The following is a 112175-nucleotide window of genomic DNA, read 5'->3' on the forward strand; positions in this document are numbered from 1 at the left end:
AGCAGCTGCTCGCGGTGGTCGACAGCACGGGCGGGGAGGCCTTCCTCGAGGTGCGCACCGACAACGAGGCGGCCATCGCCCTCTACGAGGGGCTCGATTTCGAGCGGATCGGGGAACGGAAGAACTACTACCAGCCCTCGGGGGCTGATGCGTACACCATGAAGCGACCCGCGAGGAGTGAGCAATGATTGTCCTGGGTGTGGAGAGCAGCTGCGATGAGACCGGTGTCGGGCTCGTTGAACTCGCTGACGACGGCACCGTGAGGATCCTGGCCGATAAGGTGGCCTCCTCAATGCAGGAGCACGCCCGCTTCGGCGGCGTGGTCCCGGAGATCGCCTCGCGCGCCCATCTCGAGCAGATGGGCCCGGTGATGCGGGCGGCACTGGCGGAGGCGGGAATCGACAAGCCCGATGCCGTGGCCGCCACCGTCGGCCCCGGTCTGGCCGGTGCCCTCCTGGTCGGGGCCTCCGCCGCCAAGGCCTACGCAGCGGCCTGGGGAGTGCCCTTCTACGGCGTCAACCACCTCGGCGGGCATGTCGCGGTGGCGAACCTGGAGGGGGAGACCCTGCCGCACTCGGTGGCGCTGCTCGTCTCCGGCGGGCACACGCAGCTGCTGGAGGTCGAGGCCGTGGGCCGGCCCATGCGTGAGCTCGGCTCCACGCTTGATGACGCCGCCGGCGAGGCCTACGACAAGGTCGCCCGCCTGCTGGGCCTGGGGTATCCGGGTGGGCCGGTCATCGACCGTCTCGCCAGACGCGGTGACCGGGCTGCGATCGCCTTCCCCCGCGGGCTGATGAAGAAATCCGATTCCCGCCACGACTTCTCCTTCTCCGGACTCAAGACCGCCGTCGCCCGCTACGTGGAGGCCGCCGAACGCGAGGAGCGGGTCATCTCCGTGGAGGACGTGTGCGCCTCCTTCCAGGAGGCCGTCTGCGATGTCCTCACCGTCAAGGCCGTGCGTGCCTGCCAGGACGTCGGCGCGAAGGTGCTGCTGTTGGGCGGGGGAGTGGCGGCGAATTCCCGGCTCCGGGAACTGGCGCAGGAGCGCTGCGTGGCCGTCGGCATCGAGCTGCGCGTGCCACGGTTCTCCCTGTGCACCGACAACGGCGTCATGATCGCGGCGCTGGCCGCCCAGCTCATTCATGAGGGGGCCGGGCCCAGCGAACTGACCGTGGGCACCGATCCCTCCCTGGAGGTGGAGGTCCCGCTCCTCGGGGCCTGAACCGGTTCCGCCTGTTCGCCGAGCGAAGTCCCCCGGAGGCGGTTACGGTGACGTGGAACTTTCACTTCCGACTGGAGAAGGACGCTTCATGATCACCGGTTTCCTCGTCAACCCCGACCTGTCCCACCGCGTCATCGAATTCGAGCTCGACCAGGCCGCCCAGTTCCTCGGCGGTGTCGACCAGGACCGCGTGGCGGTCTCCTTCCAGGAGGACGGTTCCGACTACGCCGCCCTGTTCAACCCCACCGCCAGGACGCATGCCGCTGAGCCGAACCCGGTGGCCTCCCTGGCCCGTTCCGCAGCGGCGACCGGCGACCCGGCCTTCCTCGCCGATCCGACCACGGCGATCTCGGGGCCGGTCATCTTCGTCGGCGCCGAGGGCGGGGACATCGGCCTGGACGAGATCCGCCGGATCAAGGACGGTATGCGTGCGGTGCGCAACTACCGGGAGGACAACGAGGGGGACTACCGCCTGTGGCGGGCGGCCGTCCTCAACCTGGGGCAGCTCCGCATCGACTAGATCAGATCTGGCAGAAGTGAATGTTGAGCGCTGGCACTCGCGAGGGTAGAGTGCCAGTAGGTTGTTTCACCCACAGTTGTTCACCCGCGACGACGACTGTGCTGGACCACAACCGGCACACTCAACTCACTCAACTTTCACGGAGGAATATCGTGGCAAACGTCAACATCAAGCCGCTCGAGGACAAGGTCCTGGTCCAGATCGTCGAGGCCGAGACCACCACCGCTTCCGGCCTGGTCATCCCGGACTCCGCCAAGGAGAAGCCGCAGGAGGCCACCGTCATCGCCGTGGGCCCGGGCCGCATGGACGAGGACGGGGACCGCATTCCGGTGGATGTCAAGGAGGGTGACACCGTCATCTTCTCCAAGTACGGCGGCACCGAGCTGAAGTACGACGGCGAGGAGTACCTGCTGCTCTCCGCACGTGACCTGCTCGCCATCGTCGAGAAGTAGTCGGGGGTAACACAGCCCTATGGCTAAGCTCATCGCATTCGACCAGGAGGCCCGCGAGGGCATCCAGCGCGGCGTGGACACCCTCGCCGACGCAGTGAAGGTCACGCTCGGCCCCAAGGGCCGCAACGTCGTCCTGGACAAGGCCTTCGGTGGCCCGCTGGTCACCAACGACGGTGTCACCATCGCCCGCGACATCGACGTCGAGGACCCCTTCGAGAACCTGGGTGCCCAGCTGGTCAAGTCCGTGGCCATCCAGACCAACGACGCCGCCGGTGACGGCACCACCACCGCGACCCTGCTCGCCCAGGCGCTCATCGCCGAGGGGCTGCGCAACGTCGCAGCCGGTGCCAACCCCGTCGAGCTCAACCGTGGCATCGCCGCCGCGGCAGAGAAGACCGGCGAGCTGCTCAAGGCACGCGCGACCGAGGTATCCTCCTCCGCGGAGATCGCCAACGTCGCCACCGTCTCCTCCCGCGACGAGGTCGTCGGCGAGATGGTCGCCGGCGCCATGGACAAGGTCGGCAAGGACGGTGTCCTCACCGTCGAGGAGTCCCAGTCCATCGAATCGTCCCTGGACGTGACCGAGGGCATCTCCTTTGACAAGGGATTCCTCTCGCCTTATTTCATCACCGACGTCGACGCCCAGCAGGCCGTGCTGGAAGACGCCCAGGTGCTGCTGATCCGCAACAAGATCACCTCCCTGCCGGACTTCCTGCCGGTCCTGGAGAAGGTCGTCGAGTCCGGCAGGCCGGTGCTCATCATCGCCGAGGACATCGAGGGCGAGCCGCTGCAGACCCTCGTGGTCAACTCCATCCGCAAGACCCTGCGCGTCGTCGCCGTGAAGTCCCCGTACTTCGGCGAGCGCCGCAAGGCCTTCATGGATGACCTGGCCGTGGTCACCGCCGCCACCGTGGTCGACCCCGAGGTCGGTGTCAACCTCAACGAGGCCGGCCCGGAGGTCTTCGGTTCGGCGCGCCGCATCACCGTGACCAAGGACGACACCGTCATCGTCGACGGTGCCGGCACTCCGGAGGAGGTCGAGGCGCGCCGCGAGCAGATCCGCCGCGAGATCGCCAACACCGATTCCTCCTGGGACCGGGAGAAGGCGGAGGAGCGTCTGGCCAAGCTGTCCGGCGGTGTCGCCGTCATCCGCGTCGGCGCCGCCACCGAGACCGAGGTCAATGAGCGCAAGCTGCGCGTCGAGGACGCCATCAACGCGGCCCGTGCGGCCGTGCAGGAGGGTGTCATCGCCGGCGGCGGTTCCGCGCTCGTCCAGATCGCCGAGGAGCTCAAGGCATACGCTGAGGAGTTCGAGGGCGAGCAGAAGACCGGCGTGCTGGCCGTCGCCCGCGCACTGGTGAAGCCCTGCCACTGGATCGCCGAGAACGCCGGAGTGGACGGTGCCGTCGTCGTGGCACGTACCGCCGAGCGTGCCGACGGTGAAGGCTTCAACGCTGCCACCATGGAGTACGGCAACCTACTGGAGCAGGGCATCATCGACCCCGTGAAGGTCACCCACAGCGCAGTGGTCAACGCTGCGTCCGTGGCCCGCATGATCCTCACCACTGAGGCCTCCGTGGTCACCAAGCCGGAGGAGCCGGAGGCTGCTGCAGCCCACGGCCATCATCACCACCACTAGGTGAGACGGCATGAGGCCCGGTCCGGAACCTGCAGGTTCCGGACCGGGCCTCAGTTTTTCTCCCGCCCCGCCGGTCAGGCGTTGACGGGGGAGGAGGCTGCCTTGGCTGCCACCCGGGTCTTCCGGCCGCCGCGGTTGCGCAGCACGCTCATGCGCTCGGACTCGGACAGTCCACCCCAGATGCCGTAGGGCTCAGCGACCTTGAGGGCGTGCTCCCGGCAGGTGGCGATGACGGGGCAGGCGTGGCAGATGGCCTTGGCGCGGTTCTCACGCTGGGAGCGGGCCCGGCCACGCTCGCCGTCCGGGTGGTAGAACACATCCGACTCCTCGCCCCGGCAGGTGCCGTGGAGCTGCCAATCCCAGAAATCGGCGTTGGGGCCCGGAAGCAGGTGCGGCTGTGACATGTGCTCTTCTCCTCAGATAAAGAAGGGTTAGACTCTGGTGACGGGGCGCCCCGCGGATCATGTGGGTCGCTCCGATGCATGGAGGAGTCTGGCTGCCAACTGTGAACAGTTGGTGTCCTGAATGTGGCCGTCTGATGACCCGGGATTGACCGTCCGGGAAAGCACCGCTCTGACCTGCGCAAACAGTGAAGGTTAAGTGATTGTGAATTCTTGGGGCCCCGTGAAGAGGGGCTGAGCGGCGGAAACGGAGATTCACTTCTGTGGCGGACGAGGTATTCTGGTCCCGCCCGGTTGCCGATTTCCGGGCGATCCGGAGGATACAGACGTGAGTGATACCGACGCTGAGCTGGCAGACCTTGTGCCACTGGCCGTGGACGGCGACCGCCGCGCCCTCCAGCGCATCATGGCCATCGTCCACCCCAGGGTCCTGCGCTACGCCCGCGCACGCGTCGGAGGCGGACGTACCCCCACCCCCGAGGACATCGCCCAGGAGATCTGCCTGGCCGTGGCGACGTCGATAGGCAATTACGTGGACAAGGGCCGGCCCTTCATGGCCTTCGTCTACGGCATCGCCTTCAACAAGGTGGCCGACGCCCACCGCTCCATGGGGCGCGACCAGTCGCACCCCACCGACGACGTCCCCGACACCGGAACCGACAGGGACTCCCCCGAGGATCACGCCCTCACCGCCGACGGAAGTAACAGAGTGAGGGCGCTTCTCGATTCATTAAGTGAGAAAGCCCGCAACATTGTCATCCTGCGCGTTTTCGTCGGCCTCTCGGCCGAGGAAACCGCGGAGATCGTGGGCAGCACTCCCGGCGCAGTGCGTGTGGCGCAGCACCGGGCGTTGAACTCGTTGCGCAAGAACCTGGACGCCCAGCAGGGGATCCAGGCACCGGAGAATCGAGGAGTGAAGTGATGAAGCGTCGTCAGAAGGACGCCAGCGTCGGTGATGTCACGAGCCAGCTGCAGCCGCTGGTGGATGATGACGCCTTCCTCACCGAGCTCTCCCGCGGTGTGGACCCCTCGGACGGCACCGATGAACTCGCCGCGCTCTTCCTTGAGTTGCGCGATGACGTGGAGAAGCAGATGCCGCCCGCCCCGCTCATCGAGGGGGCGGACAAGGAACCGGAGGTCGTCTCCCTGGCTTCACGACGCCGCGGGAGACAGGGTCGCCCCTTCCTCTCCGGCATCATCGGCGCCGCCGCGGCCACCCTCGTCATCGCCGGCTCGGGTTCGCTGCTCTACAACGCCACCCCGGACTCCCCTCTGTGGGGTCTGTCCAGCACACTGTTCAGCGACCGGGCCACTGTCGTGGAACTGGCCGGCGCGCTCGAGGAGATCGACTCCCGGGCGGCTGAGGGGGACATGGACGGCACCCGCGCGCTGCTGGAGGAGGCCCGCCGCCTGCTGGCCGACGCCACGGTCGAGCGCCAGGCACCCCAGCAGGCACCGCGCGTGACCACCACGACCGTGATCCCACCCGTGGAACCTGCACCCCCCGTCACCCGGGAACCGGCCACCGAGACCGTGACCGAGACCAGCGTCCAGACCGAGACCGCCACCGTCACGGTGACACAGACCCCGCCGCCGGTGCGTCCGAACCCGCTGCCCATCCCGGTTGAACCGGCCCCGGCGCCCGCGCCGACGAACCCGACCACCCCAGTCCCGGATCCCGGATCCCCGGACCCGGGTGATCAGGACCCGGCCCCGACCCTGGCCCCGCCGCAGATCCAGAATCCTTAGACGCGGAGAGCCCGTGAGATCAGCGGGCGTTCAGCCCGTCGAGGAAACCGGCGGCGTAGTCCCAGGGGACGTAAGCGGTGACATCGGGTTCCACGGAGGGCTCGTGCACGGGCGCGAGGTCCCCGGCGAGGGTGGCTGCCATGTTGGCGGCCATGATGTCCCAGTCGTAGTAATGGAAGTCATCGCAGTCCTCGCAGAGGAAGAAGATACCGAGGATCCCCCGCGGTGCGAGTTCCTTCCGGAATCTGGCCACCAGGGCCAGGTCCTGGGTGATGCCTGCGCGCTCCTCGTCGGACAGCGGCGGAGCGGGCTCGTCGGGGTCCAGGAAGGACGCCGGATCGTTCGGATCGTCGGCGAACGGGTCGAGCGGCATCTGGGAGTTGTAGTTCACACCGGCCACACTATTGTGGACCGGCCTCATGGGCAATTCCCCGCCGCTAACAACCTCAGGGAGAAAGGCACTACAGTGTAGTCATCGCGGAAGCCGCACAGTGTAAGAAGGAGCAGCAATTCATGACCGATCAGCGCGTGTCCACCGGGGGAGACGATCCGAACAAGGTGGCCCTGCTGGGCCTGACCTTCGATGATGTCCTCCTCCTGCCGGCCGAATCCAATATCGTCCCCAGCGAGGTGGACACCTCCACCCAGCTCACCCGCAACCTGCGCCTGGGTGCCCCCGTCATCTCGGCGGCGATGGACACCGTCACCGAGGCGCGCATGGCCGTCGCCATGGCCCGTCAGGGTGGCATGGGTGTGCTGCACCGCAATCTCTCCGCGGAGGAGCAGGCGGAGCAGGTGGAGATCGTCAAGCGTTCCGAATCCGGCATGGTCACTGACCCGGTCACCTGTACCCCGGACATGACCATCGGTGAGGTGGACGCCCTGTGCGCACGCTTCCGTATCTCCGGTCTCCCGGTTGTCGACGAGAACGGCATCCTCGTCGGTATCTGCACCAACCGCGACATGCGCTTCGAGCGGAACATCCACCGCCGTGTCTCCGAGGTCATGACCCCCATGCCGCTGGTCGTCGCCCCGGAGGGTGTCACCAAGGATGAGGCTCTCAAGCTGCTCTCCCAGCACAAGGTGGAGAAGCTGCCGATCGTCGACGAGGCCGGCAAGCTGGTCGGTCTGATCACGGTCAAGGACTTCGTCAAGACCGAACAGCACCCGAACTCCTCCAAGGACTCCTCCGGCCGCCTGCTGGTCGCCGCGGGCATCGGTACCGGTGAGGACTCCTGGGACCGTGCCGGCAAGCTCGTTGAGGCCGGCGTCGACGTCCTCGTCGTCGACTCCGCCCACGCCCACAACAACCGCGTACTCGAGATGGTCTCCCGGGTGAAGCGGGACTTCGGCGACCGCATCGACGTCATCGGCGGCAACCTGGCCACCCGCAGCGCCGCGAAGGCCATGATCGACGCCGGCGCGGATGCCATCAAGGTGGGCATCGGCCCGGGCTCCATCTGCACCACCCGCGTCGTCGCCGGCGTCGGTGCCCCGCAGATCACCGCCATCATGGAGGCCGCCGTCCCGGCCCGCCAGGCGGGTGTCCCGATCATCGCCGACGGTGGCATGCAGTTCTCCGGTGACATCGCCAAGGCTCTGGCCGCCGGCGCCTCCACCGTCATGCTCGGCTCCATGCTGGCCGGCACCACCGAGTCCCCCGGCGACATCGTCGTGGTCAACGGCAAGCAGTACAAGCGTTACCGCGGCATGGGTTCCATGGGGGCCATGCAGGGTCGCGGCCTGAGCGGTGAGAAGCGTTCCTACTCCAAGGACCGCTACTTCCAGGCCGACGTCAAGAGCGAGGACAAGCTCGTGCCGGAAGGCATTGAGGGCCGCGTGCCGTTCCGCGGCTCCATCGAGGCCATCACCCACCAGCTGGTCGGTGGACTGCGCGCCTCCATGGGCTACACCGGTTCCGCCACCATCCCGGAGCTGCAGACGAAGCAGTTCGTGCAGATCACCTCCGCCGGCCTGAAGGAATCGCACCCGCACCACATCCAGCAGACCGTCGAGGCACCGAACTACCACTAGTTCCTCCCGCCTGAGACAGCAGACCGCCCGCGCCGAGCCTGGTGCGGGCGGTCTGCTCTTTGCCCACCGACCCCCAGGCTGTCGGCCGGGGTGTCAGGGGTGCGGTAGAGTTGACCTCCGAAATCACCCGCGAGGATCGGAGCAGTACATGCGCGACTACGTCGAGATCGGTGTGGGCCGGGAGGCCCGCCGTACCTACAGCCTGGAGGACATCTCCATCGTCCCCTCCCGGCGCACCCGTTCCTCCAAGGACGTCGACACCACGTGGAACATCGACGCCTACACCTTCGACATCCCCGTCATGTCGCATCCCACGGATGCCCTGGCCAGCCCGGAGTTCGTCATCGAGATGTACCGCCAGGGCGGCCTGGGCGTCATCAATGCCGAGGGACTCTGGGGCCGCCACGCGGATCTCGACGCCGCCGTCGACCGGGTCATCAGTGCCGTCACCGGGGGGGACGCCTTCGACGGCGGTGCTGCCGCGATCGCCGCGCTGCAGGAGCTGCACTCCGCCCCGATCGACGATGACCTGCTGGCCGAGCGCATCGGCGAGGTCCGGGCCTCGGGAGCCACCGTCGCGGTGCGCGTCAGTCCGCAGCGGGCCCGCGAGCTCGCCCCGAAGGTGATCCAGGCCGGCGCGGAGCTGCTGGTCATCCAGGGCACGATGATCTCCGCGGAGCACGTCGCCGAGGGCGGTGAGCCGCTGAACCTCAAGGAGTTCATCGGTTCCCTCGAGGTGCCGGTCATCGCCGGCGGCGTCGCCGATTACACCACTGCGCTGCACCTCATGCGCACCGGCGCGGCGGGTGTCATCGTCGGCGGCGGCCCCAACACCAACCAGCTCGCGCTGGGCATCGAGGTCCCCATGGCGACCGCCATCGCCGACGTCGCCGCGGCCCGCCGCGAGTACCTCGACGAAACCGGTGGCCGCTACGTCCACATCATCGCCGACGGGGAGATCGAGAATTCCGGTGACGTGGCCAAGGCCATCGCCTGCGGCGCCGACGCTGTGATGCTGGGTACTCCGCTGGCCACCGCCACGGAGGCCGCCGGCCGCGGCACCTTCTGGCCGGCCGTTGCCGCGCACCCGCGTTTTCCCCGCGGCATCGTCCAGGACCTGCGTTCCCTGTTGGATGACACCGCCACCCTGGAGACCGTCCTCAACGGCCCCTCGACCGACCCCTTCGGCTATCAGAACATCGTCGGTGGTCTGCGCCGCGCGATGGCCAAGTGCGGCTACACCGACCTGAAGAGCTTCCAGAAGGTCGGCCTGGCGGTCAATCTCTAGTTCTGCCGCAGCCGGGCCTCAATGCCGTCGAGGATGACCTCGAGGCCGAACTCGAAGATGGCCCGGTGGCTGGTGATGGACGAGTAGGCGGTACCCACCGCCTGTCCCACCCGGCCGGAGATCGGGAACTCATCGGCCGGCATGACCTCCGCGAGGATGGGTCCGTGGACGTTCCACCATTCCAGGTCGGTGATTCCGGAACCTTCCGCCAGCTGCCGGGCCGTGATGGCGTTGGCGGCGTTGGCCGCCGCGTGTGATTCGATCAGCGAGATCGCGTGGTCCATGGCGATGTCGTCGAGACCACAGCCCTCGACTGCCGCCAGCTCCCACTCGTAGCGCGCCGAGATGCCCGGCCCGATCCAGGGTCTGTGGCTCCGGCTCTGCAGCAGCCACGGGTGCCGGTGGTATTCCTCCCAGAGCAGTTGCGCGAGGGTGCGCAGCCGCTCCCGCAGTTCCCCCGCGTGTCCCGGCAGCGGTGTGCGCCCGACGACCTGGTCGATCATCAGGCCGATCAGTTCGCCGCGGCCGGGGACGTAGGTGTAGAGCGATGTGGCGGAGGTGCCCAGCTCCTCGGCGAGCCGGCGCATGGAGAACGTCTCCAGCCCCTCCCGGTCCGCCAGGGCGATGGCGGCGTCGATGACCTGGTCCAGGCTCAGCTTCTTCCGGGGTCCGCGGGCCCCCTCCTCCTCGCCCAGCCGGTGGCGCCACAGCAGGCGCAGCATGCGGGTGGGATCTCCGGTCTTCTCTTTCTCGGACGACATATTGACAGTTTAGTCCGAACGGCGTACGTTGAATCCCCCAAACTCCGTACACTGTTAATAGTTAGGTGGCGTGATGACATCACCGACAACCCGAGCCCCGGCCATCCGCGCCCGGGGAGTGGTGAAGAATTTCGGGGGCACACGTGCCCTCGACGGCCTCGACCTCGAGGTCAGGGCGGGCTCCGTACACGGTCTCCTCGGGCCCAACGGTGCCGGGAAATCCACTGTCGTGGGCGTGCTGGCCACCCTGCTGGCCCCCGATGCCGGTACCGCTGAGGTGGCGGGCGTCGATGTGCGCCGCGGACGGGAGTTGCGCCGCCATATCGGACTGGTCGGCCAGCACTCGGCCGTCGACGAGATCCTCGGCGGCCGCCAGAACCTCGTCATGTTCGGTCGGCTCTCCGGACTGCGTAAGGCTGCCGCACAGCGCCGCGCCGAGGAGCTTCTCCATACCTTCGACCTGGTCGAGGCCGCAGCAAGGCCCGTGGCCACGTATTCCGGTGGTATGCGCCGCCGCCTCGACATTGCCGCCGGACTCATCCTCGAACCCGACGTGCTCTTCCTCGACGAACCCACCACCGGCCTCGATCCCCGTGGCCGCATCGACGTGTGGAACCTCATCACCGGTATCGCCGCCCGCGGCACCACCGTCCTGCTGACCACCCAACACCTTGAGGAGGCCGACCAGCTGGCCGACCGTATCTCCATCATGAAGGCCGGGCGGATCATCGCCGAGGACACCCCGGCTGCACTCAAAAGCCAGCACGGCGGCGACCGCGTGGAGATCACCGTCCCCCGCGACCTGGACCGGCTCCCCGGTGCTTTCATGATTACGGACGAGGATGCGGGCGTCGTCACGTACCCGGCCCCGGGCGGGGCCCGCGACCTCATCGAGGTGGTCCGGCTTCTCGACGCCGCCGGCATCACCCCCGAGGACATCTCCCTGCGCCGCCCCACACTCGACGAGGTATTCCTCGCCCTGACCGAGAAGGAGGAGGCATGACCATCATCAGAAACGGATGGGTCCTGACGCTGCGTGAACTGGCCCACTGGGCCCGCCAGCCCTGGACCCCGGTCTTCAACCTGCTGTTCACCATCATGCTGCTGCTGATGTTCGCCTTCATCTTCGGCGGTTCCATCCAGCTGCCCGGCGGCGGGGACTACATCCAGTTCCTCCTGCCCGGCATGATGGCCCTGGCGATGATGTTCGGTGTGGAATCCACCACCCTGGCCATGGCCACTGATGCCCGCAGGGGCATCACCGACCGCTTCCGCTCCCTGCCCATCGGCGACGCGGCCGTCTCCCTCGGCCGGGTCGGTGCCGACCTGATCAGCTCGGCAGTGGAACTGCTCATCCTCGTGGTCGGCGGGCTGCTGCTCGGCTGGCGTATCACCGGCTCCCTGCCGGCCGCGGCCCTGGCCGTCGCGCTGCTGCTCTGGCTGCGCTTCGCCGTGCTGTGGATCGGGATATTCCTGGCCCTGACCATCGGCCGCAATGAGGGTGCCACGATGATGGTGCAGGTGCTCGTGTGGCCCGTCGGCTTCCTGTCGAACGTCTTCGTCTCCCCGGAGTTCATGCCCTCCTGGCTGGGCGCGGTGGCGGCGTGGAACCCGGTCTCGGCCACCGCGACGGCCGTACGCGAACTCTTTGCCAACCCCACCGGCGTGACCTCCGGGTGGCTGGCCGAACACGCGGTCACCGCAGCCATGATCTGGCCTGCTGTCCTGGTGGCGGTCTTCCTGCCGCTGTCCGCCAGGGCCTGGCGGCGGCTGCGGAAATAGGGTGTTGACTTTGCGGCGGACAGGCGTAATTTCCTCGGTGTGACCACCCATTCCGGTGCCGTCCGCCGGGACCTGTTCGCCGCAGCTCCGAAGAAGACGGAACGGACCTACCCCTGGTGGAAGGTCATGTGCCTGTCAGGCGTGGACTACTTCTCCACGCTCGGTTACCAGCCCGGCATCGCGATTCTCGCGGCCGGTGCCCTGGCACCTGTCGCCACTGTCGTTCTCGTCCTGGTGACCCTGTTCGGTGCGGTACCCGTCTACCGGAAGGTCGCCGGGCACTCCCCGCACGGACTGGGGTCGATCGCCCTCATGGAGCGCCTGGTCAGCGGGTGGGCGGGCAAACTCCTGGTGTTGCTTCTGCTCGGTTTCGCCATGACCGACTTCATGATCACCATCACCCTGTCCTCGGCGGATGCCGCCACCCACATCCTCCACTCCACCGAATCCCCACTGCTCATCCCCGTCACCCTGGGTCTCATCCTGGCCCTGGCCGCTGTATTCTTCCGCGGCTTCCGGGAGGCGGTCGGGGTGGCGGTGGTCCTCGTGGCAGCCTACCTCTCCCTGTCTGCGGTGGTCATCGGCGTGGGCCTGCGGCAGCTGGTGACCGGCCCCGGGCACGTCACCGACTGGTGGCACGGACTGCTGGCCCAGCAGTCGAACCCCTGGCTGCTGCTGGCCCTGGCGGTGATCGTCTTCCCGAAACTCGCCCTCGGCCTCTCCGGCTTCGAGACCGGTGTTTCCGTCATGCCCCTGATCCGGGCCACCGACCTGGCCACACGGATCCGCGACGCCCGCCGACTGCTGCTGACCAGCGCCCTGATCATGTGCACCTTCCTCATCACCTCCTCGGTTGTGGTGGCCATGCTCATCCCGGCGGCGGAGTTCGGCCCCGGTGGCACCGCCGATGGCCGCGCGCTGGCCTGGCTGGCGCATGAGTATCTGGGACAGTGGTTCGGCACCGTCTACGACTGGGTGACCGTGGGCATCCTCTGGTTCGCAGGGGCCTCCGCCATGGCCGGCCTGCTCGCCCTCCTGCCGCGCTACCTGCCCCGCTTCGGCATGGCCCCCGAGTGGGCTCGCCGCTCCCGGCCCATGGTGACGGTACTCACCGTCATCGCCGTGCTCATCACCCTCGCCTTCGGGGCGAGCGTCGACGCCCAGTCCGGCGCCTACGCCACCGGCGTGCTGGTGGTGCTCGTCTCCGGGGCGGTGGGCGTCACCCTGCTCAGCCACGGTCGGGAGCGGATCCTCGCCGCCGTGACCACCGCAGTGCTCTCCGCGACACTGGCGGCGAACATCATCGAGCGCCCTGACGGTGTCCGGGTGGCCGCCTTCTTCATCATCGGGGTGACGGCCACCTCGATCATCTCGCGGGCCTGGCGTTCCTTCGAACTCCGCGACGTCGGTGTCATCTTCGATCCGGCAGCCGAGCACATCCTCGCAGCCCATACGACGGGTACCCGGCTCGCGCTCGTCCCGGCTGCCCCGGGTGGGGATCTCGCACTGAAGTCGCGGCGCATCCGCCAGTCCAACCACCTGCAGGATGAATCGCTGCTCATCCTGGAGATCGAGGTGGCTGACCCGTCGGTGTTCGCGGAGAAGCTCCGGGTCCGGGGCACCTCCCACGACGAACTCTCGGTGCTGAATGTGAGTGCCGCCAGCGTCCCCAATGCTGTGGCCGTGATCGCCCTGGAGATCCGCGATCTCACCGGGGTCACCCCCGACATCTACTTCGAATGGGCGCCCGGCAACCCGCTGCGTGACATGCTGCGTTTCCTGGCGCTCGGTCGAGGGCAGAACGCCACCGTGACCCGGGAGATCCTGCGCAGACACATCCCGGAGGAGCGGGACCGGCCCACCATCCACGTCAGTTAGGACTGGGGGAGCGGCGTAGTAGGATCGAAGCCGTGACTTCCGTAACCCCCCGCCCCGTCCTCGTCGTGGATTTCGGCGCACAGTACGCCCAGCTCATCGCACGGCGCGTACGTGAGGCACGAATCTACTCCGAGGTTATTCCGCACACCGCCACGATCGAGGAGATCCGGGCCAAGAACCCGGCCGCTCTGATCCTCTCGGGCGGTCCTTCTTCTGTTTACGCTGATGAGGCGCCCAGGCTGGACCCGGAGGTCCTGGAGCTGGGCCTGCCGGTCTTCGGCATCTGCTACGGCTTCCAGGCGATGACCCGCGCACTCGGCGGCACCGTCGCCGAGACCGGTGCACGCGAATATGGCCGCACCGACCTCGAGGTCGTCAGTGACGGTGGCGTGCTCCACGATGCGCTGGCCGCCTCCCACAAGGTGTGGATGAGCCACGGCGACGCCGTGACCGAGGCCCCCGAGGGCTTCACCGTCACCGCCTCCTCCGAGGGTGCGCCCGTCGCTGCCTTCGAGAACGTGGAGAAGCGTTTCGCCGGTGTGCAGTACCACCCGGAGGTCCTGCACTCCCCGCACGGCCAGCAGGTCCTCACCCGCTTCCTCACTCAGATCGCCGGCCTCGAACCGACCTGGACCGCGGCGAACATCGCCCAGCAGCTCATCGAGGCTGTCCGGGAACAGATCGGCCCCGAGGGCCACGCCATCTGCGGACTGTCCGGCGGCGTGGACTCCGCCGTGGCCGCCGCTCTGGTGCAGCGCGCCATCGGTGACCGTCTGACCTGTGTCTTCGTCGACCACGGACTGCTGCGCTCCGGTGAGCGCGAGCAGGTGGAGACCGACTTCGTCGCCGCCACCGGTGCCCGCCTGGTCACCGTCGACGAGCGCCAGGCCTTCCTGGACAAGCTGGCCGGCATCAGCGAGCCGGAGACCAAGCGCAAGGCCATCGGCGCCGAGTTCATCCGCTCCTTCGAACGCGCCGTCGCCGGTGTGCTGGAGGGCGAGCAGGTCGACTACCTCGTCCAGGGCACCCTGTACCCGGATGTTGTCGAGTCCGGCGGCGGCAGCGGCACCGCCAACATCAAGAGCCACCACAACGTCGGCGGCCTGCCGGATGATGTCGAGTTCGAGCTCGTGGAGCCGCTGCGCCTGCTGTTCAAGGATGAGGTCCGTGCCGTCGGCCGTGAACTGGGTCTGCCGGAGGTCATCGTCAACCGCCAGCCCTTCCCGGGCCCGGGCCTGGGCATCCGCATCATCGGTGAGGTCACCGAGGAGCGCCTGGAGATCCTACGCGCCGCCGACCTCATCGCCCGCACCGAGCTGACCGCCGCCGGCCTGGACGACCAGATCTGGCAGTGCCCGGTCGTCCTGCTCGCCGACGTCCGCTCCGTCGGTGTCCAGGGTGACGGCCGCACCTACGGCCACCCGATCGTGCTGCGCCCGGTCACCTCCGAGGACGCGATGACCGCCGACTGGGTCCGCATCCCCTACGAGGTGCTGGAGCGCATCTCCACCCGGATCACCAACGAGGTCAAGGACGTCAACCGTGTCGTTCTCGATGTGACCTCCAAGCCGCCGGGAACCATCGAGTGGGAGTAGAACTCCGGCTCTGAGAAGATGCGGTGGCCAGCCTTCAGGGTTGGTCACCGCATCTGCTTTTCCGGGGAGCCTGTCGACGCCCTGCGCGAAACTTTTTTGAGCCATCCGCCGGGCAGTGTCCCCCTGCGGCACTAAACTCCGACGGGTTGGTTCCATCAGCAGGTTGCGCTGATGGAGGAAGGCGTCCGGAACCGGGGATTCGGCAGGAGGATCCGTGGGGCTCTGGACTTCAGCGGGGATGAAAGGGTCGATCTCGACGATGTCGTCTCCGTGTCGTCGACCATGCGTTGGAGTCCAGCAACATGGAGGAGCTGGGACTTGGCCTCGAGAGCATCATCAGGCTGGCCGAATCATCGCCTTTTCGGGATCTGGCTTCCATCGATGCGACGGCGGTAGCCCTCGGTGACCCGGATCATGAGTGGGACTTCTGACGGGATTTTCTACCCGTCCTTCTTCTTGTCCACCATCCCGGAGGAGATGAAGGCCCGGTAGTCATCGAGTGAGAGCTCGGCGTAGCCGTTGGACCACTCAAGAATGGCACGGCGGATGCGTTTGCCTCCGCCGATGAAGCTGACCACCTTCCGGGCATTTACGGATTGAGCGTGTGCCCGGGCGAGCACGGCCCCGCAGGCGATGGCGTAACCGTTGAAGGCAGTGTCGCTCAGTTCCGGGATCTCCACGCTGCCCTTCATATCGTGGTATTGCCTCACGTAGAAGGAGCGGCCGCGGGAGGACTGCAGGAATCCGAGGAAAGGGTCGGAGTAGGCCTGCAGGATGCGCTGCAGCCCCACCACCCGGGCACCCTCTCCGACGGCCTCCGTGCTCTCCGTGAGCACCCCGGGCTGGGGGATGCCGCCGTATTCCTCCAGGGTGCTGCGCATCGCCTCCTTGACCTGGAGGATGATCACTCCGCCGTCGGCGTCGCGGAGCAGCACGAGAAAACAGCGGGTGCCCACACTGCCCACCCCGACGACCCGGCGCACGATGTCCTCCAGCGTGTAGTGGGCGAGGACCATGCGGATGTCCGCCTTCGCTGAACGCAGGTACTGCTGGTAGTTGTCCGCCACGTTGAGCTCGACCTCGTCAGCGACGTGGGTCATCACGGGTGGGTCCTCGATGAAGCGGCGTCTCCCGTCAGTGGTTTCCTCGGTCAGGCGCCGGGCAGCGCGCGCACTGGTGCGTTTGCGGGCGTCCTCGGCGGCCTGCTCCAGCACCCGGCGGGACTCCTTGCCCAGGTGCCGGCGGGCCATCTCCTGGTTGAAGTGCGAGTAGTAGCGCTCCAGGGGGCTGTGCTGATCGGAGGTTCTCAGGGAGGCGACGTAGGCCCTTATGGTGTCCGCGGCGGCGGTCTGCACCACCTTCTCAGATCGGTCGGTGTCGCGCCCGCCGATGATGACGCTGGTGACCAGCCGCTTGAGGTCCCAATCCCAGGGTGCCCAGGCGGATTCGTCGAAGTCGTTGAGGTCGAAGGCCTGGGTGCGTTGCGGCGTGGCGTAGAAGCCGAAGTTGCTCAGGTGGGCGTCCCCGCTGGAGACGACCGGAATCCCGCTGTGGGGATCCCTGGCCTGGTCCGCGGCCATGAGCGCTGCGGTACCGCGGTAGAAGGTGAAGGGACTCTGCGCCATCCGGGCCATCCGCAGGGGGATGAGCCACTGTTCCCGGGTGGTGTTCTGCCTGTGCAGGATGCCCAGGGGATCGCGTCCGGTGGTGGTGAGCGACGCCAGCTCACCGCGTGTGACCGTCATACCCCCTGAGTCTATTGCTTCTCGACGCCCCCGGGATCACAACTCAGTCTCGGGCTGCGGCCTCGTTCACCCGCACCGGGCCGATCCCTCCTTCGACATGCAGGTTCAGGGTGGCGCCGGTAGCGTCCCCGTTGTAGGTTCCCGGGGTGCAGGTGGATTCGCCGATGCCTTCGCCGCAGGTCAGGTCCACAGGGACGGCGTCGGGGAGGAAGACGTTGACCGGACCGATGCCTCCGTCGACGGTGGTGGTGCGGGCCTCGCCCAGGGCGGACAGGCCGCGCAGGTCGACAACCAGATCCCCGATGCCGCCGGAGTAGATGTCCTGGAGCTCCGTCTCGGCGGTGGGGGCGAACTGGCGGGGTTGGGCGACGTCCTCGAAGTCATCCCGGAAGGTGACACCGATGATGCCGGCAGCGATGGTGGCCGCCCCCATGGTGCCGATCAGGCCGAGAGCGACCCAGGGCCAGATCCGCGGCTTACGGGTGGCGGGCTGCGGGGCGGGGCCAGGTTCGGGCAGATCCCAGGCAAAAGGGGCGGTGCCCAGCGGATCCCAGGCGGGTGGACTCACTCGGCCCGGGGGCACGTCGGTACCCTCGGCGGGCAGGTAGGCGGAGAGGTCGACGGGCTCGGGCATGGTGCGGGCGGGGGCGTCGGCAAGCAGACCCGCCGGGGGCTGCGGGGTGCGCTGGTGCAGGGCCCACCACGCCGTCAGCAGCACGAGGATCGCCAGGACACCGGTGGAGGCCAGCGTGCCCCCGGAGGTGAAGATGCCGGAGGTGAGGATGAAGAAGATGATCAGCCACCAGCCGGTGGAGCGTTCCTTCAGCTCAGGTGCGCTGAACTGCTCCTTGCGCCGGGAGACGGCCTGCGCGGGGGAGACCGCCATGCCGTAGCGGGGCATGGCCATCCAGGCGAGCAGGTAGGCCGGGAGCCCACCGCCGAGGGTGAACAGGGAGACGACGAACAGAACGCGGACGATGGTCGGGTCGATCTGGTAGCGCACGCCGATGCCCTCGCAGACGCCGGCGATCTTCGCGTTGCCGCCCTGCTCGGAAGGGATGCGGGGCGGGCGGGTGTCCCACATCTGCCGGACTGTGTCGCTGAAGGAGCTCTGGGTGGTCATGGCTTCATTGTCGGTGGCAGGAGGGGAATCCGGTATCGGGATCCACCCTGAATTCCGGGAATCAGGGTCTGCCCCGATGTGGTCAGGGTGGGTTCTCTGGGAGGATCAGGGGCATGAACACCACCCCCTCCCCGGTCCCGTACGGGCCGGAGCGCTCCACCCCGGGTCCGTATCCGACGTACCTGCGCCCCGCCTCCCGGCGGGTGGTCGCCGGTGTCGCCGGCGGCCTGGCGGTGCACCTGGGAGTGGACGTGTTCTATGTGCGACTGGCCTTCATCGTGGGATCCTTCCTCTCCGGGCTGGGTGTGGCGGTCTACGCCGGGTTGTGGATGTTCTCCAAGGCCTCCGACACGGTGGAGCTGCCCATCAGGGAACGCGAGCTGTCGAGGTCGGTGTACCTGCTCCTGGCTCTGATCGGTGGGGTGGGTTTCGTCGTCTCCGCCAGTCTCGTCTCCGGCCTGCCCGGCGCAGCACTCATGCCGCTGCTGGTCGCGGGTGTGGGTGCGGTGCTGGCCTGGCAGGCCTATGACCGGGGACTGGGCACGGGACGCAGCCACCTGAGCATCCTCGGCGGTGCGGTGCTCATGCTGGCGGGCATCGTGGTGACGGTCATCTACTCGGAGCGCTCCAGCGGATTCGCCGCGGCGATCCTCGCGGTGGTGCTCACCCTGGCCGGGGCCGCGGCCCTGGGTGTGCCGCTGGTGATGCGCCTGTGGGATTCCCTGGCGGAGGAACGCGCCGCCAAGGCGGCCAGCGAGGAACGCGCGGAGATCGCCTCCCGTCTGCATGATTCGGTGCTGCAGACCCTGGCGCTGATCCAGAAGCGCTCCGATGACCCGGCCGAGGTGGTCCGGCTGGCCCGGGGCCAGGAACGGGAGCTGCGGCAATGGCTCTTCGACGCCGATGAGAAGACCAGCCAGACCGTCTTCGCCGCGGTGGAGACCGCCTGCGGGGAAGTCGAGGACCTCTTCGGCATCCGCATCGCCCCCGTCACCGTCGGCGAGGACCGGGAACTGACGGAGGAGACCAAGGCCGTGGTGCTCGCGGCGCGGGAGGCGATGGTCAATGCGGCGAAGCACGCGGGCGTCGACAAGCTCGATGTCTACGCGGAGATCCTCGCCGGAGAGCTGGGCATCTTCGTCCGCGACCGGGGCAGCGGTTTCGATCTGAAGGGGATCCCCGTCGACCGCCACGGCATCCGCGAGTCCATCGAGGGGCGCATGGAGCGTATCGGCGGGCAGGCGCGCATCCGTTCCACTGCGGGGGAGGGCACTGAGGTCTCCGTGACCTACCGACTGCCGGTATCCTGAGCGGCATGGTGAAGGTGTTCCTCGTCGACGATCATTCCGTCTTCCGCTCCGGTGTCCGCGCCGAACTGGCCGGCCACGTCGACATCGTCGGTGACGCCGGCACCGTCGCCGAGGCCATCGCGGGTATCGACGCCGCGCGTCCTGACGTCGTCCTCCTCGACGTCCACATGCCCGACGGTGGTGGCGTCGCCGTGCTCAAGGGCGTGGACGTGGACACCACCTTCCTGGCGCTGAGCGTCTCCGATGCGGCGGAGGACGTCATCTCCGTCATCCGTGCCGGGGCCCGCGGCTATGTGACCAAGAACATCTCCGGCCCCGAACTGGCCGAGGCCATCGAGCGCGTCCACTCCGGGGACGCCTACTTCTCCCCGCGGCTGGCGGGCTTCGTGCTCGACGCCTTCGCCGGCGGGGAAGTGGTCGAGGATCCGGCGGAGGAACCCCGCAAGATCGACGACCCCGTGGTCGACGCCCTCACCCGCCGCGAGCTGGAGGTATTACGGCTGCTGGCCCGGGGCTACACCTACCGGGAGATCGGCAAGGAGCTGTTCATCTCCGTCAAGACGGTGGAGACCCACGCCTCCAACATCCTGCGCAAGACCCAGCAGTCCAACCGCCACGCGTTGACCCGCTGGGCACATTCCCGGGACCTGGACTAGATGCGCGACTACACCTTCCAACCCGGTCGGGTGGTCATCGCCGCCCTGATCTTCACGGCCATCGTCATCTGGCAGGCCGATCTCGGTGGGGTCTGGTGGGTGCCGGCCTTCATCCTCATCGCGGTGGTCTTCGCCGGCATGCACGCCTTCTACAACTGGGCGAACACCCGGCTCAACGAGATGGGCAGACGCGTCCGCGAGGCAGAGGATAACCTGTAGGACTGGTGGGGTAGGCCCTGCGTCCCGGCGGGTCAGGCGTAGGCCAGTGCCCGGGTGCCGTCGATGTGCGGGAACACCCAGAACATCCAGCCAAAAACCGCCAACCACACCAGGCCCGTGCCCCAGACAGGCAATGGGGCGAGAACCGGCACGATCATGAGCGCCAACCACACGAAGAACAGGGGCAGCACCTGCCCTGGGCGGGGGCGGATGGCGGCATTCTCCCGTTCAAGAAAGGCCTTGATCTCCCGCCGGTAGGGGTGACTGAACATCAGCAGCAGTCCAGCGGCGATCGCGACGACCATGATTCCCACCTGCACGCCCCGCGCCAGGCCGGTGGACAGCACCGCCACGCCGAGACCGATGAGCAGTGAGGTGCCCGCCCGCACCAGGGGCGGGGTGGGGATGGGGGTCTGTCGCGAGCGCATGTCGGAGTAGGCGTTCATGCGGGTTAACGGTACCAGTGGCGGATCGGGGCCAGTTGCCGCTGGCCGTCAGGGGTGCAGGACGTCCATGACCAGACGGTGCGGTTCGTGGAGGACCTCTACCGTGTAGGGCTGCTTCTCCTCCAGGCAGACCACGAACTGCGAGTGGCCCTCGAAGGTGCCCGCCGAGATGACCTGGGTGATGTTGCCGGCGCCCGGGACTGTACCGATCTGCGGGTCCTCCCGGTTGAGCTCGAAGGGGTAGGCGGTGCCGTCGATGTTGACGTTGAGGGCGGCATTGCCCTCGAAGGGGATGGCGGTTCCGGATCCCTGCTGGGCAGGGGTGGTGGTGTAGTCGATGAACCAACCCGGCTCACCGTCGCCGACCAGATCGAATACCACGCGGTCGAAACCCTCGTGGCTGGCCACCCGCACCGACTCGACCATCAGGTGGGCGGGGGCGTCCGGACGGGCGGTCTTGCGGGCGACATCCGCCTCCTTCAGGGAGAGCACGCCGGTCTCGCCGAGGGTGGCGGCCTGCAGGGCGCCGGCCGTCGCCGTGGGATTTCCCGGTGATTCCGTACTGATGCCGCTGCTGCAGGCGGCGAGACCGAGGGCCCCGGTCGCCAGGATGGCGGCCAGGGCAGTGCGACGCGGCGAGGGCCGGTGGAACAACCCCAGGGAATCAGTCATGCAGAACACCGTAACCACCCGGCCCGTAGGGGGCGAAGCTATCAATCGATTTCGGGAGGATCGTGAACAAATCGTTGTAAACAACAGCCAAGAAGTACATGAGGACCGTCTTTGAATGTGTTGAGTATCACTTATCTAGGGAATTGTGATCTCGGCATCCCGCCCCGTGGGATGGGCGCGGGCGTGGGGTCGCTAGGCTGGATCCATGAACCCTGCTGAACCTGTCCGCTGCTCCGACGTGGCCGGTGAACCTCTGCCCGGCTCCGCGAAGCGGCAGCGCGTCTACGTCATCCTGGAATGGGTCAACGGCTGGAGCCGCGACATCCTCGACGGCGGTGTCTTCGGTGAGGATCTCACGGCGCAGCTGAAGGCGAAACTCGGCGACGAGGCCGGGCTGCAGCTCATCCGCCGACCCGGCCCCGACGGTCGCCACATCGACCGGCACCACCTCTACCTCGTGTTCGCGGAGCAGGCGACAACTGAACTGCTCATGGTCGACGGCCCCGAGGCCATCCTCGATCTCGACCTGGGTGGACCGGGCCGCAACGGCGCCGAGCTGGTGGAGGAGCCGCTCGTCCTGGTGTGCACCCACGGTAAACGGGACGTGTGCTGCGCGCTCAAGGGGCGCCCCCTGGCGGCGGCGCTGTATGAACGCCATCCGGGCAACATCGTCTGGGAGACCTCCCACACCAAGGGGCACCGCTTCGCGCCCTCCCTGCTGCTCATGCCCTGGGGTTACAGCTACGGCCGCCTCAACGAGGAGGCCGGGGACCAGCTCGTCCGGTCCGCCTGCCGCGGGGAGTACTTCTACCCGGGCAACCGCGGCCGGGGGACGCACAGCCCGCGTGGCCAGGTCGCCGAGCTGGCGGTGGCCCGTGAACTGCACACGGGTGCGGACCCGTTGTTCTACGGCAACCTGATGGTGCTCGATGAGACGGACGATGATGTTCTCGTGGTCCATGCCGACAGCCGTTCCTGGCATGTGGCCGTGGAGCAGCGCGAGGTGGAGGGTGTGATCTCCTCCTGCGGGGACGCACCGAAGGCCGGTCGGGTGTGGGTGGCCACCAACATTGTCCCCAACCAGGCCGACGTGGACCTGGGGGAGCGCGACTAGCTCCTCACAGGTCCTCCACCAACCGGAGGAACTCCTCCGCGTAGCCGACCCGGCGACGCAGTTTCTGCAGGCGGGTGGCCGCCTCATCCCGGACCAGGGCGATGGTCTCCCGCGCTCCGGGGGCATCGGGGTGGTCCACCGCGTCGAGGAAACCCCGCATCTCCTCCAGGGTGAACTCCAGGGGCTTCATCCGGCGGATGAGCATGATGCGCTCGATGTCGTCGCCGCTGTAGAGGCGGAAACCCCCCGGCGTGTACCCGGAGGGACTGACGACGCCCACCTCGTCGTAGTGACGCAGCGTCCGGACCGACAGCCCCGTGCGTTCAGCGACCTCGCCGATCCTCAGTCCGGAGTCCTCCACCTGTGCATTCCCCTGTCGGTCGATTTGGGCGGGCGGCAAACCTCCCGTTACGGTAGGTTTTCGTTTACATCAATATTACCTGGTCCCCGAAAGAGCAATTCCGCCTTGTCCAACACCGGTATCGTCGCCTCCTTCCGACACGCCTTCTCATCCCCTGCGCGCCTGCGCATGGAGGTCCTCGGCGGCCTCGTCGTCGCTCTGGCGCTCATCCCCGAGGCGATCTCCTTCTCCGTCCTCGCGGGCGTCGACCCGCGCGTCGGGCTCTTCGCCTCGGTGACCATGGCGGTGACCATCGCCTTCACCGGTGGCCGTCCCGCCATGATCAGTGCCGCCACAGGTGCGGTCGCCCTGGTCATCGCCCCGGTCATGCGTGACCACGGCTTCGAGTACTTCATCGCCACCGTCATCCTCGCCGGAATCATCCAGATCGCCATGGCCGCCCTCGGCGTGGCCAAACTCATGCGCTTCATCCCGCGTTCGGTGATGACCGGCTTCGTCAACGCCCTGGGCATCCTCATCTTCGCCGCCCAGCTGCCCTATCTGTGGGACGTGCCCTGGCTGGTCTACCCGCTGTTCGCCGCCGGCATCGCGATCATGCTGTTCTTCCCGCGGATCACCTCCGTCATCCCCGCGCCGCTGGTGACCATCGTGGTCCTCACCGCGCTGGTCGTGGCCGCCGGATGGGTGGTGCCCAACGTCTCCGACATGGGCGAGCTGCCCAGCTCCCTGCCGGAGTTCTTCCTCCCGGCGGTGCCGCTGAACCTGGAGACCCTCCAGATCATCGGCCCCTACGCCTTCGCCATGGCCCTGGTCGGCCTGATGGAGTCGCTGATGACCGCCAAGCTCGTCGACGACATCACCGACGTCCACTCCGACAAGACCCGCGAGAGCTGGGGCCAGGGGGTGGCCAACATCGTCACCGGCTTCTTCGGCGGCATGGGCGGTTGCGCCATGATCGGCCAGACCCTCATCAACGTCCGCCAGTCCGGTGCCCGCACCCGCCTGTCCACCCTGCTGGCGGGCGTGTTCCTGCTCATCTTCGTGGTCGCCCTCGGTGACCTCGTCGGACTGATCCCGATGGCCGCCCTGGTGGCGATCATGGTGCTCGTCTCCCTGGGCACCATCGACTGGCACTCCCTCAAGCCACGCACCCTGCGCCTGATGCCGCTCAGTGAGACCGCGGTCATGCTGGTCACCGTGGCGGGTACCCTGGCCACCAACAACCTCGCGGTCGGTGTCATCCTCGGTGTGCTCACCGCGATGATCATGTTCGCCCGCCGGGTGGCACACATGGTCCGCATCGAGAAGGTCTCTGAACTCGACGTCGACGATGACGGGCAGATCGACATCCGCACCTACCGGGTCACCGGCCAGCTGTTCTGGGCCTCCTCCAACGATCTGGTGTACCAGTTCGACTACAACGACACCGCCAGTCACATCGTCATCGACCTCTCCGGCGCGGAAGTCTGGGACGCCTCCACCGTGGCCACCCTCGATGCCGTGCAGCAGAAATTCCAGGCCCGCGGCAAGATCGTCGACATCATCGGCCTTGACGGGCAGAGCAAATACCGGGTGGACAAGCTCTCCGGCAAGCTCGGGGACTGAACTGCCCGGCAGCGTCAGGCGGCCAGCGGGATGACCCCGATGAGGACGCCGACTGCCAGCATGGCCAGGGAGACGGGGGTGGCGCGCCAGAGCACCTTCCTGTGATGGTCCCCCAGGTTGACCTTGGCCAGGGAAACCAGCAGCAGGATCGCCGGAACCAACGGGGACTGCATGTGGACTGGTTGTCCGGTGATGGAGGCCCGGGCCATCTCCACCGGTTCGATGCCGAAGTGGGTGGCACTCTCCGCCAGCACCGGCAGGATGCCGAAGTAGAAGGCGTCGTTGGACATGAAGAAGGTCATGGGGATGGAGATCACGCCTGTGATCACAGCCAGGTAGGGGCCCATGGAGTTCGGGATGACCTGGGTGATCCAGGCAGCCATCGCCTCGACCATGCCGGTGCCGTCGAAGACACCGACCAGCACACCGGCGGCCAGCACCATGGAGACAACGCCGACGATCGAGGATGAGTGGGCCAGGAGCTCATTGGCCTGGTCCTTCACGTCAGGGAAGTTCACGGCCAGTGCCAGGCCGGTACCGACCATGAAGACGAAGGCCAGGGGGAAGATGTCGGCGACCAGCAGGACCATGACCACCACGGTCAGGGCGAGATTGAACCAGATCAACTGCGGACGCAGGCTGGCGCGGTGCGGATCCAGCATGGTGTCGGTGATTCCTGAATCAGTGGTGGAGTTGAGGGAGACATGCTCCAGTTCTGCAGCCCCGGCCGCGCGGTCGTCGAGAAGAACCCCGCCACCGGTGGGCATGGGCGCCTCAGAGTTACCCCGCTGGTCCCGCCCCGTGCGCGGGCCAGTGCCACCGGATCCCACACTGGCACCACCGTCGCCGCCGTAGCGGGAGGTGTCCAGGACACCACCGAGGCGACGACGCTCGGCCAGACCCAGGAACCAGGCGAAGATGAAGATGAGCGCAACACCAACGATCAGGGAGGGGATCATGGGCACGAAGACGGCGGAGGGGTCGACTCCCAGGGCGGTGGCGGCACGCACCGTCGGTCCACCCCACGGAAGGATGTTCATGGTGCCGTTGATCAGGCCGGCGACCACCGTCAGCACGACCGGGCTCATGCCCAGGCGCAGGTAGATCGGCAGCATCGCGGAGGTCGTGATGATGAAGGTGGTGGAACCGTCACCGTCGAGTGAGACCACCCCGGCCAATACTGCGGTGCCGAGCACCACCTTCGCCGGGTCGTTGCCCAGGGTGCGGGTGATCGCCCGGATCAGCGGGTCGAAGAGCCCGACGTTGATCATGATGCCGAAATACATGATGGCGAACATGAGCAGTGCGGCAGTGGACGCCATGTTCCCGATGGCGTCGAGAACCATGTCACCGATGCCGAGACCAGCGCCGGCCAGGAGGCCGAAGACGGTGGGGACCAGGATCAGGGCGACCATCGGGGTGGAACGGCCGACCATGATCAGTCCCATGAAGGTGAGGATCATGGCAAACCCCAGGGCGACGAGAATGCCGTCGGAGGGGGTGTGGCTCAGTGTGTATTCTGCGGCGAGCAGCACATCTGTGGGCGGGTACATCCGGACTCCTGAGTTTTCTTCTTGAGATGAGTGTTCTGGAATGCGGGAGTCAGCGTAGGGTGATGTTCATCACGGGTGAAGTCTTGAGTGCATTGCCCCACATACTGTGCATTAACGCCTTTCTGCGCATTTAGCGCAGATACTTGTCGGAATGAATAACCCATGTTGGAATGGGGTTTCCGGGGCGATTCTCCCGGCGGTTCGGTCTCATCTCCTGCGAGGCCACGGAAGGAAGGCGGGACCCGGACATGCGCTTCACCACCAGGGTGCTCCTGCTGCAACTGTCCACCGTCGTGGCCGTGGTCCTCGTGAGTACCGCCGTTTTCATTGTGCTGGCCGTCGAACAGCTCAAGCAGGAGGCCGAGACCTCAGCCCTCTCGATCGCCCGCACCGTGGCCGCAGCCCCCGTCGTCCGTTCCGAGGTGGCGCTGGAAACCAGCCGGCAGATCAATCCCTCCGCCGGGGAACTCGCCACAGGCCCCCTCCAGTCCTATGCGCTCGACGTCACTGGGCGAACGAACGCACTGTTCATCGTCATCACTGACGGGGAAGGGATCCGCATGGCGCACCCCGACCCCGGGAGACTCGACCGCAAGGTGAGCACCAGCTTCGAGGAGGCTCTCCGGGGTGAGGAGGTCATCGCCTGGGAACGTGGCACACTGGGGGACTCGGTGCGGGCCAAGGTGCCGGTCTTCGCGCCGGACAGCCGGGAACCGGTCGGGGAGGTCAGCGTCGGCTTCGCCCGCGCCGGGGTCCTCGACGACCTGCCGGGGCTATTGTTCGGCGTCGGCGCCGCCGCTGCACTTGCGCTGCTGATCGGCACCGGCGCGACACTGGTGCTGCGCCACCGCTGGGAGGAGCTGACCCTCGGCATTCAGCCGGAGGAGCTGGTCACCCTGGTGCAGAACCAGGCGGCGGTGCTCGACGGGGTGGGTGACGGGGTCATCGCCCTCGGCACTGAGGGTGTCATCCAGGTCTCCAATAATGCCGCAGAGGAGATGTTCGGTCTGCAGGGCCTGGAGGGCATGTCCCTTCAGGAACTGGGTTTGCCGACGGACGTCATTGCCTCGCTGGAGGCAGGGGAGGAGCGTGACGGGATCGTGGTCGGGGACCGGGTGCTCTACCTCGACTCCCGCCAGGTGGACCGTGCCGGCCAGCGACTCGGTTCGGTGATCGTCGTCCGCGACCGCACCGACATGATGGAGCTGAGCGAAAGGCTGGACTCGGTGCGCGCCATGACCTCCGCACTGCGGGTGCAACGCCATGAGTTCGCCAACCGGATGCATGTGGCCGCCGGCCTGGTCGAGGCGGAGCGGGGGACGGAGGCCGCTGAATTTCTGCGCACCATGCGCGACCGCGGGCCGGTCGATTACCCGCTCGCCGGTGCGGACCTGCTCACTGAACCTTTCCTGCAGTCCTTCCTGGGGGCGAAGTCCATGGAGGCCGCCGAGCGTGGGGTGCAGCTGCAGCTCCGCGATGAATCCCTGGTCCTGGGTGAGGTCGGAGGCGTGGAGGGGACCGAGGACATCGCCACCGTGCTGGGCAACCTGGTGGATAATGCGGTCACGGCTGCCCTGGCGGGGCCCGCACCCCGGCTGGTGGAGGTCACCCTCCTGGATGACGGTCCGGAGCTGGTGCTGGTGGTCGCCGATTCGGGTCCGGGTATCACCCCCGGTACCCTTGGCCCGATGCCCGCCGCCGGGGAGTCCGGTCCTGACCGGATCCACGGTCACGGTATCGGGCTGGCATTGTCCCGGGATCTGCTGCGTCGGCGGGGCGGGGATCTCTGGGTCATTGATCCCGGCGGCGGGGAAAGTGGCCGGGGCGCGGTTTTCGGCGCCAGGCTTCCGGGTGTGATGTTTCCCGGTGACGATCTTCGAGAGGATGAGGAATAATGACTCAGGCCTGGTCAGTACTGGTGGTGGACGATGATTTCCGGGTCGCGGGTATTCATGCCGAGATCGTGGAGGCCGCGCCGGGTTTCCGGGTGCAGGGATCGGTGCGTACCGTCGCCGGGGCTCGTGCGGCACTGGCCACGAATCTGCCGGATCTGATGCTCGTCGATGTCTACCTGCCGGACGGCGACGGCATTGAGCTGGTCCGCAGCGTCGGGGTGGACGCCTTCATCATCAGTGCGGCTGATGAGGCGGGCACCGTCCGCCGCGCCCTGCACGCCGGGGCACTGGATTATCTGGTCAAGCCCTTTCCGCGGCAGGCCCTCAGCGACCGGCTGGACCGGTACGCCCGCTTCCGGCACGTCCTGTCGGGCAGACGTGGTCTGCGGCAGGAGAGGATCGACCAGGCGTTGTCCATCCTGCACGGGCAGTCCACCGGCACCGTGGTTGCCCGTTCCGCCACGGAGCAGCTGCTTCTCGACGCCCTGGGGGAGGCTGAACTCTCTGCGGCGGAGGCCGCCGAGATCACCGGGGTCTCCCGCGCCACCGCGCAGCGTCGTCTGGCGGCGATGGCCGCCCAGGGGGTGGTGCAGGTACGTCTGCGCTACGGCTCCTCGGGGCGGCCCGAACATCTGTATTCGAAGTTGGGCTAGCGGCGCAGGATCTTCCGCGAGAGCCAGTTGCCCAGCAGCTGGGCGATCTGCACCATGATCACGATGACGATGACGGCCGCGTAGGTGACCTCCAGATCGTAGGCGCGGTAGCCGTAGACGATGGCGAAGTCACCGATGCCGCCACCGCCGATGTAGCCGGCCATGGCGGACATGTCCACCACGGCGATGAAGATGAACGTGTAACCCAGCACCAGCGGGCCCAGGGCCTCCGGCACGATGACGGTGGTGATGATCCGCCACGGCCCGGCACCCATGGCCCGGGCTGCCTCGATGACACCGGGGTCGATGGCCACGAGGTTCTGTTCAACGATGCGGGCCACCGCGAAGGTGGCGGCGATGCACATGATGAAGATCGCCGCCGACCGTCCGATGGTGGTGCCCACGACGCTGAGGGTCAGGGGCGCGAACATCGCGATCATGATGATGAAGGGGATGGGGCGGATGAAGTTGACCAGCAGGTTGAGTACCCAGTAGACGGGTTTGGACTGGAGGACGCTGCCCGCCCGGGTGGTGTAGAGCAGGATGCCGACCACCAGACCGGCGAGCCCGCCGAGCACCATCGTCAGGGAGACCATGACCAGGGTGTCGACGATGGCGTCGAGGAAGGTGGGGCCGAGACGGTTCCAGTCGGCGGCGAGAATGGTGTGCGTCATCGCGTGATCTCCTGGATGTCGGTGGTGCGTTCCAACGCGGTGCGGAAGCGTTCGATGGCCACGTCCGGTCCGTTGAGGCGGACGGTCATCTTGCCGAAGGACTGGCGCTGCAGGGTGGTCACGCCGCCGTGGACGATGCTGATGCGCAGGCCGTCCTCCCGGGCGGCGGCGGCGGCGGGGAAGAAACCGGAGTCCTCGGTCAGGTTGATGGTGAACAGGCGGCCGTCGTAGGCGAGGAGATCCTCGGCCTCGACGAGATCGGGGGTGTTGCGCAGGGAGGAGGAGACGAATCGCTTCGCCACGTTCGTGCGCGGGGCGGAGAAGACCTCGTAGACGCTGCCGTACTCGACCACCTTGCCGGCCTCCATGACGGCGACCTTGTCGGCGATGCTGCGCACCACGTCCATCTCGTGGGTGATCACCACGATGGTGATGCCCAGTTCGCGGTTGATCTCCCGGAGGAGGTCAAGCACGTCCTGGGTGGTCTCCGGGTCCAGCGCCGAGGTGGCCTCGTCGGCGAGCAGGAGACGGGGGTTGGTGGCCAGGGCCCGGGCGATGCCCACGCGCTGTTTCTGACCGCCGGAGAGCTGCTCGGGGTAGTTCCGGCCCTTGTCGCCGAGGCCGACGAAGTCGAGGAGCTCCGCCACCCGTTTCTTCCGTTCTGCCTTGGCCATCCCCGTCAGCTGCAACGGGTACTCGATGTTGCCGGCGGCGGTGCGGGAGTGGAAGAGGTTGAACTGCTGGAAGATCATGCCGATGCCGCGGCGGAGGCCGCGCAGCTTTGATTCGGGGAGGCCGACGACGTCGGTGCCGTCGAGAAGCAGCTGGCCGGAGGTGGTGGTGTCCAGCCCGTTGATGAGGCGGACGAGGGTGGACTTGCCGGCGCCGGAATAACCGATGACGCCGAGGATCTCCCCGGGTTCGACGGTCAGGGTGACGCCGTCGACGGCTCGGGTCTCGGTCTTCTTCTGGTTGGTGAAGACCTTGGTCACGTCGCGGAATTCGATGCGGGTGCCGGTGCGCGGCCGGATGGGTGGTGCGGAGACTGGTTCGGACACGGGTGATCAGGACCGTTCTGGGAGGGGGTGTGTACGGCTGAATGCTAAACCCCGCCGCGGGAGGGCGGCGGGGTGGGGCATGGGTACGGCGTTACTGCTCGCCGGACTCGCGCAGGCGGTCCATGATCGCCTCGAGGTCCGCACGCGGGCGGTCGACCTTGACGGCGGTGTTGCCGGAGGACTGCAGGACGGCGTCGGTGACGGCTTGGTCCTTCCACAGCTCGGTCAGGCGGATGATGGTCTCATCCTCGGCACGCTCCGGGGTGGTCACCCACACGTTGATGTACGGCTCGGCCTCCTCATTGGCCGGGTCGTCCTGGAAGATCGCGTCAAGCGGGTCGATGCCGGCGCGCTCGAGGAAGGAGTTGTTGATCACGGCCGGGCGACCCTCGTGGAAGACTGCGGTGGTCTGGGCGGCGTCGACGGGGATGACATCGACCTCGGAGGCGCCGGTGTCGATGTCGGCCGGGGTCGGGTTGAGCAGACCCTCGGTGCGCAGGGTGACCAGGCCGGTCTGGACGAGGACGTTGATGGCGCGGCCCTGGTTGGTCGCGTCGTTCGGGATGGCGACCTCCTCGCCTTCGATGCCGTCGAGGGAGTCGTGGCCCTGCCAGAACAGCGCCAGCGGGTAGATCTCGGTGGAGGCGATCGGCACCAGGTCAGCATCGGCGCCGGTGTTGTAGTTGTTCAGGAACAGCAGGTGCTGGAACTTGTTCACGTCGATCTGGCCCTGCACGAGCGCATCGTTCGGGGTGTTGTAGTCCGAGAACGGCACGATCTCGATGTCGATGCCCTCCTCCTCGGCGAGATCGGCGAAGACGTTCCACTCGTTGAGGTTCGCGTCGGTGGTGCCGATGCGGATGGTCTCAGCGGCGGTGCCGTCGGCGGTCTCGGAATCGGAGGCGCAGGCGACGAGGCCCACGGCGGCGAGGGCCGAGGCGGCCGCGCCGGCGAAGATACGACGGAAGCTCATGGCTGGTCAGGTTCCTTCCAGTTCATTGGTCAGTTGATTGTGAAGCTAGCACTGTATGTACCGCTCTGTCTAGTAGATGGTGGGGATCGCCGGGGTGCGGGTGGGGGACAGGGAGCAGATGCTCTGTGCGTACCCCGCGATCATGCCCTCTGAGGAGGTGTGCCACCTCGAGAAACTCGATTGCGCCAGACGGCCCAGTCTACGTGCCCCGGCCGACTACACCGAGATGAGTTGGTTGGCGGAGCTGATGCAGGAGCGGGCGCGGTGTCGATACGTGAACCGCCCCGCGCGGCACCCCGCCGTCGGGGGTCACGGGATCTCCGTCAGAAGCGGTCCCGGAACATCTCGATCGCCATGAGGATGACGGCGGCAATGACCGTGGTGGCCAGCCACACCCCGAGGAAGAAGAGGATGTCCGGCAGACCCAGTGGCCATTCGCGGGTGATCAGGGTGGAGATGAACGCGATGATCACCGCGATGGTGGCGCCGGTGGGCAGCTTGGCAATGAGGTACTCGAGGCCGGACATGCCCTCCAGCCTATCCCTCCCTCCTCAGGTGTTGCCGCCACTGCGTGACCAGCAGGACCAGGGTGAAGAACAGACCGTAGAAGACGGACATGGCGGCGGAGGTGGCCGCGTCCAGCCGGTAGGCCAGCTGGAAACCGGCCAGGGCGCCGCCCACCGCGATCGCCAGGGTCCAGGCCAGCATGCGCGGGAGGCGGTCGGTGAGCAGGGCCGCGGTGGCTGCCGGGGTGACCATGAGCGCGATGACCAGGATTGCACCGGCGGCGTGGAAGGCGGCCGTCACTGTCACGGAGACCAGGAACATCAGCACCAGGTTCAGCCGGCGGGTGCGGATGCCCAGCAGCTGCGCGAACTCCGGGTCGAAGGTGGCGGCCGCGAGCCGGTGCCAGGTGAAGGCGAGGAAAACAGCGTTGAGGGCGAACACCGCCAGCATGAGCCACATGTGGGTGGGGCCGAGGTCGCGGTCGCCGAGGATGAGGTGGTCGAAGGAGGCCAGATTCAGGTCACCGACGAGCACCACATGGGTGTCCAGGTGCACGTTGGCGAAGTGCCCGCTGACCATGATCACCCCGACCGCGAACAGGGCGGGGAAGATCAGCCCCTGTGGGGCGTCGCCGGCGAGCAGTCCTGTGCGGGCCAGCCACTCGGAACCCAGCGCGACGAGCAGGCCGGCCAGTGCGGCCCCGAGGATGAGCCAGGGTGAACGCAGGTCGGAGGTCAGGGCGTAGCCGATGACGATGCCGGGGAAGACGGCGTGGCTGATGCCGTCGACGAGCATGGAGTTGCGCCGCAGCACCACGAAGACCCCGGGCAGGGCACATGCCAGGGCGGTGGCCACGGCCAGCAGGGCCGCGCCGAGAGCGAAGCTCATCTACACCGCCACCTTCCGCCGGTGGAGCAGGCCCCGTTCCGGGGCGGCCACCAGGGAGATCAGGAAGATCAGGAAGAGGGTCACCACGATCACCGGCCCGGTGGGCAGGGGCCCGAAGGCGATCGACAGGTAGGTTCCGGCAGCGGAGCCGAGCCCACCCAGCATCCCGGAGAGGGCCACCATGCCGGGCAGGGTGCGTGTCCATTGCCGGGCGGCGGCGGGTGGGGTGACCACGAAGGCGACCATGAGCACCAGTCCGATGGCCCGGATGCCGATGACGGTGGCCACCGCGATGGCGGTGTACATGGCGGCGTCGATGACCCGGTTGTCCAGGCCGAGTACGGCCGCATGCTCCCGGTCGAAGGTGCTCAGGGCGAACTCCTTCCACAGCAGCACCATCACTGCCAGGGCGAGACCTCCCGTGACCAGGGATGCAGTGAGGTCTGCACGGGTGATGGTGGAGGCGTTGCCGAAGAGGTGGTCCTGGATCCCGCCTTTGTCGGGGAAGGGGTTGTTCTGGATGTGCTGCATGATCAGCATGCCCAGTCCGAAGAAGGAGGACAGGACCACTGCCATGGCGGTGTCGGTCCGTATCCGGGGGACCCGGGCCACCGCGTTGGTCAGCAGCACCGCGAGGGTGCCGGTGGCGGCAGCGCCGATGATCAGGCCCCACATGCCGCGGCCGGGCAGCCCGAGCGTGGTGAGGGTGAGGAAGGCCAGGAGGATGCCGGGCAGTGCCGAATGCGAGATGACGTCACTGATCAGGGACTGGCGGCGCAGGTAGGCGAAGGCGCCGAGCGCGCCGGCGACCATCCCGATGACGGTGGTGCCCCAGAACGCCATGGTGAAGGTGTGGTCGCTGAAGAAGTCCACCGGGGTCACGGCGTGGTCCCTTCGTAGGCGCTGCGGATGAGGTCCCCGGTGAAGTGCGTATCGACGTCCCCGGTCCCCACCACCGTGCCCCGGCTGAGGAGGGTGACCTGGTCGCAGTACTCCGGCACGGTGGCCAGGTCGTGGTGGACGAGCACGATCGTCGCGCCCTCCGCGCGCAGCTGGTGCAGGACCTCGACGATGGCCTGCTGGCTGAAGGCGTCCACCCCCTGGAAAGGCTCGTCCATGAAGTACAGGTCAGGCTCCTGGGCCAGCGTGCGGGCGAGGAAGACCCGCTGGCGCTGGCCGCCGGATAGCTGCCCGATCTGCCGGTCGGCCAGGTCGGTGATGCCGGTCTGGGCCATCGCCCCTGCGGCCTGTGCCCGTTGCTTCTTCCCGGGCCAACGCAGCCAGCCGAGTCGCCCGTAGGTGCCCATGAGCACCACGTCGCGTACGGTGACGGGGAAATCCCAGTCCACGCTGGTGTGCTGGGGCATGTAGCCGACCCGGTGGCGCACCTTGTCGAGGGGGTGTCCGAAGAATCGGGTGTGCCCGCCCCGGGTGGGCACCAGCCCGAGCATCGTCTTGATCAGGGTGGATTTTCCTGAACCATTGGGGCCGACCACCCCCATGACCACTCCCTGCGGGACTGTGAGGTTCACACCGCGCAGGACCGGCCGGGAACGGTAGGCGGCGGAGAGTTCCACGGCTTCGATGGCGGGCATCAGCGGACCAGCGCTTCCGCGACGACGGTGGCGTTGTGTTCGAAGACACCGAGGTGGGTGTCCACCGGGGCGGTGGGGCCCAGGGAATCGGCGAAGAGTTCCTCCGTGGACACGGTTACGGTCCAACCACGGGCCTCGACCGCCTCCCGCAGCGAGGTGACGGCCTGCGGGTTGGCCTGGTTGTCCTGGAAGATCACCGGTACCTCGTGTTCCACGATGTAGTCGGCCAGCTCCGACAGCTCGGTGGCCGACAGTGCGGCCTCGGTGGAGATGAAGTCCGTGGCGCGGACCTCCAGGTCGTAGGTGCGGCCGAAGTAGCCGAAGGCGTCGTGTCCGGTGACCAGGATGCGGGGTTCGGGGATCTCCGCCAGGAGGGCGGTGGTCCAGGCGTCGAGTTCACTGAACTCCGCGCGGTAGCCAGCGGCGTTGGCGAGGTAGTCCGCGGCGTGGTCGGGGGAGAGCTCGGCGAGCCGCTCGGCGATGTGGTCGATGACCTTTCCCCAGGCGGCGGGGCTGTTCCAGATGTGCGGGTCATGCAGGGGACGGCCCGCGTGGTCGGTCTCCGGCAGCGGAAGGAGCAGCTCCTCCGGCAGGAGGTCGCCGACCGCGAGCTGGCGTTCGCCGAGACTCTCCAGCTGATCGATCATCTGGGCCTCCAGGTGCAGCCCGTTCCACAGGACCAGATCCGCGGAACGCATGGTCTCGATGTCGCGGGTGGAGGGCTGGTAGGTGTGCGGGTCGCCGCCAGGGCCGACCATGGTGGTCACCTCCGCATCCGGAGCGATGGTGGCCACGGCGTCGGCCAGGTAGCCGGTGGTGGCGTAGACGGTCAAGGGGCCGTCGCCGGCCCCGGCGGTGGTTTCACTGACAGCACAGCCGCTGAGCAGCAGGAGGCCCAGGGGGAGTGGCAGAAGTCTCCGGACAAAGGACATGAATTATCTCCTGAAGATTAAAGTTCAATGACTTGAAGATACAGGGATAGTAGGTCTGAACAGTAGCGTCCGCAAGGCGCGGCCCCTGCGGTACCCTGGGGCGCATGCACGTCAGTGAGCTGCCCGACCGGTCCCAGGATTATCTGAAGGCCATCTGGAACATCGCCGAATATTCCCGCGAACCCGCCCAGCTGGGGGAACTCGCGGCCCGTGTCGGGCAGAAGACGACCACCGCAGCAGAGGCCATCCGCCGCCTCTCAGCCAAGGGGCTGGTGGAGAGCGAGCCCTACCGCGGGGTCACTCTCACGGAGCAGGGGAATGAGCTGGCGGTGGCCATGGTCCGCAGGCACCGCCTCCTGGAGACCTTCCTCGTGCAGGTCCTCGGCTACACCTGGGACGAGGTACACGACGACGCGGAACTGCTCGAACACTCCGTCTCCGACCGGTTCATGGAGCGTATCGACGCCCACCTCGGCCACCCCGAGCGCGATCCCCACGGCGATCCCATCCCCGACGCCCGGGGTCGGGTCGGGGTGGTCGGCTGGGTCGGACTCGACACCGTGGGAGCGGGGGAGACCGTCACCGTGGAGCAGACCGAGGACCGGGACCCCCAGCTGCTGCGTTACCTCGCCGAGCATGGTCTCGTCCCGGGCACCAGGCTCACGGTCCTGGGTCCCCCGCTGGCGGGCATCGTGAAGGTGCGCGCCGGGGACGGCCGGGAGGTGATGCTCGCGGAGAGCTCGCTCGGGGCGATCCGGGTACGTCCGGACTCTGGCTAGGCTGGGTTGTGTGAACCCTGTCTCCCCCAAGCTCATCACTGCCCGCTATCTGGGACGGCTGCCCTGGATCGTGGTCGCGCTCGTCGTCTTCGCTGTCCTGGGGGTGGTGTTCAGCGCCTGGTTCCACCTCGGCACCGCTGCCGCACTGGCTCTCCTGCTGTGGCAGATGTGGCTGATTCCGGCGCAGGTGAAGCTGCTGGGCTGGCAGGAGACGGAGGATGAACTCCTGATCACCAAGGGGCGGTTGTGGCACACGTTCACCGTCGTCCCCTACGGACGTATCCAGTACGTCGATGTCACCGCCGGCCCCTTCGAACGTTGGCTGGGGATGAAGACCCTGCAGCTTCACACGGCCTCCGCGACCTCGGACGCGGTCGTCCAGGGATTGCCGGCGGAGACCGCCGATGCTCTCCGTGGCCGTCTCGCCGCCCGGGCCCGGGAGAGGATGAGCGGGCTGTGAACGGCGAAGACTACCGCCGCGTCCACCCGCTGACCCCGCTGCTGCGCTTCTGGACGCTCATCCTCGCCCTCATCGCGGTGCTGATCGTCAACCTCGACATGGCCGCCATCGGGGCGACCATCGCCTGGTTGGGGAGCGGCAGCATCCTGCCCATCCTCCTGGGGATCGCCGTCTTCCTCGCGGCCTGCGGACTGGTCTGGCTGATCTCCCGCATCTGGTGGCGGGCGACCGGTTACCGGCTCACCGACGAGGAGGTCTCCCTGAAACGCGGCGTGCTGAACACCCAGCTGCGCACCGCCCGCTACGACCGGATCCAGGCCGTCGACGTTGTGGAATCAGTCATCGCACGCATCTTCCGTCTTGCCGCCGTCCGGGTGGAGACCGCCGGCGGCGGTGAGTCCGTCATCGAGATCGCCTACCTCCCCCGGGAGGTGGCCGAGCAGCTGCGGACGGAGGTCCTCGGGCGTTCCCGCGGGACCGCCCCAGCAGAGGAGGCAGCCCCGGAACCTGCCCGCCGGGTGGTGGTGCCGCAGATCCCCATCACCCGTTCCCTCGCGGGGGCGGCCCTGCAGGGCCTGTCCATCAGCGCGGTGCTGGTCATCCTCGGCCTGATGCTCACCCCTCTGACCTGGGCCGCGGCGGTGCCCATCGCCATCGGTATCGTGCCGGTGATCTGGAACCAGATCGACAGCAGCTGGCAGTTCACCGCCCATCTGGCCGATGACACTCTCCATCTCTCCTACGGACTGGCGGACCGGCGCAGGCAGTCGATCCCGCTGCGCCGAATCCACGGGGTGAAGGCCCACCAGCCGATCCTGTGGCGGATCCCCGGCTGGTGGTACGTCCAGGTCTCCGTCGCCGGCTACGGCGCGGAGGGCAGGAAAGGCACCGGCACCACCCGGGTGCTGCCCGTCGGTTCCCGCGAGCAGGCGATGCAGCTGCTGGAGTTGGTCGGCCCGCTCGACGCGGTCACCATCGAGGCCGCCGCCCGCCCGGAGGGGGCGACCACCCCGACCTTCACCTCCCCGCCGGCGGCGAAGTGGGTCTCCCCGGTGGACCTGCACCAGCAGGCGGTGACCCTGCTTGATGACGCCGTCGTGGTCCACCGCGGCCGCCTCGCCCGCCGGGTCAAGATCATCCACCCCGCACACATCCAGGAGATCTCCCTGACGCGCGGCCCCCTGCAGCAGCTCTTCGGCCTGTGCACCGTGCGTTTCGATCTCGTGCCCGGCCCGGTGACGATGGCCGGGGAGGATCTCAGCCCCGGGAATGGACGGGCACTCCTCGACGCCCTGCGCGGGCGGGAACTCCGGCTCTAGCTCACAGACCCAGGGCGGTGATCAGCGGCGGGGAGGCGACGAGCCCGATCTGGATGACGACGAGCACCGAGAAGATGCTGAGCAGGGCTTTATCGCCCGGACCCGAGGCCTTGATGCTGAGGAAACCGGGCAGCCGCAGCTTCCACCAGCGCCGCCCGCGCAGGGGCAGCACGGGGGCGAAGGCCGGGATGCCGGCCTTGGTGGCCATGTCACCCAGCAGGTGGGTGGCCACACCGACCGTCACCGCCGAGCCCATCACCAGCCCCAGGGAGGCGGCGGGGATGAAGGCCCACGCCCCGTAGGCCAGCGCTGCCGCAGCGCCGGTGACCACGATCCAGTCATGCTTCTTCGACCACTCCGGCAACAGGCCACGGATGGCCAGACTGAGCAGGAAGAACAGCAGCCCGATGACCGCGGTTTTCTCGTAGGCACCGATCAGCGCCGTGGCCCCCGCTCCGGCCGCCAGAGCGAACCACACCGTATGCGTCAGGGTGCGGTGGCCGTTGTTGCAGCGTGGATCCCTGCGCCCGCGGGTCAGGTTGACCACACCTTGCGAGAAATTCTCCACCCCGCGCGAGATGACCTGTGACAGGGGGCCGAAGGAGCGGGCGACCGTTGCCTGCGGGGAGTCCAGATCCGGAAGCAGGGCAGCTCCGGCGGCCAGCCCCGCATAGACGAAGGTCTCCTGCACGGTGGTGACCCCACCCCACTCGGCGGGCAGCATCTGTGCGACTGCCAGTCCCACGGCAGCACCGCTCATCGCGTGGGTCGGTCCCATCACCACTGTCCATCACTCCCTCAATGTCCGTATGTCGACATCGACAATACGACACAGGTTCGAACGACTGTTCGCGGGGTGAGTTTAGGGGCGGGTGGTACCGGGGGAACGGTCCTGCACCTTGAAGTTGAAGCGGATGTCCTTGGGCATGACGTGGATTGCGGTGAAGTCCGGGAGACCGACGACCTGGTGCACCTCATCTGCGGGGATGATGAAGGTGTCCCCGGCGTGCAGTTCATGGGACACCTCCCCGAAGGTGATGGTGCAGGCGCCCTTGAGGATGACCAGTGCAGATTCGTGTGAGGCTGTGTGTGGTGGGAATCCGGCGCCGTCGGCGCCTTCCATCCGCTTGGTGCTGAGGACGGTGCCGTCCCTGAGTGAAGTGGTCTTCCTCATCAACTGCTCCTCTGTTGACCGCTGTCCGGTCACTTCAACTGTACCGGGGGATCCAGCCGGTATTTCTCAGCCGTTTTTATACTCCGCCCGGAAACCCCAGCTGACGCCATGCCTCGTAGGTGGCCACGGCCGCCGAGTTGGAGAGGTTCATTGAGCGGCGCCCCGGGATCATGGGGATGCGCACCTCGTGCTCGATGCGCGGGTGTGCCAGATGCTCCTCGGGGATACCGGTCGGTTCGGTGCCGAAGAGCAGCGCGTCACCCTCCCGCCAGGCCACCTGCGTGTGCCAGATGGGGGCGCGGGTGGTGAAGGCGAAGATGCGGGAGCCCCGGAGCGTCGAGAAGCAGGCATCAAGGTCCGGATGGACGGTGACGTCGGCGAGATCGTGGTAGTCCAGCCCCGCGCGGCGCAGATGCTTCTCGCTGAGGTCGAAACCCAGGGGCTCCACGAGGTGGAGATGTGCGCCGGTACCGGCACACATGCGGATGGCGTTGCCCGTGTTCGGCGGGATCACCGGATTATCGAAGATGACGTGCAGTCTGGACATTCCCAAGAGTCTAGGATGAGGGGTGTGACTGCGATCAAACTTGACGGACAGCTCTACCGAGACGAGATCTTCGAGGACCTGGCGGAGCGGACCGCCGCCCTCCGCGAGAAGGGCATCGTGCCCGGCCTCGCCACCGTGCTGGTGGGTGATGACCCGGCCTCCCACTCCTACGTGAAGATGAAACACCGCGACTGCGAGCAGATCGGCGTCAACTCCATCCGGAAGGACCTGCCGGCCGACATCTCCCAGGAGGAGCTGCTGGCCGTCATCGAGGAGCTGAACAACGACCCGGCCTGCACCGGCTACATCGTCCAGCTCCCGCTGCCGAAACACCTCGACGAGAACGCCGTGCTTGCCGCGATCGACCCGGAGAAGGACGCCGATGGCCTGCACCCGGTCAACCTGGGCAAGCTCGTGCTCAACGATCCTGCCCCGCTGCCGTGCACCCCGAACGGCGCGATCCACCTGCTCCGCCGCTTCGGTGTGGAGCTCAACGGCGCGAAGGTCGTCGTCATCGGCCGTGGCGTGACCGTCGGCCGCCCGATCGGCCTCATGCTCACCCGCCGTTCCGAGAACTCCACCGTCACCCTCTGCCATACGGGCACGAAGGACCTGGCCGCCGAGACCCGTGCCGCCGACGTCATCGTCGCCGCCGCGGGTGTTCCCCACATGCTCACCGCCGACATGATCAAGCCCGGCGCCGCGGTGCTCGATGTGGGCGTCTCGCGTCTTGACGGCAAGCTGGCCGGCGACGTCCACCCCGATGTCTGGGAGGTTGCGGGCCATGTCTCCCCGAACCCGGGTGGCGTCGGTCCGCTGACCCGCGCCTTCCTGGTGCGCAACGTCGTCGAGAGGGCGGAACTGCTCGCAGGTGAGTAATCCGCTGGACAACCCCCACGACCTGGAGGAACCGCCTTCCCGCCTGCCCCGCTGGGCGCAGTGGACGGGCATGGCGGTTTTCCTGCTCGGTGGGGTGGTGGCCAGTGGTTTCGCCGTCACCGAGCACTGGCGGCGGGCGACCTTCATGCTGGGGGCGTCCCTGTTGTGGCTGGCCGTGGTCCGGCTGACCTGTGATTCGCGCATCGTGGGGGTGTTCGCGGTCCGGTCGAAGCGTTTCGACGCCCTGTTCTGCCTGATCATCGGCGGGCTCATGGCCTTCCTCTCCGCCTCTGTCGACGCCCTCGGATCATGAGGCACCTCCCCGCGGTGGTGCTCGGGGCCGGCCTGCTGCTCACCGGGGTGGCCGCCGTCTTCCCGGAGGATTCCGGCTGGCTCTTCTTCGGGGGCATCACCGTGACGGTCATCGGGCTGGTGGCGGTGCTGCTCCTGCGGGCGCGCCGGGATGTCGGGGCCCCGGAGCCCGGGATGGGGGATGTGGCGCTGGCCGTGCTCGCAGTGGCGGGGATGGTCTTCACGGTAACCGGTGCGGATGAACCCGTCATCTTCTTCCCGCCGCCCTTCCTGCTGACCTGGTTCGGGGGCGGATGGCTGCTCTACCGGCTGAGCCTCCTGGCCCGGCGGTAGAGACGCCGAACGCGGCACAGGACCTGTCATCCCGTGCCGCGCTGGGTTCTGGAGGTGGTGACTCCTAGAGGTTGATGCCCAGGCCGAGGTCGAGGCCCAGGCCACCGCCACCGTTGGTGTCGTCGGTGTCGTTGCTGGAGGTGGCCAGGGAGGCGTTGGCGTCAGCAGCGACCTGGGAGGAGGGGCCCTGGACCTCAGTGTTGGCCTCGGCGCCGGCGCCGGCCTCACCGGTGGGGTTGAAGCCCTGGGTGAAGAAGTCCGCAGCGGTCTGCAGGGCGATGTTGAAGTTCTGGCCGAGGGCGCCGAAGTCGACGAATGCGTTCTGGTAGAGGTCGATGTCCATGTGAAATCTCCTTAGCGTGCACCAGCGGTCAGCTGGTGAAGTCTGTTGTCTGGCGACACCCGCTCGGGGTGGCGTGGTCTCCATGATGGCCATGATCCCGGGATGACGCCACGGGGTTCCGCCCGTGGGTGCGGGTTGGGGAACCGCAGGTGGTTGTACTTTTCCTGATAATCTGCTGAATCTTTCCGGGCCTCGACCGCTGTCACCTGCGAGGACGTCTGGCGCTTCCGTCGGCGGGGGTGAGGGCGACGTAACGAGGTGTGCACCGGAGCCGATGAAAGGCTTTTCCGGCCGGAAGATTTTTCTCAATTACCCCTTTTCGGGGTTGGATTATCAGCTGTTTGTGTCTGGCTGGACCGGGGCTGGGTCACCGTCGGATCACGGGCGGGGGTGCTTTCCGGGGAAAGTTAACTCCTCCCGGTGCCCGCTGCGGGCCGTGCGGGCGCCGCCCAGACGTGCCGGTGGATTGCCGGGCAGCGGGGGGTCGGCGGGGGTGGGGTGCAAAATTTAACTAAGGTAAGCCTGGCCTTGTTGGAAGGGGTTGGGTAGGTTGAAACGCAGTCCGCTCAGAACCGACCCCCCACAGGAACGAGGAGAAGACAGATGGCAACATGCGACACCTCAGAAGGGGCCCTGGCGGACGGTTCGCCGCGGACTCACGCCTACTCCGCCCTGGAACCCGGCGGGGCAGAGCTGGCTATTCAGTTCTGGTCCGGGGATCCGGCAGGGGAGGGGGTGGAATTCTCCACTCCGTGAAGATGCTCTTGATGCCGCCCAGTGGCCAGGTCAGGTCCGGGCAGCGACCCCGCTGTGCATGAGAACCGGTCATCTTGACGGCACGTCCAATGGGATGGGCGCCGCCGTCACGGGAACTTCAGCCCTCGCTCCAGGGCTGAACCCCGGATACGCAGCAGGGGGACAATGGGAAACAGGTCAGGCGCGGGACAGGATCACCGATCCTGTCCCGCGCCTTCCCTTCTGCCTGCGTGGTCGGCGCCCCTAGATCGAGTAGCCCCCGTGGCCCTCGCCCGCGGCCACCTCGGCGGTCGACAAATCGAGGAATCGGCGCAGGATGCGGTCCATCTGCCGGAACTCGGTGAGGAAGGCGTCATGTCCCACGGGGGAGACGATCTTCGCCATGCCCAACAGATTGCCGACGTTGCGGGACAGGTGCTCCTGCTGGTGGTAAGGGTAGAGGATATCGGTGTCCACCCCCACGATCATCGTGGGCACCTGCGTGGAGGCGAGTGCCTTGTTCAGGCCACCCCGGCCACGTCCGATGTCGTGGCGGTTAAGCGAATCGGTGAGGGTGACGTAGCTGCCGGCGTCGAAACGCTCGACGAGCTTGAACCCCTGGTGGTCGAGGTAGCTCTCCACGGCGAAACGCTGCCCAGGGGAGCGGTGGGGGCCCAGGGGATTCTCACCGGTCTGCGGAGTGGTTCCGAACCGCTCATCCATCTCCTGCTCGCCCCGGTAGGTCAGGTGGGCGATACGGCGCGCGGCCGCCAACCCCGCGTCCGGGGTGCGACCGGTGCCGTGGAAGTCCCCGCCCTGCCAGTCGGGATCGCGCTCGATGGCGCTGATCTGCGCGGCCTGGATGCCGATCTGCCATGCGCTGGCGCGGGCCGAGACCGCTATGACGCACGCGGAGGCGACCTCCCCCGGGTGCATCAGCGTCCACTCGAGTGCCCTCGCCCCGCCCATTGACCCGCCGAGGACGGCGTGGAGGCGGGTGACGCCCAGGGCGTGCAGGAACTGGCGTTCCACGGAGACCTGGTCACGGATGGAGATCGCCGGGAAACGGGAACCCCATACCTCGCCGTCGGGGTGTTCCGAGGACGGCCCGGTGGAGCCCTTGCACCCGCCGATGACGTTGGTGCAGATGACGCACCAGCGGTCGGTGTCGAGTGCCTTACCGGGGCCGAGGAGGTCACACCACCAGTCGGCGACGTCGGTGTCACCGGTCAGGGCGTGCTGGACGAGCAGAATGTTGTTGTGCCCGTCAGGCTCGCCTCTGAATTCACCCCAACGCTGGTAGGCGATGGTGACATCAGGGATCATCACGCCGGCTTCGGTGGTGAAGTCACCGATGCGCAGTGGGGTGAGTGTCCCTTCAGGGGCGAGTTGAACCATGGGTTACCTGCTTCTGGGTCAGTTAGGCGTCGGAAACGGCGGCGAAACCGAGCTCGAGATCTGCGATGATGTCCTCGACGTTCTCAATGCCGACGGACAGGCGGATCGTCGCCTGGGAGATGCCTGCACGGCGCAGACCCTCTGCATCCGACTGGGAGTGGGTGGTGGAGGCCGGGTGGACGACCAGAGAGCGCACGTCGCCGAGGTTGGCCACGTTGGAGTGCAGCTTGAGGGAGTCGATGAACTTCCAGGCCCCGGCGCGGTCGTCCTGCTCGCCCTTGAGAGTGAAGGTGAGGACCGAGCCGGTGTACTTCAGGCCCAGCTTCTCCTTGACCCGGTACCACGGGGAGGACTCCAGGCCGGCGAAGTTGACGGCCTCGACCTGCGGGTGTGCGGCGAGGAACTCGGCCACCTTGATGGCGTTCTCGTTGTGCCGCTCGGTGCGCAGGGCGAGGGTGTCCAGGCCCTGCAGGACCACCCAGGCATTGAAGGGGGAGATGGCCGCACCGGTGTCGCGCAGGTGGCCGACGCGGGCCTTGAGGGCGTATGCCGGTGCACCCAGGTCGGCGTACTTCAGACCGTGGTAGGCCGGGTCCGGGGTGACGAACTGCTCGAAAACGGGCTGGCCGTCACGCTCGACGGTCCAGTCGAACTTGCCACCGTCGACAAGCACCCCGCCGATGGAGGAGCCGTTGCCCGTGTAGAACTTGGTCAGCGAGGCGACGACGATGTCCGCACCGAGTTCCAGCGGGCGGACCAGGGCGGCGGTGGCCACAGTGTTGTCCACGATCAGCGGGACGCTGTTGTGGTGGGCGACCTCGGCGATGACGGGGATGTCGAGGACGTCGGCGACAGGGTTGCCGAAGGTCTCCGCGTAGAAGGCGCGGGTGTTCGGGCGCACGGCTGCCTGCCAGGACTCGGGATCATCCGGGTTCTCCACGAAGGTGAACTCGATGCCCAGACGCTTGAGGGTGACCTGGAAGAGGGTCTCCGTGCCGCCGTAGAGGCGCGGGGAGGTGACGATGTGGTCGCCGGAACCGGCGAGGTTGAGGATCGCGGCGGTCTGGGCAGCCTGACCGGAGGCGAAGGCCAGGGCGGCAACGCCACCCTCCAGGGAGGCGATGCGCTCCTCGAGGGTGTTCAGCGTCGGGTTGTTCAGGCGGGTGTAGATGAAGCCGCTCTCGGCGAGGCTGAAACGGTTGGCCGCGTTCTCGGCCGAGTCGAAGACGTAGGAGGTGGTCATGTGGATCGGCTGGTTGCGTGATCCGGTGTCACTGTCCAGGCCACCGCCTGCGTGGATGGAGCGGGTCTCGAATGCCCAGTCGCCGGCGTTGCTGTTGTCGTATTTGGCCATGGTTGATCCTCTTTACGATTCTTCGGGGGTGGGAACGATGTTATTGCCAACACCATAATGGACAGCTCGGTCTAGGGCAATTGGTCGGCGCAATCAATTCATCCGGTGGACGGCCTATGCTGCTGCTTAGGAGTTGACGGAAGAATCGAGGGATTCATGAAGTCCACCAGTGAGAACGGTAGTCCTGCGGAAGTCCGGAGGGAGCATCCGCCACAAGGCGCCGTCGGGGCGGTGGCCCGGGTGTCCGCGATGTTCTTCCTGCTGACCATCTGATCCACCTTCCTCACCGTCGCCTATGCCTACGGGGGCAACGGCGGCGTGCTCGGTTGGATACGCCTGCCCGAGGGAATGTCCCCTTTCCTGCGGTGGAACCTGGAGATGGCGGACATCGTCGCCTACGCTTCTCTGTTCGCCGGGATTCTCCTGGCGTCCACGGTGCAGCTGAACTCGATCATCTCTGCAGACCTACGCCAACCAGGCGGAGATGGCGATGCTCGTCAGCTTCGGTTCGGCCTTCGCGGTGCTGTTGATGACAGTCCTGTTCGGGTTCGCGGAGGCGGCGGCTGGTCTGCTTCATCCGCGGATCTTCTTCATGTACCTCGTCAGCTTCCTGCTGTTCCTGGTGACCTTCGCCTCCCTGCCGCAGTGGAAACACACCGGTCTCTTCCAACGGCAGGTGGAGGACGGTGCCTGGGAGGCCCGCGGCAGGCTGGCAGTCATCGCCACGCAGTGGAACCTGAGCAACGTTGACGCCATCCGCAATCCGGGCGGCACCCGGGTCGCTGCGCTGACGGGTTATGTCGTCTACATCTGAGGCTTCGCCCTGGCACTCAATCTCTCGCTGGTGGTCTTCGCCGGTGATGAGGACTTTGTGGGTATCTTCGCGGCCGGGCGTTTTCCGATGTTCTTCCTCTTCGTCCTTATCGCGGTGATGCTCTCCAGTGGTATCGGCGCGGTGCTGCTCCGCATCTTCCACCTGCACGCCAGCCGCAGCGGGCTCTACGTGCTCTCCCTCTGCGTCGTCTTTGTCGCTGTCTTCTACGTGGTCCGGGCAGAAGGCGCCGGCTGGGCGGTGGCCTGGCAGTGAGCATGGCGCTCTGGGTCCTCCTTTGGGGGTTCTTCCTTAACCCGCCGAAGTACCTCGTGATCCGGCGCTACGAGGCCATCCGCCGCTCGGCGGAGATCCTCCGGGAACGCGGGCTTGCCGACGCCGCAGACGAGAACGCCCCGCCCACCGGAGGGTGAGCGGGGCGTCGAGAAGCGAGGTTCTACTTCAGACCGTCGATGATCTCGTTGAACTTCGCGGACGGGCGCATGACCTCGGAGGTCTTCTCGTCGGACGGGGCGTAGTAGCCGCCCAGCTCGACGGAGACACCCTGGTTGTCGATGAGCTCCTTGTCGATGGTGGTGGCGTTCTCCGACAGGGCTGCGGCGACCGGGGCGAACTTCTCGGCCAGTGCAGCGTCATCGGACTGAGCAGCCAGCGCCTCGGCCCAGTAGGCGGCGAGGTAGAAGTGGGAGCCGCGGTTGTCGATCTCGCCGACCTTGCGGGACGGGGACTTGCCCTCGGCCAGCAGCTTCTCGGTGGCCTGGTCCAGGGCATCGGCCAGGACGGCGGCCTGGGCGTTGTCCTGGGTGCGGGAGACGTGGCGCAGGGACTCGGCCAGGGCGAGGAACTCGCCGAGGGAATCCCAGCGCAGGTGGTTCTCCGAGGTGACCTGCTCGACGTGCTTCGGGGCGGAGCCGCCGGCACCGGTCTCGAAGAGGCCGCCACCGGCCATCAGCGGGACGACGGAGAGCATCTTGGCGGAAGTGCCCAGCTCGAGGATCGGGAAGAGATCGGTGTTGTAGTCACGCAGGACGTTGCCGGTCACGGAGATGGTGTCCTCGCCGCGGCGGATGCGGTCCACGGACAGCTGGGTCGCCTCGACCGGGGAGAGGATCTTGATGTCCAGGCCCTCGGTATCGTGGTCGGCCAGGTACTTCTCCACCAGTGCGGTCAGGTTGCGGTCGTGGGCGCGCTCTGAGTCGAGCCAGAACACGGCCGGCATGCCGGAGATACGTGCGCGGTCGACGGCGAGCTTGACCCAGTCCTGGATCGGGGCGTCCTTGGTCTGGCACGCACGCCAGATATCGCCCTCGAAGACGTCATGGGCGAGGAGGACGTCACCGGCGGCGTTGCGGACCTCGACCTTGCCGTCGGACTCGATGCGGAAGGTCTTGTCGTGGGAGCCGTACTCCTCGGCCTTCTGAGCCATCAGGCCGACGTTGGGGACGGTGCCCATGGTGGTCGGGTCGAAGGCGCCGTTGGCCTTGCAGTCCTCGATGACCGTCTGGAAGACACCGGCGTAGGAGGAGTCAGGGATGACAGCCAGGGTGTCCTGGGTCTGGTCATCCTTGTTCCACATCTGGCCGGAGGTGCGGATCATGGCGGGCATGGAGGCGTCGACGATGACGTCGGAGGGCACGTGCAGGTTGGTGATGCCCTTCGCGGAGTTGACCATGGCCAGGTCCGGGCCGTTGGCCAGGGCCTCGTCGAAGGCGGCGCGGATCTCGGCGCCGTTGTCGAGCTTGTCCAGGCCGTCGAGGATGGCACCGAGGCCGTTCTCCCCGTTGAGGCCGGCGGCCTCGAGCTGCTCGCCGTACTTGTCGAAGACGTCGGCGAAGAAGGTGCGGACGACGTAGCCGAAGATGATCGGGTCGGAGACCTTCATCATGGTGGCCTTCATGTGCACGGAGAAGAGGATGCCCTCCTCCTTGGCCCGCTTGACCTGCTCGGCCAGGAAGGTCTTCAGGGCGGCGGCGCGCAGGACGGTGCCGTCGACGACCTCGCCCTTGAGCACCGGCAGGTCCTCGCGCAGCTTCGTCTCGGTGCCGTCGGCGGCCACGTGGACGAAGGAGAGGGTGTCCGCCTCCGGCAGGATGACGGACTGCTCGTTGTGGCGGAAGTCATCGGCAGCCATGGTGGCGACGTTGGTCCTGGAGTCGGCGGACCACTCGCCCATGCGGTGCGGGTTCTTCTTGACGAAGTTCTTCACGGCCTCCGGTGCACGGCGGTCGGAGTTGCCCTCACGGAGTACGGGGTTCACGGCGGAACCCATTACTACGCTGTAACGCTTGCGGGCCTCCTTCTCATCCTCGGTCTGCGGGGAGTCGACGAAGTCGGGGATGTCGTAGCCCTGGGCCTGGAGCTCCTTGATGGCGGCCTTCAGCTGCGGCACGGAGGCGGAGATGTTCGGAAGCTTGATGATGTTGGCTTCCGGGGTCTTCGCCAGCTCGCCCAGCTCAGTGAGGGCGTCATCGACGCGCTGCTCATCGGTGAGACGGTCGGGGAACTGGGCGAGGATGCGGCCGGCGAGGGAAATATCGCGGGTCTCCACATCGATGCCTGCAGTGCCGGCGAACGCCTCGACAACCGGCTTGAACGAGTAGGTCGCGAGAAGCGGTGCCTCGTCGGTGCGGGTCCAGATGATCTTAGCCATGTAACTCCCTCGTGGTATACGGGTCAATAGTCGGTTATCCAGCCTACCCTTTCCCCTACGATACGGCCGGTGGCAGGGGCCGGGAGCCACCGGAAACCGCTTGCCGCGGCATCTTTTCCCTCGCCCCTCCACCAGGGGGAATACACGGAACCGGTGGCGGTCAACGTAGTGGCGTAGTATGCCCATCCGTGAAAGACCGCCTCCGCTCAGTCCGCACCGTTGTCCCGGCCCGGCGCCCCCGGCCCCGCCAGACCGAGATCACGAAACGGCGCCGGCTGATCGTCATGCTCGCCCTCGCCCTGGGTGGTTTCGCCATCGGCACCACCGAATTCGTCTCCATGGGCCTGCTGCCGCTGATCGCCGAGGACTTCACCGTCACCGAGGACCAGGCCGGCCACATCATCTCCGCCTACGCCCTCGGCGTGGTCGTCGGTGCCCCGGTGATCACGGCCCTGACCGGGCTCGTGCCCCGGCGCCGCCTGCTCCTGCTGCTCATGCTCGCCTTCACCCTCGGCCACCTCGCCGCTGCGCTCGCGGACAACTATCCGCTGCTGCTGGCCGCCCGCTTCCTCGCGGGCCTGCCACACGGCGCGTACTTCTCCGTGGCGGGACTCTCCGCCGCCTCGATGGCCCCACCCGGCCAGCGCGGCCGGGCCGTCGCCTTCGTGGGCATGGGCCTGTCCGTGGCCACCGTCGCCGGTGTCCCGGCCGCCCAGGCCCTCGGCCAGGCCTACGGCTGGGCGGCGGCCTACGCCCTGGTCGCCATCCTCGGCCTGGCCACCTTCACTGCCCTGTGGTTCCTCATGCCGCACATGACGCAGATGGCGCCCACCTCCGCGCTCACGGAACTCAGTGCCCTCGCCCGCTCCCAGGTCTGGCTGACCCTGGCCATCGGTACCGTCGGTTTCGGCGGCATGTTCGCCGTCTACACCTACATCTCCTGGACCATGACCGAACGCGCCGGGCTGGATCTGGAATGGATGTGGTTGGTGCTCATGGCCTATGGCGTGGGCTCCGTTCTGGGCAACTGGTTCGGCGGGCGTGTCGCGGACCGCAACCTCGAGTACGGCATCCTGTTCGCGCTGGTCATGATCGCGGTGGTGCTCACCGGCTTCTACTTCAGCTCCGTCAGCCCGGTGCCCGGTACCCTCAACTTCGCCCTCATCGGCTTCTTCGGTTCCTCCCTCGTGCCCTCCCTCCAGATCCGGCTCATGGATGTCGCCGGGGACGCCCAGACGCTGGCCGCAGCACTCAACCACTCGGCCCTCAACCTGGCGAACGCAGGTGGCGCGGCGCTGGGTGGCGTGGTCATCGCCGCCGGCCTGGGGTACTCGGCCCCCGCGCTCGCCGGCGCGGGCCTGGCGGTGGCCGCCATCCTCATCTGGTTCCCCACAGTATGGCTGCGGCGCCGGGCGGCGATAAGGTGACGGCCATGACTCTGACCATCACCTCCATCAATGTCAACGGCATCCGGGCCGCTGTGAAGCAGCGCAACGAAGACAACCCGGGGATGCTGGCCTGGCTGGCGGAATCCGCCTCCGACGTCGTGCTCCTGCAGGAGGTACGGGCCACCATCGACGAGACGGTCAAGGCCCTGCAGCCCGCCCTCGACGCAGGCTGGCACTACGTCGGCGCGCCCGCCGTCGCCCGGGGCCGCGCCGGGGTGGGCATCCTCTCCCGGGCCCCGCTTGACGACGTCCGCGTCGGCCTCGGGTCCTTCGTCGATTCCGGCCGCTGGATCGAGGGCACCTTCGACGGGGTGCGTGTGGCCTCGCTGTACCTGCCCTCCGGTTCCGTCGGCTCCGAGAAGCAGGACGAGAAGTACCGCTTCCTCGACGAGTTCGAACCCTTCCTGGAGCAGCGTGCCGGGGAGTTCCCCGAGATGATCATCGGCGGCGACTGGAACATCTGCCACCGGCGGGAGGACCTGAAGAACTGGAAGGGGAACCTGAAGAACTCCGGTTTCCTCGCCGACGAACGGGCCTTCCTGGACTCCGTGTTCGGGCACTTCCCCGAGGAAATGCCGCAGGAGAAGCCCGGACTGGGGGAGTACCACGGCGTGGTCGGCTACGACGGGCGTACGATCCGGGGTGCAGCCACTGAACCGAAGTGGTTCGACGTGGCCCGCCGCCTCCAGCCCGAGGGGGAAGGGCCGTACACCTGGTGGACCTACCGCGGCCAGGCGTTCAACAACAACGCCGGCTGGCGGATCGACTATCAGGCCGCCACCAGAAGCATGCTCGACCGTGCCGAGCACAGCTGGGTTGACCGCGCACCCACCGTGGAGACCCGCTGGTCCGATCACTCCCCACTGAATGTGACTTACGCATAGATCATGGACGCCATCGATACCGGCCAGCTGCTGGTCATCACCTTCGTCATCGGCATCACGGCCGAGGCCATCACCGCTGCGCTGGCGGCGGGAAAACAGAAGATGGACCTGTTCGGCGTCGTCGCCCTGGCCGCCCTCACCGGCCTCGGCGGCGGCACCATCCGCGACATGATCCTGGACACCTACCCCCTGACCTGGGTGGAGAACCCCATCTATCTTGTCATCGTGGTGGTTGCCGCCCTGGTGACGGTGTCCCTGTCTTTCCTCATGCACTATTTCCGGAAGGTGTTCCTGCTTGCCGACGCCGTCGGCCTGGCCACCTTCTCGGTCATCGGCACCCAGATCGCCCTGGACCTGGGCTACGGCTTCGTCATCGCCGCCGTGGCGGCGGTGGTCAACGGCGTCTCCGGCGGTGTGCTGCGTGACCTGATGAGCGACCGCGTGCCCCTGGTGTTCTCCAAGGAGCTCTACGCCTCCGTCGCAATGATGGCCACCGCCATATACATGGGACTCCTGGCCGTCGGACTCAGCGAGAACTGGACCATCGTGATCACGCTGGTCGCGACCTTCGCCATCCGCGTCATCGCCATGTACTTCGGGCTCAGCCTCCCCGTCTTCGATTACCGCGGAGCCGACCAGCCCATCGACCCACGGGCCTCACTGTCCTACCAGTCGATGCGCCGCCACCTGCGTCTGTCACGTCGCCGCGTCACCTTCGACACCTCCCGCTACACCCTGCTGGGCAGGAGCCACGACAAGAAGGGGAAGGGGAAGAAACAGCGTTGGGCCCTGCCGGAGGACGCCACCGGAGAGGACCCCGACGAGATGCCGGATCCGGGGGACGGGGCGGCCAGCCCCAGCCCCCGCTCATAGCCCCCGCTGCTAGAATGTTTCAACGACTGACATCCTCTTTGTCCTGACCAACTACAGAAGTGGAATCACACATGCGCGCATTCATTATCCTGATCCTCGGTGTCGCCCTGCTGGTGGGCGGCTTCTTCTGGTACGGCGCCGTCGGCTTCTCCGTGATGGCCATCGTCTGCGCCCTGACCATGGCCATCGGTGGCGCCCTGATCGTCTCCGCGATCGCGATCGGTCTGGACAAGCACAGCCCCACCTCCCGCAAGCTCTGAGCTTCCGTGGGGAACGAGGCGGCGTCGAGAAGCAGGCATCGGCGTCGCCTTCGTCGTTCCCGGAAGCACGCGGGCTAGACTCAACCGTTATGAATGAGCAGAATCCGTCGCCCGAAGCCCGCCAGCGAGTCCTCTCCGGTATTCAGCCCACCGCGGACTCCTACCACCTGGGCAACTACCTCGGCGCCCTGAAGCAGTGGATCGAGCTGCAGGACAACTACGACGCCTTCTACTTCATCCCCGACCTGCACGCCATCACCGTCGAGCAGGACCCGGCGGAGCTACGTCAGCGCACCATCGCCGGCACCGCCCAGCTCATCGCCCTGGGCATCGACCCGGGCAAGTCCACCCTCTTCGTGCAGTCGCATCTGCCGCAGCACGCGGAGCTGACCTGGGTGCTGGGTTGCCTGACCGGTTTCGGTGAGGCCTCGCGCATGACCCAGTTCAAGGACAAATCCCAGAGGCAGGGTACCGACCGGGCCACCGTCGGACTGTTCACCTACCCCGTCCTCATGGCCGCGGATATTCTCCTCTACCGCCCGCAGCTGGTCCCCGTCGGCGAGGATCAGCGCCAGCACCTGGAGTTGACCCGCACCCTGGCCGAGCGTTTCAACTCCCGCTACGGCGAGACCTTCGTCGTACCGGAGGGCTTCATCCCGGAGGGCTCCGCAAAGATCCAGGACCTGCAGGAACCCACCGCCAAGATGTCCAAGTCCGGTGAGAACCCCAAGGGTCTGATCAACCTTCTCGACGACCCGAAGACCTCCACCAAGCGCATCCGCTCCGCGGTCACCGACAACGACGGCGTCATCGCCTATGATCGGGAGAACAAGCCGGGCGTGTCCAACCTGCTGGCCATCCAGTCCGCGCTGACCGGCACCGGCATCGACGACCTGGTCGCCGGTTACGAAGGCCAGGGTTACGGTGCCCTCAAGGTGGACACCGCCGATGCGCTGGAGGCTTTCACCACCCCGCTGCGTGCCCGCTATGACGAGCTGATGGCTGATCGCGCCGAGCTTGAGCGCATCCTGGCGAAGGGCGCCGAGCGTGCCGGCGAGTACGCCGATGCAGTCGTCCAGGAGGTTTACGACAAGGTTGGTTTCCTGCGCCGCCTGCGTTAGGCGTCAGCGGACCTGATTCTGCTTATCGACGTCCCTCCCACCCCGGGTCACCCTCCAGGCGCCCGGGATGCAGCTGTCACTCGGGTGGGGCCCGGCCTGGATCGGTGTCGGCCTGTGCCATGGCCTCCTCCAGCCGGGCATGGGCCTCGGCCCGCTGCTCAGCGCCTTCCTGGTAGTCCTCGAACTCTGCTGCTGCGGCCCGCGCTGCTGCCCGCTCAGCCCGACGGGCACGGCGCTGCACATAGGTCTGCACCCACCGTTTCTCCACCGCCGCCAGAGGTCCCTGGGCATGATCCACCGCCCACGTCCCGTCCGCGAAGAGCCAGAACACATCCCCCGTAATGGGATCGAGCAGGTAGGTGGCCTGGGCATCAGTTTTCCGGTTGTGGTGGTGCCGGCACAGCATCACCATGTTCCCCGGTGTGGTGGGCCCACCGTCGTGGTGGTTGATGCGGTGGTCGTTATCGCTGGCGACCGCGGGTGTGGAGCACCCGGGCCAGCGGCAGCACCAGTCCCTCCCGACGAGGTAGGCCCGGATCACAGGTGTCGGGGTATAGGCCGGTGTGACTGCGGTGGTCGTTATCGCTGGCGACCGCGGGTGTGGAGCACCCGGGCCAGCGGCAGCACCAGTCCCTCCCGACGAGGTAGGCCCGGATCACAGGTGTCGGGGTATAGGCCGGTGTGACTGCGGTGGCAGCAGCATCCATGTCCGTGGTGCGCTCAGAGATGTCCAGCAGACGGGTGGCTGCCTGCGCGGTGAGCATGCCTGCCAGGGGGTGGAACACCGGGGCACCGGGGATGTCCTTCGCGGTGTAGAGATGCGTGGTCACCGAGGTGGTGGTCTGACCGAGGAGGAGCAGGACCATCGCCCGGGCCTGGCTGACACCCGCGGTGCGGGCGATCTGCCACACCACATCCCGGATCAGCGTGCCGGTGGCCTGATCCACCGACAACTCGAAGCGGACGGTGGCGTTGTCCTCGGTGTCGATCCACAACCCCGGTGCCGGGGTGTCGCCCAGGGGTGGCAGCGAGCGCATGAGCTCGACCGGGTCGAGACAGGGCTGCGGACCCGTCGGGGTGTCGTTCTCCCCGGTGTCTTCCCCGGCGCTCTCGTTTTCTTCGTTGCCCTGGCTTCCGTCCCCTGGGTCCTTGTCGGCAGTGTCCTCCCCGGCATCCCTCTCACAATTGCCCTCGGAATCGTCCTCCCCGTCCCCCGGGTTGCCCTCCGGGTCCTCCCCGGGTTCTGGTTCTGGTGGTGGGTCCGGTTCCGGGACCGGGGGCCAGGCGGGGTGGTCATCGTGGGTCACCACGGTGGTGATGGTGGTGGCCACGACCCGGGCGAAGGTCCGGGGTGTGGGCAGCAGCTGGTGCGCCCTGCTCGGTTGCAGTTTGGCGACCAGGTCCTCATCGAGGACCTCCCAGAAGTAGGGGTCGTCCTGCAGCCGTTGCGGGGCCTGGACTGCGGCGCGGTCGATGGCACCGAGGTAGGTCATGTCAAGCACCCAGGTCTGCTCCACGAGGGCGCGCAACCGCGGGAGTCGGTCGAGGGTGCTCAGGGCGTCGAGGTGGCGGGTGATGGTGCCGGGCAGGAGGCCGGTGGAGCGGGTCAGGCCGGCGAGCAGGGTGGTCCAGTCGACGGTGTCGAGTTGTTCGGGTGTGGGTTGGATGGCGCGCCAGAACCGGTAGGTGCCGGCGGTGTTGGTGGTGCGTGCCACCGCGTGTGGGTCGGCCTTGTTGAGCACACTCCATGACGGTTGCATCCTGTCTCACCCCCTGTCGAACTCGGTCGCTTATCCGTTCGATTTCGACGCTAGACCATGCCCCTGACACGGGGGTGAACTTCGGGGTCAACCGACGGTGAACGGGCAGTTCAGGGGTATTTATTTAATGAAAATAGGCCCCTTTTCGATCACGGGGGAAGGCAGCCACGGTGACTCGGGCGGAAGTCGAGGCCACTGGAAAATTTCCTGATCTTCCGAACAGGGTTCAGCCAGGGGATCGTAACGGTTGCATTGCGGTACGTGCGATGTGCCGCATTTTTACCTACCGTGGGGGTTGTATCAGCAGGTTGAGGAATGGCTGATCCTTCCGGAGAGGAGTGGCAGTGGCCACCAGCACGCAGTCCGACCAGCGCAACGTCGATGAGTTCGGCATTGAACGGGTCCACGACGATGACCCGGGGGCCGTCGATAAGGTCCGTGAGAGGTCGGAGGCCGTCGACCACCTGATGCGGATGCAGGACCGCTATTCGTCGATGGGCGGCAACCAGTATTCGGCGGGCATCACCTACTTCTCGGTCCTGGCGATCTTCCCCATCCTCATGCTCATTGTCGCCGCGGTCGCCACGTTCCTGGCCAACCGTCCCGAGGTACTCACCGACGTGCAGGAGCAGATCGCCGGTTCGGTCGAGGGGGAGCTGGGCACGCTCATCAATGACATCCTCACCACGGCCATCGCGCAGCGTGGTGCGGTCGCCGGGATCGGTGCCGTGACCGCCCTGTGGTCGGGTCTCGGCTGGATGAACAACCTGCGCTACGGGGCCTCCAAGATGTGGAAGGTCGACCCCACCGCCGTCGGCAACTTCGTCACCAAGAAATTCAGTGACCTGCTGGGGCTGTTCGGTCTGTTCCTGGCGCTGGCGGTGGCCTTCGCTGTCACTGCGATCGGCAGCTCCGGGCTGACGGAGTACGTCCTGGAATTCTTCGGCCTGGCCGGGATCCCGGGCATCCGCTTTCTCACTTACGGTGTGGCCATCCTCGTCGGACTGCTGGCGAACTTCCTGGTCATGGCCTGGATGGTGTTCTATCTGCCCCGCACGAAGGTGCCCATGCGTTCCGGGTTGCAGGCTGCCGTCCTCGGTGCGCTCGGCTTCGAGGTGATCAAGCAGCTCGGTTCATTATTCGCGACCAATGCGCTGTCGAATCCGGCGGGCGCGACCTTTGGGCCGATCATCGGTCTCATGGTCGTGCTCTACCTGGTGTGGCGTCTGGTCATGTACGTCTCCGCCTGGGCAGCAACCACCGAGGAATCCCTGCAGATGGCTCAGATGCCCGCCCCGGTGCCAGCCGTCATCCGGGTGCGGGAGGAGGTCAACCAGGGTCCCGGCGCAGGTGTCGCCGTCGGGGTGGGCGCCGCGCTCGGCGCCCTGGGGGCGGGTGCTCTCGCGCTCCTGCGGCGTAAGTAGGACCAGCGGAATCAGGGTGAACTTCAGGGGCTTTCCCGATGCCGGACGTTGAGCGTGGGGCCTATCCTTGAGGGGACGACACAACTTCCAAGGACAAGGTGACCGACATGAACTCCCCGACGCCGAACCTCTACCAGCTCCACGGCCTCGACCGCAGCGCCTCGGCGGACGAGCTGGGACGTGTTCTGGCGCAACGTGATCTCGATCTGGAGAATCAGGCTGTCCTGGACACCGATCCCCGGCGCCGGCAGCTGCACACCACCTTCGCGGTCCTCTCCGATGACGCCCGTCGCGCGACCTACGATGACGCGTTGGATGCCTCCCTCAACCTGAACTGGAACGACCTGGAGTACCTGGGTAACTTCGGCACGCTGCCGGATCCGCAGATGTTCCCCGGGCAACCCCAACCACAGCCCCAACCTCAGCAGCAGTCGACACCCTACAACTATCCGACGTACACCCCGCCGCCACCGCAGGCGGATCCCTTCGCCAACCCCTCCCAGTACATGGCCGGGGTGCCCGTGCATCAGCCGACCGTGGACCGGCCCTCGGCAGGTCTGCGTCTGGGCATGATGCTTCTCGACGGCATCCTCCTCTCCATGCTCACCGGTCTGCTCGTCGTGATCTTCGGGGCGGGCGAGGGGGCCGGCTGGTTGCTGAGCTCCATCGCTGCGCTGGCGTATTTCATCGGTTTTGAGGTGTACACCGGTGCCTCCCCGGTCAAGCACCTGTTCGGTTACCAGGTCCGGGACCTCAACACCGGCGAGAACCTGAGCCTGCAGCAGTCGGCGAAGCGTCAGTGGTGGCGCATCGTCAACATCGTCCCCGGTATCGGCTGGCTGATCAGCTTCATCGGTGCCATCGCCATCGGCAGCTCCATCAACCCGACCAACCAGTTCATCGGCTCCCACGACCGCTGGGCGGGTGCGGAGGTCGTGCGTAAGCCGGGCCGGTAGAGCGGATTAGCATGGGGGCCATGTACGAGACCCCTGAGATCAGCCCGGACCGCAAGAACGTCAACCGCGAGGTCCTCGCAGGCCTGCCGAAGGTCCTTCTTCACGACCATCTCACCGGCGAGCCTGCGCAGACCCCTGACACCCTGACGACCCAGGTGCGGGAGCAGCTCACCGAGCTCGCCGCCGACAACGTGGTCTATGTCGAACTCCGCATCTCCCCGGAGCTGCACACCGCAGGTGGGCTGACCCTCCAGGAGGTCGTCGACTGCGCCGTGGCCGGACTCGACGTCCCGCGTATCGACGCCCGTCTCATCCTCACCGCCCAGCGCGGCCGCCTCATCTCGGAGATCGCCGAACTGGCGGTGCGCAACCACGGACGCCAGGTCGTCGGCTTCGACGTCGCGGGACCGGAGGAACATTCCCTGGAGGAGCATGCGGATGCCTTCCGGCAGCTGCGCGAGGCCTACGTCCCCTTCACCCTGCACGCCGGACTGGACGGCGGCATCGACGCCATCGCCGAGGCCGTCCAGTTGGGTGCGGTCCGTCTGGGTCATCCGGTGGGTCTGATCGACGACTTCCACATCGACACCGAGGGTTTTGAGGGGGTGCTGCCTGGCCGGGTCTCCGGCTGGGTCCGCGACCGCCACATCGCGATCGATTTCTCCCCGACCCTCGAGGTGCACCTGGAGGCTGCGGAGGAGATCGGCGACCACCCCCTCACCCTGCTGCAGCAGCTCGGTTTCACGTGCACCGTCAGCACCGGCAACCGTCAGATCGCAGGTTCGCTGACCGAGCAGTTCGTCGTGCTCGCGGAGACCTTCGGCTACGGCCTGGAGGAGTTCTTCGACCTCACCGTCAACGCCGTACGTGCTGCCTTTATCAGTGAGGTGGAGCGCCAGGACCTGCTCGAGCGCATCATCCTGCCCTCCTACGAGGCCCAGGATGTCGTCGAGGGCCTGGACCAGGTGGAAACGGAGGAGGAGTAGGCCGCTAGAACTTGGAGAAGCGGTTGAGCAGCATCTCCTCGAGCTCACGCCACGCGGTGGAGTGGTCGGTGAAGGGGGTGGAGGGAACGTAGCCGGCGGTCCCTGTGGAGCCGAGCATGTAGGACAGGAAGTCCTGCATCCGCGGGTTGGCCAGGAGGTAGGAGTTGAGGGAGTCGTCGGCGGCCCAGTCCGCAGCGTCGGCGAACAGCTCGTAACCGCGGGACATCTGGTTGGTGTCGACGGCCTCCGGGCCCTTCTCGATGTCGGCGACCAGCCCCTGGTAGGAGTATTGGTTGTCCGGGTGGACGATGACGTCGAGTTCGCCGGCGTTGGCGTGGGTCATGACCTGCTCCCAGGTGGAGACCTTCGCCAGGTCGTGGGTGTCGTTCTCCACGAGCCAGCGGGACAGCTGCCGGGTGGTGGGGAAGGTGAAGATCTCACCGTAGCGGCCGAGGAAGATCGGTTTGCCGTCGAGGTAGGTACGCAGGGTGTAGACGGACTTGCCCTGGAGGGTGATCTTCACCGGGTCGATGCCGGCCAGGCCCCAGATGGAGGAATCGTAGGGGTCGGCCTGCTCCTCGGCCTCCTTCGCGGCGAGTTCCGCCCTGGCACGGGCCTCAGCGGCGGAGATACGGGCGGCGTCGATCTCCGCCTGGGCCCCGGTGGTGGCCGCCTCGTCGACGTCGATGACGCGCACCTGGGCGTCGAGGGACTCCACGACCTGCCTCCAGTTCGCCAGCACGGTACGACCCACAGCGGTCCACTCGCCCATGCCGTGGTCGCCCGCGTAGTGCTCGGCGCCGCGGTGGACGTTACCCAGCACGGAGTGGGAGGCGAAGAAGAGAACGGCGTCATCAGCGGCGGTGACCTCGGCCAGCGAGCGGGTGACGCGGAAGATGCGGCTGAGCTCTGAGACGTTCTCGTAGGAGGGGCGGCCGGCGAGCAGCGCCGGGGCACCGATGATGTCGTGGTTCTCCTTCTTCTCCGGCTCGATCTTGTCGGCGGGCAGGGCCTCGAAGGCGGACCACTTCGGGTGCGAACGTAGATCGTGCTTCTCACCGGAGTTCAGGAAGGCCAGCATCCGGGCCGGGGAGGTGAACAGAAACAGCCCCTTGTCGTCACCGAGGAAGGCCTGCCATTCGGCACCGTGCTCCTTCCAGCTGGGGGCCCAGAGGGTGAAGTAATCACCCTCGGTGAGAGACAGTTTCACGGGGACGATCGCAGGGGAGCTCATGGGCGGGGATTCTACCGGAGTCCTACCCGGTCGGCCGCCAGAAACCCTGGAAGGCCATCCCCATGTTGGTGGTCCGCAGCGGATTGGTCTGGACCGGGTCACCCGCCTCGACGATCTGGCCGTCACCGGCGTACATCGCCACGTGCCCGTCCCACACCACCAGATCACCGGGGATGAGTTCCTCCGCCGACACCTGCGTGCCCACGGTCTGCTGTTCCGCCAGGCGCGGCAGCTCGACCCCGGCCTGACGCCAGGCCCACTGTGTGAGCCCGCTGCAGTCGAAACCGCCGTTGCCGGTGCCGCCCCAGACATAGGGGGTCCCGACCTGGCTCAGCGCCGCGGCGACGGCCGCTTCCCCGGTGCTGCCGGAAGAAGAGGCGGGTTCGTGGGCAGGTTCCGGGGCCAGCGGTTCCGGCGGGACGGGGGAAGGCAGGGCGGCGGTGTGCGCGGTGCCTGCCACCCGGTCGAGGTCATCGGCCAGCGGATCCAGGACCTGTTCCAGATCCAGGACCCGGGCGGTGGCGGTGCGGGTGAAGATCGCCGCCAGGTTCTGCAGCTCCAGCAGGGCCCCGGCCTGGGCGCCCGGTACGGGGGATAGCAGCCGCGGAAGGACCTGGACCGCCTGCCCACCCAGTTCCCCGGCCAGGTGCAGCAGTTCGGTGCGGGTGGACTCCACATGACCGGCGGCTGTCTCATTGATGTCCGAGACCAGCCGGCGGTCGGCGCTGACCGCCCGGGCGGTCTCCACCAGGGTGGTGCCGCCCGGCGAGCCGGCGGCGATCATCTCACACAGCGGTAGTGCGGCCTGGAAATCCGGCAGCGCTGGAAGACGGAGGAGGGGCAGCGTCTCCGGCTGGAGGTCCGCAATGTGCTGCAGGGTGGCGACGATATCCCTCACCGCAGCCTCCCGAGATCGGCGGCCAGGGTCCGGTCAGCACCCTCGGTGGCATCGATGACACGGTGGGAACGTTCCGCCAGCACCCGTGCCCGGTCGTGGACACACCGGGTCTGGGTGTCCAGGTGGGCCACGGCATGGTGGAGGGAGGTGCTGAAACGGCCCTGCCCGGGGCGGGGCAGCGGAGTATCGGGGAGGTGGTCGGCGGCGTCGAGAAGCTCGGCGGTCAGCAGGCGGGCACGGTCAGGGTCCACGGAGAAGGTGTCCATGCCTTATTGGACTGCCGGAACAGGCGGAAGGTTCCCGGGGAGCGGCGTCTAGCATGGGGCGCATGGAGATCACCATCATCAATCACCCGCTGGCCGCGTCACGGCTGACGATCATGCGCGATGCACGCAGCGACAACACCGCCTTCCGCGCCGCCCTCGCGGACCTGGGCGCCATGCTCGTCTACGAGGCCTCCCGCGAGCTGCCCGTCGAGCACTTCGACTGCCAGACTCCCGTCGCCGTCGCGGAGGGCACGCGCCTGGCCGATCCGCCGATCATCGTGCCGGTCATCCGCGCCGGGCTGGGGATGATCGACCCGGCCCTGTCGATGATCCCGGACGCGCAGGTCGGCTTCATCGGGCTGGCCCGCAACGAGGTCACCCACGAGCCGGTGCCCTACCTGGAGGCCCTGCCTGATGACCTGGCCGGCCGGACCGTCTTCGTCGTCGACCCGATGCTGGCCACCGGAGGTTCGCTGCTGCACGCGGTCCGCCTGCTGGCGGCGCGCGGCGCCACGGACATCACGGCGATCTGCATGGTCTCCGCCCAGACCGGAGTGGATGCACTGGCGGAATCCGGGCTGCCCTGTCGTCTGGTCACCGCTGCGATCGATCCGGACCTCAACGAGGACGCCTACATCGTGCCTGGTCTCGGGGATGCCGGTGATCGCCTCTACGGCCCCAGGAACATCGACCTGTAGCACCTGGACCGTCCCCTGTCTGCCCACTGTAGTGGGCGGACTTCTCCCACTGCAGTGGGCAATTTGGGGGCATGACGCGGGAAGAAGAGTGGGATCCATGGCCCAGTTACGGTCTGCGGCTCGGCAGGAACCTCCGTCAGCTGCGCCTCATCCGGGGGCTGACACAGGAGCAGCTGGCCACCCTCTCCGACATCTCGCGGAATTCAATATCCAACATCGAGCGGAACCTCAACAACACGGGAAAAGCCCCTGACCCGCAGCTGACCACCATCTACCAGCTCGCCCGCGCCCTCGACGTGCCGCCGGCGGTGCTCCTGCCGGCCGGTGATGCCCCGGTGACCGACATCTGCTCGGCGGGGGATGTCGGCATCTCCATCCGCTGGCCGGCCGGCGGGCAGGACCTGCGGCGCTTCCGGCGTGCCTTCGCGCGGTACGGCGCCGGCCCCCGCTACGAGGACGGCCCGGAGCCGCCCCAGGCGGTCGGCGGGAGGACACCGATAGGGGAGTAGGCTGGGTGGCGTTGATCCTTGTCTCAAGGTCTTCCGGAAAGGACAGTTCGTGAAGGGAATCGCCGCACGCATCGATGAGTGGCTCATCGCTCACCGGGAAGAGGTGGTGGGATGGCGCCGTCATCTGCACTCTCACCCGGAACTGTCCCACATGGAGTACGAGACGACGAATTTCCTCGCGGAGACGCTTGAGGCCCACGGACTCACCCCCCGGCGTTTCCCCGGCACCGGCCTCATGGTGGACATCGGTCCGGATACCGGCGACCGGCTGGCCTTCCGCGGGGACATCGACGCACTGGCGCTGACTGAGCTGACCGACCTGCCCTATGCCTCGCAGGTGCCCGGCGTGGCGCATGCCTGCGGCCACGACATCCACACGACCATCGTCCTGGGACTGGCGTGTGCGCTGGCGGACAACGCCGACGGGCTGCAGCACGGCATCCGGGTGATCTTCCAGCCGGCCGAGGAGGTCATGGAAGGCGGAGCCTCGGATGTCATCGCCTGGGGTGGCCTCGACGGCGTCGGCTCCATCTTCGGCCTCCACGTCGAACCGAAACTGCGGGTGGGCCGGATCGGTGTGCGCACCGGAGCGATCACCTCGGCCTCCGACGTGCTGCAGATCAAGGTCCATGGACCCGGCGGGCACTCCGCGCGTCCGCACCTGACCAATGACGTGGTCTTCGCCCTCAGCTCGCTGGTCACCCAGCTGCCGGCCCTGCTCTCACGCCGGGTGGACCCGCGGACTGCGACGGTCCTGGTCTTCGGTTCGGTCAACGCCGGCTACGCCCCGAACGCGATCCCGGAGTCCGGCCAGCTGACAGGCACGATCCGTACGGGTGACATCGCCACGTGGCGGACCCTGCGGGAACTGATGGAGGAACTCATCGCGCAGGTGCTCGCCCCGACGGGCTGCACCCACGAGCTGACCTACCAGCGCGGGGTGCCGCCGGTGATCAACGATGACGTCGCCACGGCGATGCTTGCCGACGCCGCCCGCGCCATCGACCCCCAGGCCGTCGTGCAGGCCCCGCAGTCCAGTGGCGGTGAGGACTTCTCCATGTATCTCGAGCATGTGCCGGGTTCCATGGCCCGCCTGGGCTGCTGGTCGGGCAAGGGGCGGATGCAGGATCTGCACCAGGGTGACCTGAACGTGGATGAACGTTCCATCGGCGTGGGGATCCGTCTGTTCGGCTCCATCGTGGAGCAGTACAGCAGGAGTGCAGGAGGCGGCGGCTTCCTGTCCTAACGACTAGACTCAGGTGGCACGTGGATTGTCAATGACGCCTGGAGGACATCTTGAGTAACCGTATCGTCATCATCGGCGGAGGCCCCGCCGGCTATGAGGCCGCACTTGCCGGAGCCAAGTACGGGGCGGATGTGACGATCATTGAGGACCGGGGCATCGGCGGCTCCTCCGTCCTCCTCGACTGTGTGCCGTCGAAGTCCTTCATCGCCGGCAGCGCGATCAAGACGGACCTGCGCCGGGCAGATGACATGGGACTCAACAGCCTGCTGGGCCGCGCCCGCATCCACCTGCCGGCGCTGAACAAGCGGGTGCAGATGCTCGCCCAGGAACAGTCGGATGACATCCTGGTCCAGTTGGAGCGCGCCGGGGTACGTTTCGTGCACGGTCGCGCCCGCTTCGCGGAGTCCCAGCTGGAGCAGGTCTTCCACCGGGTCACCGCCACCCTGGAGGACGGCACGGAGGAGGTCTTCGAATCTGAGCTGGTGCTCATCGCCACCGGTGCCACCCCACGCATCCTGCCCGGCGCGCAGCCCGACGGTGAGCGCATTCTCACCTGGCAGCAGGTCTATGACCTGGAGGACACCCCGGAGCATCTCATCGTGGTCGGTTCCGGTGTCACCGGTGCGGAATTTGTCTCCGCCTTCGCGGAGCTGGGCGTGAAGGTGACCATGGTCGCCTCCCGCGACCGCATCCTGCCCCACGATGACGCCGATGCCGCGGACGTGCTCGAGCATGTCCTCTCGCAGCGCGGGGTCTCCCTGGAGAAGCACGCCCGCGTGGAGTCGGTGACCCGCACCGCGGACGGCGGGGTCTGTGTGAAGACGACCGACGGCCGCGAGATCTACGGTTCGCACGCCATCATGTCGATCGGCTCCATCCCCGCCACCGAGGGCCTGTCCCTGGAGAACGTCGGTGTGGAGACCACCCCCTCCGGGCACATCAAGGTCGACCGGGTCTCGCGCACCAACGTCTCCGGCATCTACGCCGCCGGTGACTGCACCGACCTGTTCCCGCTGGCCTCCGTCGCGGCGATGCAGGGGCGCATGGCCATGTACCACGCTCTCGGCGAGGGCGTGACCCCGATCCGGCTGAAGACGGTGGCCACCGCCGTGTTCACCCGCCCGGAGATCGCCGCCGTAGGTGTCACCCACGCCCAGGTGGAGAACAAGGAGGTCTCGGCCCGCGCCGTGGTCCTGCCGCTGCAGTCCAATCCGCGGGCGAAGATGCGCTCGCTCAAGCACGGCTTCGTCAAGCTCTTCTGCCGCAGCAACTCCGGCCTGGTCATCGGCGGTGTCGTCGTCGCCCCGACCGCCTCGGAGCTCATTCTTCCGATCGCCATCGCGGTGACCAACAACCTCACCGTCAAACAGCTCTCGGAGACCTTCGCGGTCTACCCCTCCCTGTCGGGTTCGATCACCGAGGCCGCCCGCCGCCTTGTGGCGCACGACGACCTGGAGTAGTCCGGCTCAGTAGGTGGTGTAGGAGAAGTCCAGGGTGGCGTCCAGGTCGACGACCACCCGGCGGCCCGCATGGGGGAAGGCCCGCTGGGGGCAGCGTTCCCGGGGACACGAGGTGCAGCCCGGCCCGATGGGGGTGGCCGAGGCGGGGGAGAGGTCCAGCCCCTGCGCGTAGACGAGGCGTTCGGCCTGGTCCAGGTCGCAGCCCAGGCCGACGGCGAACTCCTTCCGCGGCTGGCCGAAACCGTGGGCCTGGCCGCGGACGGTGCGTGCTATCCACAGGTAGTGGCGTCCGTCGGGCATGCCGGCGACCTGGCGGGTGACCCGCCCGGGTGTCTCGAAGGCCCGGTGGATGACCCACAGGGGGCAGGAGCCGCCGGCGCGGGAGAAGTGGAAGCCTGTGGCGGACTGGCGTTTGGAGATGTTGCCTGCCCGGTCCGTGCGCACGAAGAAGAAGGGCACCCCGCGGGTGCCGGGCCGGTTGAGGGTGGACAGGCGGTGGCAGGTCGTCTCGAAGCCGGTGCCGAAGTGGGCGGCGAGGCGGTCGATGTCGTAACGGAACTCCTCGGCGGTGGTGAGCATCGCCTGGTAGGGCATGACCACAGCCGCGGCGAAGTACTGGGCCAGGGCGAGTACCGCGATACCGCGGGCCTCCTCGGTGGGCAGTGGGGCGGCGAGTCCGGTGAGCAGGTCCGCGTGCCCGCTCAGGCCGTACTGCAGGGCGAGTTCGAAGCAGAGTTGTGCTTCGCTCAGGCCGGTGCGCAGGTGTAGTTCGCGGTTCTCGGGGTGGTAGATGCGGCGGGGGCCGGTGGTGATCTTGCGGAAGCGGACGACGACACCGAGGTCCCGGTCCAGGGCGGTGGACAGGCGGGTCAGCCGCAGCTGCGGATCACCGAGCCGGCCGGCCAGTTCCTCGCCGAGCACGTCGAGTTCGTGGATGTAGTTGTGGTGCTCGTAGAAGAAGTCGCGGACGAGGCGGTAGGGGGAGTCGTCGACAAGCAGCGGGGCGCGGTCGGCGAGCCCGAGGACCTCGGTGACGAACTCGGGGTAGCGGGCGGCGAGGTCGGCCAGCTGCTCGTCGGGGACGGTGGGGAAGGCCTCGCGGAGTTCACTGATGGTGCGGGCGTCGTGGTCGGGGGAGAAGAAGGCCGGGTCGATGTCGAAGTTGCGCGACAGGGCCATGAGCACGGTGACGGTCAGGGGCCGCTGGTCATTCTCCAGCTGGTTGAGGTAGCTGGTGGACAGGCTCAGCCGGCGGGCCATCTCCTGCTGGGTGAGGTTGCGGGTGCGCCGGAGGGTGCGGATGCGTGCCCCCGCGAAGTGCTTGCTCATGAGTGTGCGTTGCTCCCGAAGATGGGGTTGACCTGCTCTTTCCGCAAGTTTTGCAGAAAATAAGGGTTGATGCCGCTACTTTACACAGACTTTACTGTGATCATCAACACAAGATTCGCAGTACTGTGATGTCCAGCGCATCCAGCACCGAATCAAGGAGTAGATCCGACCGCCATGATCAACCACACCGTGCGTACCTACCGCTCCGCCGAGGACTTCCCCCACGAGGAACACCTGGCCCACAAGATCGCCCTTGTCGCGGCCGACCCTGTCGAGGTCCCGGCCGAGACGAAGGAGATGATCATCAACCGGATCATCGACAACGCCGCCGTCTCCGTCGCCTCCGCTTTACGACGCCCTGTCTCCTCCGCCCGTGTCATGGCCCAGGCCCGCCCCGTCACCGACGGCCGCGGCGCCTCCGTTCTCGGTCTGCCGGGCAGGTACGCCGCCGAGTGGGCCGCCCTGGCCAACGGCACCGCCGTCCGCGAACTCGACTTCCACGACACCTTCCTCGCCGCCGACTACTCCCACCCCGGCGACAACATCCCGCCGATTCTCGCCGCCGCGCAGCAGGCCGGCAAGGGCGGCCGCGACCTCATCCGCGGCCTGGCCACCGGTTACGAGATCCAGGTCAACCTGGTCCGCGGCATCTGCCTCCACGAACACAAGATCGACCACGTCGCCCACCTCGGCCCCTCGGCCGCCGCCGGCATCGGTACCCTGCTCGACCTGGACGTGGACATCATCTACCAGGCCATCGGCCAGGCGCTGCACACCACCACCGCCACCCGCCAGTCCCGCAAGGGAGAGATCTCCTCCTGGAAGGCCTTCGCCCCGGCCTTCGCCGGCAAGATGGCCATCGAGGCCGTCGACCGCGCCATGCGCTGCGAGGGTGCCCCCTCGCCGATCTGGGAGGGCGAGGACGGCGTCATCGCCTGGCTGCTCTCCGGCCCGGAGCACCGCTACACCGTGCCCCTGCCGGCCGCAGGCGAGGAAAAGCGCGCCATCCTGGACACCTACACCAAGGAGCACTCCGCGGAGTACCAGTCCCAGGCCCCCATCGACCTGGCCCGCCGCATGGGTGACAGCCTCGCCGCCGACGGGAAGGACCTCCGTGACATCGAGTCCATCGTCCTGCACACCTCCCACCACACCCATTACGTCATCGGCACCGGCTCGAACGACCCGCAGAAATTCGACCCCGACGCCTCCCGCGAGACCCTCGACCACTCCATCATGTACATCTTCGCCGTGGCGCTCGAGGACCGCTCCTGGCACCATGAGCGCTCCTACGCCCCGGAGCGCGCCAACCGTCCGGGGACCATCGAGCTGTGGCAGAAGATCTCCACGGTCGAGGATCCCGAGTGGACCCGCCGCTACCACTCCAGCGACCCGGACGAGAAGGCCTTCGGCGCCCGCGCCGTGATCACCTTCACCGACGGCACAGTCGTCGAGGACGAGCTGGCCGTCGCCGACGCCCACCCGCTCGGCGCCCGCCCCTTCGCCCGCGAACAGTACGTGGCCAAGTTCCGCACGCTGGCCGAGGGCATTGTCTCCGCGGCCGAACAGGACCGCTTCCTCACCGCCGCGGAGAACACCGAGAGCCTCACCGACCTGTCCGAGCTCAACATCGAACTCGACGAGGACACCCTCGCCCGCGCCCCGATGATCCCGGCAGGGCTGTTCTGATGGCCGGCCTGTTCTCCACCACGGCGACGCCGACGGAGCGTCGACAGGCATTCCGCGCGGGCCTGACCAGCGGAAAGATCCAGCGCATGCCGGGCGCCTTCTCCCCGCTGGTGGCGCGAGCCATCCAGGAGGCCGGCTTCGACGGCGTCTACGTCTCCGGCGCGGTCGTCGCCGCCGACCTGGCGCTGCCCGACATCGGCCTGACCACCCTCAGCGAGGTCGCGGGACGGTCGAGGCAGATCGCCCGGGTCACCGACCTGCCCGTGCTCGTCGACGCCGACACCGGCTTCGGCGAACCGATGTCCGCGGCGCGCACCATCTCCGAATTCGAGGACGCCGGTGTCGCCGGCTGCCACCTCGAGGACCAGGTCAACCCCAAGCGCTGCGGTCACCTCGACGGCAAGGAGGTCGTCCCCACCGAACTCATGCTGCGGCGCATCACCGCGGCGGTCAACGAACGCCGCGACGACCAGTTCGTCATCTGTGCGCGTACCGACGCCGCCGGGGTCGAGGGCATCGATTCGGCCATCGAACGTGCCAAGGCCTACGCCGACGCCGGAGCCGACCTCATCTTCACCGAGGCACTGCACACCCCAGCGGAGTTCGAGAAATTCCGCGCGGCCGTCGACGTGCCCCTGCTGGCCAACATGACGGAATTCGGCAAATCCGAACTCCTCTCCGCACAGCAGCTCGAGGACCTCGGCTTCAATGCCGTCATCTACCCGGTGACCACCCTGCGCATCGCGATGGGCCAGGTCGAGGAGGCACTCGGGGAGATAGCGGAGACCGGCACCCAGACCGGCTGGCTCGACCGCATGCAGCACCGCTCCCGCCTCTACGAACTGCTCCGCTACAACGAGTACAACGCCTTCGACCAGCAGGTGTTCACCTACTCCGCAGACACCTACCAGCCCACCTTCGTCCAGTAACCTCCCTCCTCCCGAAAGGCTGAGAACCATGACCACCGCCACCCAGACCCAGCAGCCCGAGGTTCGCAAGGGACTCTACGGAGTCATCGCCGACTACACCGCCGTCTCCAAGGTCATGCCGGAGACCAACTCCCTGACCTACCGCGGTTACGCCGTCCAGGACCTCGTCGAGCACTGCTCCTTCGAGGAGGTCTCCTACCTTCTGTGGAACGGCGAACTGCCGGACGAGGAGCAGCTCACCGAGTTCAACAGGCGGGGCCGCTCCTACCGCAGCCTCGATCCGGGCCTGATCTCGCTCATCCACTCCCTGCCCACCGACTGCCACCCCATGGATGTCATGCGCACCGCTGTGTCCTACATGGGCACCAAGGACCCGGAGCACTTCACCCCCGACTCCGACCACATCACCCACGTCGGACACAACCTGCTGGCCCAGCTGCCGATGGTTCTGGCGATGGACATCCGCCGCCGCGGGGGTAAGGACATCGTCGCCCCCGACCCGGACAAGTCCGTCGCCGAGAACCTGCTGGCCATGGTCTTCGGCAACGGCCCCGAGTCCCCGGCCAGTAACCCCGAGGATGTGCGGGACTTCGAGAAGTCGCTGATCCTCTACGCCGAGCACTCCTTCAACGCCTCGACCTTCACCGGCCGCGTGATCACCTCCACCCGCTCCGACGTCTATTCCGCCATCACCGGTGCCATCGGCGCGCTCAAAGGCCCGCTGCACGGTGGCGCCAACGAGTTCGTCATGCACACCATGCTGGAGATCGACGACCCGGCCAAGGCCGCAGACTGGGTGAACCACGCCCTGGACAACAAGAACCTCATCATGGGTTTCGGTCACCGCGTGTACAAGAAGGGCGACTCCCGCGTCCCCAGCATGGAGACCTCCTTCCGGGCACTGGCCGAGCGTCACGACGGTGCCAAGTGGGTCGCCATGTACGAGAACATGCGCGACGCCATGGACACCCGCACCGGCATCCAACCCAACCTAGATTTCCCGGCCGGCCCCGCCTACCACCTGCTCGGCTTCCCGGTGGATTTTTTCACTCCGCTGTTCGTCATCGCCCGTGTCGCCGGCTGGACCGCGCACATCGTGGAGCAGTTCGAGAACAACTCCCTGATCCGCCCGCTGTCCGCCTACAACGGCCCCGAGCAGCGCGAGGTTGTCCCGATGGGCCAGCGCTAGCGGCCCTGACCCCGTGGTGCGGCTAGAATGCTCAGTCGATGACCTCCGCAAAAATCGTGACCGAGATAGCCGCTCCATGGGTCACCAACATCCTCCTCTTCCTCATCCTCGGCATCAGCCTCGGTACCCCGGCCCCCGGTATTCTGGCGGCCGTCATGACGGGAATCCTGCCGATGGTGGCCGTCCTGTGGATGATCCGGCAGGGGAGGGTGGCCAGCCACCACGTCACGGTGCGGACGCAGCGGGGAGCCCTGTTCGCGATCATCCTCGGCCTGCTCGCCGTGTTGATTGTCGGACTCCTGCTGCTGGACACCCCGCGCGAGATCTGGCTGGCGGGGATGGCGGCAGTGCTGTTCATCCTCGCGTTCTCAGTGATCAACCATCTCGGCCTCAAGATCTCCATCCATGTCGGACTGTGGGTGCCTGTCTGGATCTACCTGGGGATCGTCCTCTCCCCCTGGTGGTCGCTCGCCCTCCTGGCCACCCCACTCATCGCCTGGTCCCGGTTGAAACTCACCCACCACTCCTGGGCGGAGGTGCTCGGTGGGGCCTGCACCGGCCTTGCCGTGGTGGCCGTGATGCTCCCTCTGCTCTAACCGCCGGAGCCGCCTTCCGGGGGTGGAGGTGCAGATATTTTTCTATGTGGACATGGTTCCTGTTCCGCTCGTCGGAATGTCCGCTGAGGGGCGGCCTGACCTGTTCTGCATTCCGGAAACGGGCATGGTTCATCGTGAAATTGCCCGTTTCCCTGAAAAGATAGGGGGGCTTGCCCGGAATCACCCCTGTCGCTGCGATAATGTGATTCAGACGAGATCGCACAGAATCTCCCGCATCAATCACACCTCCCGCATGCGCATCAGCATGTCGTTTGGAAAGGACCTCCACGTGGCCACAACCACATTGCCCGCATTCAAGAAGGTGCTTGTCGCCAACCGCGGCGAAATCGCCGTACGTGCCTTCCGCGCCGCCTACGAGACCGGGGCCGCCACGGTTGCGGTCTACCCCAAGGAGGACCGCAACTCCCACCACCGGTCGTTTGCCTCCGAGGCCGTGCGCATCGGCACCGAAGGCTCCCCGGTCAAGGCCTACCTGGATATCGACGAGATCATCCGGGCAGCGAAGAAAACCCACGCCGATGCCGTCTACCCCGGCTACGGTTTCCTCTCCGAGAACGCCCAGCTGGCACGCGAATGCGCAGAGAACGGCCTCACCTTCATCGGCCCACCGCCTGAGGTCCTCGATCTCACCGGCGACAAGTCGGCGGCCGTGGATGCCGCACGCAAGGCGGGCCTGCCGGTGCTGCAGGACTCCGAACCGACCACCGACATCGACAAGCTGGTGGAGATGGCCGAGGACTTCACCTTCCCCATCTTCGTCAAGGCGGTGGCCGGTGGCGGCGGGCGTGGCATGCGGTTCATCGAACACCCCGAGGATGTGGCCAGGTTGTCGGCGGAGGCTTCGCGTGAGGCGGCGGCCGCCTTCGGCGACGGCAATGTTTACCTCGAGCGTGCGGTGCTCAACCCGCAGCACATCGAGGTCCAGATCCTGGCGGATCACACCGGTGAGGTCATCCACCTCTATGAGCGGGACTGCTCCCTGCAGCGTCGTCACCAGAAGGTCGTGGAGATCGCCCCGGCCCAGCACCTCGACCCGGATCTACGCGATCAGATCTGTGCGGATGCGGTGCGGTTCTGCCGGGAGATCGGCTACCAGTGCGCGGGCACGGTGGAGTTCCTCGTCGATGAGCAGGGCAACCATGTCTTCATCGAGATGAACCCGCGGATCCAGGTCGAGCACACCATCACCGAGGAAGTCACCTCCGTTGACCTGGTCAAGGCACAGATGCACCTGGCTGCCGGCGCCACCCTCGCGGAGCTGGGCCTGACCCAGGACTCCATCAAGCTGCACGGGGCGGCCCTGCAGTGCCGGATCACCACCGAGGATCCCTCGAACAACTTCCGCCCCGACACCGGCACGATCACCGCCTACCGCTCCCCGGGTGGAGCAGGCGTGCGTCTCGACGGCGCTGCCTCCCTCGGCGGTGAGATCTCCCCGAACTTCGACTCCATGCTGGTCAAGATGAGCTGCCGCGGCGCTGACTTCGCCACCGCCGTTGCCCGTGCGCAGCGCGCCCTGGCGGAATTCACCGTCTCCGGTGTGGCCACCAACATCGGTTTCCTGCGTGCGCTGCTGCGTGAGGAGGACTTCCAGACCAAACGGATCTCCACCAACTTCATCGGCGAGCACATCCACCTGCTTTCGGCTCCTCCTGCGGATGATGAGGCCGGCAGAATCCTGAATTACCTGGCGGATGTGACGGTCAACCGACCGCACGGCAAGCGCCCCACGGAGATCCGTCCCGTGACCAAGCTGCCCCCGCAGGACGATTCCCCGATGCCCCGTGGCTCACGCGATCTGCTGCGGGATCTCGGTCCGAAGAAGTTCGCAGAACAGCTGCGCGAACAGGATGCCCTGGCTGTCACCGACACCACCTTCCGGGATGCCCACCAGTCCCTGCTGGCCACCCGGATCCGGTCCTCGGCCCTGGTGGCCGCGGCGAAGCACGTCGGACGGTTGACCCCGAACCTGCTGTCGGTGGAGGCCTGGGGCGGGGCCACCTATGACGTGGCCATGCGTTTCCTCCACGAGGACCCGTGGGAGCGTCTCGACGCACTGCGCTCCGCCATGCCGAACGTGAACATCCAGATGCTGCTGCGCGGTCGCAACACCGTCGGCTACACCCCGTACCCGGATTCGGTGGCGCGTGCCTTCGTCGCTGAGGCCGCCGATTCGGGCATCGACATCTTCCGCATCTTCGACGCCCTCAACGATGTGTCCCAGATGCGCCCGGCGATCGACGCCGTCCTGGAGACGGGTACCACCGTCGCTGAGGTTGCCATGGCCTATTCCGGCAACCTGCTGGACCCGAACGAGAAGATCTACACCCTCGACTACTACATGCGTCTGGCCGAGGAGATCGTGGGGTCCGGGGCGCATATCCTGGCCATCAAGGACATGGCCGGACTGCTGCGCCCCCAGGCCGCCAGCCGCCTGGTCAAGGCGCTGCGCAGAGAATTCGATCTGCCGGTCCATGTGCACACCCATGACACCGCCGGTGGTCAGCTGGCCACCTACCTCGCTGCCGCGCAGGCCGGTGCCGATGCCGTCGACGGGGCCTCGGCCCCGCTGGCCGGCACCACCTCCCAGCCGTCGCTGTCCGCGATCGTCGCGGCTTTCGCGGACACGCACCGGGACACCGGCCTCTCCCTGGATGCGGTCTCCGACATGGAGCCCTACTGGGAGGCCGTGCGCCAGCTCTATGCCCCTTTCGAGGCGGGTGTGCCCGGTCCGACGGGGCGGGTGTACAAGCACGAGATCCCGGGTGGTCAGTTGTCTAACCTGCGTACCCAGGCCAAGGCCCTGGGCCTGGAGGATCGTTTCGAACTCATCGAGGATGCCTACGCCGCCGTCAATGACCTGTTGGGACGTCCGACCAAGGTGACCCCGTCGTCGAAGGTCGTCGGCGATCTGGCGTTGCACCTGGTGGGTGCGGGGGTGGATCCGAAGGATTTTGCCGAGGATCCGCAGAAGTATGACATTCCGGATTCAGTGATTGGTTTCCTGCGGGGGGATCTGGGTACTCCGCCCGGTGGCTGGCCGCTGCTGCGCGAGAAGGCTCTCGCCGGCCGGGCCAATGGCCCGGCCGCACTCGCGGAGGTTCCTGCAGAGGATGAGAAGAACCTCACCAGCCCGGACCGGCAGACCCGACGTTCCACCCTGGACAAGCTGTTGTTCCCGAAGCAGGCTGCGGAGTTCGCCGAGCACCGCCGTCAGTACGGAAATACGGCTGTCCTGGAGGACCGCATCTTCCTCTACGGCCTCAAGGAGGGCCAGGAGAATGTCATCAAGCTCGACACGGAGGCCGAGCAGCCCCCGATGGTGGTGCGTCTCGACGCCGTGGGTGAGCCCGACGAGAAGGGCATGCGCCAGGTCGTCGCCAACGTCAACGGGCAGATCCGCCCGATGAAGGTCCGCGACCGCTCTGTCGAATCCGTCACCGCCTCCGCGGAGAAGGCCGACGCGAACAACAAGGGTCATGTCGCGGCCCCGTTCGCGGGTGTGGTAATGGTCACCGCGAAACCGGGTGACGAGGTCAAGGCCGGCGACCCGGTCGCCGTCATCGAGGCCATGAAGATGGAGGCCACCATCACGGCCACCATCGACGGCACCATCGAGCGCGTGGCACTGGCCCAGGCCACCAAGGTGGAGGGCGGCGACCTCATCGTCGTCATCTCCTGACCGCTGAAACAATGAGAGCCAGGGTGTCCCAGCTGGGGCACCCTGGTTCTCTGTCTTGAGGTAGGTCTCGCCCGCTAGATCTGGAGATGTATCCCCCAGGTGACAGGCCAACCAGAGGAATGCCCCACCCGCGAGATACCTCTCGGGAGCTGACGGAGGGGAGCTCAGAACCGGTGGATCATCGCCTCACAGCCCAGGTCCTCGCGGATACCGGCGCTGATGAAGCCCTTCTTCACGTACAGGGCACGGGCGCGTGCATTGCCGAAGTCCACCGCCAGGGAGACTCCCGCGTGGCCACGGGTGCGGGCGAGGTTGAGGGCGGCGTCGATAAGCGAGGATCCGATGCCGTGGCGCGCGTAGCGATTCTCCACCGCGATGATCAGCTCGGGGACATCCTCGGCGACATAACCGAAGCGTGGGCGATCAGGACCGTGCCGCAGCCAGACGCCGCCGGCGGGGATACCCTCAGGACTCAGTGCGATGGCCCCACCCTGTTCGGGCGTCCAACTGCCCACATAACGCTGCAGGTCCTCAAGATATCCGTCTCCGACGGGCTGGGACTCATCCCCGAAGACATCGGTGAGGAAGAAGAGGCGGGAAATGTAGGTGCGATCCGATTCGGTGGCGCGACGAAGGGAAAAACCAGTGAGAACGGAACCCATGCATACAGGGTAATCGCATCATCGCTGAGTAGGCGAACAGAGGCGACGGCACCCGGCGGCATTCACTTCTTGGTTAGTCTGGCGTTCAGGACTTCCTGAGGGAAGAACCCTTCAGGAGCGATGTGGCGTCTCGGACACCAGACAAGGAGTGAGCGATGAGTTCTCAGCCCCGTGCAGTGGTGGTCGGTGGTGGGACGAACGGCCTGACCGCTGCAGCCAGACTCGCGGTCGAGGGCTGGCAGGTGACGGTCTTCGAGCAGGCGGACCACTTCGGCGGATCCGCCGCCTCCCTCACCGATCCTTTCGGTCCGGGCACCGTCGTTGATTTCGGCGCGGCAGCCCACCCCTTCGGGATTGCCAGCCCGGCCTTCCGTCAGCTCCGCCTGGAGGAACACGGCCTGGAATGGTTGCACGCCGATTACTCCATGGCTCACCCCTTGCCGCAGGCGGACGCGGCTCTCCTGCACCGCTCCCTCGATGACACCGCCCGAGGCCTGGGCGAGGACGCGAAGATGTGGCGGCGTCTCCACCGGAACGCGGTGGAACACATCGACGAGCACCTGGAGAACCTGCTCGCACCCATGCTCCGGTGGCCCGCGCACCCGGTGCGGATGGCGCAGTTCGGTGTTCCCGCTCTGCTGCCCGCCTCCCGACTGAGCAGAGTGCTGTTCTCGACCGAGCAGGCCAGGGCCCTGTTCTGCGGGAGTGCCGTCCACTCGATGACCTCCCCGGCGCAGCCCTTCACCTCGGCCTTCGGAGTGCTCTTCGGGGCCCTGGGCATGTCAAGAGGATGGCCCGTGGCCAGGGGAGGCAGCGGGGCGATTGTGGATGCTCTGCTGAGCGTTCTCGTGGCCCATGGCGCGACTCTGGTCACCGGACACACCGTGTCCAGCTTCCGGGAGCTGCCCGAGGCGGACTCCTACATACTGAACCTGACTCCCAAAGGAATTCTGGGGATAACGGACGTGCCGCTCGATCGGTCCGTGCGGAGAAGCCTGGTCAGATGGCGGTACGGATCCGCCGCCCACAAGGTCGACTGGCACCTGTCGGGGCCAGTGCCCTGGACCGATGAGGAGGTGTCGCGTGCCAGCACGGTGCATGTCTGCGGCGGGGTGGCGGAGCTGGAGTTCGCGGAACGGGAGGTGGCGAAGGGGCGGTTCCCCGACAAACCGTTCGTCATGGTGGGTCAGCAGAACGCAGCGGATCCGGGCCGTGGACCGGTCCTGTGGACCTATGCGCATGTGCCCCACGGCTTTGTCGAGGAACGGCCCGGCCAGGTCCGGGAGGCCATCCTCAGCCAGATCGAGCGTTTCGCCCCGGGTTTCCGCGACCTCGTGGTGGACCACCGGGAATACAGCCCGGCGGACCTGGAGGCCGCGAACCCCAGCATCATCGGCGGGGACATCGCCGGCGGCTCCATGACAGGGCTCCAGGCATTGTTCCGTCCCCGCGTGTCGCTGAAGCCGCACCGTCTGGGGCCGGGGGTGTTCACCGCGAGTGGGGCGACTCCCCCCGGGGCAGGTGTCCACGGCATGCCCGGTTGGTGGGCCGCCCAGGGTGCCCTCGACGAGCTCCGCGGATAACAGCAACAGGCCCGTGCAGGTGATGCACCTGCACGGGCCTGGAGGGGGAGTGGTGTCCTACTTGATCTCGAGGAGGACCTGTCCCTTGGTCACGCCAGCGCCTTCCTCGACGGAGAGGCCGGTGACGGTACCTGATTTATGGGCCTTGACGGGGTTCTCCATCTTCATGGCCTCGAGCACCAGGATAACCTCACCCTCGGTGACCTCCTGGCCCTCGGTGATGTTGACCTTGATCACGGTGCCCTGCATGGGGGCGGCGACCGAGTCGCCGGAGGCACCTGCGGCACCACCAGCGGAGCGACGTTTCTTGGCCTTCTTCTTGGGGGTGGCGCCACCACCGAGCGCCAGGTCGCCCGGCAGGGCGATCTCGACGCGACGGCCGTCGACCTCGACGACAACCTTGTGCGCCGGGACAGCCTCGTCCTCGGGCAGGTCCGCCGGATCGACGAAGGGCTCAATCGGGTTGTCCCAGACCTCCTCGATCCACTTGGTGTAGATCTCGAAGCCGTTCTCGTCGCCGACGAATGCCGGGTTGGAGACGATGTGGCGGTGGAAGGGCAGGACCGTGGGCATGCCCTCGACGACGAACTCACCGAGTGCGCGGCGGGCGCGCTGCAGGGCCTGCTCACGGCTCTCACCGGTGACGATGAGCTTGGCCAGCATGGAGTCGAACTGGCCACCGATCACGGAGCCCTCGCGGACACCGGAGTCCACGCGGACACCCGGGCCGTCCGGCTGGCGGTAGGCGGTGACGGTGCCCGGGGCCGGCATGAAGTTCAGGCCGGCGTCCTCACCGTTGATGCGGAACTCGAAGGAGTGGCCGCGCGGGGTGGGATCCTCGGCGAAACGCAGCTTCTCGCCCTCCGCGATGCGGAACTGCTCGCGGACGAGGTCGATGCCGGTGGTCTCCTCGGTGATGGGGTGCTCCACCTGCAGACGGGTGTTGACCTCGAGGAATGAGATCAGGCCGTCGGCGCCGACGAGATACTCGACGGTGCCGGCACCGTAGTAGCCTGCTTCGAGGCAGATACGCTTGGCGGACTCGTGGATCTCGGTGCGCTGGGCATCGGTGAGGAACGGGGCCGGGGCCTCCTCGACAAGCTTCTGGAAACGGCGCTGCAGGGAGCAGTCACGGGTGCCGGCGACGATGACGTTGCCATGCTGGTCGGCCAGCACCTGGGCCTCCACGTGGCGGGCCTTGTCCAGGTAGCGCTCGACGAAGCACTCGCCGCGGCCGAAAGCGGAGACGGCCTCACGGGTGGCGGACTCGTAGAGCTCCGCAACCTCCTCCATCTTGTAGGCGACCTTCATGCCACGGCCACCGCCACCGAAGGCGGCCTTGATGGCGATGGGCAGACCGTACTCCTCGGCGAAGGCGACGACCTCGTCGGCTCCGGCGACCGGCTCCTTGGTGCCCGGGACCATTGGGGCGTCGGCACGTTGCGCGATGTGGCGGGCGGTGACCTTGTCCCCGAGGTCGGCGATCGCGGACGGTGGGGGGCCGATCCAGATCAGGCCGGCGTCGATGACGGCCTGGGCGAAGTCGGCGTTCTCGGCGAGAAAGCCGTAACCCGGGTGGACCGCGTCTGCGCCGGACTTGGCGGCCGCATCGATGATCTTCTCAATCGCCAGGTAGGACTCGGCGGAGGACTGGCCGCCCAGTGCGAACGCCTCATCTGCCATACCGACGAACGGGGCGTCTGCGTCCGGCTCCGCGTACACGGCGACGCTGGCGATGCCCGCATCCTCGGCGGCGCGGATCACGCGTACCGCGATCTCACCGCGGTTGGCCACGAGGACCTTCGTGATCTTCTTGGTCTCAACTGCCACTTGGGGATCCCTTTCATGTGCTGCATTGGTAGGTCGCGTCGGCCCGCCCGCGTGTGGCGGCCGCGCGACGCATGCAGACTATTCTTGCATACAAAAACGTGAGCATTCCGTCAGGTCTTGAGATTTTGCCCGAAAAGGGTGGGAATCGCCAGTAGGACCCGCCGAAAAGAATTCGGACCGTCCGGCGCGCCTCCTGTTCGGGCGGTGGAACGGTCCGTTCGGACATGGGCGTGAGGTTACGCGCCGGGGGCCTCGCCGCGGGCGATGGGCATGCGGATCATGTTGCCCCACTCGATCCAGGCACCGTCGTAGCTGCGCACCTTCCCGAAGCCGAGCAGATACCTGAGCACGAACCAGGTGTGGGCGGTGCGGTCGCCGGCGTGGCAGTAGATGGTGGTCTCCGAGTCCGGGTCCAGGGCACCGTAGATCTCCTGGAGTTCGGCGCGGGAGCGGAAACGGGCGTTGGGGTGGACATTGTCCTGCCAGGGCAGGTTCACGGCCCCGGGAATGTGGCCCTGGCGCAGGGTGGGGGCGAAGGCGGGATCGTAGTCGCCGCCCACCTGGCCGAGGAACTCCTCGGTGGAACGCACATCCACCAACGTGGCCTTGCCGAGGTTGGCGCGCACCTCGTCGACGAAGACACGGTAGGTCGCATCGTCGCGCTCGACGACGGGGTAGTCGGTGGCGGGGTAGTCCGGGACAACGAAGGAGGTGTCGCGCTCCTCCGCCATCCAGGCGTCACGGCCACCGTCGAGAAGCCGGACATCCTCATGGCCGAACATGTCGAAGACCCACAGCGTCAGTGCCGCCCACCAGTTGGACTGGTCACCGTAGATGACCACCGTGTCATCCCGGGCGATGCCCTTGGAGCTCATGAGGCGGGCGAAGGCCTCGCCGTCGATGACGTCCCGGGTGACAGGATCACTGAGGTCCTTGTGCCAGTCGATCCGCAGGGCGCCGGGGAGGTGCCCGATGTCGTAGAGGAGGGAGTCCTCGTCGGATTCGATGACCCGCAGGCCGGGCGTGCCCAGTCGGGCGGAGAGCCAGGACGCGGAAACCAGGCGTTCCGGGTGGGCGTAATCCTGGAACGGGGTATGGGGATCGAAGGGTACGGCCACGAGGTCCCGCCTTTCTGGGCGAAAAGTGTGATGAGATCAGTATCCAACAGTAGTGGAGGGCGTCCGAAGGGGTCACGGGACACCCCTCATTGTGTCCTTGATTACTCCTTGGATTCTGGCTGCGCCATACGGGGTACGTGGGGATAAAATCCCACGTTGCCGGGGGATCGGAACCCCTCCGGATCACCACAGAACTTCCCGGAAGGGGTGCAGATTGCACAAGGCCATCGTCGTCTTTGAGGTTGAGGGCGGATCAGACAAGTCCATCGACGGACACCGCAGAGACACCATGCCGATCGTCAACGCCATCAAGGCCGCCGGCTGGCATGCCGAGGTCCTCTTCTTCCGTCCGGAGTGGGCCGACGAGCTGTTCCGCTACGCCGCCGCGAACTTCGACGGCTACATCTCACGGGTCAATCCCGGCAACATCCCCGGCGGTGAGGACGGCTACCTCGATCTGCTCACCCGGCTCTCTGACGCCGGCCTCGTCGGCATGTCCACCCCGGCGGAGATGATGGCCTACGGGGCGAAGGACGCCCTGGTCAAGCTCAACACCACGGACCTGGTGCCCGCCGACACCGCCGCCTACTACGACGTGGCGGCCTTCCACCGGACCTTCCCCACCTCCCTGTCCCACGGGGAGCGGGTGCTCAAGCAGAACCGGGGTTCCACCGGTTCCGGCATCTGGCGTGTCCAGCTGCTGGACAAGGAACTGGCCGCCACCGTCGAGCCCGGTACCGCCCTACCGCTGGACACGATGCTCAAGTGCACCGAGGCCGTGGACAACCACACCGAGATCCGGCCGCTGGGTGAGTTCATGGACTTCTGCGACCAGTACATCCTCGGCGCCAACGGCATGCTCGTGGACATGCGTTTCCTGCCGCGCATCCTCGAGGGTGAGATCCGGATCCTGCTCGTCGGCCCGCACCCGGTCTTCGTGGTGCACAAGAAGCCGGCCGAGGGCGGGGACAACTTCTCCGCCACCCTGTTCTCCGGCGCCAGGTACACCTACGACCGCCCTGAGGCATGGCAGGAGCTGGTGGACACCTTCGCCGCGGCCCGCCCCGTCATCGCGGAGAAGCTCGGCGGCGACAACATCCCGCTGATCTGGACCGCCGACTTCATGCTCGACACCGCCACGGACGGCTCGGACACCTACGTCCTGGGTGAGATCAACTGCTCGTGCGTCGGTTTCACCTCGGAGCTGCACATGGGCATCCAGGAGCTGGTCGCCCGTGAGGCGATCGGCCGCGTGGAAGCGAGCCTGCCGGCCGGGATCCCGGCCTGAGGTAGTCCAACCCACCTACACTCGGTCCCATGACACGAGCACTGATTGTGGACAGGAACGACGCCGGCGACATCCTCACGGAGGTCAGGGAGGTGGGGGAGGAATTCCTCGGCGAGGGCGACCTGCTCGTCGACGTGGCCTACTCCAGCCTCAACTACAAGGACGGCATGGCGCTCGAGGGCAACCCGGGTGTGGTGCGCAACCTGCCCGTCATTCCGGGCATCGATGTGGTGGGCACCGTCGCGGAATCGGATTCGGGGCGTTTCGCACCGGGTGATGTGGTGGTGCTCAACGGCGCCGGGCTGGGGGAGCGACGCCACGGCGGCTACACGGAGAGGCTGCGTATCGACTCCGCCTCCACAATCAAGGCCCCCGGGAAGTTCACTGCCGAGCAGGCCGCGGCGATCGGTACCGCCGGTTTCACCGCGGCGCTGTCCGTCGACGCTCTCCTGCAGCAGGGACTGAAACCGGAGGGCGGGGAGATCCTGGTGACCGGTGCGACCGGCGGGGTGGGTTCGGTGGCCATCCACCTGCTCAAGCAGCTGGGTTTCCGGCCCGTGGCCCTGACCGGGCGCGTGGAGGAACACGGGGATTACCTGCGCGGCCTGGGGGCCGTGGAGATCCTCGACCGTGCAGAGCTCGCCGAGCCGGGCCGCCCGCTGCAGCAGACCCGCTGGGCCGGTGTCGTCGATGCGGTGGGTTCCCACACCCTGGTCAACGCCCTGGCCCAGCTGCAGTGGGGTGGCGTGGCCACCGCCTGCGGCCTGGCACATGGCCCGGACCTGCCGGGCACTGTGCTGCCCTTCATCCTGCGCGGGGTGCATCTGATCGGCATCAACTCCGTTGACGCACCGCTGCCGCTGCGGGAGCGGGCCTGGGCACTGCTCGCGGAACAACTCGACACCTCCGTGCTGGAGGGTTTCACCGAGGTGCTCACCCTGGAGGAGGTCGCCGAAGCCGGCACCGCCCTGCTGGCGGGGCGGCGTCACGGACGGGCCGTGGTCAGACCTCAGGCCTGATCGATCAGCTGCCCCACAGACTCCGGATCCGCGTCAGAGAGCATCTGGCGGCAACGGTCGTACTCGGCGTCCTCACCGATGAGCTGCGCCGCGCGGGCCAGCGTCGCGATGGCGCGCAGCACCGCCTGGTTCGGTTCATGGGAGTAGGGGACCGGGCCCCAGCCCTTCCAGCCGTTGGCGCGCAGACGGTCCAGCGAACGGTGGTAACCGGTGCGGGCGGTGGCGTAGGCGGTGAGCTTCTCGTCGTCGGTGGACGCGGCGTCGAGAAGCACCTCGGCGCGGGTGGCCCATACGAGCGGGCTGTCCGGATGCGCGAGAGCAGTGCCCGCGGCAGCGGGATCGGAACCGGCGGCCGGGTCGGCGGGGAGATGGACCGGCGGCGGGGCCAGCATGTCATTGAGTTTCATGCTCTCCGAGCCTAGCCGGGAATTCCGGTCCCGGGTTCCCTCCTGTGTACCCTGACGGGGTGTCACCACGAGGGAAAGAGGAATGATGGGTGTGTCGCGGACGGCAACCCGTGGGGCGGCGATGGCCGATCAGCGTGCGGTGCGCCGCATCCCGTACAGGTACGACCTGGACGGCCTGCGCGGCATCGCCATCGCCTTCGTCGTCATCTTCCACATCTTCGTCGGCCGGGTCTCCGGCGGCGTGGACGTCTTCCTGCTGCTCAGCGGCTACTTCTTCCTCGGCTCCCAGCTGCGCTACGCCGGCCGGGAGAACGCCTCCGCCAACCCCTGGTGGCCCATCTGGCGCACCATCCGCCGCCTCTACCCGGCGCTGCTGCTGGTCCTCGGGCTCACCGCCCTGGCCGCGCTGTGGGGGGTGCCGCAGCTGCGGCGCGTGGAGATCATCGACCAGTTCACCGCCAGCCTCCTCTACTTCCAGAACTGGGAGCTGGCCTCGCAGCAGGCGGACTACAACGTCGCCTCCGGCTCGGTCAGCCCCCTGCAGCACCTGTGGTCGATGGCGGTCCAGGGGCAGTTCTACCTGATGGCCATCGCCCTGGGCATGGTCATCATCTGGGCCCGGCGCGCCGGGCTGGAGCTGGCCCGGTGGGTGGGCCCGCTGCTGGCCGTGGTCACGGTTGCCTCCTTCGCCTATGCGTGGTGGCTGCATCTCGCTGAGCAGCCGCTGAACTACTACTCCACGTGGTCGCGGATGTGGCAGCTGACCCTCGGCGGGTTGCTGGCGTTGCACGGCCACCGTCTGAGCGTGCATCCGCGCCTGAAGGAACTGTGCACGTGGGTGGGGCTGGCGATGGTGCTGAGCACCGGCCTGCTTCTCGACGGCGCCGCCCTCTTCCCCGGCCCCGCCGCCCTGTACCCGATCGGTGGTGCGGTCCTGGTGATTCTCGGCGGGGGGCAGGGCGTGCTGTCCGGCTGGTTGGCCAACCGCACGATGCGCTGGCTGGGTGACATCGCCTATCCGCTGTACCTGTGGCACTGGCCGCTGCTCATCCTCAGCCTGATCCTGGTGGGCCGGGAGGATGCCACCTTCTCCCTCGGCGTGATGGTCGTGGTGGTCTCGGTGGTGCTGGCGGATGTCACGCACCGGCTGGTGGAGAAGCCCCTGCGCCAGCACGCGAAACGTCCGTTGGCGGGGGAGCAGCGGGTGGGCGTGGCGCGTGCGCTGCTGCGTGCTTCCCGTCCCGCGCGTGCCCGGGCGGTGGGTGGTGGGGCGCTGGCTCTGGTCATGGTTGCCCTGCTCACTGTCCACGGCGTGTGGCAGGTTCGCCTGCACAACGCCGGGGGTGTGCTTCTCGACGCAGCCCGCTACCCCGGCGCCCAGGCCCTGTTCGGCGCCGCTGTCCCCGCCGCCGAACCCAAACCCGATCCGGAGCTGATCGGTGCGACGCTCTCGCGGGTGTGGACCGACAACTGCATCTCCCGCTTCGGCGATGATCCGTCGGTCCTGCCGGTCGATGAGCGCGGCGAGGACTGCCTCTTCGGTGACCTGAAGGGCACCCGGGACGTCTACCTGGTGGGTGGTTCACACGCCGAACAGTGGATGACCCCGCTCAACGCCTTGGGCCGCGAGCATGGTTTCCGGGTCATCCCCCTGGTGCGCCAGTCGTGTCCGATCTTCGCCGAGGAACGGGACGGACTCTTTGAACCGGACTGCGTGGAATTCAACCGGCACGTGCTCACCCGTCTCGCGGAGGTCCAGCCGGATCTGGTGGTCTCCACGACCACGCGACCCTACATCGAGACCGGCAGCAGCCGGGAGGAGGTCCCGGACTCCTACCTGACGTTCTGGGATTTCCTCGCCGACAACGACATCCCCTTCGCCGGGCTGCGCGACAACCCGTGGAAGACCTTCGAGGACGGCTCGGAACTCTCCGTGCCGCTGTGCGTGCTCGACATCGAGGACATCTACGCCTGTGGCGTGGTCGAGGACGAGTTCTACCAGCCCGTGGACCCGGCGGCTGTCCATCTGGCGGGCATGCCGCATGCGAAGGCCATCGACACCTCGCCGTGGTTCTGCGTGGACGGGCACTGCCCGGCGGTCATCGGCAACATCTACGTCTACCGCGACGGCAACCACCTGAGCGTCCCCTACTCCTACTCCCTGGCGCCGCTGCTGTGGGAGCAGATCAAGGAATTCCTCTGATTCAGGCGAAGACACTCATGAGGTAGACCACGAAGAGCACCAGGTGCGCGGCACCGTGCACCGCGGTCACCCGCGGGCCGGCGAAGGTGGCCAGCGACATGAGCATTGTCACCGCCAGCATGACCAGGTTCACGGGAGACTCAGCGAAGATGACGGTCTGCCCGGTGAGCAGGGAGATGATGAGCACCGCCGGGATACTCATACCCACGGTGGAGACCAGGGCACCGTGGGTCAGGTTGCTCACCCGCTGGATCTCGCCAGTCAAGGCCGCCCGGAGGGTGGTGATGGTCTCCGGGAGGAAGACGATGGTGGCGATGATGATGCCCGACAGTGCAACGGGGGCGCCGGCGCGGTCGAGGGCGGTGTCGAGAAGCGTGGCCATGTTGTGGCTGAGCAGCACGATGGGGGCGACCAGCGCGAGCAGCAGACCGAAATGGGTGGACACCTCCACGCGGTGCTCGGCGATGACCGCAGCCACCGGGACCTTCTGCGCGGGTGTGCCCGCCAGGTTGACCTCCTGGAAATCCGTCTTCTGCACACCCATCTGCCGGTGGAGAAAGAAGATATAGAGGACAACCGTCAGAAGGATCACCGGTACCGCCTGCCCGGTGGTGAAGGAACCACCGGTGCCCATGAACCCCGGCACCACGAAGGCCAGGGAGGCGAGCAGGACGATCAGCACCAGGTACTGGGAGGTACCCGTGCGGTTGTGCGCCAGTGAGCCGTGGCGCAGACCACCGATGAGCAGCGCCAGCCCCAGCACCAGGTTGAGGATGATCATGCTCACCGCCATGATGGAGTCCCGCCCGATGGTGGTGTGCTCCCCGGGGCCGAGCATCACCGCCGAGATGAGGATGACCTCGATACCCACCACCGAGAGCGTGAGCACGAGCGTGCCGTAGGGATCACCCAGGCGGTGGGCCAGCGCCTCCGCCTGTTCCATCACCCCGAAGGCGCAGACCACGATGACGGCGATGACCGCCACCAGCACCGACCAGATGACCGGGGAGGAGGAGTCCGCGGACAGCAGCGGCCCCAGCAGGGAGAAGAGGAGGAATCCGAGCCAACCCACCAGCAGGCGGAGCACCACCGAGGGGGAGAAATAGCTGCGGACCGTAGTGGCCGGCGCCACAGGCAGAGACATCGTGCAGACTTTTCCTGGTTCCGGGGCCGTCCCCGTCCGTACTGGACCGCACCGGGCCGTCCCGGGCGGAGAAGCGCTTGTTGGTCCAGATGGTACCCGAGAGGGCTGGTGATGTTGTCACGTCATGTCGGAAAAGACACCTGCGGTGGTTGTCAACCTGTTGTGAACGATTTCTAGCTCGCGAGAAGTGTTTCCAGGACTGGTGGTAGCTGGAGTTTGGAACCATCGTTGGCGATATTGATGCTGACGGTGGCTTTGGGGGTTTCGACCAGCGGTGGTCTCCGAAACCTACCTGGTGTGCGGTGATACGCGGCAGTCAGTTGTTGTTGACGACGCCTGGCGGTGTGCACCCAACTGCCGTCATGGAGTTGTTGCGGAGTAAACCCGGCGATCCCGGAATGCCGGTGTGTGGTGTTGTAGTAACTGATCTGATCAGTGATCCAGGCAGCCGCTTCATCGATGTCATCGAAGACTCCCGGGTAGTGGTGACCATGCTTAAGAGTCTTGAAAAACGACTCCACGAACGCGTTGTCGTTGCTGACTCCTGGCCAGATGAACGACATCTCGACTCCACGGTGTGTCAAGGCATGATGCACCGACGCAGAGGTCATCGCTGCACCGTTGTCGGAATGGACTACCTGCACCTGGTTGGTGGCCTGGTCGATGACTCCGGCCAGGAACGTCGCTGCGGTGTAGTGATTTTCCGTGGGCTGGACGGTATGCCCGACAATTTTGCGGGAGTACAGGTCAATGACAGTGTACAGGGCAAAGGACTGTCGTGTTGTTGCCCCCGGGAGGAAGGAGATGTCCCAGCAGTACACCTGGTCCGGGGCCGTGGCCTTGAGCATCGGTGCAGCGCGTCGTTGCGCGGTCGTGGCGTGCCGGCGACGGCGACGAGCAGGAGGCAACGACAGCCCTCGGCGGCGGGCTACACGGTAGAACGTGGACAAGCTCGCCAGGTAGGTGTGGGCATCGAGGTGCTGGAAGTAGCTTTGTTCAATACTGCGACCGTGGGTGAACCCGGTGGTGATCACCTCACCGACTGCGCGGATTTCCTCGACCGTCAGGGCGTGTGGCTGGTAGCGGTCGCGCTGCGGGATCGGGTGGGTGGTCCCACGGCGGGGATGGTGGCGGTAGTGGTAGGCGGACCTGGACAGTCCGATGAGCTGCAAGGTCCGGGTCTTTGACACTCCGGTGCTGATCAAGGTGGTGATCAGCTGGTCTTCGGTGTTCAGGAAGGTGGTGTGGGCGGCTTGCTGTTCGGCGGTGAGTTCTGGTCCGCCTCGTCGTCGTCCTCGGTGAGGTTGCGCAAGGCCGCGATAGCTTTTCCCAGGGCATCAACAGCCTTGTTGGTCTGGATCAGTTCCTGGTCGCGGGTGTGGAGTTGAGCTTCGAGTTGTTCGACCTTGGTCTGCAGACGCAGGATCTCAGCACTGTCTCGCGTGGTCATGCGGCCAGTCTGACGGGGGATGGTGCCGGTGGCAAGGTCGCCGTCCATCAGGGCTGCTATCCAGTACCGGATCTGGCGCATGGTGATGGCGTGTTGCTGGAGGTACTGGCCTTTTGTCCCGTGTGGTAGACCAGCGTAGGTCAGAGCATGGTGTCTTTTCTGTTCTATGCTCAATCGCACTGGTGGCATCGTGAACGTCATGGGAGTCCACCTCCTGTCGGCGGGTTGTGGTGTTCACAACCAGCCTGCCAGCCAGGGGTCACGTATTATCGGACGGCCCCGGGAGTGCCTCAGCGGTTCCAGAAGTCGCTGACGTCGAGTCCGAAAGAGTACAGGGCGCGGCGCACCAGCGGCAGGGACAGGCCGATGACGGAGGAGGGGTCGCCCTCGATCCGGTCGATGAACCAGCCGCCGAGGGCCTCCAGGGTGAAAGCGCCCGCGCACTGCAACGGTTCCCCGGAGTGCGCGTAGGCGGCGATATCGGCCTCGGAGGCCTGCGCGAAATGCACCAGCGTGGAGGTGGTCTCCACCACCTTCTGCTCACCGAAGAGCACACAGTGGCCGGTGAGCAGCTCGGCCTTCTTCCCTGCCTGCTCCCGCCAGCGCCCGATGGTGCGTTCCGGGGTGTGGGGCTTGCCCTGGAGGCGACCGTCGAGGAACAGCATGGAGTCACCGCCGATGACCACGTCACCGGGGAAGTCACCAGCGACGGCCTGTGCCTTCGCCTCGGCGAGCGCGGCGACGCGCTCGGCCGGCGGGGCGTCGGCAAGCGATGTGAGCAGAGCGTCCTCATCCACGTCGGCGGGGCGGATGAGCGGATCCACACCGGCGCTGGTGAGAATCATCCGCCGTGAGGGGGAGGAGGACGCCAGGACGATCCGCATCAGTAGAAGGTGACGTTGCGGAAGGCATTCGGGTTGTACAGGGTGGTGCGCTGGAGGCGGTCCTCCGGACGGCCCCACAAATTGCGCTCGCCGGACTCCTCGGCGGGACGCTGCTTGGCCAACGCGGTGAGCACGGCAGTCAGTGCGGCGATCTCGGTGGCGCTCGGGTTGCCCTTGAGCACCCTGAACAGCGGCTTGGTGGCGGTGATGGTCACGATCGGCTCCTTACAGGGGGATGTTTCCGTGTTTCTTCGCCGGCTGCTGGATGACCTTGCGGTCGAGCAGACGGAGGCCCTCGATGAGCTGGGCGCGGGTGGTGGACGGCTCGATGACCGCATCGACGAGGCTGCGCTCGGCGGCCAGATAGGGGTTGATGTAGTTCTCGGCGTAGGTCTGCTCGTCAATCCTGTCACCCAGTACCGCGACAGCCGCGCGGGCCTCGGTGACGGCGATCTCCGCGGTGGGCCAGGCGAAGACGAGGTCCGCGCCCAGGTCCTTCGAACCCATGAGGACATAGGACGGACCGATCGCCTTGCGGGTGATGACGGTGACCTTGCCGACGCTGGCCTCGGCATAAGCGTAGGCCAGCTTCGCCCCACGGCGCAGCACTCCGCCGTGTTCATGGTCCTCACCCGGCAGGAAACCGGGGGAGTCCACGAACTCGACGACGGGGATGTTGAAGGCATCGCAGGTGCGGATGAAACGCGCGGCCTTCTCCGCGGCCGGCGAATCGAGGCAGCCGGCGAGCTCGGTCGGCTGGTTGGCCACCACTCCGACGGTCCGGCCCTCGATACGTACCAGGCCGGTGATGATGTTGGCGGCGTAACCGGCCTGCAGTTCCAGCAGCACACCGTTGTCGACGACCCGGCGGATGACCTCGTGGGCATCGTAGGCGTGGGTGGCCGAGTCCGGGATGATGCTGTCGAGCTCCCGGTCGGTGTCGTTGACCGCCAGGGAGGTCTCGGTCTCCGGGCGCGGAGCCTCGGCACGGTTGTTCGCCGGCAGGTAGGAGATGAGCTCCTTCGCCAGGGCCATCGCGTCCAGGTCGGTCGGCGCGGTGAGGTGCGCCGTACCGGAGGTCGTCGCGTGCACCGCGGCGCTGCCCAGGGACTCCGGGGTGGCGGCGGTGCCGGTGACCTTCTCCACCACGTCGGTGGCGGCCAGGTGCAGCGAACCGCCGTCCTCGACCATGACCACGATGTCGGCGAAGACCGGGGCCAGCGCGTGCAGGCCCTCGGTGTGGCCGGCGACGACCGCGATCTGCGGGATCAGACCCGAAGCGGTGGTGGTGCGCGCCAGGATCCGCGAGTACATCGACAGGGTGACGATGCCCTCGGCGATGCGCGCGCCCGCACCCTCGTGGATGCCGATGATCGGCACGCCGGTCTTGATCGCCAGGTCGTAGATCTTGATGATCTTCTCCCCGTACATCTCGCCGAGCGTCCCGTCGAAGATGGTGGCGTCCTGGGAGAATACGCAGACCTTGCGGCCGTTGACGGTGCCGTAACCGGTGACCACACCATCGGTCAGTGGGCGCTCGGAGTCCATGCCGAACTGGGTGGAGCGGTGGCGGGCGAGAGCGTCGGTCTCCACGAAGGAGTTCTCGTCCAGAAGTGCCAGCACACGCTCGCGCGCGGTGGCACGGCCAGAGGCGTGGACCGCCTCAACGGCGTCGGTCCCCACCGGGGCCTCGGCCTCCGCCAGTCGGGCACGCAGGTCGGCGAGCCTTCCGGCGGTGGTCGTGAGATCAGGGGAGGTGGAAGTCATGGTCCTACAGTCTAGACGGCGCAACCCCGCCCGCGTCACGCGGGACGCGGGCGGGGTTGCGCCGGATGGTGAAAGAGATGATTTACAGCGGGATGTTGCCGTGCTTGCGCGCCGGACGGGAGACGTTCTTGTCCTTGTACAGGCGCAGGTTGCGGGCGATCATGCCGCGGGTCTCGGAGGGCAGGATGACCGCGTCGATGAGGCCACGCTCGGCGGCCTTGTATGGGTTGAGCATGTGGTCCTCGTACTCGCGCTCGAAGGACTTGGCCAGCTCGACCACGTCAAGACCCTTGTCGGCGGCCTCCTTGAGCTCCTTGCGGTAGATGAAGCCGACGGCGCCGGCGGCACCCATGACGGCGATCTGGGCGGTCGGCCACGCCAGGTTGACGTCGGCGCCCAGGCCCTTGGAACCCATCACGCAGTAGGCGCCGCCGTAGGCCTTGCGCATGGTGACGGTGATCTTCGGGACGGTGGCCTCGCCGTAGGCGTAGAGCAGCTTCGCGCCGCGGCGGAGGATGCCGCCGTACTCCTGGCCGGCACCGGGCAGGAAGCCCGGGACGTCGACCAGCATGACGATCGGGATGTTGAAGGCGTCGCAGGTGCGGATGAAGCGGGCGGCCTTCTCGGAGGAGTCGATGTCCAGGCAGCCGGCGTAGACGGAGGGCTGGTTGGCCACGAAGCCGACCGACTGGCCCTCGATGCGGCCGAAGGCGATGACGACGTTCTCGGCGCGCTCGGCCTGGATCTCCAGGTACTCGCCGTCGTCGGTCAGGCACTCGATGACCTCGCGGACATCGTAGGGCTGGGTGGGGGAATCCGGGATGATGCCGTCCAGGCGCAGGTCGTCGGCGGTGATGTTCTCGCCCACGGCACCCTGGTCGGCGCTGTACTCCTCGATCGGGGCGAGGGTGCGGTTGTTCGAGGGCAGGAAGCTGACCAGGTCCTGCACCCAGTCGAGGGCCTCCTCGTCGGTCTTCGCGGTGAAGTGGGAGTTGCCGGCGGTGGCCATGTGCGTGGTGGCTCCACCGAGCTCCTCCTGGGTGATCTCCTCACCGGTGACGGTCTTGATCACGTCCGGGCCGGTGACGAACATCTTGGAGGTCTTCTCCACCATGACGACGAAGTCGGTCAGGGCGGGGGAGTAGGCGTTGCCGCCGGCGGAGGCGCCCATGATCACGGAGATCTGCGGGACCACACCCGAGGCATGGATGTTCTGGTAGAAGGTGCGGGCGATCATGTCCAGGGACACGGCGCCGTCCTGGATGCGGGCGCCGGCGCCCTCGTACAGGCCGATGAGCGGGCGGCCGGTGGTCACGGCCAGATCCATGATCTTGATCATCTTCTCGCCGTAGACCTCACCCAGGGCGCCACCGAAGACGGTGCCGTCCTGGGAGAAGATGCATACCTCGCGGCCGTCGATGGTGCCCCAGCCGGTGACGATGCCGTCGGTGGTCGGGCGCTTCTTACCCATGCCGAAGTCGGAGGTGCGGTGCTTGGCCAGCATGTCGGTCTCGACGAAGGAACCCTCGTCGAGGAGGTAGTCGAGTCGCTCACGTGCGGTAAGTCGGTTCTGGGAGTGGACGCGCTCGACGGCCTTCTCACCCATCGGGTAGGTGGCCTCGGCGCGGCGACGCTTCAGGTCGGCGATCTTGCCGGCGGTGGTGGTCACGTCGGACAGCTCGGACAGGTCCGTCAAAGGTGAGGAAATGGTCATGTTTGGGAATAGTAGACCCTTGCGACGCTAGTTTCCACAACGAAACCTGTGTGATGAGTGTCACGTGTCCGGAAGTTGCAGGTGAAACGCTTTTCCGGGCGAAAATATCGGTGTGTCGGATGGTGCTGGAGCGACGCATTAGGCTTGGCGGTGTGACCCCCGACGATATTTCCCGCGAACTGGCAGGTCGACTGCCGCAGTATGCACGTGTCCGGTGGACGGAATCCACTGGTTCTACCAACGCTGATCTGCTCGCAGACGTTACAGCCCCCGCCTGCTCCGTCCTCATGGCCGACCATCAGTCCGCCGGCCGTGGGCGGCTGGGCCGTCCCTGGACCGCCCCCGCCGGCTCCCAGGCCATCCTCTCCGTCCTGCTGCGCCCCACCCCCGCCGAACTGGACCGGCTGGGCACCATCCCCCTGGCCACCGGCCTGGCCGTCCTCGACGCCGTTCGCGCTGTCGCCGGAGTGGCCGCCGGCCCTGAGCTCAAATGGCCCAACGACGTCCTCTGGGACGGGCGGAAACTCTGCGGCATCCTCTCCGAGGCAGCCGGCTTCCCCGCGGATCCCCGCATCGTCGTCGGTCTGGGTATCAACGTGAGCCTGACGCGTGAGCAGCTGCCGGTCCCGCACGCCACCTCCCTGGCCCTTGAGGGGGTCGAGGTCTCTGCGAAGGACATGGCGGTGGCGGCGCTGGAGGCCCTGCACCGCCGGCTGCGGCAGTGGGCCACCGGCGACCGCACCCTCATGGACGACTACCGCGCCGAATGCATCACCATCGGCAAGCCTGTGCGGGTGGAGGCCCCCACCGGGGAGCTCTTCGGCACCGTCACCGACGTCGCCCCCGACGGGCGCATCGACCTGCGCGCCGAGGACGGTACCCGCCACCTCATCGCCGCCGGGGACGTCACCCACCTGCGCCGCACTGACGCCAGCTACTGACCGGTCACCCGGCTGGTTATGGCCAGCCGGGTACCGAACAGGTGTGCAGGGTATGATGCCGCCACATGGAACTGTTCCGGCCCGCTGAAGGAGAAGTGGTGCGCGCCGACCTCACGTCGCCGCTGCGTACCCTCACTTTCCCGGTGCTCGAACTCATCCTGGTCACCGGCCTGTCCTGGATGCTCATCGGCTGGCTCGACCAGCCCGGCATGGAGGTCGAATCCCAGCTGCGCAATGCCGTGGTGATCATCTGGGCGGCACTGTCCTTCTGGCGCTTCGGACTGCCCCTGCTCCGCGCCCGCCGCCAGCGCTTCGTGGTCACCGACCGCCGCATTGTGGTGCGCGCCGGATCGTTACGCTCCCGCACGGACTCCATCCCGCTGCGTGACATCCGCTCCGTGAAACGCCGCCGCAACGGTATTTCCCTGGCGATCGCGGGTTATGACCGGCCGCTGCACTTCCCGGACGTGCCCCGGGCCAAGAGGATTGCCGGACTCATTGAGAATTCGCTGCCGTCATCGCAGGCGAACTACTGGTGAACCGGTGCGCAACAACCGCACTACTGGTGCAGGGGTCACGCTGGCTATAGTTGGGCACGTGACTGAACCTGCAGGTACCTCCGGAAACCCGAACGCCCACGTCCCCGGTATGCCGGTTGTCGCCGTCATCGGCGACGGCCAGCTGGCCCGCATGATGCAGACCGAGGCGATTGCGCTCGGCCAGTCGATCCGTCTGTTGGCGGGCACCCCCGATTCCTCCGCCGCCCAGGTGGCCGCGGACGTGGTGCTCGGCGACTACACGGATCTCGACGATCTGCGTGAGGCCGTCCGGGGTGTGGACGTGATGACCTTTGACCATGAACATGTCCCCACCGGGCACCTGCGGCAGCTGATCAGCGAGGGCGTCAACGTCCAGCCCGGCCCCGAGGCCCTGGTCAACGCGCAGGACAAGCTCGTCATGCGCAGGCGCCTGCGGGAGATCGGCGCCCCGGTCCCGCCTTTCGCCGCCATCGAATCGGTCGAGGACGCCGATGCCTTCTTCGACGCCGTTGACGGTGCCGTCTGCCTCAAGGCCCGCCGTGGCGGTTACGACGGCCACGGTGTCTGGTTCCCCGCCACCCGGAAGGAGCTCGCCGAGTTGACCACGAAGCTTCTCGACGCCGGCACGCCCCTCATGGCGGAGCAGAAGGTCGCGCTGGTCCGCGAGCTCTCCGCCATGGTCGCCCGCCGCCCCTCGGGCCAGGTCGTGCCGTGGCCTGTCGTCGAATCCGTCCAGACGAACGGCATCTGCACCGAGGCCGTCGCCCCGGCACCCGAACTCTCCGAGGAACTCGCTGAGCGTGCCCGGCAACTGGCGGTGAGCATTGCCGAGGAACTGGGCGTCACCGGTGCCCTGGCCGTCGAACTCTTCGAGTTCCGCGACGGGAACGGCCAGCCCACCATCGCCGTCAACGAGCTGGCCATGCGCCCGCACAACACCGGCCACTGGACCCAGGACGGCTGCGTGACCAGCCAGTTCGAACAACACCTGCGCGCTGTCCTCGACTACCCGCTGGGCAGTGTCGAGACCACCTCCCCGGTCACCGTCATGGCCAACGTCCTCGGCGGGGACGCCGACCCGGAGCTGCCCATGGCCCGCCGCATGGCTGATGTGTGGGAACGTTTCCCGGCCGCGAAGATCCACCTCTACGGCAAGACCTGGCGCGCGGGCCGCAAGATCGGCCACGTCAACCTGGCGGGCGATGACCTGCCGCGCGTGCGTCGTGAAGCGAACCTCGCCGCCGATTACCTCGTCAACGCCCGCTGGGCTGACGGCTACACCGTTTAAAGGAGAACTGGAATGACCCCTCTCGTCGGCATCATCATGGGCTCGGACTCTGACTGGCCCACCATCGCACCCGCAGCCGAGGCCCTCGCCGAATTCGGTGTCCCCCTCGAGGTCGGCGTCATGTCCGCCCACCGCACCCCCGAGCGCATGCTCGCCTACGCCAAATCCGCCCACGAGCGGGGCCTCAAGGTCATCATCGCGTGTGCCGGCGGCGCCGCCCACCTGCCGGGCATGGTCGCCGCAGCCACCCCGCTGCCGGTCATCGGTGTGCCGCGCGCCCTCAAGGACCTCGACGGCCTGGACTCCCTGCTCTCCATCGTGCAGATGCCCTCCGGCGTGCCCGTCGCGACCGTCTCCATCGGCGGCGCCAGGAACGCCGGCCTGCTGGCCGTGCGCATCCTCGGTGCCGGCGACCCGACCCTGACAGAGAAGATGGCCGGATACCAGAAGAAGATGGCCGCCGAGGTCGAGGCCAAGGACGAGGCCCTGCGCAGGCAGCTGCTCGAGGGGTAGTCCTCTCCGTCCGAGGTGGCCGGCAACCCCGGCAGGCGGGTAGACAGGGGCCATGATGGACCTTGCCCTGCACAACCCCAGCACCGGCCAGACTGAGAAGACGTTCCCGCGTTTCGACGATGGGGAACGCGACGCCCTCCTCGACCGTGCCACCGCTGCTTTCCGGAAGTGGCGGACGACCGCCATAGAGGAACGTGCCGCCGTCCTCTGCCGCACCGCCGCCCTGTACCGGGAAAACCAGACCCGGCTCGCCGAATACATCGGCCGGGAGATGGGTAAGCTGCGCCGCCAGGGGGAGAGGGAGATCGCGCTGGTCGCGGACATCTACGACTGGTATGCCGAACATGCCCGGCAACTGCTCGCGGACCGGGAACTACCGGCCCAGGGCGCGGTGCGGACCTTCGTCCGCCGGGAACCCCTCGGCCCGGTACTGGGCATCATGCCGTGGAACTTCCCGTACTACCAGGTGGCCCGCTGGGCGGCGCCGAATCTGCTGTTGGGCAACACCCTGATCCTCAAGCACGCCTCGATCTGCCCCCTGTCGTCCCAGGCCTGTGAGGAGATTCTGACGGAGGCGGGTCTGCCGGCGGACGTGTTCCGGAATATCCATGCCGCCAGCTCGCAGATGGAGGCTGTTATCGCCGACCCGCGGATCGTCGGGGTGTCGCTGACAGGTTCGGAACAGGCGGGGGCGGCCGTCGCGAAGACCGCCGGGGAGAACTACAAGAAGTCCCTGCTGGAACTGGGCGGCAACGACCCCTTCCTCGTGCTCGACGACCACAACCTGGAGAAGGTTCTTTCCTGCTACGTCAGCGCGCGGATGGCCAACGCCGGGCAGGCGTGCAACGCCCCGAAACGTCTCATCGTCCTCGATGAGTTCTACGACCGCGCGCTCGAATTCCTCACCGAGCGGATCTCCGCTCTGCCCGTCGGGGCGTGGGATGACGGGGACGCCAAGGTCGGCCCGCTGTCCTCCGTGGCGGCCCGCGATGAGGTGGTCGCCCGGCTGGCTGCGGCGGAGCAGGCCTGCGAGGCGCGCATTGCCGTCGGCGGCAGGAAGATCGACCGCCCCGGCGCCTTCATGGAGCCGACGCTGCTGGTCGACGTGGACCCGACCGCCGACATCGGCTGCAACGAGATCTTCGGCCCCGTCGCCATCCTCCACCGCGTCCGGGATGTCGAGGAAGCGGTCGAGCTGGCCAATGACAGCGACTACGGACTGGGAAGCTACATCTTCGGCAGCGACCTGGAGCTGGCCCAGCGGGTGGCTTCCCGCATGGAGGCCGGAATGACCTACATCAATGAAACGGGGGTCTCCCGGCCCGGCCTGCCCTTTGGTGGCATCGGCCGTTCCGGTTACGGGCGTGAGCTGGGGGAATGGGGCGTACAGGAGTTCGCCAATGAGCACATCTTCCGTGTCCGCGCTCCCCTCTGACCGGCCGGTCCTGGTGCTCGGGGCCCGCACCCGCCACGGCCGACCGGGGCGTATCCTCACCGCGCGGCTGGCGAGAGCGCTCCAGCTTATCGACACCCAGCCCGTCGTCGTCTCCGGCCGCGGGGAGGCCGCGGCGATGGCGGAGTGGCTGGTGGGCAGGGGTGTCGATGAGCAGCGGATCCTGCTGGAGCCGCTGGCGGTGAGCACCAATGAGAACCTGGAGAATGCTCAGGCCCTGCTGCCGGACACCCGGTGCTGGACGGTGGTGAGCAGTGATTTCCATGTCTGGCGCACCCGCCTGTGGGCCCGGCACCTGGGTATCCCCGTCACCGTGGTCAGCGCCCGCACGCCAGGGAACCTGCTGGTTCCGGCGCTGCTGCGTGAGTGCCTGGCCCTGCCGCATTCCGCGCTGCGCATCGCATGGCGACGCCTGCGTACCTGACCTCAACCCCGGTGGGTGGCCTCCCAGGCATCGGCGACGACGTCATGGATGTCCTGTGCCCGGGCGTAGGTCGCCCGCTGGCGCCGGGCCCCGGTACCGGAATGCAGGATGGCCTCGATAATGGAGGTGACGGCGTCCTCCTCGCCGTATTCGGCAAGCACGGGTCCGACATGTTCCAGCAGACTGTGGAGCACCTCGGCCGCGGGGGCGCTCCGCCCGGTGACGGGGTGGATGAGTGTCTTCTCCACGCCGTCGCGACTGGCCTGCCAGGCCCACGTGCGGATGAGCGTACCGAGGGTCGGATCCGGGGGGATACCCTGCTGCCACGCGCGCACGGAGGTCTCCACCAGGGCCCGCACGATTGCCGCGATCGCCACCGCGTGTTCGGCCACCAGGCACACGTCGGCCACGCGCACCTCCAGGGTGGGGTGGGATTCCGAGAGTCGCGCGTCGTAGTAGAGCATGCCCTCGTCGAGCGGAACCCCGGTGGCCAGCAGGGAGGCGGACAACTGGTCATAGGTGTCCACCGAGCCGAAGATCTCCGTCGGGCCGGACGTCGGCCACCGGTTCCACAGCTGATAGCGGTAGGAGGCGTACCCGGTGTCGGCCCCCTGCCAGAAAGGTGAGTTCGCGCTGAGCGCCAGCACCACGGGCAACCAGCCACGGATACGGTCCAGTGCGGCGATGCCCTCCTCCCGGGAACGGATCTCCACGTGCACGTGGAAACCACAGGTCAGCTGTTGTGCGGCGGTGACACCGAAGTTGTCACGGATCTGCCGGAAACGCGGGGTGGACACCAGAAGGGGGTTGATCGGCCCCGGAGCGGCCGGGAGCGCCACCACCCGGCCACCGACCTGGGTAGCGACTTCCTCGGCCAACGCACGGCCGGCCCGGATGGCTGCCAGCTGTCCCTTCAGGGTGGTCTGCGGTGGGGAGACGACCTCGATCTGCTCCTGCTTCAGCTCGCGGGTCAGTTCATGGCCGGTGCTGGCCCGCTCCCGGATCTGACGGAGCATCTGCTCGGCCATGGGCAGGAGGTCGAAGGTGTGGGGGTCGATGAGGAGCAACTCCTCCTCCACCCCGAAACGGCGCACCTGCTCCCTGCCTGGCAGATCGCGAAGGCTCATCGGATCTGTCCGGGGCAGTGACAGTTCTCTCCCAGAGCGGGTAGGACGGTGATGATCTGCAACACGAATAAGTCCTCTCCCTCTGGTGCGCGGTACAGCGTTCAATCCAGGATACTTAATTCCCCGTTGCCCATGTGAGAAATCTGTGGACCTCAGGTCAGGGGAGTGGCGGAAACCGACCGCCCGGCTGACGTCCCTGGCGTCGCTGTGGGCGTGCTCAGGAGTATTCACCGGGATCCCGCGTGAGCAGCGGATCCTCACTGTCCCCGGCCCCGTGTGACCGCCGGTAGCCTGGGGGCGCGTGCACCCAGCACGGTGATGAGAGTGACGAACAGGAGACAGACATGTCCGATTCCCTCCGACCGATCATGGACAAGCAGGAGGCTGGCCAACTCGTCAACGCCCAGCGCATCCGCAAGGGGCGTACCTGGGCGGAGCTGGCGCAGCTGATCGACGCCCCCGAGGTATGGGCCGCCTCCGCCCTGCTCGGCAGCTTCCCGCTGCCGCCAGAGGCGGCAGAGAAGGTCTGCGCTGAACTGGAGCTCGGCGGTGACGTCCGCGAGTCCCTCGTTGCCCAGCCCACACGCACCTTTGACCCCCAGTTGCTCAGCGACCCGACGATCTACCGCCTGCTGGAGGTCATCCAGGTCCACGGTCCGGCGCTGAAGGAACTGATCCACGAGAAGTTTGATGACGGCATCATGTCCGCCATCAACTTCCGGGTGGACGTCGACCGGCGCGAAGACCCTGCCGGGGACCGCGTAGTGATCACCCTGGACGGAAAATTCCTCGACTACAACTGGTGATTCCCTGGTATCACCCCGGACTGCACGTCAACGAACGCGGTAGGTCAGCTCCACGAATTGTCCCAGCTGCCGGTGGTCGACCAGGGACAACCGGGAACTTTCGATGCGGCGGGGGAGCGTCGGCCGCCCGGCGGGCAGGAACACCGGTGCCACGGTGAGGGTGATGCGGTCGAGGGCGCCGGCGTCGAAGAACTGACCGGCCAGGTCCCCGCCTCCCATCACCCAGATGTTCTCACCGGTCTCCCGGATCCGTGGCAGCGCCTCGGCCACCGGGCCGTTGACCAGCCGCACGTGGGTCCCCTCATGGACCGGCAGGTTACGGGAGGTGAAGACCCAGATGGGCCGGGTGCCGTAGGAGGTGGCCAGCGCCTGCGGTGATTCGAGGTGGTTCAGCAGCCACTCGTAGGTGGTGGAGCCCATGACCACAGTGTTGATGCCGGTGAGAAAGGCACTGATGCCGGCCTCGGCGTCGCCGGAACCGGGGACGTCGAACAACCACTGCAGCGAGTCCTGCTCATCAGCGAGGAAACCGTTGAGGGTGGTGGCGGCGTTGTAGATGATCGGCATGCGCGCCAGAGTACCGGCGGTCCCGCCGCCACACCCACCACGTGAGGCCGACCAGGGCCGCGGCCAGCAGGCCCGGCCACAGTGCCGGCTCCGGCTGGAAGACATTCCACACCGCCTGGGCCAGTGCCAGGAAAGTGAAGAAACCGAGGAAACCGACGAGCGTCTCGTGCTGGAGCTGCCGTCGTTTCCCCCGGCCGGGGTCCGCACTCACGCCTTCACACCTCCGGCGGTCAGACCGGAGACGATGCGGCGCTGGAAGATGAGCACCATGATGATCAGCGGAATGGTGACCAGCGCTCCGGCGGCCATGATCGAGGCGTAGGGGTACTCGAAGGCGGAGGGCCCGGAGAAACGCGCGATGGCGACGGTGACGGGTTCGGTCGCGGTCGTCGACAGCTGGCGGGCCAGCATGAACTCGTTCCAGGTGGCGATGAACGCCAGGATCGCTGTGGTGAACAGCGCCGGGGCCGCCAGCGGCAGGAGCACGAGGCGGAAGGCCTGGCCGCGGGAGGCACCGTCGACACGTGCGGCCTCCTCCAGCTCCCAGGGCAGCTGCCGGAAGAAGGAGACCAGGGTGTAGATGGTCAGTGGCAGGGCGAAGGAGATGTTGGGGATGATCATCGCCCGGTAGGTGCCGATCCAGCCGAGGTCGCCGAAGAGCTGGAACAGCGGGGTGACCAGCGCGATGCCCGGGAACATGGAGGCGGCCAGGATGATGCCGGTGACCAGTCCCTTGCCGGGGAACTCCAGACGCGCCAGGGCGTAGGCGGTGAACACGCCGACGAGGACGGCCAGGGAGGTCGTCGTCACCGAGATGAGCAGCGAGTTGCCGATGGCCCCGAGGAAGTCGTTGCCCTTGTTGGTGGCCAGCGCGTCCCGGAAGTTCTCCAGGGTGACGTGCGTGGGCCAGGGGGTGGTGTCGAAGGTGTGGGCGCTATTGCGCAGCGCGACCACGACCATCCAGTAGAAGGGGGCGAGCCCCCAGAACATGATGAACAGCACACCCACGTAGTGCCAGAGCGCAGCCTTTTTCATGCCGGCACCTCCTGCTTCTTCCTTGCTTCCCGACGTTTCCTCAACCCGGGGACCTTCCGGCCCTTCACACCGCGTTGCCCGGAGACGTCGGCGCCGAGGAAGCGGATCATGATGAACGCCACGGCGAAGATGAGCAGGAAGATCAGCGTAGAGAGAGCCGAGGCGGAGTTGAAGTTGTTCTGCCGCATGTCCTCGACCACCAGCTGGGAGATGGTGGCGGTGGGCGAGTTGGAGGAGGCGGAGATCATGATGACGGGCAGGTCGTACATGCGCAGCGCATCCAGGGTACGGAAGAGGACGGCGACCATGAGCGCCGGTCTGACCAGGGGCATGGTGATCAGCCGGAACTGCTGCCAGCGGGAGGCACCGTCCACGCGCGAGGCCTCGTAGATCTCCTTGGGGATCATCTGCAGTCCGGCGAGGATGAGCAGTGCCATGAAGGGGGCCGTCTTCCACACGTCCGCGACGATGACGGCGGTCCGGGCGGCCCAGGGATCGGTGGTCCAGCTGACGTCGAGGTTGAACAACTCGTTGATGATGCCCCGGTCGGCGAAGATGAACTGCCACAGCTTCGCCGTCACGGCGGTGGGGATCGCCCAGGGGATGAGCACCGCCGCCCGCACCAGGCCGCGGCCGCGGTACTCGTGATTCATGATCAGCGCCATGATCATGCCGAGAATCGTCTCCAGGGTCACGGTCACCACGGTGAAGAACAGGGTGATGCGCACGGCAGGCCAGAAATCTGTGGCCAGCACGCCCGGGGGGCAGGTGGAGACCACTCCGGCGGACGACATGCACCGGTTGGTCAGCCAGTAGAGGTAGTTCTCGAAGCCGGCGAAACCGCCCTCGACGAACAGGCCGGTGGCGGGGTCGAGGCCCTTGTCGGCCTGGAAGGACAGGAAGATGGCGCGCAGGATCGGGTAGCCGATGACCACGGCCAGGACGATCAACGCGGGGGCGATCAGCCAGGCCGCCGAGCGGGTCTGGCTGGCACGTTTCAGCATGTGCGGCTCCTTGGAGGAAAAGTGTCACCTCCCACAAAACCACAGAAAACCTGCCCGGGTGGGCAGGTTTTCAGCGGGTCTTGCGGGGAGGGAACCTAGTTGGAGGCGTTCTCGATGGCGGCCCGCATGTCGGTGGTGGCGTCGTCGACGGACTTGCCGGCCGTCAGCGCCGCGTAGGCGTTGTCCTGGATGGCCTTGGAGATGGCCGGGTAGAACGGGGAGACCGGACGCGGTGCTGCGTTGTCCAGGGACTCCTTCAGCGCCGGCAGGTACGGGAACTGCTCGATCAGGGCGTCATCCTCGTAGATGGAGGCCAGGACCGGCGGGAAGGACGCTTCCGCGAAGGAGGTCTGGTTCTCCTCGTTGATGACGAACTCGATGAAGTCACGGGCGGTGGCCTTGTTCTCCGAGTTGATGTTGATGCCGTTGTTGTAGCCACCCAGGGTGGAGACACCGACACCGTCCTGGCCGACCAGCGGCTGGACCTCGAAGTTGCCGGCCACGGCGGAGGTCTCACCCTCGGCGTTGGTGAACATGTAGGGCCAGTTGATGGCGTAGGCGGTCTCGCCCTCAACGAAGGCGAGGTTGGTCTCCTCCTCCGTCGCGGAGGTGGAGCCCGACGCGATGGTGCCGTTCTCGTAGGCGTCGACAAGCGCCTGCAGGCCGGCACGGGAGTCGTTGGAGTCGACGGTGACATTGCCGTCGGAGTCCAGGACACCACCGCCCCAGCCCTCCATGAAGCCGACGGTGTTGACGGTCAGGCCCTCGTACTGCTTGAGCTGCAGGGTCAGGCAGTCGACGTCGGCTGCCTCGGCGTCAGCACAGGAGGCCTCCAGCTCGGCCCAGTTCTCCGGGGCCTCCGGGATGATCTCCGTGTTGCGGTAGAGCAGCTGACCGTTGGTGTTCTGCGGCAGGGCGTAGAGGGTGTCGTTGTAGGTCGCGGACTCGACGGTCGCGTCCAGCAGGCCGGAGGTGTCCACCTCGAGGTCGCCCTCCAGCGGGGTGATCCACTGGTTGGCGGCGAAGTCTGCGGTCCAGATGACATCGAGAGCCATGACGTCGTAATCGGAGTTGCCGGCCTGCAGCGACTGGACCAGGGTCTCGCGCTGGGCGTCGGCCTCACCGGCCAGCTCGCGGAGGGTGACCTCCTCATCCGGGTTCTCGGCGTTCCACTTCTCGATGACCGGGATGATCTTGTCGGTGTCGTTCTTGCCCATGGCGAACGTGATCGGACCGCGACCGTCGGCCCCGGAGGCCTCCGCGGTGGTCGTGGTGGTTGCCGTGGTGTCGGCGTCATCATCGGTCGTGGTGCAGCCCGCCAGGACGACGGAGCTGATGATGGCAACTGCGGCCAGGGAGCGTGCCGGCTTGCGCTTGAAGAAGGAGGCGTTCACAGATAGGTCACCTTTCATAACGTTTGGTAACTTTAAATCTAGTGACGCACCTAATACCGGATGTGGGCTTTATTTCAGATCACCCCTTGGCGGGGGTGATCATTCGATACGGATGCCCGACCGCAGATCGAAATGGTGCGCCTGGGCCGGGTCGAAAGCGAAACGCACCTGCTCACCCGGTCGGGGCACATCCTTATGGCCCAGGCGGGCCACCAGACGCACCCCCTCCGAGATGGCGTAGACGTAGGACTCCGAACCCAGCTCCTCCACCAGGTCGACGGTGCCCTCCTTCGGGACCCAGCCTGCGGGCACCTCATCACCGGCGGTGAGCACCCGCATCGCTTCCGGACGCACACCCAGCGTCACGCCTTCGCCGGGGAAGAGATTCATCGACGGCGAACCGATGAAACCCGCCACGAACTCATTGACGGGGCGGTCGTAGAGCTCCCGCGGCGGGGCGACCTGCTGCAGGATCCCCTCCTTGAGCACCGCCACCCGGTCACCCATCGTCATCGCCTCCACCTGGTCGTGGGTGACATAGACGGTGGTGGTGCCGAGGCGGCGCTGCAGGGCGGCCAGCTCCGAACGGGTCTGCACACGCAGCTTCGCATCCAGGTTCGACAGCGGCTCATCCATGAGGAAGACCTTCGGGTCCCGCACGATCGCCCGACCCATGGCCACGCGCTGACGCTGACCACCCGACAGATCCTTCGGCTTGCGGTCCAGAAACTCCTCCAGACCGAGCATCTCCGCAGCCGAGCGCACCCGCTCCTCGATCTGCTTCGCCGGCATCTTCGCCAGCTTCAGTGCGAAGCCCATGTTCTTTGCGACGGACAGGTGCGGGTACAGCGCGTAGTTCTGGAAGACCATCGCAATGTCCCGGCCGCCCGGTTCCACACCGGTCACGTCCCGGCCGTCAATGAGCAGCTGCCCTGAATCCACCGGTTCCAGACCCGCCAGCGCGCGCAGCGTCGTCGACTTGCCGCAGCCCGAGGGGCCGACCAGCACCAGGAATTCCCCGTCCGCGATCTGCAGATCCAGATCCTTCACCGTCGGACGTTCCGCACCGGGATAGCGGATGGAGACCTTGTCGAATGTGACCGTTGCCATGGGGGAAACCGTAGCACCAGACAGGGGCGGAAAGAGGGTGACCGGTTACAACCTGACGGTCGCCTTCTCTGCGGTGGCGATGGCGTCGAGGCGGTCGGCGTCGATAAGCCCACCGGAGACGACAACCGCGGAGCCGCCTGCGGAGAGCGGTTCCAGGACGGACTTCACCAGGCCCTCCGCGGTGGTCCAGCCGGTGGACAGCACGCGCTCAGCGGGGGCGGAAGTGACGACGACATCCATGAGGGCGGGGGCGGGACCGAAGAACTGGTCGCCGTAGAAGCGGACGGTGGGGCCGAAGTCGATGGCGCCCACCGGTAGCGTGCCGCCGGTTTCGACGACGCCGCGACCGAAGGGGTCCTCGGTGACCAGGACGACGTCGGCACCCGTGTCCGCCCATTCCTCGTAGGAGGAGGGGGAGGTGAACACGACGTCGGCGTCGCCGGAGGAACCGAGCTCCCAGTCGACCTCCGCGGCCAGTGCACCGAGCACGATGGCCACCGACTGCCAGCCCACGGGGAGGTCGAGAAGAATGGTGGAGGAGGAGTCGAGGTCGAGTTCCTCCAGCAGCATGTTGCCGACCTTCGCGGCCCAGTTGTCCAGCGTCTGTGCGGAGAAGTCGAGCCGTGCGCCGGTCGACTCGTTGTAGACGGTCAGGCGCGGGGCAGCGGGATCCGCATTCAGCAGATGTACAAGAAGCTCCATGCCTGCCCATCGTAGGCAGAACTGTATAGGTGTGCCGTCGGTGCTTCTCGACGCCCGCCTCTCCCCACCTTCCATCTAGCCTGGATCCCAGACCCCGCCATCCGGAAGGAACGCAGAGAATGACCAGGGACCTCGCTTCGATCGCCGCCGAACTCGACAACGCCCGCGCCACTGCCACGTCCGTCGCCCAGCTGGCCACGGACCTCACGCTGGACAATGCCTATGCCATTCAGGCCCGCAACCTGCGCTCCCGCGTTGCGGCGGGGGAGCGCTACATCGGACCGAAGCTCGGTTTCACCTCGAAGTCCAAGATGGAGCAGATGGGTGTTTCCGACGTCATCGTCGGTTTCCTCACCGCGGAGATGGAACACCGTGCTGACCAGCCCCTGGAGCTGGAGGGCCTGATCCATCCGCGTATCGAGCCCGAGCTCGTCTTCCGTCTCGGCCAGACCGTGGAGGTGCGTGCCGACGACACTTCCGAGTCCCTCTCCCGGCGCATCCGCGAGAGCGTCGACGCTGTCGCCGTGGGCATGGAGGTCATCGACTCCCGCTACCGCGACTTCAAATTCAGCCTCAGCGACGTCGTCGCCGACAACACTTCCGCCGCGCAGTTCATCGTGGGGCAGTGGCAGGACTTCCCCCGTGAGCTGCGCGGCCTGCCCGTCGAATTCCTCATCAACGGAGAAACCGTCGAAAGCTCCACCACCGACGCCATCCTCGGTGACCCTTTCGTCGCCTTCGATCAGCTGGCGACCATGACGTTGCGCTACGGCTTCGAGCTGCCTGCCGGTGCCCCCATTCTGGCCGGCGCCATGACGGCCGCGCACTGGCTCGAGTCCGGCCAGCGTGTCAAGGTCCGCGTCGAAAGATTCCCCGCGCTCAGCGTGGCCGTGGCATAGCGCTCGATAGGGGGTAGACAGCCCATTTCGTGGCCACAAGGTCGTGTTCCTGGCGAGGATGGAGGAAACACCTGTCGAGAAAGGACCTACCATGCAGCCGACCTCCGACCACCCCTACGCAATGGCCAAACGCGCCGGGGATTTCATCTTCGTCTCCGGGGCACTGTCCGTGGATGAGAACTACCAGCCGGTGTCCGGACGGAAGGAGGCCCTGGCTGCGGCGCTGGAGCGGATGACGGAACGGCTCGCTTCCGCGGGTGGAACTATGGATCAGCTGGTGAAGTTGACCTACTTCGTCACGGACATCACGCTGCGTGAAGAGGCGAACGGACAGTTTGTTGAACACTTCGCTGAGGCTCGCCCGGCGCGGACATTCCTGGAAGCGTCGAATCTTCCGTACGGGGCGACGGTGGAGATTGATGCGATTGCTTATGTGGGGGAGTGAGTCCGGGCGGTACTGAAACCTGCGGAGCCTCGGAACCACTCACCCATAGTTCAGGTTCAGCACCCCGACACCCGTCAGCACCGCTACAGGTGCGAGCACCAGCCCGCCGACAACAAACATCCCCCAGCCCACCTGCACCCCTTGCTGCCTGGCCTGATGAGCCCACAGCAGGGTGGCCAGGGAGGCCCAGGGGGTGATGATCGGCCCGGCGTTTACTCCGATAAGCAGCGCCATGAAGCTCTCGGGCGAGCTCGCTGCGGGCTCAAGTGCAAGGTAGGCGGGGATGTTGTTGATCAAGTTGGACAGCACCACGCCCGCGAAGGCGAGGGCGAACATCCCTGAGTCTGACAGCGCTGACAGCACCGGATCCAGCAGACTCAGACTGTGGATGATCGCCGCACCCGTCGTCAGGGAAAAGGCGAACAGCAGGGTCGCCCACGGGATCATGTGGTGCACCGGGGTGGGCAGCGACCAGTGGCGCAGCAGTCCCAGGGCGATGAGCGCGGCGACGGTGGTGGGGATCCAGACGTCGACAGGCATGAGCAGGGCGATCAGCAGCACGCCGATCAGGCCGGTGAAGACCTTCGTCTCCCGGTCGAGGCCAGGAGTCCCGCCACTGATGACACCAGCCTGCCCGTCAGGGGTCACATGAAGAAACCGGGCCACCACCAGCGGCGCAATCCCCGCCACCACCACCAGCACCAGCGCAGGCAGCCAGCTCACTGCCACATAATCAGCGATACCGTCAAATGCGTCGGTCTGCACCGCCAGCAGGTTGGTCAGGTTGGAGATCGGCAGGAGCAGGGAACCGAGGTTCGCCATCCAGATCACCGCGAAGGCGGCGGCCAAGGGGTGGATGCCGACGCCGCGGGCCAGCGTGATCACCAGCGGGGTGACCAGGATGGCGGTGGTGTCCAGGGAGAAGAAGACGGTGATCACCAGGCTCACACCCAGGATCAGTGCCCAGGCACGCGCCGACGATCCACGTCCCGGGGTTGCCCCGCCCAGGCCGAGCACCGCCTGCACCTTCCCGATCACCGCCCCGAAGGTGTTGACGGCCCCGGCGGCCGCGACGACCACGGACATGGCGGCGACAAAACCGAGGACGGGCAGGATGCGGGAGAGGAGGGTGGGGACGGACGGGGCGTCGATAAGCAGGAGGGTGATCAGCCCCAGCGCTGAGACCAGCGCCAGCACCGGGGTGCGCATGGGCCTAGTTCACGCAGCGGGGGCCGTCGCCGCCGGCGTCGATCTCAGGGGCGACCTCGGCGGCTCCGAAATCGCTGCCCGGGGTGCCCACGGTGTCCCCGGCGGAGGGGGCAGTGGGGGAGGGCAGTGCGGCGGCGTCACCGAGGGGGCCGTTCCAGTCGTCATGGGCGACCACGACGAAGGTCTCGGGGCCCAGGCTGGCACTGGCGGAGACCGGCAGGCCGCCGAGAGCCTCGGCGAGCGCGAGGGCACGCGGGTCGGAGGGGTCAGCGACCACGACCTGGCTCTGTCCGTAGATGCCAGGCAGGGCGTTGGTCACCTCGGAGACCTCATAACCCTCCTCGGTGAGCCAGCCGCCCACATTGCCGGCCAGTCCGGCGGTGGCCCCGGCGTTGAGGACGTGGATGTCCACACCCGGCAGCGGGGCGGCAGGGGCCTCCTCCGGAGCACCGGTGTCTTCGGCGGGGGCTTCGTCCTCACCGAGCAGCTCGTCCATCCAGGCATGGACGGTGGGGATATCGACGGTGACGATGGATTCGCCGTAGTCACCGGTGCCGTCGATGGAGGTCACCGGGATGGTGTTGAACACGACGTTGCCGCCGGCGAGGTTGGCCAGCTGGGTGGCAAACGACATGATGTCCCACTGGTCGTCGATGACCACGGAACGCTCCACGGCGGTGCCCATGTCGGTCAGCTTCGCCGGACTGGTCAATGTGCCCGCGGCCAGCACCTTGTTCACCAGAGATGCCATGAAGGCCTGCTGGCGGACGATGCGGTCGAGGTCACCGCGCGGCAGGCCGTGGCGCTGGCGCACGAAGGCCAGGGCCTGGGCACCGTCGAGGGTCTGCACGCCAGCGTGGAAGTCAGCGCCGGAGAGGTGGTCACTGACGTCGTTGTTCAGGCAGACATCCACGCCACCGACGGCATCGGTGAGCAGGACGAAGCCGAACAGGCCGACCTCGGCATAGTGGTCGACCTCCACACCCGTCAGTTCGGTGACCGCGCCGATCAGGCCCTGGCGGCCGGCGTCGGTGGCCTGGGATTCGATGCGGTTCTCATCGGTCCGCCCGCGGGCCTGCAACTCCTCGCGCTTGGCCACCTTGTGGTTGGCGAAGACACCGTTGATCTTCATGTTGCCGAAGTCCTCATCGTGGACATAGGTGTCACGCGGAATGGACACGGCGGTGGCGGAGGAACCGTCGTTGGGCACGCGGATGACCATGATGGTGTCGGTGTTCTCCTCACCGTCATCCACGCCGGCGCGCAGGCGCCGTAGCTCCTCCTCGGAGAGGGGGTTGCCCTGGGCGTCGGTACGCGAATCGGAACCGACGAGCAGGATGTCGGTCGCCCCGTCCGGGGCACGGCCCTTCATACCCTGGCCGCCGCCGAGGGAGAGGTTGCCGGCGGAGGCCAGATCGTTGCCGAGGCGCCCCACGGAGAAGTACCCCAGCGCAGAGACCAGCAGGACCATCACGGACAGTGCCGCGATGATCACCTTCACCGGGGTCGGACCAGCCTGCCGGACGGAGGGTCCGGCGGGCGGGGCTGCCTGGATATCGCGCACGCGACGGTACTTGTCACTCACGGGCGTCAAGTCTAGGGCATCGGAGTGGCGTACCGGGCCTCAGACGAGGGGCGGCACTATGCTGTGCACATTGTGACCTACTCCCAGAAGCCGCCGGTCGCCGTCATCACGGTGACCTATTCTCCGGGCCGCCATCTGACGGCCTTCCTCGACAGCCTGACAGAGGCCACTGCCCAGGGCACCCACGTGATCCTCGCCGACAACGGCTCCGTGGACGGCTCCCCCGAGGAGGCCGCACGCACCCGACGGAAGGTGGAGTTCCTGCCCACCGGCGGCAACCTCGGCTACGGCACGGGCATGAACGTCGGTGCCCGCCACCTGCAGCCGCTTCGCGACGCCGGGGAGGTCGACCCTGAGTTCCTCGTCCTGAGCAACCCCGACGTCGTCTTCAGCGAGGGTGCGATCGATGAACTCATCGCCTGTGCCCGCCGCCGGCCGGAGGCCGGTGCCGTCGGACCGCAGATCGTGGAACCGGACGGCAGCATCTATCCCTCCGCCCGTGCGCTGCCCGGCATGCGCAACGGCATCGGCCATGCCCTGCTCGGCCAGATCTGGCCGAAGAACCCGTGGACGCGCGCCTACCGCGATGACGCGGACATGGAGACCGAACGCACCGCCGGCTGGCTCTCAGGCTCCTGCCTGCTGGTGCGCTGGGACGCCTTCGACGCCGTCGGGGGTTTCGACGAGCGCTACTTCATGTACATGGAGGACGTTGACCTGGGCGACCGCCTGGCCCGCGCCGGTTATGAGAACATCTACTGTCCGGCCGCGACCATCACCCACGCGAAGGGGCACGTCGCAGGCAAGCACGCCGACACCATGCTGCCGGCCCACCACGAATCGGCCTACCGCTTCCAGGCGGACAGGTTGCCGCACTGGTGGCAGGCACCGGCGCGGCTGTTGATCCGTATCGGGTTGAAGACCCGCAGCGCCCTCGCCGTCGCCCGCACCCGATCCAGCAACCGAAAGGACTCCTGACCGTGACCGACCCTGAGTTCAAGGCCGATCCGTCGCGTACCGACGCCGTCATTCTCGTGGGAGGCCGCGGCACCCGCCTGCGCCCCCTGACGGTGAACACCCCGAAGCCAATGCTGCCCACGGCAGGCTATCCCTTCCTCCAGCACCTGCTGGCCCGTATCAGGGCCGCCGGGATCACCCACGTGGTGCTGGGGACCTCCTACAGGGCTGAGGTCTTCGAGGAATACTTCGGTGACGGATCGGAGATGGGCTTGGAGATCGAGTACGTCGTGGAGGAGGAGGCCCTGGGCACCGGTGGCGGCATCCGCAACGTCTACGACCGCCTGCGCCATGACACGGTGATGGTCTTCAATGGTGATGTTCTCGGCGGCACCGACCTGCGTGCCATCCTGGACACACACGCCTCCCGCCAGGCTGACCTGACCATGCATCTGGTGCGTGTCGCAGATCCGCGGGCCTTCGGCTGCGTGCCCACCGACGAAGAGGGGCGCGTGCTGGAGTTTCTGGAGAAGACCGAGGACCCGCCGACCGACCAGATCAACGCCGGTTGTTATGTCTTCCGGCGCGAACTCATCGAGGAGATCCCCGCGGGCCGGGTCGTCTCCGTCGAGCGTGAGACTTTCCCGGCGCTGCTGGAGCAGGATCGGCGCGTCTACGGACATGTGGACAACGCCTACTGGCGGGACATGGGCCGCCCCGACGACTTCGTCCGGGGCTCCTCGGATCTCGTGCGCGGTATCGCGCACTCGCCGCTGCTTGAGGGGCGTACCGGGGAGGCGCTCATCGACGCCACCGCAGGTATCGCCGCAGGTTCCATCCTGGTCGGCGGTACCTGGGTGGGGCGTGGCTCGGAGATCGGGGCCGGTTGCCGCCTGGATGATTCCGTGGTCTTCGACGGCGTGACCATCGAGCCGGGTGCGGTCATCCGTGACTCCATCATCGCTGCAGGTGCGCGTATCGGCGCGAACGCCCGAATCACCAACTGCGTCATTGGTGAGGGAGCCCAGATCGGGGCCCGATGTGAGCTCGTGGGTGGGATGCGGGTGTGGCCGGGGGTGGTCATCCCGGACAACGGGGTGCGTTTTTCCTCGGATGCGTGACGACACGCCGGGAAACCTGGGAATTGTTGCCAGAAATTTGACTACCCCCCATATGTAGTGCCCCCGACAATTACCCCCGCGCCTTTTTGGTTGTGACTGCTGTGACTGGTGGGATTGGTGACCTGCGATTATGTCGGGCAACCAAAAATTCCCGTTAGTATCGGTTGACGACATTTAGTGATCAGGTGTCTAATCGCATCAGTGTTAAAGGTAACCGAACGGAGAAGGGGGACAGCATGGACAACATGGCTGACGGCACCGTTCTCCGTGGAGGAATGAGCAGCATCACCGGAGCAGCAGTGGAAATGAGCCTGGACGAGCTTTTCGGCGCCGTGGAGCAGGAATGGCAGGACCAGGCCCTCTGCGCGCAGACCGATCCGGAGGCTTTTTTCCCTGAGAAGGGCGGCTCCACCCGGGAGGCCAAACGCATCTGCATGGCCTGCGCGGTCCGCGACGAGTGCCTTGAGTACGCACTCGAGCATGATGAACGTTTCGGTATCTGGGGCGGACTCTCCGACCGGGAGCGCCGCCGCCTGAAGAAGCAGATCGGTTAGGAAGCCCCCACCTGCGGCCCTGTATCCACAGGGCCTTTTTCTGATTCAGTCTCCCCCTTGGATCACCACTGGAAGCCGGGGTCGATGTCCCGCGGGTCCAGGTTGAGGAACTGGGACACCAGGACGGTCAGGATCGTCGCCAGCAGCTCCTCGCGCTCCTGCGGGTGGGCGGCGCGCTGCTCGATGGGCATCCGGAAGACCACGATCCGGGCCCGGGTGGGCCTGCCCTGCGGGTCCACGCCCGCCGGAATGATCCGGCCCAGGGGTACAGGGCCGTCGGCCACGATCTCGTCGGGCATCACGGTCATGTCGGCCCGCAGCTGCATCCGGGGCACGGTGTCCACCGCGATGTCCAGGCCGGCCAACTGCTCCGGGAAGGAGTGCTGGATGGGGGCGTAGGCCTCGAGGACCGCCACGTCGAAGGACTCCGCCCGAGTGCGGTAGCGGGGGGCGGCCGTGGGCAGGAGCGGGCCGCGCAGCCCCCTGCCGTGCCGGTCACGGTGGGTCCTGGTGTGCATGTCAACAGATCATAGGGGGTGGCTGCCGGAAACAGCGCGCGGCGCGCGGTGTTACCGGAATCTCAAGGGAGGGTTTAGACTCGGGTCCTGTGAGCCAGTTTCGACGTTGTTCCCGCCCGGGCTGCGGCAAACCTGCCGTGGCCACCATGACGTACGCCTACGCCGAGTCCACCGCAGTGGTGGGTCCGCTGGCGCCCGCCGCCGAGCCCCACAGCTGGGATCTGTGCGACCACCACGCGGAGAAGATCACCGCGCCGCTCGGTTGGGAGATGCTTCGTGTCAACCACATCGACATCGATGACGATGAGGACCTCACGGCCCTCGCCGAAGCTGTCCGCGAGGCCGGCCGCGTCACCAGCGGACTCGTCGAATCAGAGGGGCCCGACCTCGATCCGGTGGACCCGGCCGACCCGGAGACCTCCATCCACCCGGTCCATCAGTCCAAGCGGGTCAACGAGGAGCGGCAGCGCCGCCGTTCGCATCTTCGCCTGGTTGAGGGCGACGGCGGGGACGCTGAGGAGTAGTCCGACTGCCCCGCAGGGAATTCCCAGCCCTGCAGGGTATTATTTCCTGCTTAGTGTCGGGCCCGCCCCCCGGGCCCCGAAGTAGAAAGTGACCCTGGCACCCATGTCATCCCTGCTCACCCGCGAAGACGTCTGCTCCGTGATCAAGGCCTACGACGTCCGCGGGATCGTCGGCGAACAGATCACCCCCGAGTTCATCCGGGAGACCGGCGCCGCCTTCGCCCATCTGCTGCGTGGCGAGGGGGAAGGCACCGTCGCCGTCGGCCATGACATGCGTCCCTCCTCCCCGGAACTGGCCGCCGCCTTCGCCGAGGGCGTGACCTCGCAGGGGTTGGACGTGGTCATGCTGGGCCTGACCTCCACCGACGAGCTCTACTTCGCCGCCGGCACCCTCGGCTGCGCCGGGGCGATGTTCACCGCCTCGCACAACCCCGCCCAGTACAACGGCATCAAGCTGTGCCGTTCGGGTGCCCGCCCGGTCAGCCAGGACACGGGCCTGGACCAGATCACCGACATGC

117 protein-coding genes (2 of these 117 cut by a window edge) are annotated in these 112175 nt (G+C 67.0%); 65 read left to right on the forward strand and 52 right to left on the reverse strand.

The annotated features are described in order from the left end of the window. The 5 genes from rimI to groL form a co-directional block, all read left to right on the forward strand. Positions 1-188, forward strand: partial view of a ribosomal protein S18-alanine N-acetyltransferase gene (gene rimI / locus NYP18_RS02560; RefSeq protein ID WP_259426525.1) — the final stretch only. It extends 274 nt beyond the left edge of the window; 188 of the gene's 462 nt are visible here — the last part of the coding sequence; its start codon lies beyond the left edge, outside the window; its stop codon occupies positions 186-188. After that, positions 185-1222, forward strand: a complete 1038-nt coding sequence (tsaD, locus tag NYP18_RS02565; protein WP_259426526.1) for a tRNA (adenosine(37)-N6)-threonylcarbamoyltransferase complex transferase subunit TsaD — start codon at positions 185-187, stop codon at positions 1220-1222. Before rimI ends, tsaD begins: the two co-directional genes overlap by 4 nt. A gap of 88 nt (positions 1223-1310) precedes the next feature. Then, positions 1311-1742: a hypothetical protein gene (locus NYP18_RS02570; protein ID WP_259426527.1), complete on the forward strand. Its 432-nt coding sequence runs from the start codon at positions 1311-1313 to the stop codon at positions 1740-1742. Between the two features lie 152 nt (positions 1743-1894). Beyond that, on the forward strand, positions 1895-2194 hold the full coding sequence (gene groES / locus NYP18_RS02575; protein ID WP_259426528.1) for a co-chaperone GroES: 300 nt from the start codon (positions 1895-1897) through the stop codon (positions 2192-2194). Between the two features lie 19 nt (positions 2195-2213). After that, positions 2214-3833 (forward strand): chaperonin GroEL, encoded by a 1620-nt coding sequence (gene groL / locus NYP18_RS02580; protein ID WP_259426530.1) that lies wholly within the window; start codon positions 2214-2216, stop codon positions 3831-3833. Between the two features lie 74 nt (positions 3834-3907). On the opposite strand, the gene NYP18_RS02585 is transcribed toward groL, so the two are convergent. Continuing rightward, a complete protein-coding gene (locus NYP18_RS02585; RefSeq protein ID WP_259426531.1) occupies positions 3908-4237 on the reverse strand; it encodes a WhiB family transcriptional regulator in 330 nt (109 codons plus the stop codon). A 325-nt stretch (positions 4238-4562) separates the two neighbouring features. Between NYP18_RS02585 and NYP18_RS02590 the strand changes: the two genes are divergently transcribed. Both NYP18_RS02590 and NYP18_RS02595 read left to right on the forward strand, forming a co-directional pair. Beyond that, positions 4563-5156, forward strand: coding sequence for a sigma-70 family RNA polymerase sigma factor (locus NYP18_RS02590; RefSeq protein WP_259426533.1), 594 nt, complete (start codon positions 4563-4565; stop codon positions 5154-5156). After that, a complete protein-coding gene (locus NYP18_RS02595; RefSeq protein WP_259426534.1) occupies positions 5156-5983 on the forward strand; it encodes a hypothetical protein in 828 nt (275 codons plus the stop codon). The genes NYP18_RS02590 and NYP18_RS02595 overlap by 1 nt, the downstream gene beginning before the upstream one ends. A 19-nt stretch (positions 5984-6002) precedes the next feature. Here the strand turns inward: NYP18_RS02595 and NYP18_RS02600 are convergent, their stop codons facing one another. Further along, positions 6003-6374, reverse strand: coding sequence for a DUF5319 domain-containing protein (locus tag NYP18_RS02600; protein WP_259426535.1), 372 nt, complete (start codon positions 6372-6374; stop codon positions 6003-6005). Positions 6375-6496: 122 nt separating this feature from the next. Here NYP18_RS02600 and guaB point away from each other — a divergent pair, with 122 nt between their 5' ends. Together guaB and NYP18_RS02610 are read left to right on the forward strand one after the other, a co-directional pair. Continuing rightward, on the forward strand, positions 6497-8017 hold the full coding sequence (gene guaB / locus NYP18_RS02605; protein WP_259426536.1) for an IMP dehydrogenase: 1521 nt from the start codon (positions 6497-6499) through the stop codon (positions 8015-8017). Between the two features lie 148 nt (positions 8018-8165). Next, a complete protein-coding gene (locus NYP18_RS02610) occupies positions 8166-9305 on the forward strand; it encodes a GuaB3 family IMP dehydrogenase-related protein (protein ID WP_259426538.1) in 1140 nt (379 codons plus the stop codon). Here NYP18_RS02610 and NYP18_RS02615 read toward each other — a convergent pair. Beyond that, positions 9302-10066, reverse strand: coding sequence for a TetR/AcrR family transcriptional regulator (locus NYP18_RS02615; protein ID WP_259426539.1), 765 nt, complete (start codon positions 10064-10066; stop codon positions 9302-9304). The genes NYP18_RS02610 and NYP18_RS02615 overlap by 4 nt on opposite strands. A gap of 73 nt (positions 10067-10139) precedes the next feature. On the opposite strand from NYP18_RS02615, the gene NYP18_RS02620 reads away from it, so the two are divergent. The 4 genes from NYP18_RS02620 to guaA all read left to right on the forward strand — a co-directional run bounded on the left by NYP18_RS02620 (position 10140) and on the right by guaA (position 15321). Continuing rightward, positions 10140-11069: an ATP-binding cassette domain-containing protein gene (locus tag NYP18_RS02620; RefSeq protein ID WP_259426542.1), complete on the forward strand. Its 930-nt coding sequence runs from the start codon at positions 10140-10142 to the stop codon at positions 11067-11069. Then, positions 11066-11848, forward strand: a complete 783-nt coding sequence (locus NYP18_RS02625) for an ABC transporter permease (RefSeq protein ID WP_259426544.1) — start codon at positions 11066-11068, stop codon at positions 11846-11848. Before NYP18_RS02620 ends, NYP18_RS02625 begins: the two co-directional genes overlap by 4 nt. A gap of 126 nt (positions 11849-11974) precedes the next feature. Next, positions 11975-13726 carry an APC family permease gene (locus NYP18_RS02630; RefSeq protein WP_259426764.1) on the forward strand — a complete coding sequence of 584 codons (1752 nt, stop codon included), beginning with the start codon at positions 11975-11977 and terminating at the stop codon, positions 13724-13726. Between the two features lie 32 nt (positions 13727-13758). Next, positions 13759-15321: a glutamine-hydrolyzing GMP synthase gene (guaA, locus tag NYP18_RS02635; protein ID WP_259426548.1), complete on the forward strand. Its 1563-nt coding sequence runs from the start codon at positions 13759-13761 to the stop codon at positions 15319-15321. A gap of 440 nt (positions 15322-15761) precedes the next feature. Here the strand turns inward: guaA and NYP18_RS02640 are convergent, their stop codons facing one another. Then, positions 15762-17066 carry a DUF2252 domain-containing protein gene (locus NYP18_RS02640; protein WP_259426549.1) on the reverse strand — a complete coding sequence of 435 codons (1305 nt, stop codon included), beginning with the start codon at positions 17064-17066 and terminating at the stop codon, positions 15762-15764. A 43-nt stretch (positions 17067-17109) separates the two neighbouring features. Next, positions 17110-18189, reverse strand: a complete 1080-nt coding sequence (locus NYP18_RS02645; protein WP_259426551.1) for a PspC domain-containing protein — start codon at positions 18187-18189, stop codon at positions 17110-17112. 113 nt (positions 18190-18302) lie between these two features. Between NYP18_RS02645 and NYP18_RS02650 the strand changes: the two genes are divergently transcribed. The 3 genes from NYP18_RS02650 to NYP18_RS02660 are packed head-to-tail and all read left to right on the forward strand — an operon-like array spanning position 18303 to position 20374. Beyond that, a complete protein-coding gene (locus NYP18_RS02650; protein ID WP_259426555.1) occupies positions 18303-19499 on the forward strand; it encodes an ATP-binding protein in 1197 nt (398 codons plus the stop codon). A 5-nt stretch (positions 19500-19504) separates the two neighbouring features. Next, on the forward strand, positions 19505-20155 hold the full coding sequence (locus tag NYP18_RS02655) for a response regulator (RefSeq protein WP_259426556.1): 651 nt from the start codon (positions 19505-19507) through the stop codon (positions 20153-20155). Continuing rightward, a complete protein-coding gene (locus NYP18_RS02660) occupies positions 20156-20374 on the forward strand; it encodes a hypothetical protein (RefSeq protein WP_259426557.1) in 219 nt (72 codons plus the stop codon). 32 nt (positions 20375-20406) lie between these two features. On the opposite strand, the gene NYP18_RS02665 is transcribed toward NYP18_RS02660, so the two are convergent. Together NYP18_RS02665 and NYP18_RS02670 are read right to left on the reverse strand one after the other, a co-directional pair. Beyond that, positions 20407-20820, reverse strand: a complete 414-nt coding sequence (locus NYP18_RS02665; protein ID WP_259426558.1) for a hypothetical protein — start codon at positions 20818-20820, stop codon at positions 20407-20409. A 48-nt stretch (positions 20821-20868) separates the two neighbouring features. Beyond that, positions 20869-21492: an AMIN-like domain-containing (lipo)protein gene (locus NYP18_RS02670; RefSeq protein ID WP_259426560.1), complete on the reverse strand. Its 624-nt coding sequence runs from the start codon at positions 21490-21492 to the stop codon at positions 20869-20871. Between the two features lie 205 nt (positions 21493-21697). Here NYP18_RS02670 and NYP18_RS02675 point away from each other — a divergent pair, with 205 nt between their 5' ends. After that, on the forward strand, positions 21698-22606 hold the full coding sequence (locus NYP18_RS02675; RefSeq protein WP_259426561.1) for a ferredoxin family protein: 909 nt from the start codon (positions 21698-21700) through the stop codon (positions 22604-22606). 4 nt (positions 22607-22610) lie between these two features. Here the strand turns inward: NYP18_RS02675 and NYP18_RS02680 are convergent, their stop codons facing one another. After that, complete coding sequence (locus tag NYP18_RS02680; RefSeq protein ID WP_259426563.1) at positions 22611-22967, reverse strand: MerR family transcriptional regulator; 357 nt, start codon at positions 22965-22967, stop codon at positions 22611-22613. A gap of 105 nt (positions 22968-23072) precedes the next feature. Between NYP18_RS02680 and NYP18_RS02685 the strand changes: the two genes are divergently transcribed. Continuing rightward, positions 23073-24572: a SulP family inorganic anion transporter gene (locus NYP18_RS02685; protein ID WP_259426565.1), complete on the forward strand. Its 1500-nt coding sequence runs from the start codon at positions 23073-23075 to the stop codon at positions 24570-24572. Positions 24573-24586: 14 nt separating this feature from the next. Here NYP18_RS02685 and citH read toward each other — a convergent pair whose 3' ends face one another. Beyond that, complete coding sequence (citH, locus tag NYP18_RS02690; protein WP_259426566.1) at positions 24587-26125, reverse strand: citrate transporter CitH; 1539 nt, start codon at positions 26123-26125, stop codon at positions 24587-24589. 248 nt (positions 26126-26373) lie between these two features. On the opposite strand from citH, the gene NYP18_RS02695 reads away from it, so the two are divergent. Beyond that, positions 26374-28020 carry a sensor histidine kinase gene (locus NYP18_RS02695; RefSeq protein WP_259426567.1) on the forward strand — a complete coding sequence of 549 codons (1647 nt, stop codon included), beginning with the start codon at positions 26374-26376 and terminating at the stop codon, positions 28018-28020. Continuing rightward, complete coding sequence (locus NYP18_RS02700) at positions 28020-28673, forward strand: response regulator (protein WP_259426568.1); 654 nt, start codon at positions 28020-28022, stop codon at positions 28671-28673. The genes NYP18_RS02695 and NYP18_RS02700 overlap by 1 nt, the downstream gene beginning before the upstream one ends. Here NYP18_RS02700 and NYP18_RS02705 read toward each other — a convergent pair. The 8 genes from NYP18_RS02705 to NYP18_RS02740 all read right to left on the reverse strand — a co-directional run bounded on the left by NYP18_RS02705 (position 28670) and on the right by NYP18_RS02740 (position 35300). Then, positions 28670-29347: a methionine ABC transporter permease gene (locus NYP18_RS02705; RefSeq protein ID WP_259426569.1), complete on the reverse strand. Its 678-nt coding sequence runs from the start codon at positions 29345-29347 to the stop codon at positions 28670-28672. The genes NYP18_RS02700 and NYP18_RS02705 overlap by 4 nt on opposite strands. Beyond that, positions 29344-30405, reverse strand: coding sequence for a methionine ABC transporter ATP-binding protein (locus NYP18_RS02710; protein ID WP_259426570.1), 1062 nt, complete (start codon positions 30403-30405; stop codon positions 29344-29346). Before NYP18_RS02710 ends, NYP18_RS02705 begins: the two co-directional genes overlap by 4 nt. A gap of 91 nt (positions 30406-30496) precedes the next feature. After that, complete coding sequence (locus tag NYP18_RS02715) at positions 30497-31378, reverse strand: MetQ/NlpA family ABC transporter substrate-binding protein (protein ID WP_259426574.1); 882 nt, start codon at positions 31376-31378, stop codon at positions 30497-30499. Positions 31379-31701: 323 nt separating this feature from the next. After that, a complete protein-coding gene (locus NYP18_RS02720; RefSeq protein WP_259426575.1) occupies positions 31702-31905 on the reverse strand; it encodes a hypothetical protein in 204 nt (67 codons plus the stop codon). Positions 31906-31915: 10 nt separating this feature from the next. Next, a complete protein-coding gene (locus tag NYP18_RS02725) occupies positions 31916-32773 on the reverse strand; it encodes a metal ABC transporter permease (RefSeq protein ID WP_259426576.1) in 858 nt (285 codons plus the stop codon). Continuing rightward, the gene (locus tag NYP18_RS02730; protein ID WP_259426577.1) at positions 32774-33655 is read right to left on the reverse strand and encodes a metal ABC transporter permease; all 882 of its coding nucleotides are present in this window, start codon (positions 33653-33655) and stop codon (positions 32774-32776) included. After that, positions 33652-34368 (reverse strand): metal ABC transporter ATP-binding protein, encoded by a 717-nt coding sequence (locus tag NYP18_RS02735; protein ID WP_259426579.1) that lies wholly within the window; start codon positions 34366-34368, stop codon positions 33652-33654. The genes NYP18_RS02730 and NYP18_RS02735 overlap by 4 nt, the downstream gene beginning before the upstream one ends. Then, a complete protein-coding gene (locus NYP18_RS02740) occupies positions 34368-35300 on the reverse strand; it encodes a metal ABC transporter substrate-binding protein (RefSeq protein WP_259426583.1) in 933 nt (310 codons plus the stop codon). Before NYP18_RS02740 ends, NYP18_RS02735 begins: the two co-directional genes overlap by 1 nt. 104 nt (positions 35301-35404) lie before the next feature. Between NYP18_RS02740 and NYP18_RS02745 the strand changes: the two genes are divergently transcribed. The 3 genes from NYP18_RS02745 to NYP18_RS02755 are packed head-to-tail and all read left to right on the forward strand — an operon-like array spanning position 35405 to position 37858. Next, the gene (locus NYP18_RS02745; protein WP_259426584.1) at positions 35405-36079 is read left to right on the forward strand and encodes a metal-dependent transcriptional regulator; all 675 of its coding nucleotides are present in this window, start codon (positions 35405-35407) and stop codon (positions 36077-36079) included. Between the two features lie 10 nt (positions 36080-36089). Further along, a complete protein-coding gene (locus NYP18_RS02750) occupies positions 36090-36539 on the forward strand; it encodes a PH domain-containing protein (protein WP_259426589.1) in 450 nt (149 codons plus the stop codon). Continuing rightward, positions 36536-37858: a PH domain-containing protein gene (locus NYP18_RS02755; RefSeq protein ID WP_259426592.1), complete on the forward strand. Its 1323-nt coding sequence runs from the start codon at positions 36536-36538 to the stop codon at positions 37856-37858. Before NYP18_RS02750 ends, NYP18_RS02755 begins: the two co-directional genes overlap by 4 nt. Position 37859: 1 nt before the next feature. On the opposite strand, the gene NYP18_RS02760 is transcribed toward NYP18_RS02755, so the two are convergent. The 3 genes from NYP18_RS02760 to NYP18_RS02770 form a co-directional block, all read right to left on the reverse strand. Beyond that, entirely contained in the window at positions 37860-38636 is a 777-nt protein-coding gene (locus tag NYP18_RS02760) for a metal-dependent hydrolase (RefSeq protein ID WP_259426594.1), read from the reverse strand. A gap of 84 nt (positions 38637-38720) precedes the next feature. After that, on the reverse strand, positions 38721-39032 hold the full coding sequence (locus tag NYP18_RS02765) for a cupin domain-containing protein (RefSeq protein ID WP_259426595.1): 312 nt from the start codon (positions 39030-39032) through the stop codon (positions 38721-38723). Between the two features lie 76 nt (positions 39033-39108). Next, positions 39109-39579: a tRNA (cytidine(34)-2'-O)-methyltransferase gene (locus NYP18_RS02770; RefSeq protein ID WP_259426598.1), complete on the reverse strand. Its 471-nt coding sequence runs from the start codon at positions 39577-39579 to the stop codon at positions 39109-39111. Between the two features lie 24 nt (positions 39580-39603). Here NYP18_RS02770 and NYP18_RS02775 point away from each other — a divergent pair, with 24 nt between their 5' ends. The 3 genes from NYP18_RS02775 to NYP18_RS02785 are packed head-to-tail and all read left to right on the forward strand — an operon-like array spanning position 39604 to position 41103. Further along, entirely contained in the window at positions 39604-40458 is an 855-nt protein-coding gene (locus NYP18_RS02775) for a bifunctional methylenetetrahydrofolate dehydrogenase/methenyltetrahydrofolate cyclohydrolase (protein WP_259426599.1), read from the forward strand. Next, complete coding sequence (locus tag NYP18_RS02780) at positions 40451-40771, forward strand: DUF3017 domain-containing protein (RefSeq protein WP_439648040.1); 321 nt, start codon at positions 40451-40453, stop codon at positions 40769-40771. Before NYP18_RS02775 ends, NYP18_RS02780 begins: the two co-directional genes overlap by 8 nt. Then, positions 40768-41103, forward strand: coding sequence for a hypothetical protein (locus NYP18_RS02785; protein WP_259426600.1), 336 nt, complete (start codon positions 40768-40770; stop codon positions 41101-41103). Before NYP18_RS02780 ends, NYP18_RS02785 begins: the two co-directional genes overlap by 4 nt. A 64-nt stretch (positions 41104-41167) precedes the next feature. Here NYP18_RS02785 and NYP18_RS02790 read toward each other — a convergent pair whose 3' ends face one another. Continuing rightward, positions 41168-41446, reverse strand: a complete 279-nt coding sequence (locus NYP18_RS02790) for a hypothetical protein (protein WP_259426602.1) — start codon at positions 41444-41446, stop codon at positions 41168-41170. Positions 41447-42049: 603 nt separating this feature from the next. Here NYP18_RS02790 and NYP18_RS02795 point away from each other — a divergent pair. Then, on the forward strand, positions 42050-42202 hold the full coding sequence (locus tag NYP18_RS02795) for a hypothetical protein (RefSeq protein ID WP_259426603.1): 153 nt from the start codon (positions 42050-42052) through the stop codon (positions 42200-42202). Positions 42203-42445: 243 nt separating this feature from the next. Here the strand turns inward: NYP18_RS02795 and metX are convergent, their stop codons facing one another. Continuing rightward, positions 42446-43579 carry a homoserine O-acetyltransferase MetX gene (gene metX / locus NYP18_RS02800; protein ID WP_259426605.1) on the reverse strand — a complete coding sequence of 378 codons (1134 nt, stop codon included), beginning with the start codon at positions 43577-43579 and terminating at the stop codon, positions 42446-42448. Positions 43580-43601: 22 nt separating this feature from the next. After that, the gene (locus tag NYP18_RS02805) at positions 43602-44933 is read right to left on the reverse strand and encodes an O-acetylhomoserine/O-acetylserine sulfhydrylase (protein ID WP_259426606.1); all 1332 of its coding nucleotides are present in this window, start codon (positions 44931-44933) and stop codon (positions 43602-43604) included. A gap of 484 nt (positions 44934-45417) precedes the next feature. Between NYP18_RS02805 and NYP18_RS02810 the strand changes: the two genes are divergently transcribed. The 3 genes from NYP18_RS02810 to NYP18_RS02820 are packed head-to-tail and all read left to right on the forward strand — an operon-like array spanning position 45418 to position 46178. Further along, a complete protein-coding gene (locus NYP18_RS02810) occupies positions 45418-45747 on the forward strand; it encodes a hypothetical protein (RefSeq protein ID WP_259426607.1) in 330 nt (109 codons plus the stop codon). Between the two features lie 30 nt (positions 45748-45777). Next, complete coding sequence (locus NYP18_RS02815; RefSeq protein WP_259426608.1) at positions 45778-46020, forward strand: hypothetical protein; 243 nt, start codon at positions 45778-45780, stop codon at positions 46018-46020. Then, complete coding sequence (locus NYP18_RS02820; RefSeq protein ID WP_259426609.1) at positions 46017-46178, forward strand: hypothetical protein; 162 nt, start codon at positions 46017-46019, stop codon at positions 46176-46178. The genes NYP18_RS02815 and NYP18_RS02820 overlap by 4 nt, the downstream gene beginning before the upstream one ends. Before the next feature lie 23 nt (positions 46179-46201). On the opposite strand, the gene NYP18_RS02825 is transcribed toward NYP18_RS02820, so the two are convergent. Then, the gene (locus NYP18_RS02825; protein ID WP_259426614.1) at positions 46202-48415 is read right to left on the reverse strand and encodes an NADP-dependent isocitrate dehydrogenase; all 2214 of its coding nucleotides are present in this window, start codon (positions 48413-48415) and stop codon (positions 46202-46204) included. Positions 48416-48699: 284 nt separating this feature from the next. Here NYP18_RS02825 and NYP18_RS02830 point away from each other — a divergent pair, with 284 nt between their 5' ends. The 5 genes from NYP18_RS02830 to trpS all read left to right on the forward strand — a co-directional run bounded on the left by NYP18_RS02830 (position 48700) and on the right by trpS (position 53001). Then, positions 48700-49842, forward strand: coding sequence for an MFS transporter (locus NYP18_RS02830; protein ID WP_259426766.1), 1143 nt, complete (start codon positions 48700-48702; stop codon positions 49840-49842). A gap of 5 nt (positions 49843-49847) precedes the next feature. Next, complete coding sequence (locus NYP18_RS02835) at positions 49848-50747, forward strand: exodeoxyribonuclease III (RefSeq protein ID WP_259426618.1); 900 nt, start codon at positions 49848-49850, stop codon at positions 50745-50747. Between the two features lie 3 nt (positions 50748-50750). Continuing rightward, positions 50751-51620 carry a trimeric intracellular cation channel family protein gene (locus tag NYP18_RS02840; protein WP_259426619.1) on the forward strand — a complete coding sequence of 290 codons (870 nt, stop codon included), beginning with the start codon at positions 50751-50753 and terminating at the stop codon, positions 51618-51620. Between the two features lie 71 nt (positions 51621-51691). Further along, positions 51692-51880, forward strand: a complete 189-nt coding sequence (locus tag NYP18_RS02845; protein WP_259426620.1) for a hypothetical protein — start codon at positions 51692-51694, stop codon at positions 51878-51880. A gap of 89 nt (positions 51881-51969) precedes the next feature. Then, positions 51970-53001 carry a tryptophan--tRNA ligase gene (trpS, locus tag NYP18_RS02850; RefSeq protein ID WP_259426627.1) on the forward strand — a complete coding sequence of 344 codons (1032 nt, stop codon included), beginning with the start codon at positions 51970-51972 and terminating at the stop codon, positions 52999-53001. Positions 53002-53077: 76 nt separating this feature from the next. Here trpS and NYP18_RS02855 read toward each other — a convergent pair whose 3' ends face one another. Beyond that, positions 53078-53413, reverse strand: coding sequence for a hypothetical protein (locus NYP18_RS02855; protein ID WP_259426629.1), 336 nt, complete (start codon positions 53411-53413; stop codon positions 53078-53080). A 49-nt stretch (positions 53414-53462) separates the two neighbouring features. Then, positions 53463-54761, reverse strand: coding sequence for a hypothetical protein (locus NYP18_RS02860; RefSeq protein ID WP_259426630.1), 1299 nt, complete (start codon positions 54759-54761; stop codon positions 53463-53465). Between the two features lie 344 nt (positions 54762-55105). On the opposite strand from NYP18_RS02860, the gene NYP18_RS02865 reads away from it, so the two are divergent. The 3 genes from NYP18_RS02865 (at position 55106) to NYP18_RS02875 (ending at position 58127) form a co-directional block, all read left to right on the forward strand. Further along, positions 55106-56185 carry a YhjD/YihY/BrkB family envelope integrity protein gene (locus tag NYP18_RS02865; protein WP_259426637.1) on the forward strand — a complete coding sequence of 360 codons (1080 nt, stop codon included), beginning with the start codon at positions 55106-55108 and terminating at the stop codon, positions 56183-56185. Between the two features lie 107 nt (positions 56186-56292). Beyond that, positions 56293-57141 carry an RDD family protein gene (locus NYP18_RS02870; RefSeq protein ID WP_259426639.1) on the forward strand — a complete coding sequence of 283 codons (849 nt, stop codon included), beginning with the start codon at positions 56293-56295 and terminating at the stop codon, positions 57139-57141. A gap of 20 nt (positions 57142-57161) precedes the next feature. After that, complete coding sequence (locus NYP18_RS02875; RefSeq protein WP_259426640.1) at positions 57162-58127, forward strand: adenosine deaminase family protein; 966 nt, start codon at positions 57162-57164, stop codon at positions 58125-58127. A 4-nt stretch (positions 58128-58131) separates the two neighbouring features. Here the strand turns inward: NYP18_RS02875 and NYP18_RS02880 are convergent, their stop codons facing one another. The 3 genes from NYP18_RS02880 to NYP18_RS02890 are packed head-to-tail and all read right to left on the reverse strand — an operon-like array spanning position 58132 to position 60525. Beyond that, positions 58132-59361: a SatS C-terminal domain-containing protein gene (locus NYP18_RS02880; protein ID WP_259426642.1), complete on the reverse strand. Its 1230-nt coding sequence runs from the start codon at positions 59359-59361 to the stop codon at positions 58132-58134. A 22-nt stretch (positions 59362-59383) separates the two neighbouring features. Continuing rightward, positions 59384-60259, reverse strand: a complete 876-nt coding sequence (locus tag NYP18_RS02885; protein ID WP_259426647.1) for a C40 family peptidase — start codon at positions 60257-60259, stop codon at positions 59384-59386. Next, positions 60256-60525, reverse strand: coding sequence for a hypothetical protein (locus NYP18_RS02890; RefSeq protein ID WP_259426648.1), 270 nt, complete (start codon positions 60523-60525; stop codon positions 60256-60258). Before NYP18_RS02890 ends, NYP18_RS02885 begins: the two co-directional genes overlap by 4 nt. A gap of 62 nt (positions 60526-60587) precedes the next feature. Here NYP18_RS02890 and upp point away from each other — a divergent pair, with 62 nt between their 5' ends. The 4 genes from upp (at position 60588) to NYP18_RS02910 (ending at position 64438) form a co-directional block, all read left to right on the forward strand. Further along, positions 60588-61223, forward strand: coding sequence for a uracil phosphoribosyltransferase (gene upp, locus NYP18_RS02895; protein WP_259426650.1), 636 nt, complete (start codon positions 60588-60590; stop codon positions 61221-61223). Positions 61224-61294: 71 nt separating this feature from the next. Continuing rightward, positions 61295-61732, forward strand: coding sequence for a helix-turn-helix domain-containing protein (locus tag NYP18_RS02900; RefSeq protein WP_259426652.1), 438 nt, complete (start codon positions 61295-61297; stop codon positions 61730-61732). 58 nt (positions 61733-61790) lie between these two features. Further along, positions 61791-62978, forward strand: a complete 1188-nt coding sequence (locus NYP18_RS02905) for a M20 family metallopeptidase (protein WP_439648044.1) — start codon at positions 61791-61793, stop codon at positions 62976-62978. A 50-nt stretch (positions 62979-63028) separates the two neighbouring features. Next, positions 63029-64438 (forward strand): NAD(P)H-quinone dehydrogenase, encoded by a 1410-nt coding sequence (locus NYP18_RS02910; RefSeq protein ID WP_259426658.1) that lies wholly within the window; start codon positions 63029-63031, stop codon positions 64436-64438. Between the two features lie 6 nt (positions 64439-64444). Here the strand turns inward: NYP18_RS02910 and NYP18_RS02915 are convergent, their stop codons facing one another. Then, a complete protein-coding gene (locus NYP18_RS02915; RefSeq protein WP_259426659.1) occupies positions 64445-65767 on the reverse strand; it encodes a short-chain fatty acyl-CoA regulator family protein in 1323 nt (440 codons plus the stop codon). Between the two features lie 174 nt (positions 65768-65941). Between NYP18_RS02915 and prpD the strand changes: the two genes are divergently transcribed. The 5 genes from prpD to NYP18_RS02940 all read left to right on the forward strand — a co-directional run bounded on the left by prpD (position 65942) and on the right by NYP18_RS02940 (position 73873). After that, positions 65942-67456 carry a 2-methylcitrate dehydratase PrpD gene (gene prpD, locus NYP18_RS02920; RefSeq protein ID WP_259426660.1) on the forward strand — a complete coding sequence of 505 codons (1515 nt, stop codon included), beginning with the start codon at positions 65942-65944 and terminating at the stop codon, positions 67454-67456. Then, positions 67456-68385, forward strand: coding sequence for a methylisocitrate lyase (prpB, locus tag NYP18_RS02925; protein WP_259426661.1), 930 nt, complete (start codon positions 67456-67458; stop codon positions 68383-68385). Before prpD ends, prpB begins: the two co-directional genes overlap by 1 nt. A 28-nt stretch (positions 68386-68413) precedes the next feature. Further along, positions 68414-69574 (forward strand): bifunctional 2-methylcitrate synthase/citrate synthase, encoded by a 1161-nt coding sequence (locus NYP18_RS02930; RefSeq protein WP_259426662.1) that lies wholly within the window; start codon positions 68414-68416, stop codon positions 69572-69574. 38 nt (positions 69575-69612) lie between these two features. Next, complete coding sequence (locus NYP18_RS02935; RefSeq protein WP_259426663.1) at positions 69613-70170, forward strand: phosphoesterase; 558 nt, start codon at positions 69613-69615, stop codon at positions 70168-70170. 289 nt (positions 70171-70459) lie between these two features. Then, on the forward strand, positions 70460-73873 hold the full coding sequence (locus NYP18_RS02940; protein WP_259426664.1) for a pyruvate carboxylase: 3414 nt from the start codon (positions 70460-70462) through the stop codon (positions 73871-73873). Between the two features lie 164 nt (positions 73874-74037). Here NYP18_RS02940 and NYP18_RS02945 read toward each other — a convergent pair whose 3' ends face one another. Continuing rightward, positions 74038-74535 (reverse strand): GNAT family N-acetyltransferase, encoded by a 498-nt coding sequence (locus NYP18_RS02945; RefSeq protein ID WP_259426665.1) that lies wholly within the window; start codon positions 74533-74535, stop codon positions 74038-74040. A 155-nt stretch (positions 74536-74690) separates the two neighbouring features. Here NYP18_RS02945 and NYP18_RS02950 point away from each other — a divergent pair, with 155 nt between their 5' ends. Further along, complete coding sequence (locus NYP18_RS02950) at positions 74691-76118, forward strand: phytoene desaturase family protein (protein ID WP_259426666.1); 1428 nt, start codon at positions 74691-74693, stop codon at positions 76116-76118. A gap of 57 nt (positions 76119-76175) precedes the next feature. Here NYP18_RS02950 and NYP18_RS02955 read toward each other — a convergent pair whose 3' ends face one another. Then, the gene (locus tag NYP18_RS02955) at positions 76176-77948 is read right to left on the reverse strand and encodes an acetyl/propionyl/methylcrotonyl-CoA carboxylase subunit alpha (RefSeq protein WP_259426667.1); all 1773 of its coding nucleotides are present in this window, start codon (positions 77946-77948) and stop codon (positions 76176-76178) included. Between the two features lie 236 nt (positions 77949-78184). Continuing rightward, a complete protein-coding gene (locus NYP18_RS02960; RefSeq protein ID WP_259426668.1) occupies positions 78185-79066 on the reverse strand; it encodes a sulfurtransferase in 882 nt (293 codons plus the stop codon). Between the two features lie 214 nt (positions 79067-79280). Here NYP18_RS02960 and NYP18_RS02965 point away from each other — a divergent pair, with 214 nt between their 5' ends. Together NYP18_RS02965 and NYP18_RS02970 are read left to right on the forward strand one after the other, a co-directional pair. Beyond that, positions 79281-80354 (forward strand): Cj0069 family protein, encoded by a 1074-nt coding sequence (locus tag NYP18_RS02965; RefSeq protein ID WP_259426669.1) that lies wholly within the window; start codon positions 79281-79283, stop codon positions 80352-80354. 29 nt (positions 80355-80383) lie between these two features. After that, positions 80384-81373 carry an MDR family oxidoreductase gene (locus tag NYP18_RS02970; RefSeq protein ID WP_259426670.1) on the forward strand — a complete coding sequence of 330 codons (990 nt, stop codon included), beginning with the start codon at positions 80384-80386 and terminating at the stop codon, positions 81371-81373. On the opposite strand, the gene NYP18_RS02975 is transcribed toward NYP18_RS02970, so the two are convergent. Beyond that, positions 81364-81780, reverse strand: a complete 417-nt coding sequence (locus NYP18_RS02975; RefSeq protein ID WP_259426671.1) for a DUF3151 domain-containing protein — start codon at positions 81778-81780, stop codon at positions 81364-81366. The two genes, NYP18_RS02970 and NYP18_RS02975, sit on opposite strands and share 10 nt — an antisense overlap. Positions 81781-81901: 121 nt before the next feature. Here NYP18_RS02975 and NYP18_RS02980 point away from each other — a divergent pair, with 121 nt between their 5' ends. Next, entirely contained in the window at positions 81902-83983 is a 2082-nt protein-coding gene (locus tag NYP18_RS02980) for an acyltransferase family protein (protein WP_259426767.1), read from the forward strand. Position 83984: 1 nt separating this feature from the next. Here the strand turns inward: NYP18_RS02980 and NYP18_RS02985 are convergent, their stop codons facing one another. From NYP18_RS02985 to NYP18_RS03015, 7 genes are all read right to left on the reverse strand, one after another. Then, on the reverse strand, positions 83985-85127 hold the full coding sequence (locus NYP18_RS02985) for a calcium:cation antiporter (RefSeq protein ID WP_259426672.1): 1143 nt from the start codon (positions 85125-85127) through the stop codon (positions 83985-83987). 173 nt (positions 85128-85300) lie between these two features. Continuing rightward, positions 85301-86317 carry an IS3 family transposase gene (locus NYP18_RS02990; RefSeq protein WP_259426768.1) on the reverse strand — a complete coding sequence of 339 codons (1017 nt, stop codon included), beginning with the start codon at positions 86315-86317 and terminating at the stop codon, positions 85301-85303. Between the two features lie 41 nt (positions 86318-86358). Then, positions 86359-86778, reverse strand: coding sequence for a hypothetical protein (locus tag NYP18_RS02995; RefSeq protein WP_259426673.1), 420 nt, complete (start codon positions 86776-86778; stop codon positions 86359-86361). An 89-nt stretch (positions 86779-86867) separates the two neighbouring features. Then, a complete protein-coding gene (locus tag NYP18_RS03000) occupies positions 86868-87461 on the reverse strand; it encodes a Maf family protein (RefSeq protein WP_259426674.1) in 594 nt (197 codons plus the stop codon). Further along, a complete protein-coding gene (locus NYP18_RS03005; RefSeq protein WP_241228423.1) occupies positions 87461-87676 on the reverse strand; it encodes an acyl-CoA carboxylase subunit epsilon in 216 nt (71 codons plus the stop codon). Before NYP18_RS03005 ends, NYP18_RS03000 begins: the two co-directional genes overlap by 1 nt. A gap of 10 nt (positions 87677-87686) precedes the next feature. Beyond that, positions 87687-89228 carry an acyl-CoA carboxylase subunit beta gene (locus NYP18_RS03010; RefSeq protein ID WP_259426675.1) on the reverse strand — a complete coding sequence of 514 codons (1542 nt, stop codon included), beginning with the start codon at positions 89226-89228 and terminating at the stop codon, positions 87687-87689. An 82-nt stretch (positions 89229-89310) separates the two neighbouring features. Continuing rightward, complete coding sequence (locus NYP18_RS03015; protein WP_259426676.1) at positions 89311-90942, reverse strand: acyl-CoA carboxylase subunit beta; 1632 nt, start codon at positions 90940-90942, stop codon at positions 89311-89313. Between the two features lie 152 nt (positions 90943-91094). On the opposite strand from NYP18_RS03015, the gene NYP18_RS03020 reads away from it, so the two are divergent. From NYP18_RS03020 to NYP18_RS03045, 6 genes are all read left to right on the forward strand, one after another. Beyond that, positions 91095-91883, forward strand: coding sequence for a biotin--[acetyl-CoA-carboxylase] ligase (locus NYP18_RS03020; protein ID WP_259426677.1), 789 nt, complete (start codon positions 91095-91097; stop codon positions 91881-91883). Positions 91884-91948: 65 nt separating this feature from the next. Beyond that, entirely contained in the window at positions 91949-92422 is a 474-nt protein-coding gene (locus tag NYP18_RS03025) for a PH domain-containing protein (protein ID WP_259426678.1), read from the forward strand. A 58-nt stretch (positions 92423-92480) separates the two neighbouring features. Further along, positions 92481-93710 carry a 5-(carboxyamino)imidazole ribonucleotide synthase gene (locus NYP18_RS03030; RefSeq protein WP_259426679.1) on the forward strand — a complete coding sequence of 410 codons (1230 nt, stop codon included), beginning with the start codon at positions 92481-92483 and terminating at the stop codon, positions 93708-93710. A gap of 12 nt (positions 93711-93722) precedes the next feature. Further along, positions 93723-94223: a 5-(carboxyamino)imidazole ribonucleotide mutase gene (gene purE / locus NYP18_RS03035; protein ID WP_259426680.1), complete on the forward strand. Its 501-nt coding sequence runs from the start codon at positions 93723-93725 to the stop codon at positions 94221-94223. Between the two features lie 52 nt (positions 94224-94275). Further along, positions 94276-95658 carry an NAD-dependent succinate-semialdehyde dehydrogenase gene (locus tag NYP18_RS03040; RefSeq protein ID WP_259426681.1) on the forward strand — a complete coding sequence of 461 codons (1383 nt, stop codon included), beginning with the start codon at positions 94276-94278 and terminating at the stop codon, positions 95656-95658. Then, positions 95624-96100, forward strand: coding sequence for a YdcF family protein (locus NYP18_RS03045; protein ID WP_259426682.1), 477 nt, complete (start codon positions 95624-95626; stop codon positions 96098-96100). The genes NYP18_RS03040 and NYP18_RS03045 overlap by 35 nt, the downstream gene beginning before the upstream one ends. A 2-nt stretch (positions 96101-96102) precedes the next feature. On the opposite strand, the gene NYP18_RS03050 is transcribed toward NYP18_RS03045, so the two are convergent. After that, positions 96103-97227, reverse strand: coding sequence for a glutamate--cysteine ligase (locus NYP18_RS03050; RefSeq protein WP_259426683.1), 1125 nt, complete (start codon positions 97225-97227; stop codon positions 96103-96105). 344 nt (positions 97228-97571) lie between these two features. Between NYP18_RS03050 and cynS the strand changes: the two genes are divergently transcribed. Then, positions 97572-98033, forward strand: coding sequence for a cyanase (gene cynS, locus NYP18_RS03055; protein ID WP_259426684.1), 462 nt, complete (start codon positions 97572-97574; stop codon positions 98031-98033). Between the two features lie 27 nt (positions 98034-98060). On the opposite strand, the gene NYP18_RS03060 is transcribed toward cynS, so the two are convergent. The 7 genes from NYP18_RS03060 to NYP18_RS03090 form a co-directional block, all read right to left on the reverse strand. Next, entirely contained in the window at positions 98061-98600 is a 540-nt protein-coding gene (locus tag NYP18_RS03060) for a dihydrofolate reductase family protein (protein WP_259426685.1), read from the reverse strand. Further along, positions 98551-98811: a hypothetical protein gene (locus NYP18_RS03065; RefSeq protein WP_259426686.1), complete on the reverse strand. Its 261-nt coding sequence runs from the start codon at positions 98809-98811 to the stop codon at positions 98551-98553. Before NYP18_RS03065 ends, NYP18_RS03060 begins: the two co-directional genes overlap by 50 nt. After that, positions 98808-99635 (reverse strand): carbohydrate ABC transporter permease, encoded by an 828-nt coding sequence (locus tag NYP18_RS03070; RefSeq protein ID WP_259426687.1) that lies wholly within the window; start codon positions 99633-99635, stop codon positions 98808-98810. The genes NYP18_RS03065 and NYP18_RS03070 overlap by 4 nt, the downstream gene beginning before the upstream one ends. Further along, positions 99632-100639: a carbohydrate ABC transporter permease gene (locus NYP18_RS03075; protein ID WP_259426688.1), complete on the reverse strand. Its 1008-nt coding sequence runs from the start codon at positions 100637-100639 to the stop codon at positions 99632-99634. Before NYP18_RS03075 ends, NYP18_RS03070 begins: the two co-directional genes overlap by 4 nt. A 95-nt stretch (positions 100640-100734) precedes the next feature. Beyond that, a complete protein-coding gene (locus tag NYP18_RS03080; protein WP_439648041.1) occupies positions 100735-102051 on the reverse strand; it encodes an ABC transporter substrate-binding protein in 1317 nt (438 codons plus the stop codon). Positions 102052-102132: 81 nt separating this feature from the next. Next, a complete protein-coding gene (locus tag NYP18_RS03085; protein WP_259426690.1) occupies positions 102133-103143 on the reverse strand; it encodes an ABC transporter ATP-binding protein in 1011 nt (336 codons plus the stop codon). Between the two features lie 45 nt (positions 103144-103188). Beyond that, positions 103189-103845, reverse strand: coding sequence for a TIGR03089 family protein (locus tag NYP18_RS03090; protein WP_259426691.1), 657 nt, complete (start codon positions 103843-103845; stop codon positions 103189-103191). Positions 103846-103964: 119 nt separating this feature from the next. On the opposite strand from NYP18_RS03090, the gene NYP18_RS03095 reads away from it, so the two are divergent. Both NYP18_RS03095 and NYP18_RS03100 read left to right on the forward strand, forming a co-directional pair. Beyond that, positions 103965-104744: a 2-keto-4-pentenoate hydratase gene (locus tag NYP18_RS03095; RefSeq protein ID WP_259426692.1), complete on the forward strand. Its 780-nt coding sequence runs from the start codon at positions 103965-103967 to the stop codon at positions 104742-104744. A 91-nt stretch (positions 104745-104835) separates the two neighbouring features. After that, positions 104836-105189, forward strand: coding sequence for a RidA family protein (locus tag NYP18_RS03100; protein WP_259426693.1), 354 nt, complete (start codon positions 104836-104838; stop codon positions 105187-105189). Between the two features lie 39 nt (positions 105190-105228). Here the strand turns inward: NYP18_RS03100 and NYP18_RS03105 are convergent, their stop codons facing one another. Next, positions 105229-106398 (reverse strand): ArsB/NhaD family transporter, encoded by a 1170-nt coding sequence (locus NYP18_RS03105; protein WP_259426694.1) that lies wholly within the window; start codon positions 106396-106398, stop codon positions 105229-105231. 4 nt (positions 106399-106402) lie between these two features. Continuing rightward, positions 106403-107983, reverse strand: a complete 1581-nt coding sequence (locus NYP18_RS03110; protein WP_259426695.1) for an LCP family protein — start codon at positions 107981-107983, stop codon at positions 106403-106405. Positions 107984-108052: 69 nt separating this feature from the next. Between NYP18_RS03110 and NYP18_RS03115 the strand changes: the two genes are divergently transcribed. The 3 genes from NYP18_RS03115 to NYP18_RS03125 all read left to right on the forward strand — a co-directional run bounded on the left by NYP18_RS03115 (position 108053) and on the right by NYP18_RS03125 (position 110615). Beyond that, on the forward strand, positions 108053-108961 hold the full coding sequence (locus tag NYP18_RS03115; protein WP_259426769.1) for a glycosyltransferase family 2 protein: 909 nt from the start codon (positions 108053-108055) through the stop codon (positions 108959-108961). Between the two features lie 2 nt (positions 108962-108963). Beyond that, positions 108964-110061, forward strand: a complete 1098-nt coding sequence (gene manB / locus NYP18_RS03120) for a mannose-1-phosphate guanylyltransferase (RefSeq protein ID WP_259426696.1) — start codon at positions 108964-108966, stop codon at positions 110059-110061. Positions 110062-110366: 305 nt separating this feature from the next. Beyond that, positions 110367-110615, forward strand: coding sequence for a WhiB family transcriptional regulator (locus NYP18_RS03125; RefSeq protein WP_206436405.1), 249 nt, complete (start codon positions 110367-110369; stop codon positions 110613-110615). A 62-nt stretch (positions 110616-110677) separates the two neighbouring features. On the opposite strand, the gene NYP18_RS03130 is transcribed toward NYP18_RS03125, so the two are convergent. Beyond that, on the reverse strand, positions 110678-111133 hold the full coding sequence (locus NYP18_RS03130) for a metallopeptidase family protein (RefSeq protein WP_259426697.1): 456 nt from the start codon (positions 111131-111133) through the stop codon (positions 110678-110680). Between the two features lie 89 nt (positions 111134-111222). Here NYP18_RS03130 and NYP18_RS03135 point away from each other — a divergent pair, with 89 nt between their 5' ends. Together NYP18_RS03135 and NYP18_RS03140 are read left to right on the forward strand one after the other, a co-directional pair. Beyond that, complete coding sequence (locus NYP18_RS03135) at positions 111223-111657, forward strand: DUF3499 domain-containing protein (protein ID WP_259426698.1); 435 nt, start codon at positions 111223-111225, stop codon at positions 111655-111657. A gap of 112 nt (positions 111658-111769) precedes the next feature. Next, on the forward strand, positions 111770-112175 hold the 5' portion of the coding sequence (locus NYP18_RS03140; protein ID WP_259426770.1) for a phosphomannomutase/phosphoglucomutase. 962 nt of this gene lie beyond the right edge of the window; the window shows 406 of its 1368 coding nt (coding positions 1-406); it begins with the start codon at positions 111770-111772; its stop codon lies beyond the right edge, outside the window.

The organism is Corynebacterium lemuris, assembly GCF_024919295.1.
Lineage (GTDB): Bacteria > Actinomycetota > Actinomycetes > Mycobacteriales > Mycobacteriaceae > Corynebacterium > Corynebacterium lemuris.

Bases quoted from the DNA above. Each gene is read 5' to 3' on its own strand.
- tsaD (WP_259426526.1), top strand. From the start codon at position 185: ATGATTGTCCTGGGTGTGGAGAGCAGCTGCGATGAGACCGGTGTCGGG.
- NYP18_RS02570 (WP_259426527.1), top strand. From the start codon at position 1,311: ATGATCACCGGTTTCCTCGTCAACCCCGACCTGTCCCACCGCGTCATC.
- groL (WP_259426530.1), top strand. From the start codon at position 2,214: ATGGCTAAGCTCATCGCATTCGACCAGGAGGCCCGCGAGGGCATCCAG.
- NYP18_RS02585 (WP_259426531.1), bottom strand. From the start codon at position 4,237: ATGTCACAGCCGCACCTGCTTCCGGGCCCCAACGCCGATTTCTGGGAT.
- NYP18_RS02595 (WP_259426534.1), top strand. From the start codon at position 5,156: ATGAAGCGTCGTCAGAAGGACGCCAGCGTCGGTGATGTCACGAGCCAG.
- guaB (WP_259426536.1), top strand. From the start codon at position 6,497: ATGACCGATCAGCGCGTGTCCACCGGGGGAGACGATCCGAACAAGGTG.
- NYP18_RS02610 (WP_259426538.1), top strand. From the start codon at position 8,166: ATGCGCGACTACGTCGAGATCGGTGTGGGCCGGGAGGCCCGCCGTACC.
- NYP18_RS02615 (WP_259426539.1), bottom strand. From the start codon at position 10,066: ATGTCGTCCGAGAAAGAGAAGACCGGAGATCCCACCCGCATGCTGCGC.
- NYP18_RS02620 (WP_259426542.1), top strand. From the start codon at position 10,140: ATGACATCACCGACAACCCGAGCCCCGGCCATCCGCGCCCGGGGAGTG.
- NYP18_RS02625 (WP_259426544.1), top strand. From the start codon at position 11,066: ATGACCATCATCAGAAACGGATGGGTCCTGACGCTGCGTGAACTGGCC.
- NYP18_RS02630 (WP_259426764.1), top strand. From the start codon at position 11,975: ATGTGCCTGTCAGGCGTGGACTACTTCTCCACGCTCGGTTACCAGCCC.
- NYP18_RS02640 (WP_259426549.1), bottom strand. From the start codon at position 17,066: ATGACGGTCACACGCGGTGAGCTGGCGTCGCTCACCACCACCGGACGC.
- NYP18_RS02645 (WP_259426551.1), bottom strand. From the start codon at position 18,189: ATGACCACCCAGAGCTCCTTCAGCGACACAGTCCGGCAGATGTGGGAC.
- NYP18_RS02650 (WP_259426555.1), top strand. From the start codon at position 18,303: ATGAACACCACCCCCTCCCCGGTCCCGTACGGGCCGGAGCGCTCCACC.
- NYP18_RS02655 (WP_259426556.1), top strand. From the start codon at position 19,505: ATGGTGAAGGTGTTCCTCGTCGACGATCATTCCGTCTTCCGCTCCGGT.
- NYP18_RS02660 (WP_259426557.1), top strand. From the start codon at position 20,156: ATGCGCGACTACACCTTCCAACCCGGTCGGGTGGTCATCGCCGCCCTG.
- NYP18_RS02665 (WP_259426558.1), bottom strand. From the start codon at position 20,820: ATGAACGCCTACTCCGACATGCGCTCGCGACAGACCCCCATCCCCACC.
- NYP18_RS02670 (WP_259426560.1), bottom strand. From the start codon at position 21,492: ATGACTGATTCCCTGGGGTTGTTCCACCGGCCCTCGCCGCGTCGCACT.
- NYP18_RS02675 (WP_259426561.1), top strand. From the start codon at position 21,698: ATGAACCCTGCTGAACCTGTCCGCTGCTCCGACGTGGCCGGTGAACCT.
- citH (WP_259426566.1), bottom strand. From the start codon at position 26,125: ATGTACCCGCCCACAGATGTGCTGCTCGCCGCAGAATACACACTGAGC.
- NYP18_RS02695 (WP_259426567.1), top strand. From the start codon at position 26,374: ATGCGCTTCACCACCAGGGTGCTCCTGCTGCAACTGTCCACCGTCGTG.
- NYP18_RS02700 (WP_259426568.1), top strand. From the start codon at position 28,020: ATGACTCAGGCCTGGTCAGTACTGGTGGTGGACGATGATTTCCGGGTC.
- NYP18_RS02705 (WP_259426569.1), bottom strand. From the start codon at position 29,347: ATGACGCACACCATTCTCGCCGCCGACTGGAACCGTCTCGGCCCCACC.
- NYP18_RS02715 (WP_259426574.1), bottom strand. From the start codon at position 31,378: ATGAGCTTCCGTCGTATCTTCGCCGGCGCGGCCGCCTCGGCCCTCGCC.
- NYP18_RS02720 (WP_259426575.1), bottom strand. From the start codon at position 31,905: ATGTCCGGCCTCGAGTACCTCATTGCCAAGCTGCCCACCGGCGCCACC.
- NYP18_RS02725 (WP_259426576.1), bottom strand. From the start codon at position 32,773: ATGAGCTTCGCTCTCGGCGCGGCCCTGCTGGCCGTGGCCACCGCCCTG.
- NYP18_RS02735 (WP_259426579.1), bottom strand. From the start codon at position 34,368: ATGCCCGCCATCGAAGCCGTGGAACTCTCCGCCGCCTACCGTTCCCGG.
- NYP18_RS02740 (WP_259426583.1), bottom strand. From the start codon at position 35,300: ATGTCCTTTGTCCGGAGACTTCTGCCACTCCCCCTGGGCCTCCTGCTG.
- NYP18_RS02745 (WP_259426584.1), top strand. From the start codon at position 35,405: ATGCACGTCAGTGAGCTGCCCGACCGGTCCCAGGATTATCTGAAGGCC.
- NYP18_RS02760 (WP_259426594.1), bottom strand. From the start codon at position 38,636: ATGGGACCGACCCACGCGATGAGCGGTGCTGCCGTGGGACTGGCAGTC.
- NYP18_RS02765 (WP_259426595.1), bottom strand. From the start codon at position 39,032: ATGAGGAAGACCACTTCACTCAGGGACGGCACCGTCCTCAGCACCAAG.
- NYP18_RS02770 (WP_259426598.1), bottom strand. From the start codon at position 39,579: ATGTCCAGACTGCACGTCATCTTCGATAATCCGGTGATCCCGCCGAAC.
- NYP18_RS02785 (WP_259426600.1), top strand. From the start codon at position 40,768: ATGAGGCACCTCCCCGCGGTGGTGCTCGGGGCCGGCCTGCTGCTCACC.
- NYP18_RS02790 (WP_259426602.1), bottom strand. From the start codon at position 41,446: ATGGACATCGACCTCTACCAGAACGCATTCGTCGACTTCGGCGCCCTC.
- NYP18_RS02795 (WP_259426603.1), top strand. From the start codon at position 42,050: ATGGCAACATGCGACACCTCAGAAGGGGCCCTGGCGGACGGTTCGCCG.
- metX (WP_259426605.1), bottom strand. From the start codon at position 43,579: ATGGTTCAACTCGCCCCTGAAGGGACACTCACCCCACTGCGCATCGGT.
- NYP18_RS02805 (WP_259426606.1), bottom strand. From the start codon at position 44,933: ATGGCCAAATACGACAACAGCAACGCCGGCGACTGGGCATTCGAGACC.
- NYP18_RS02810 (WP_259426607.1), top strand. From the start codon at position 45,418: ATGGCGATGCTCGTCAGCTTCGGTTCGGCCTTCGCGGTGCTGTTGATG.
- NYP18_RS02825 (WP_259426614.1), bottom strand. From the start codon at position 48,415: ATGGCTAAGATCATCTGGACCCGCACCGACGAGGCACCGCTTCTCGCG.
- NYP18_RS02830 (WP_259426766.1), top strand. From the start codon at position 48,700: ATGCTCGCCCTCGCCCTGGGTGGTTTCGCCATCGGCACCACCGAATTC.
- NYP18_RS02835 (WP_259426618.1), top strand. From the start codon at position 49,848: ATGACTCTGACCATCACCTCCATCAATGTCAACGGCATCCGGGCCGCT.
- NYP18_RS02840 (WP_259426619.1), top strand. From the start codon at position 50,751: ATGGACGCCATCGATACCGGCCAGCTGCTGGTCATCACCTTCGTCATC.
- NYP18_RS02845 (WP_259426620.1), top strand. From the start codon at position 51,692: ATGCGCGCATTCATTATCCTGATCCTCGGTGTCGCCCTGCTGGTGGGC.
- trpS (WP_259426627.1), top strand. From the start codon at position 51,970: ATGAATGAGCAGAATCCGTCGCCCGAAGCCCGCCAGCGAGTCCTCTCC.
- NYP18_RS02855 (WP_259426629.1), bottom strand. From the start codon at position 53,413: ATGGTGATGCTGTGCCGGCACCACCACAACCGGAAAACTGATGCCCAG.
- NYP18_RS02860 (WP_259426630.1), bottom strand. From the start codon at position 54,761: ATGCAACCGTCATGGAGTGTGCTCAACAAGGCCGACCCACACGCGGTG.
- NYP18_RS02870 (WP_259426639.1), top strand. From the start codon at position 56,293: ATGAACTCCCCGACGCCGAACCTCTACCAGCTCCACGGCCTCGACCGC.
- NYP18_RS02875 (WP_259426640.1), top strand. From the start codon at position 57,162: ATGTACGAGACCCCTGAGATCAGCCCGGACCGCAAGAACGTCAACCGC.
- NYP18_RS02880 (WP_259426642.1), bottom strand. From the start codon at position 59,361: ATGAGCTCCCCTGCGATCGTCCCCGTGAAACTGTCTCTCACCGAGGGT.
- NYP18_RS02890 (WP_259426648.1), bottom strand. From the start codon at position 60,525: ATGGACACCTTCTCCGTGGACCCTGACCGTGCCCGCCTGCTGACCGCC.
- upp (WP_259426650.1), top strand. From the start codon at position 60,588: ATGGAGATCACCATCATCAATCACCCGCTGGCCGCGTCACGGCTGACG.
- NYP18_RS02900 (WP_259426652.1), top strand. From the start codon at position 61,295: ATGACGCGGGAAGAAGAGTGGGATCCATGGCCCAGTTACGGTCTGCGG.
- NYP18_RS02915 (WP_259426659.1), bottom strand. From the start codon at position 65,767: ATGAGCAAGCACTTCGCGGGGGCACGCATCCGCACCCTCCGGCGCACC.
- prpD (WP_259426660.1), top strand. From the start codon at position 65,942: ATGATCAACCACACCGTGCGTACCTACCGCTCCGCCGAGGACTTCCCC.
- prpB (WP_259426661.1), top strand. From the start codon at position 67,456: ATGGCCGGCCTGTTCTCCACCACGGCGACGCCGACGGAGCGTCGACAG.
- NYP18_RS02930 (WP_259426662.1), top strand. From the start codon at position 68,414: ATGACCACCGCCACCCAGACCCAGCAGCCCGAGGTTCGCAAGGGACTC.
- NYP18_RS02935 (WP_259426663.1), top strand. From the start codon at position 69,613: ATGACCTCCGCAAAAATCGTGACCGAGATAGCCGCTCCATGGGTCACC.
- NYP18_RS02945 (WP_259426665.1), bottom strand. From the start codon at position 74,535: ATGGGTTCCGTTCTCACTGGTTTTTCCCTTCGTCGCGCCACCGAATCG.
- NYP18_RS02950 (WP_259426666.1), top strand. From the start codon at position 74,691: ATGAGTTCTCAGCCCCGTGCAGTGGTGGTCGGTGGTGGGACGAACGGC.
- NYP18_RS02970 (WP_259426670.1), top strand. From the start codon at position 80,384: ATGACACGAGCACTGATTGTGGACAGGAACGACGCCGGCGACATCCTC.
- NYP18_RS02975 (WP_259426671.1), bottom strand. From the start codon at position 81,780: ATGAAACTCAATGACATGCTGGCCCCGCCGCCGGTCCATCTCCCCGCC.
- NYP18_RS02980 (WP_259426767.1), top strand. From the start codon at position 81,902: ATGGCCGATCAGCGTGCGGTGCGCCGCATCCCGTACAGGTACGACCTG.
- NYP18_RS02985 (WP_259426672.1), bottom strand. From the start codon at position 85,127: ATGTCTCTGCCTGTGGCGCCGGCCACTACGGTCCGCAGCTATTTCTCC.
- NYP18_RS02995 (WP_259426673.1), bottom strand. From the start codon at position 86,778: ATGACGTTCACGATGCCACCAGTGCGATTGAGCATAGAACAGAAAAGA.
- NYP18_RS03000 (WP_259426674.1), bottom strand. From the start codon at position 87,461: ATGCGGATCGTCCTGGCGTCCTCCTCCCCCTCACGGCGGATGATTCTC.
- NYP18_RS03010 (WP_259426675.1), bottom strand. From the start codon at position 89,228: ATGACTTCCACCTCCCCTGATCTCACGACCACCGCCGGAAGGCTCGCC.
- NYP18_RS03015 (WP_259426676.1), bottom strand. From the start codon at position 90,942: ATGACCATTTCCTCACCTTTGACGGACCTGTCCGAGCTGTCCGACGTG.
- NYP18_RS03025 (WP_259426678.1), top strand. From the start codon at position 91,949: ATGGAACTGTTCCGGCCCGCTGAAGGAGAAGTGGTGCGCGCCGACCTC.
- purE (WP_259426680.1), top strand. From the start codon at position 93,723: ATGACCCCTCTCGTCGGCATCATCATGGGCTCGGACTCTGACTGGCCC.
- NYP18_RS03040 (WP_259426681.1), top strand. From the start codon at position 94,276: ATGATGGACCTTGCCCTGCACAACCCCAGCACCGGCCAGACTGAGAAG.
- NYP18_RS03045 (WP_259426682.1), top strand. From the start codon at position 95,624: ATGAGCACATCTTCCGTGTCCGCGCTCCCCTCTGACCGGCCGGTCCTG.
- NYP18_RS03050 (WP_259426683.1), bottom strand. From the start codon at position 97,227: ATGAGCCTTCGCGATCTGCCAGGCAGGGAGCAGGTGCGCCGTTTCGGG.
- cynS (WP_259426684.1), top strand. From the start codon at position 97,572: ATGTCCGATTCCCTCCGACCGATCATGGACAAGCAGGAGGCTGGCCAA.
- NYP18_RS03060 (WP_259426685.1), bottom strand. From the start codon at position 98,600: ATGCCGATCATCTACAACGCCGCCACCACCCTCAACGGTTTCCTCGCT.
- NYP18_RS03070 (WP_259426687.1), bottom strand. From the start codon at position 99,635: ATGAAAAAGGCTGCGCTCTGGCACTACGTGGGTGTGCTGTTCATCATG.
- NYP18_RS03075 (WP_259426688.1), bottom strand. From the start codon at position 100,639: ATGCTGAAACGTGCCAGCCAGACCCGCTCGGCGGCCTGGCTGATCGCC.
- NYP18_RS03080 (WP_439648041.1), bottom strand. From the start codon at position 102,051: ATGAAAGGTGACCTATCTGTGAACGCCTCCTTCTTCAAGCGCAAGCCG.
- NYP18_RS03085 (WP_259426690.1), bottom strand. From the start codon at position 103,143: ATGGCAACGGTCACATTCGACAAGGTCTCCATCCGCTATCCCGGTGCG.
- NYP18_RS03090 (WP_259426691.1), bottom strand. From the start codon at position 103,845: ATGGAGCTTCTTGTACATCTGCTGAATGCGGATCCCGCTGCCCCGCGC.
- NYP18_RS03095 (WP_259426692.1), top strand. From the start codon at position 103,965: ATGACCAGGGACCTCGCTTCGATCGCCGCCGAACTCGACAACGCCCGC.
- NYP18_RS03100 (WP_259426693.1), top strand. From the start codon at position 104,836: ATGCAGCCGACCTCCGACCACCCCTACGCAATGGCCAAACGCGCCGGG.
- NYP18_RS03105 (WP_259426694.1), bottom strand. From the start codon at position 106,398: ATGCGCACCCCGGTGCTGGCGCTGGTCTCAGCGCTGGGGCTGATCACC.
- NYP18_RS03125 (WP_206436405.1), top strand. From the start codon at position 110,367: ATGAGCCTGGACGAGCTTTTCGGCGCCGTGGAGCAGGAATGGCAGGAC.
- NYP18_RS03130 (WP_259426697.1), bottom strand. From the start codon at position 111,133: ATGCACACCAGGACCCACCGTGACCGGCACGGCAGGGGGCTGCGCGGC.